Genomic DNA, 85,697 nt, shown 5'->3' with positions numbered 1-85,697 from the left:
TCGCTCCCCTCCCTAAACTCGCCAGAGTTTGGGGAGGGGATACAGGGGAGGGGCACAATCGCCCGAGATAGACCGATGTTCGCCATTGAGACAGATTGGACGCTTGCCAAACCGCCGGGCTCCCGCCCGGCCCGTTCTTTCGGCTCGCGGGGACGCTCGCCCTCCCGGCTCGCGGGACGCTCGCCCTCCCGGCGTTTTGCCAGGCGGGAGCCTGGCGTTCCAACGTGTCATCGAACGGGAAAATCCAAGTTTGTAGCACAATTTTGAGTACGAATCATGGCCAGGGAACGGGCGCAAGGTCGGCATTGTGAAACCGCGCAAAGCTGGCCAGGGCTTTTTCTAACCGACGCAATCGCATAGGCGAATACGGCGCTCGAAGCTCGATCCGATTTATCGTCAATAGCGATTTCGATCGATCCAACTTTGGGTCGATCTGGCCGATTATCCGCTCGCCCTCCAAGATCGGCATCCCGTACGCGCCGAACTTGCGCTTGGCAGGTGGCATGTAGATTTCCCATGTGTAGTCGAACTCGAACAGCCGCTTTAGCCTGGGTCGCCGCCAAAGCAGATTGTCTAGAGGGGGCAACAGCGTTACGATCGGTTCGATCTTGGCCTCTTCCAATTGCCGGGCTTTCTCGGCTCGCTCGGGCGTCGTCCAAAAGCCGTCCAAGGGTTCAAGCCGGCCCGAATCGACCAGCGTCTGTATCGCCTCCGACCGCTGGGCTTTGGGGCGCCTCATCCAGCCGAATCCAAGGTCGCCGTCATCGATCACGACCATCGCCTGGATGTAGTGATCCAGCAGGCTGCCGTTAAACGAAGATGGTTCTAGCCATCGCTCGGTCAGGTCGTACCATCGCTCCTCGTTTTGGCGCGAGGAGACGACCACATCGCCGTATTCCCAAAGAAGCTCTAGCGCATGCGCGGTGGCCTTGGTGCGAGGCTCGTTCAAGTCCCAATAGCCGTGGAGTTTGGTCTCGGCTTGGATTAGGCGCGAGCAGAGCGGCCCCTTCTGTCCGATTTGCTCAGCCGCGAGCGCCATCGCCTCGTTCAGCGCCGAGTCATCCCCGTTGTGAAGCGACTTCCAGAAGGCCATCTTCTCTCGAAAGGCGCCGAACCACTCGACAGGCATGGCGCAACGGGCATGGGCAAAGTGCTCGAACAGGCGCTTGGTCGGGTAGAGCGATTCTAAGTCGGCAGGCCGGTATCGGCGCACTCGATTGAACAGGGTCAGATGGTGGCTGCGCTCGACGATCGCGACGGGGTCGATCTGCACCGCGCCCAGCCGTCGGACGGCCTCCAAGGCGCCCTCGCCGCCCTTCAGCTCCTGCCGCCAAAGACCGGTCTGGTCGGAAGACAGCAGGCCGTTCTCGGCCAACAGCAAACGACGCAGCCCCTTCACGGTCGCGATCGCTTGAGGAACACGTCCATCGGTAGGGGCGCGCGGGCCGGTCCACGGCCGATCATCTTGCCGTCCAGCAGTTCGAGTTCGTCGATCCTCAAGGCATCGGACACTTTAAGGTCTTTGACCGCGTCGATGACCGGATTGAGAAAGGCGGCGATCGTGCGGCCGGTCTGTGGGTCGGTCTCGCGCCCATCCAGCCACAATCGAAGCTCGGCCAAATCCAAGTAAATGCCTTCGCGGGGGCGCAGGACGCCCTCGGCCCGAAAGCTCGCCTCGCCCACAATGACCAGCGCTTTGCCCTCTACCACAGTCTTGTCGGGCGTTATGCGCACGGTGATGTCGCGCACAGTGCCCTTATACTTGCGCATGATGAAGTCGGCCAGAGATTGCTCGGTTACGACGATCTCGGCTCGCCCCGTGCCGCTGGCCGAAAGCTGAAAGACGCGCCTCTTGATCGCTACTCCAAGATCAAAATAGACGTTCGGCGCTTCCAAGAAGACCCTTTCTGCCCTTAGCCCGGCCAATTGCGCGTCTCGAAGCTCAATGACAAATCGGTCGATCCTCCCCGTCTTGGGCGCGGTTTCGTCGATTGTGAACGGCAGTTCTTCGACCGCAAAATCGGAGGCGCGCACGGTAATCCGATCCACCTTTGCCGAGAGGTAATCGAAGGGGCTGTCGGCCTGAAGGCGAACGGTAACGTTGCGAGAGTGAATGCGCTGGGCGATGTCGTTGGCGGCGCTGCGTTCAAGGCTCTTGATGAGGTTGCGTCCGGCTACCAGAAGAACAGCGATCGCTAAGACGGTTTGACGGCGCACTAAGCGCCTCCGAGATAGGCCTCTTGCACGGCAGGGTTTTTGAGCAGCGCTTTGGCGTCGTCGGCCAGCACGATCTTGCCAGTTTCGATCACATAGCCGCGATGGGCGATCTCTAAGGCGCGATGCGCGTTCTGCTCGACCAATAGCACCGGGATGCCTTGGCTGTTGATCGATTCGATGATGTTGAAAATCTCCTTGACTAGGAACGGCGCGAGGCCGAGCGAAGGCTCGTCTAACATGAGGAGCTTGGGTCGAGACATCAGCCCGCGGCCAATAGCAAGCATCTGTTGCTCTCCGCCCGATAGCGTGCCTGCGCGTTGGCCAAACCGCTCGCGAAGGCGGGGAAACGTGCTGCAGATGCGGTCGATGTCGGCCTTTAGATCGCCGTCTTTTCGGGCGAAGGCGCCCAAGAGCAGGTTCTCGTAGACCGTCATTTGGGTAAAGATGCGCCGACCCTCCGGCACATGGATCAGGCCCCGCCGCACGATCTGATGAGAGGGCGTTTTGGAAATCTCTTGACCGCTGTAATTAATAGAGCCGGACGATCGCTTGATCAGTCCGGAAATCGCTCGTAGCAAGGTGCTTTTGCCCGCGCCGTTGGCGCCGATGATGGTTACGATCTCGCCCTGCCCAACCTCCAGACTGATGCCTTTGAGCGCGTGGATGGCGCCGTAATGGACATGGAGGTCTTGGATTTTGAGCATCGGTCAGCGAGCGCCCGCTTCCTCAAAGATCTTTAGCCCGGCGGCGTTCCAATCGGCCAGAAATCGCTCCGCGCCGATGTCGGTCAAAGGATGCTGGAACAGTTGCTTGAGCACCGAGTAGGGCATGGTGGAGATGTGCGCCCGAACGCGCAGCGCCTCGACCACATGCATGGGATGTCGAATGCTGGCGACCAGCGCCTCGCTGTCGAAGTCGTAATCCTCAATCATGTTGACCACATCGGCCACTGTTTTCATGCCGTCGCCCGATGCGTCGTCTACTCGACCGACAAAGACGGAAATGAAGGATGCGCCGGCCTTGGCCGCTAACAGCGCCTGGCTGAGCGAGAAGACCAGGGTCATGTTGATGCGCGTTCCCTCGTCCGAAAGAATGCGTGTTGCGGCGATGCCGGCCGAAGTCATGGGGATTTTGACCACGATGTTGGGCGCCCAGGATCGGATTTCGCGGCCTTCCTTCAACATGCCGTCGGTATCGACAGCGACGACCTCTGCGCTGATGGCGCCTTCGGGCAAGATTGCGCACATTGATAGAACGGTTTCTCGGAACCCCTTGCCCGATTTGGCAATGAGGCTGGGGTTAGTGGTAACGCCGTCCAGCACGCCCCATTGGGCGGCTTGGCGCACTTCTTCGACGCTGCCTGTATCGACAAAGAGTTTCATGATGGCGGTCATTGGCTGCCCGGGGTGGATTCGAACCACCATTTCTGGATCCAAAGTCCAGCGTCCTGCCGTTGGACGACCAGGCACCGAGAGGATTATACCTTTGGGGCGATTCTTGCCTAATTCTGCAGCACGGCTCTTATGGTCGAGAGGGGAAGAGCGCTTTTAGGCAATCGGCAATATGCCTCAGCCCCAATTCGTGGTGGCCTCGGTAGCCTTCCACCTCGGCGGTTATGTAACCGTTATAGCCGATTTCGCGCAGCGCCTGGGAGACCGCGCCCCAGGCCACGTCGCCCTGAATCAGGTTCACAAAGCCTGCGCCCGTGCCCACGTTCGTGCGGAAGTCTTTGACGTGCACCCGGACGATTCGAGAGCCGAGAATCCGAATCCAATGTTGGGGATAGCCGAACGCCAGCACGTTGCCCACGTCGAAGTAGGCCATCACCTTTGGGCTGCCGATTTCGTCGATGAATCGCGCCATCTCCAGGGGGCTTAGCAGAAAGCGGTTCCACACGTTCTCGACGCCGATCGTTACGGCGTGCCGCTCTGCGACCGGCGCGATCTTCTTCATCGCCTCGCTTGCGCGCTGATAGACCGTGTCGTACTGGGTTTCCGGGTTGACCAATCCGGGCACGATCAGCACAGCGTCCAGCCCCATAGCTCGGGTTAGTCGAATTTGATGTTCGGCCAGATCGATCGCCTTTTGCCGCACGCCGGGATCGTTGTGCGTGAAGGGCGACCCCCAATAGACCGCACTGGAGACGCTGCTGATCTCGATGCCTACTTTATCGGCCAGTTTGCGAATGTCGGCTGCTTCCGCATCGCTCATCTTTGGGTTCAGGTAGCCGCTCTCGTCAAAGTTGATCTCGATCGAATCGAAGCCGACTTGGTGGCAGGTTCGAAAGCACTTTTCCAAATCCCATTCGCCCGGCAACGTCCAGCGGTTGACGCCGACCTTCATGGCGCGACCTCGGCGTAGCGCGTGCCCCTAACGGTAATCGGGACGCCATTTCGACAGAGGGGACAATCCTGCGGTTCGAACGAGACGGCGGGCAGATCCAACGCGCTGTGGATCGGAATATCGATCCCGTGCTGGCCGTTGGACCGATCGATCAGCACGCCCAGGCCGACTGCTTGACCGCCGTGTTGGCGCGTCAGATCGATCACCTCTTGCGCCGATAGCCCCGTCGTTAGCAAATCATCGACCACCAAAACTCGCGAACCTGGATGCATCTCCGCATCGCGGCGCAGAGCCCGCGCTCCGGCTTCGCGCTCGGCATAGAGCGCGCTTTTGCCGAGTTGCCGAGCGGCTTCGTAAGCGACGATCACGCCCCCGGTAGTCGGTCCGATCACAAGGTCGATCGAATCTCGATCTAGGCTCTTGAGTATCAGCGCGACCATCTCGGCAAGGACTTCGGGATGCTCTAATATGCGAAACTTTTCAAAGTAGATGTCGCTGTGCCGCCCAGAAGAGAGCAAGAAGTGTCCGCGCTTGACGACGCCCAGGGATTCTAACCGCTCGTCGAGGCTCATTCGTTATCGCCCGTCCATTCCGCACTGTAGTTGGGCGGCTCGCGGGTAATTGAGACGCTGTGGGGGTGGCTCTCCCGCAGTCCGGCGTTGGTGATGCGGACGAACTCGGCCTTCTCTCTCAGTTCTTTCAGGTCTTTGGCGCCCAGATAGCCCATGCCGGATCGCAGTCCGCCGACCAATTGATGGATCGTCTCGGCCAGGGCGCCTTTGTAGGCCACACGGCCTTCAACGCCCTCGGGCACTATTCGGCGCGGGTCCTTTTGATAGTATCGGTCGGACGAACCTGCTCTCATGGCGCCGATGCTGCCCATGCCGCGATAGACTTTGTAAGCCCTGTTCCGGTACATTTCTAGCTCGCCGGGCGATTCGTCGCAGCCCGCCAACAGGTTGCCCAGCATGACGCAATCGGCGCCCGCCGCGAGCGCCTTGACAATGTCGCCCGAGTATCGGATTCCGCCGTCGGCGATGGCCGGAATGCCGAGTCTTCGAGCCTCCTCGGCGCACTTGACTACGGTCGTGAACTGAGGCGCGCCGACGCCGGAGACGACCCTGGTCGTACAGATGCTTCCGGCGCCGAGCCCTATTCGAACTCCATCCGCGCCGCATTCTGCCAACTCTCGCACCGCTTGGGGCGAGGCGGCGTTGCCCGCGATCACGGTCGCGTCCGGCACGCTGCGCTTGATCGCCTTCACAGCTTGAAGCACGCCTTCGGAATGTCCGTGCGCCGCATCGACGACGATCGCGTCGCAGCCCGTTTCCCACAGCGCTTTGGCGCGCTCTACCGGCTGTCGTAGCGGGCCGACCGCCGCCGCCACGCGCAAACGGCCTTTGGCATCTTTGCTGGCGTTGGGATGCTGTCTTAGTTTCAGCAGATCCTTGATCGTGATGAGGCCTTGAAGCTTGCCTTCGTCGTCCACGATGGGGAGTTTCTCGATACGGTGCTTTTGCAGGATCACCTGCGCTTGTTCCAGAGTGGTGCCGACGGGCGCGGTAACCAGGTTCTCGGAGGTCATCGCTTGGGAGATGGGCCGGTCGAAGTCGGTCTCAAATCGGATGTCTCGATTGGTCAAGATTCCGATCAAGCGGCCACTCTCGTTCGTAATGGGCACTCCCGAAATGTGATACCGTTCCATCAGCCCCAATGCGTCGCGAATGACATGATCGGCCGAGAGCGAGATGGGATGCCAGATAATGCCGTGCTCGCTGCGTTTGACGCGATCCACCTCGGCCACCTGCTCGTCTATCGACATATTGCGGTGGATGACGCCCATCCCGCCCTCTCGCGCCATGGCGATGGCCATGCGCGAACCGGTTACCGTATCCATGGGCGAGCTGACGATGGGCGTGCGAAGCTCGATGCCGCGCGCGACCAAACCGGTTACATCCACCTCGTCGGGCAGGATTGCAGAGCGTTGGGGTTGGAGCAATACATCGTCGAAGCTGAGCGCTTCGGGCAGTTCCGTGTTGGCCATAAGTATTGCGCCCTATTTTACCCCGAGACGGTTCCAAGGAAAGTCGAAGCGCGCCGAACCTTCCAAAAAGATGAACTGCTTGGGCTCGTCGTCAAAGCCGACGCCGATCTTGACGCGGTTCAGCAATCGTTGCCGGGACGCTATGTAGTAGTAGATTTTTACTTGATAGGTCGTGCCCTCGGTTTCTTGGAAGTTGCGCCGATACGAGATGCCCCAGTTGCCGCCCAAGTATTGCGACAAGTAGACCGAAGCGGGGGTGAACTCGTTGTAATCGAGCGAGAATTGCTCCAGCCCCAATGCTTCGGCAATCTGACCCTCTACGAAATCGAGCCCGCTCCGCACAACTTGCGAGAAGAAGATGTCCTTTAATTGCGATCGGAGGACATCCTGCGCCGAGGCGCCACCGGCCAATTGCTCCAATGCCGGGCCTCTTCCGAGCGCGATCAGGATCCGCTCTGAGCTAAGGCCGGGCGGATCCGATTCGCCATCGACCCGGAACCTGGATGAATCGTCCAGCGGCCCCGTAATGTGCAGGCTGACGCGATATCGCCGCAGATCGCCTGTAACCGCGTCGGGCAAGGTTACGACGCCTCTTGCTCGCACGTCCAAGGTCAATCGCGCCGAGGTGCGGCCGTATTCGTCCAATGCCGGATAGATGATGTCGATCGCGCTGTTCTCTTCTATTCTCAGACGCGCCGTTGGGAAGGAAAGAACGCCGTTGTCCATCGTCAATCGGCCTTGCAGCTGGGGTTCGTTCAAGGAGCCGCGAATTCGAATCTCGCCTTCGGGTCGGGCGTCGATGTTGGCCGTTTGCAGCCGCATGTTGGGTCCAATTCCGACGTTGATGGCGAACCGAGGATCGTATCGATAGGGCCTCCTTTCGCGCGCGGCCTGCCACTCGGACGGGAGCGCTATGCCGCCATCGGAGACATTGATTCGGCCTGAAACCAAGGGCGATCCAATAGTGCCTTGCACGGTCAATGCGCCGTCCAGGTTTGCGCTCGCCCGGTCGGCCAGGTCTTCAACTTTCCGCTCGTTGATGCGAAAGTTCTCGATGCTGATCTCGGCATTGATAGTCCCTTCCTTCAGCTGACTTACGTCTGCCGTCAAGGATGCGACTCGGAGACGACCGCCCTCGCTGGAATTGGCCGAGCCTTCATCCAACACCAAGCGATCGTCCTCAAATCGAGCGGAGATCTTGAGGTCTTGAAGAAAAGTGTTGTATCCGCTGAGCATGGTTTTCTCGGCGGTTACGGACAGTCGACCTGCTGGTTTGGGCTCGTCTAGCGTGCCGGTTACGGTCAGATCGCCTTCGAACTCGCCGCCCTGGACGCTGATCGCGCGCGGGCGCTCTACTGTCGGCGATGGCGCTTCGACCGCAAAGTTTTCAAGCCCGGTCAACTCTTGCTTCGGCGCTCTTGCACGAATGTTGATCGGCTTGTCGCGCGGCACTTCGATCGGATCCCAACTGAAAGGCAGCGCGACGGAGAGGTAAGCGCGGGACTTTTCTTTGAGGATCAGCACGTCGTTCGTCTCGATCGATCCTTCTTTGATCTCGATCAGGCTGGCGATGGCTTTGTCCACCAGCGTGTACTCCTCGCTGACAGCGATGTCTCTGGCGGTCAGGGCGCCGATGATCTCGGGGCTTTCGAGGGTGCCTTTTATGGTTGCCTCCGCGTCGATCGCGCCGTACACCTCGGGCAAAGTCGGATCGATCAGACGAGAGTAAGGGATTTGAAGGTTAACCGCCTGAAACGTAGCCTCGATCGGACCATCGTGCAGCATCGAGCCGGCAAGGTTCACCCTTGCGTCTTCGTGTTTCCACTCGAACCGGTCGACCGTCCATTTCTCCGGCGACCAGGCGATAGCGGCCTCTGCCGTGCCGAGCGGCTCGTCGATGTACTTCAGGTCTTCCGCTCCGAACACAAGGCTGCCCTGTTCGCCGGTTCTATTGCGGCCGTATTCGGCTTCGAATCGGGCGATGCCGGACGCGCTTTCTAACGCTCGATGCACTCTGGGCGACCATCCCGTGCCCAGTTCGCTCGCAATGAGCGCGACCGTCTCGAGGCTGACGCGTTCGGACTGGGCTCGAGCGGCGAGGCTCTTAGAACTGGCCAACAGCGAGATTTCGACCGCTTCTTCGCCTTTCGCCTTCAGGCTGCCGATGACAGAGAAAAGGCCGTCTCTTGCATCGGCTTGGGCCGAGAGACGTTCGATCGTGATTCCACCGGACTTGAGCGGACCGGCTTCGATACTGCCTTCTCCGACGATCTGATCCTCGTCGTGCCAGGCCGCTATTTGCAGCCGCCACGGGCCCGTAATCGTTCTCTCTTCCGGGATGATCGCGCCCAATAGGTTGAAGTCCTCGCCGACGGCCTGGGCTGTGATCGAGAAGGCTTCGGGACTCCACTCGCCTTCGGCGCTGGCGGAAAGTTTGTCGCCTTCCGTATTAGCGGTAATGCGCGCGCCCGATAGAGAGCCTTCGGCGAGGGCTGTTACGGTCTGATTCAGGGTGGCCGAACCGACCTGTAGGCTCGGAAGCTCGAGAAATGCGGTCAGCTCAGGATTTTTAAGCGACCCGAACGCTGTGAAGTCGAGCGATGCCAAGCCGCTGGCCGGATAGTCTTGGCGCGTCGCCTCTAAGAGGTCGGCCAACTCGATTCCTCTTAGGCTTCCAATGCCATCGATGGTGGGAGATTCGCCTTGGATGTCCTCTATGAAGGCTTCGAGCGAGCCGGCGACTGTCTTTCGATAAAGCGTGGCGTTTGCGGCAAATCGATCGAGGCTGCCGTTCAGCCGTGCGGTCAGGGCTTCTGCGGTCCACTGTTCGCTCGCCATGTCGAGCAGTTGCACTGTTCCGGAGAAGTTCGGCTTCTCCGTTGTGCCGGCCAGCTGAACCGAGGCGTATGCAGCGGCTTGTAAAGCTTCGGCATCGGGATCGAAACTCCGAATGACGCTTTGAATGTTGGAGGCGGTTGCCGTAAGCCAGCCGTCTAGCGTCCCCTCTTTCGATGCGCCTTGCCCGACTATGAGAGCATCGGCAAGCCTTGCTTTGGCCGCATCGACTTTGATCTCGCCATTGGCGTACGTCGCACGGGCGTCTATCGATGAGAGGTTTGCTTCTCGCCAATCGACTCGATCGGCCGCAATGTAGAGGCTGGCCAGCGGCCTATCGATGGTGCCTGAAGCCGCAATATGTGCCGAAAACGCGCCTTTGGCCTCTCCGGCCTGTTTGATCGTGTTCAGCTGTGCTCTTTCTATCGTGGCCACGGCGGTGAACGACGGCTCCTTTGTAAGCGCAACGAGCGCCGAGCCGCTGATTTGACCACCCAAGGCGTCCGCCCGAGCATTGAGGAGATAGGCCGTGCCTTTGGTCGCAAAGACTCGCCCGGCAATGTTCGAGCCTGAATAATCTTCGTGAACGACCCTTTCGACTTGAGCGTTTCCCACAATTGCGGGCTGCTCAAAGTCGCCCCAGGCAGCGCCGTTAAACGCAAATCGCCCTCGGACTTTGGGGTCTCCGTTGTATATGGCCCTGCTAGCTTGTTCTACTCTCGTTCCTTGCGCGGCAATTCGGCTGACAAATCTCCACTTTGGCTCTCCGGCCTCCTCGATCCGCCTCATAGCGCCCGAGGCTGAAGCTTGGCCTCCCGCGGTAACCCCTTGTGCCTCGAAACGCAGGCCCAAGTTGCTAAACTGAATTCGGCCGTTGATGTTTCGCCAGCGCTCTTTACGCTCTTGATACAGCGCAGAATCCGCGCTGATTTCTGCCGTGCCCGAGTAAGCGACCGGCAAACCGCCGCCCGAAGCAATGCGAACGTCCACCTTCCCAGAGCCGTTTTCGATCTTGACCGGAAAATCTGGAAAGTACCAGCGTAGAAATCGCCATTGGGCCTGATCCGCTTGAACGTCTACATGCGCTCGGCCCCTGTGCGCCAGAGTCCGCACTGCCAGATCGCCCAAGTCGTCGCCCTCTCCATTTAATAGGACGAACAGAGAACTGCCCCGCGTTCTAAGCGTCAGATCGACGCCTTGCGTCTGCGTAGACACAGTGGGCTTGGCCTTTCGCACAAAGTCGTCCACGTACCGGACGCGGGCGCCCAGCGCTTTCAGATCAAGGTCGATCGGGCTTCGGCGCGGCTCTTTGGCGCGAGGCAAAAGATCGTCAAAGTTAAACTTTCCTTTGGCATCGCGATACACAACCGCATCTAGGCCTCCGGCCACTATCGAAATCGGATTGCCCCGCCGCATAGGCCAGCGAGCTTCGATCCATGCAGCGGTCAGCAATGGGTAGCCTCCGCGGATTATGCGGGCGCCTTCGACTCGAACTCCGCCAACGATAAAGTCGGCGCGATCGATCTGAACGTCTGCTTTCCAGTATTCGCTTAACAAAGCCGATGCCCCGGACGGAGACAATCGAAAGGCTTCGACAAAGACGCGGTTGACGAATCGGAAGCCGAAGACCAATAAGATGGTGGCAGGCAGGAACGCCAGGCAGAATTGTATGACTTTTGCCAGCGAAACTACAACCGATCTACGCTCCGACCTTTTCAAGGCGCTCTGCCAAGATGCGTTTGGAGAACTCGATCGCATTGTAGGAGCTTCGGACAAACGGCCCGGCGGCTACGAACAAGAAGCCCATCTTCTCCCCGATCTCCTGATACTCGGCAAAGGTGTCGGGATGGACGTACTCCATCACGGGCAGGTGTCGTCGCGTCGGTCTCAGGTATTGCCCGAGAGTCAGGGCGTCTACGTTGTGCGATCGCAAGTCTTCCATAGTCTTAAGTATCTCGTCCCGCGTCTCGCCTAAGCCGACCATAATGCCGCTCTTGGTATAGACGCTGGGGTCCATCTGTTTGACCATCTGGAGCATCTGCAAGGTTCGCTGATATTTGGCCTGGGGTCGAACGATCGGGCTCAATCGGTCCACCGTCTCGATATTGTGGTTGTAGATGTCGGGATGCGCTTCGACCACTCGCCGGACGCACCATGCTTTGCACTTGAAGTCGGGCGTCAATACCTCGACGATGGCGTTCGGGATGGTTTGTTGCAAGGCTCGGATGGTTGCTGCAAACTGGCCGCTCCCCTCGTCCGGCAGATCGTCGCGATTGACCGAGGTAACGACGATGTGCTTCAGTTCCATCTCTTTCGCAATCTCGGCCACTCTCTGAGGCTCTTGCGCGTCCACGGCCAAGGGCTTGCCGGTTTTGATGGCGCAGAAACCACAATTCCGCGTGCACACGTCGCCCAAGATCATGAAGGTGGCCGTCTTCTTGCTCCAGCATTCGGGCAAGTTGGGGCATCGCGCGCTCTCGCAGACGGTGTGCAGCCGCGAGTCGCGCATCATTTTTTCGACCAGATTGACCGTGTTCGGACGCGGCAGTCGAACCGTCAGCCAGGGCGGCAGGCGGTTGTTGACCGGTTTGGTATCCACGGCGAGAGTATACCGCGATTACTTGGGCGTCAGTTTGACGCTCCATAGGTTCATGGCCGCGCCTTTGCCTATCCTTTCGATCCGCACTGAAATCACCGGGTTTTGGGAACCGATCTTGATGCGCCCCAGCACAAAGGATTTTGGCTCTATCCATGATCCGGTGGCGGGCACGACGCCGGAGATTCGATCGCCGTTCTCCACGCCGACGGTATAGGTCGCGCCCGCGTCGCTTGCGGGGCATGCCAACTTGATTTCGACCTCGTATTCGCCCGAACTCGGCCCCCCTAATTGCCAAGACACATAGTCCTTTGGGTCGCTCCAATAGCCGATGTTGTCGTGCCCGCGCCCGATCTCGTACTGCAGCGCGCGGCCGTTCAGCTCCGCGTCCATCGCCCTTAACAAGTACGATCCGTCTTCCGACACATTGATGCGAAACGGCGCGAATGTCGGCGGGCGGTCGTAGTCGAGCCGCGCTACCGTCGCCGCCCAGTGCATCTCTTTAGGATAGGACAATTCGCCGTTTGCCACCGAGATCCGCTCTCCGGTCGTCAGCCATCGAGCCGAGGCCAGCCGTCCGCTTTCCGCTTTGGGAAGCGCCAACGGGTTCCCCAGGTTAAACGCAAACACGTAGAGCGTTTTGCCCTTCGAAGCGCAACGGCCGTCGAAACCCAAACGCTTGATCGGGCTGGCCGTCGTGCCATAGACCGCCTCGCCGTGCTTCTTCATCCATTCGCCCACCTCGCGCAATCGCTCGACGCTCGGCGCGGGAATTTCGCCTTCGGCCGTCGGTCCGACATTTAGCAAGAAGTTGCCGCCTTTGTGCAGGATGTCGGTCAGCTTTTGGATCAGTTCCGAGCTCGATTTCCAATTGTGGTCGTCCTTGGCATAGCCCCATGTGTCGTTCATGGTCATGCAGGTCTCCCACAGTCGACCCGCAGGCAGCGCGTTCGCTGGGATGAACTGTTCGGGCGTTGCGTAGTCTTGCGGCTCGTGGTTGCGGTCGTTGATGATGATGTTCGGCTGAAGCGAGCGGATGAACCGGTTGACCTCGGGCGACCTCAGGCGAAGGCCGTCGTGCTCCCACTGGCCGTCGAACCATAGGATGCCGATCGGCCCGTAGTTGGTCAGGAGCTCTTTGATCTGCCCCTTCATGTAATCGATGTAGCGATCCATGTTCGCACCCGTCGCAGGCCGTACGTCGCCTTCCCACGGCCGGCGGGGCAGATAGTCGGGATGATGCCAATCCATAATGGAGTAGTAGAAGCAAAGTTTGATGCCCTGGCGACGGCACTCCGCGGCCAAATCTTTCATCGGATCGCGACCGTAGGGCGACGCCTTGACAATGTTGTAATCCGTCAGTTTGGTGTCGAACATGCAGAAACCGTCGTGATGTTTGGAGGTGATCACGATGTACTTCATGCCTGCTTCTTTGGCCAAGGAGACCCATTGCCGAGCGTTGAACTTGACCGGGTTAAATTGCGCCGCGAACTTGGCATAGTCGGCGACCTGGACCTGCTGATTGCTTAGATACCACTCCGCGACCGCCGTGCCGCCCCCTTTTCGGCGATTGTCCGCGGGCACTGAATAGATGCCCCAATGGATGAACATCCCAAACTTCGCTTCGCGCCACCACTTGGTGCGATTGAGGAATTGCGCCTGAGTCTCCATGTCATATCCCTTCTGGCCGACCGCCCTGCTTCCTGCCGGGTAGACTCGCCTCGATGAGCGATTTCACCGTGGACTCGGACATCCGTCGAGCTTGGACGCTGCCTTCCGCCTTCTATTTTGATGCGAGCGTTTTTGAAGCCGCCAAGGAGCGAATCTTTGCCCGATCGTGGCAGTGGATTACGGACGACAGCGCGATCAAGGCGCCCGGCCAGCTTCATCCTTTCATCTTGTTGGAGGGCTGTCTGGACGAGCCGCTTTTCTTCTCCCGCGATGAGAAGGATAACGTCCATTGCCTGAGCAACGTCTGCACGCATCGCGGCATGGCGCTGGTCGAGGGCGCGTGCAATGAGCGGCTGATTCGCTGTCGCTACCACGGTCGGCGGTTTGGATTGGACGGCCGGTTTCAGTCGATGCCGGAGTTTGAGGGCGTCGAGGGCTTCCCATCCGAGAGGGACGACCTATCCAAAATCCCTTGGGCCGCTTGGGGGCCGCACCTTTTCGTCAGCCTGTCGCCTTGCGCGCCGCTAGAAGAGGTTCTAAAACCGATGGTCGATCGCGTCGGCTGGCTACCTTTGCGAGAGTTCGCCTATGATCCTGGGCGGTCGCGCGATTATCTGGTGAAGGCCAACTGGGCGCTTTATGTCGATAACTACTTAGAAGGCTTTCACATCCCTTACATCCACAGTAGTCTGAACGAGACTTTGGACTACGGCGATTACAAGGTTGAACTCTTCCCTTATGGCACGCTTCAGCTGGGCATTGGCAAAGGCGGCGAGCAGTCGTTCGACCTGCCGCCCGATTCGCCCGATGCCGGCAAGATCGTCTCGGCCTACTACTACTGGATTTTTCCGAATCTAATGTTCAACTTTTATCCTTGGGGGCTTTCGATCAATGTGGTTCGGCCTTTGGCGCCCGATTTGACCAAGGTCTCCTTTATCGCTTATGTGTGGGACGAAAAGAAGATCGAGAGCGGCGCGGGCGCGGCTTTGGACCGAGTCGAGCGCGAAGACGAGGCTGTCGTGGAGCTTGTTCAGCGCGGCGCACGATCTCGCTTTTACGACCGAGGCCGCTATAGTCCCAAGAGAGAAGACGGCGTTCATCGCTTTCACAGCCTCATTGCCCGATTTATGAACGGATAGTCCCAGGACTATCGTCCCGGTACAAATCAGGACGCAAGTCCCTTTCCTTTTGGGACTAGTTAAACGCTTTAATCTCCTCACGGTCGCGGCGGACGCTCTGTACCGGCCAAGACAAGCGTCGCGCTGCGGCCCATGCGTACACCTCGGCCCTTTGGGTCAAAAGCAACAAAAAGGAGAGCGAGAGGTTTATCGGTTCATAGCTCAAAGAACCTCTCGTCTTAGAGGGAACTCCACCTGCCATTGCCGGGCGTCTACGGGCCGCCCGGCAATCTTTTTCTAGCCGTCGATCAGTATTCGAACAGCTTGGGTCGGGACCTTTCTGCCAGCCCATCGTTCGCACGAGAAGGCGGCCTGCCACACCAACATCGACCATCCGTTGCTGCATCGCAGGCCTCGTTCGCGGGCGTTTTTTAGAAGCTTGGTTTCTAAAGGGTTGTAGACGAGGTCGAAAACAAAGCAATCTGCCGAGAGCACTTCGATAGGGATTTCGGGCATTTCATTTTTGTTGGGAGACATACCGGCCGGCGTGCAGTTCACTAGCAGCCTAGCTCGTCCGATGGCGTCGATAGCCTCGGGCGAGCCCCACTTTCTGGCCAAAATGGACCAGTCGCAGGCACTGCGGCTAATAACCATGGCCTCCCCGCCCAATGCGGCATGAACCGCCCGTGCCGATCCGCCCGAGCCTAAGATGACTGCAGGCGACCTGGCCGCGCCCGTTGCATCGAGCGCGGCCAAGAACCCGGCCATGTCGGTGTTGTCCGCGATCAACTTTCCGCCCTTCCAAAACAGCGCGTTGGCGGCTCCGATCAATCCCGCGGCCTCGGTCGAATCGTCGGCCAAGGCCAGCGCCTCCGTTTTGTGCGGAATGGTTATGTTGGCGCCGACCCATCCGTTCGTACGCAGATCGTTGATCGCGGCTTTCAGAGCATCAGGCGGAACATCGATAACGCGGTATTCCCAATCGAGACCGAGAGCCGCGAAGAATGCCGACTGGATCTCTGCCGAGCGGCTGTGCCCGACTGGATGACCGAATAGAGCAACGACCTTAGATTCTTTCACGATAGGGCTCCAAGCGTTTCACCAGCCAATTCTCTACCATCCGGCTGATTTTGGTGCCGAAAAACTCTTTATGGTGCAATGGGCGCACCCAAATGGTGTACAGCCCCAGTCGATTGCCGCCCCAGACGTCCGTAAACATCTGATCGCCGATGATCGCGGCTTCCGAGGGTTTGGCCCCCAGCATCTCCAGCGCATTGCGCAAGATGCCTTTTCGGGGCTTCATCGGTCCTAACGCATAGGGTATGGCGAACCGCTCGCTCAGCTCGATCAGTCGAGAGCGACGGCGAGTGTTCGAGGTCAAACACATCTTGAACCCCGCTTCCTGCATTCTCTTGATCCAATCTACGATCTCGTCTGGAGCGTCGTAACTGCGCCAAGGCGTCAAAGTATTGTCCAAATCGAGCAGAACGGCGGCGATGCCTCGTGCCTTCAGCGCATCGGGATCCACGTCCGCCACGTTGCCGACCGTCTCGTGAGGACAAAAACGACGCAGCCATTCGGGCGCATCTTCGCGTCGAAATCGGCTTGGTGCAAATCGCTCGCTCATTTCTGACTGCGGATCTCCCGAATCGCCTTCAAATGGTCGCTGTACGAGGACGTGAACTGGTGGTATCCGTCTCCTTTGGCTACGTAGAACAGGTAATCGACTTTGGCCGGATTGAGCGCGGCGTCCAGACTCGCGATGCCCGGGCTGGCGATCGGGCCGGGCGGCAAGCCGTCGTTCAAATAGGTGTTGTAAAGCGACTGATGCTTAAGATCGGCGTAGAGCACGCGCTCTTTCCATTGGCCCATTCCGTATAGCACGGTCGCATCGATCTGAAGACGCATCTTCTTAGTCAGCCGATTATATATGACCGCGGCGATGAGCGGCCGATCCTCGTCCTTGGCTGCTTCCTTTTCGATCATCGAGGCGATGGTCAAAATCTCGTGCATCGAGCGGCCTAAGGCTTTAGCCTTCTCGGCTCTCTCGGCATTCCATCGCCGATATGTGTTGGCTATCAGCGCTTGCATTGCCGCCTCTGCTCCCGTGCCTGGCGGCAGTCGGTAGGTGTCCGCCGCCAGATAGCCTTCAAATCCCGATGATGGCGGGTTGATCGTCTTTCCATTGATATCGATCGGTTTTTGGCACAGCGCCAAAAACTCAGCTTCGTCGGCTATGCCGCGCTCGGACAGTCTCGCGGCGATCCGAGCCATCGTCCAACCTTCGGGAAACGAAACCCAATTGACCGTAAACCGCTCATGGATCAGGATGTCGGCGATCTGCCACATCGACTGATCGGGGCTAAACTCGTAGTCGCCCGCGGCGATGGTCGACTTGCCCTTCCATTTCAGCCATCGCGCCAGCAGCGACGGATTTCGGACGACATGGCGCTTCTGCAGAGTTTTGGCGATCTCTTCGGGGCTTTGGGGTTCGCGGAGTTTGACCAGTTGCGGCGCAAATCGCGAGGAAACGGGAGCGGCTTGGTGGCGAACATAGAACCCCAGGCCAGCAAAGACGAGCGCAATGCCGAGGATGGTCCCTAAGAGAACTCGCGCCCGCTTAGAGGCCAAAATAGACCTCCAGTATCAGCGCGGCGGCCATCGAATCGACGGCCGCCTTCTTCTTCTCTATCGAGGCTCCGGCTTCGCTCAGGCGGCGCTGGGCCTCCTTAGTGGTCAGCCGCTCATCGACCATCTCGACGGGGATGTTGAGGCGGGCCGATAGATCGGAGACGAAGCGAACGACTTTCTTCGAGGATCGACCGACCTTGCCGCCCAAGCCGATGGGAATGCCGACGATGACCTTTTCGGCGCCTTGCTCCATGATGGCTTTAACGATCAGATCGAACTTGTTGGGCAGGGGAGACTGGGGAAAAGCGATCCGCAGGTCGGTGTCGCCAACGGCCATGCCAACCCGCTTTTCCCCATAATCCAGAGCGACGATGCGCATATCTGATGGTGCCGGAGGTGGGGATCGAACCCACACCCGAGTCCCCCCGGACCGGTTTTTGAGACCGGCGCGTCTGCCTATTCCGCCACTCCGGCGCCAGAGCGGTCAATTATACCTATTCTACTTGGCGGCCTTTTTGGCGTACTCGGCGGACATGAGGGTGAACCAAGGCTGGTCGCCCTGCTTCATTTCCAGCTTCATGCCCACATTGCCGTTGTTCATCTTGGTCCACGTTGACCGCATTAGGAACTTGCCCATGCCGGGCATCTCCACTTCGCCGCTGGTCAGCGTCAGGGTGTTGCCCTGCATCGTGCCAAACATCTCCACATAGTCGGGCGAGGACGAATCGAACCAGTGGCTTCGGAACTGCTTCTTGGCGGGCACATAGGTGAGCACCATGAAGCCGGAGATTTCGCCCTCCATCCCTGTCATGGTGTACTTGACGTCCGACCGGATGTAGCGTCCGTCCAGTTGCCAGGAAGCGTTGACCACGGCGTCCGATTCCATCTTTTGGCCGCCAAACTCCATGTGCTGCTTGCCGGCGAACGATCCGACTAGAAAGCCGAGCTGCTTCATCTCCTCTGGGGCTGGCTGTTTCCAATCCTGGCAAAACGCCGATCCTATCAGACTAACGACTGCGACTGCGGTTGCGAGAAGCTTCATTGCTTCATCCTCCTTAGTGCCGCGGCCTTACTTATTGAAGAAGTCCGCGTTCTTTTTTATGTATTCGCGCCAATCGGGCGGCACGTCGGTATCGACATAGATGGCGCTGACCGGGCACTCTGGCTCGCACAGGCCGCAGTCGATGCACTCGTCCGGGTTTATATAAAGCATGTCGTCGCCCTCGTAGATGCAATCGACCGGGCAGACGGCCACGCACGACTTATCCTTAACGCCTATACAAGGCTCGGTAATCACATACGGCATTCGGCACAGCCTCCCGTTCGGCTTAAGCGCCGAACTGAACCGAGTATACCCGGCCATATCGGGTACAAAATGGGCATGGCGCGCGCCGAAGTCGTCTCCATCGGAACGGAACTGCTCTTGGGGCAGATTGTGGACACCAACGCGCCGCTGCTCGGCCAAAGACTGGCCGAGATCGGCATTGGAGTCTATCGTCGGTACACCGTCGGCGATAATTTGGAACGAGCGACCGAAGCCATCCAGCGAGCCTTGCAAGAAGCGGACGTCGTCTTTACGATTGGGGGTTTGGGGCCGACAGAAGATGACTTAACCCGAGACGCGATCGCCGAAGCGACCGGTTGTCCATTGATTCACGATGAAAACCTTGCCGAGCATCTTCGACAGCTCTTTCGGTCTCGCGGGTTGACGACCAACGATCGCCAGTTTCGCCAAGCGATGCGGCCAGAAGGAAGCGCATCTTTGCCCAATCCTCACGGTACCGCGCCAGGGATTAGACTGGAATGGAACGGCCAGCTGATCTATGCGCTGCCTGGCCCGCGACACGAATTTGTGCCGATGCTTGAGAAAATCGTGCTGCCAGACTTGGCCCAGCGCTTTGTCGGCGAAGCGATCGTTTCTCGCGTGTTGCGTTTGACGGGCATAGGCGAATCGAAAGCCGAGGAGATGTTGGGCGAACTGACGCGAAGCGAGAATCCAACGGTCGCTCCCCTGGCGCATGTCGCAGAGACCCACTTTCGCATTACGGCCCGCGGGAAGGACAAGGCGCAGGCCGAAGCCCTAATCGCCGAGATGGAGCAAAGAGTCCGGGAGCGGGTCGGCGAGTTTGTCTACGGCATTGACGATCAAACTCTAGCTATGGCGTTAGTTGATCTGCTCAAATCGAAGCGCCAAACCGTGGCGACGGCAGAATCGTGCACAGGCGGATTGTTGGGCGCCAAACTCACGGAGATTGCAGGCAGTTCCGAGGTTTTCTTGGGCGGTTTTGTAACCTATAGCAACGAGATGAAGCAGAGGTATTTGGGCGTGCCTGCTGAGATTCTGGAATCCTACGGCGCGGTCAGCGAACCGGTTGCCCGTGCAATGGCGGAAGGCGCTCTGAGACAGACCGGCGCGAACTGGGCGATCGGAATTACTGGCATCGCCGGTCCTGGCGGCGGCAGCGAAGACAAGCCCGTCGGCCTGGTCTTCATCGGCTTGGCCGACGCCAATGCGTCCCACACAGCGCGATACCAGTTTATCGGCGATCGAGCGGTTGTGCGGGAAAGGGCCGTGCAAGCGGCGCTTACGCTACTGAGGAAGGCCGTTCTATTGGGATCATGCGGCTCTTTGTAGCGGTCGGTCTCGGCGATCAGGCTAGAGAGAAGATCGCCAGTCTTCAGGATCGGCTCAAGCAGGAGATGCCAGAACTGGCCTGGGTCAAGCCGGAGAACCTGCATATCACGCTCAAGTTCATCGGCGAGCGCGACGACCCTGGCCGCGTTGCAACGGCGCTGACAAAGGTCGTTTTTCAGCCCTTTGAGATAAAGGTCGGAGGGTTGGGCGCTTTTCCCAATCAGCGAAACCCGAGAGTGATTTGGCTGGGCGCGGAGAGCGGTCCGCTGAGCGCATTGGCCAAGCAGGTCGATCAAGCGTTAGCGGAGATAGGCATTCCGGCGGACGAGCATCCCTTTCACGGCCATGTAACTTTGGCCAGGGTTAAAAGGGGTTGGAAAGGATGGGACGGTTGGGGTGATTTTCAAGAATCGGTTGCAAAGATGCCGGTCGACTCGTTCGACCTTGTTGATAGCCATCTCGGCCCCTCCGGATCGCGCTACCTGACAGCCTGCAAGATCATGGCGGTCGACATCTGATGCGAACCGCGCTCGCGCTTCTGATCTCTTTTGCGGCCTGTTCCGCTCAGGTAGAAATCGTCGCCAAGCCCCACTTGGGCGAGGCCGGCGGTTTCGGCGCCAGCCACCGAGTCGAGCTGATCAATCGTGGCGCGGCCGAATCGGGAAGGCTGGAATTGATCGGGTCGGGAGGCGAACAGCGATTTATCCCCATCGAGCTTCCCACGGGGGCGCGAAAGGAAATAGACGTGTTCTTTGACGAGCCTCGCACAACTAGACGCAGAGGCCGAGTGAGCCTGTTGCCCGCGCTCTATTGGCAGCCCGAGAATGGCGCGAGGCGCGAAATCAGACTCAATCTATCACCGACCTTCGACTCGCCTTTCGTCGTGCTAGGCGACCTAAAGGGCGGCTTCGAAGCGGTCCGTTTGATGGCCGAGAGGGCGCTCGGGCAAGGAAGCCGCTGGGTCGCGTCTCGAATTCCTGCGCCGGTTTACATGGCTCCCGAGGATGCGCCTTTGGACATTCGCTGGCTTCGACCTGTAAGCGTCTTGATCTTGGTGGAGGGCGCCGAAAGGCTCAGCCGAGAGCAGCAGGTCGTTATCCTTGCTTGGATCGCGTCGGGCGGGAGATTGGCGGTTTCCGGCATCGGGCCTTTCCCGGGCCTCAAAGGCAGCCTGCTCGGCGACCTGGCTCCCAAAATCATCGGTCAATCGGTGGTTGACGGCGAGCCGCAGGCGATCTATGAACCGAACCGGGTATTAAGTTTGTCGGCGCCCCATCCGCCCATACTGAAGCCTTACGGTCAAGGCGAAGTCTATTTTTATGCAACGAGCGCGGCCAGTCAAAGGCGGTTTTCCGACATTCTTCAGATCGCCTCGTCTCGTATTGAACAGGGCAGAAGGCCCGAGACCGCGACCGTTCTTCTTGAGGTGGACAAAGACCGCATGATCCTGGCTTCGGTCTGTCTCGCTCTGTTCTTCTTCTCTCTGCTTATCTTGCGCTTAGCGCTGCGAAAGATGGGCCGCTTGACGACCGGTCCCGTCCTGATCGCCCCTTTGTGCGCGATTGCGGCAATAATCATCTCGCAATCGTTGCCGGAAACCGGGGTCAAAACCGCCGGAGCGCCAGAGCTTCGCCTTATTGGATCCGCCGATTCGCCTATCTATCTATCTAGCGGGGAAATCAGATGGTTAGCCCCCCGCGGCGAATGGCGAAAGACGTTCCCTGCCGACGCAGTGGTCGATTACTCCGGCGCTTTCTTCGCTTCCCGCACGCAAAGAGTCAGCGTCAACGAGGGCAGCGAAACTGTGGTGGAAGGCTACAACGCGACCGTGGCCGAGGTCTCGTTTCGAGTCGAGCAGGCCATCGACCTAGGAGGCGCAATACGAGTGGAGCGCGTTTCCGACAACAAAGGCCTCTCTCAAGTAGTCCGGATCGATAACGACACCCGTGCAACGCTGACCGGGGTCTCGCTCAATGCGAACAATGTAAACGTCCACCTGGCCGATCGACTGGAGCCGGGGCAGTCAAAGCTGTTCGGCCAAGAAGGTGCGGCCAGGCCGACCTTTCCAACTCACGCCCGCTCAATATCTGTAACGGCAAGAGTTGCAGGCATTGAGGGCTTGCCTTCCAATGTCCATACAGCGATGCTGGAGGCGACTTTACCGTGAGGGCGTTGTTGGAGAAGGCGGTTCGGCTTAAACAGAAGTACTTCGAGGACAATCCGCAATCCTGGTACCACTTTCCTTCGGTGGCGCTCGATAAACCGGCTCTCCAGTCGGTCAATGCGATCATGCCTTGGAAGATGAAGTGGATCTATCCTTTCTGGGCAGCGGTTTGGCTGATCTATGTCGCGAGCGCGCTGTGGCTGGTATATGGAGGGGGCAGCGCGAGGTCGCCCGTTATTGCCTCGCCCGTGGGAGGCATTCAGATCATCGTATGGGCCGCCATCTTTGTAATCTTCCGGTTGGGGCACGAAGGGCAGAGGCGCGGCAGCTTTGCGAGAGAGCGCATCGCGCGCACGATCGGCGCAGTGTCCCTCACTCGGCTGGAGCCCGAACAGATCGTTGTGGGCAAGCTTGTGCCCGCGCTGATCACCGCGCTCCACCTGGCGATTCTCATTTTTGCCTTTGGCATCGTGCTGAGCCTGATCCACCTTCCGTTTCTTCGAGGCCTTTCGGCCACGGTTCTAGTCAGCCTTATCGCTGGGTTGGGGTACATCCAAGCGACTCTCATCATGGAGCGTTTCAGCATCAACGGCCGGACGGTAAGCGAGGCTCAAACCCTTGCCGTTTTTGGCGGTCTGGTTGCCTACGCGACGGTCGCGTTCCTTTGGTATTGGATCAAGTTCCATTGGCTTGAAATCGACAATCCGTTCTCCATCGTTTGGTTCGTCGATTGGATCGGCTGGCTCTGTCCGCCGGTGCTGGTCGCTTTTACAGCGGTCATCAGCCCCAAGATCGGTTTCGTCATGGTTCCTGTCTATCTGTTTCTCAATTATCTCTTGTTCAAGCATTGCGCGTCCGCAGTCAAATCCTCTCTCCGCAAGAGCGAACGAGTCCCGGTCTCGGAGGCGGCCCGATGATGGGCGCCGCGCTAGAACTGTTCGTCTACGACTTTAAGCGCCAGTTGCGGGGCAAGGCGTTCTGGGACGTTCTTCTCGTCATTTCCGCAGCGTCCGCTGTCGCCGCGATCGTCGTTCTGGCGATGACCTATGCTTGGCCGAGGGCGCAGGGCACGGATCGAATCCTCGACGTTCTTGCTTGGGTCTATCATGGTACGATCGTCGTTCAAGGCATTCTCATGCTCGCAATCGTGCCGATGGTCGGCCGATCGCTCTTCGAGGCCGATTTTGGGCGAGGACTCTTTAGTCATCTGGTCATCACGGGACTGCCTGCTCGCGCGGTGCTTCTGGCTCGGTGGCTGACGGGCGCCGCATTGATCGGCATTGCGCTTTTGTGCAGCCTTCCAGCGGGCGTCGCCATCTGCAAGACCACGATCTTTCCCGTAATCGAGTACGTCCAATCGCTTCTCATCATCTGGCTGGGCTCGATCATGATGCTGGCGATCGTCATTCGAGACCTTGCTCACCACGAGTGCTATCCAGAGGCGGACACGGAGGGCTTGGGTGCGGATATCTCAGGCAAGACTCTAAAGGAAAAGAGGCAAACGCCGGTGTTCGGTTCGGTTATTCTCGCGATCGTTATCGTTGGATTTATCTATCCGCTGACTATGGCGATGGCTGGACGAGCCGTTCCATTGCCCATCCACCAATGGATAGCGCCGCTGGCTTCTCTGTCCAAGAACTACGCCGCAACTGTGGGCGGGCTTTCTTTCCCCCTGATCGTGCCGACTCTCCTGCTGATGATGGGTTTTTGTATCTGGGCTATCCATGCAGCGGGCCAGCGATTGGGCGAATGGAACGACCGTTCTTACGCCTTTTGCAGGCGATTTGGGTTGATCCTGCTCTGGCTAGCCGCATACTTCAACGCCTACTGGTATGCTTCTGGCGCTGTTCGATCCTCCGCCGAGGCCGAGACCGCTGCGCGGTGGTCCTATCTCTTCTGCTTGATCCTGCTCGACGCAATCATCATGCCTCTTGCGATGCCTTATGCGTTCGGGCTCAAAGGGCCTCTCATGGGTCGAATCAAGCAGCCGCTCAAAGGCGCGATGTGGATCGCGGCGGCCAGCCTAGGAACGGCGTTCATCGTTGTCGAGGCCATTTATCGCGCCACCAGATGGGCGCCCGACAGGGACGGAATTCTTTCGCTCTTCTGCGCTTCCGTCGTGCATGTCTGCTTTCATCTCGCCTTCACCTTGGGATATCTTAAGAACAACGTCGGACTTAACTTGAGAGCCGAGCCGGCGATCAATAGCGTTAATGCCCGATGGCATGCCGAGCGGGCCGGCTGGTTCATGTCTGGATTCGTCGTAGCGTGCATGGGCTTCGCGCTCTTCTTGGAACGCCTTACTGCGATCATCCCCGCGCCGTATCGCGTTATAGTCGAAGCGCCGTTTTGGTTAAATCCGCTCAGGCCTCTGATCACCGGCCAGTCGCTGGCGATCAATGCCCTCTATGCCGGAATTAGTCTCGCTATCCTTTTGTACGCGCTCGTCCAAATATCAAGGAGGCCCAACGTCAACGCCGAATAATAGAGTCATGCGGTTGTGCCCCCTCGTCTTGTGCTTTGTCCTTTCGCTCGCACTTAATGCCCAAAGACCGGATGCGGCATCCGTTTTACATGCTCTTGATCCCGCCGCCGCCCGTGTCGAAAACGCATTGCAGCCCTTTCGATGGGGTCGGACCGTATCGGCAGGCGTCGAGAAGCAGGCCGCGATGCTCCATCCGACCAATCGACCTGCGACCGCCGAATGGAAAACGACCCTTCCGGCGGCAAAACCGGGCGAGAAAGTCGTTTTATTCCTGTGGGCAGGCATGGACGATGCCGCCATCCAGCAGACCGACCCTAAAGGATTTGACGGCGTTCGCTTCTCCATATTTCTCAATGGTCAAGAGGATCTGAGCGCCGACCTGTCCGAAAGCGGCTGGCGACCGATCTCGATCGATCTTGATGAGTTTCAAGGCAAGCCGCTCACCATCGTGCTCTCGGCGCACGCAAAGGCAAACAGCAACTACGATTGGTTCTATATCGCCGAGCCGCAGATCGTTCGACTGACAGACCGCTTAGCCAAGACGCTCGACCCCAACCGGCTTCCACCTGAGGGCGTACTGATTCTGCCCGAACCGGGTTTCTATTCCATCCGGCCCGAGCAAGGCGAGCCGCAAACGTTCACCATAGGCCGCGGAGCGCGCGCGGTTCGATATGCCTTTCCGGGCGCATCTAGCATCCGATTGGAAGGCCCCAACAAAGAGCGCGCCGTTCATTACGGCTTCCAGCCAAGGCTAAAGATCGCCTATGCCCAGTCCCAACGCGCCGTTGTGCAACCGGGGGAGGGCGCCGATATTGTGGTCGCCGTTACTAACACGGGACTTGGCACATACTCTAGCAGCCGACTTGAACTCCATGCCTTTCCAGGCGCGAACATGCGCGTAACGCCTCATAAGGAACCAGAGAACCGCCCCATCTCGCCCGGCGCGACGGCTCACTATCTGTTCCGAGTCGTCCCCTCGACCGACCCGAATCTTCTCTTTCGATTGCGCTCGGACGCTGGCGCAGACGCGGTTTCTCTTACCCTTTCGATCGCCTCTTTGCCTCAGAACCTAGCCGAAACAGGCAAGGTCGGCGTTGTCAACAATCGGCATGGCATTGCGCAGAACGACCGCTACCGTCTGATCGTCAGCCCGTCCGCTCAAGGCGGAGCGGCACGGCTCTATGTTCGGCTTGCAGGGCGTTGGTCGCTGGTGGCGGCCTCTTCGCCTTTGGCGACCGCCAGCCTGACAGGCCAGGGCGGCGTCCCCAAGTTCCATCCGTTCCGCATCACCAATGTTCAGGCCGACCCCGTCATGCCCAGTCTGACCGTCTCCGGTACGCTCGGCCCCATTGGTCGCGCCACGCTCGAATACAAACTTGTCAACGGCCAGGTCGAGTGTTCGGCTCGAATGACCGCGTCCCAGACGGCAGACATCTACTCGTTTCGCTTTCCCGATTGGAGAGCAGGCGACGGCTCGTTCGGAGCTCAAAAGAGCGAGGCCGTCTTCCCCGGCTTAGAGTGGCTTACTGCAGACGAAGGCTCCTCATCTTCCAAGAACGTCTCTCCTCCGAACGACCTTCGGTTGGCGCCGCACCCGTACAAGATAACGATGCCGCTGATGGCCGTGCGCAGCGGTCCGAGCCTCTTTATGATGCATTGGGAGCCGTGGCAAACGTACGCGGGGAGCAGCCGCACTCCCAGCGCCCTGTTCTATTCGCCCGCGCCAGACGAAATCGGGCCGTGGACGGGCGCGCATCACCGCCTCGCGCTGTTTGCGCCCAGTCCGCCCGGATGGATCGACGAAAACGCTCTTACGGCCAAACAGCCTTTCCGGCTCGCTTTTGGCGAGGCGATGACTCTAAAGGCGACCGTCCATGTCAACTCTCAAGCGCGGTCGATCACCGAGGCGTTTGAGGCGTACTCCAAGCTCTATGGCGTTGCGCGTCCTCCTGCGGCCGAAAGAACCGGAATGAGGGCGGTCGAACTCAGCATTGACGGCCTGTTGGCTGCATGGGTGGCCGACCAGCGCGGTTGGAAGCACACCAACACCGGCCCAACCTATTACGATCCGACCGTCGCGGCGCCGCTTTGGGTTTTGGCGCACGCTCTGTCCGAGACCGATATGCGCCGCCAACGGGCTATCGATCAAGTTCGGTCTGCCGTGCCCAATCCGCCTGGATGGCAAGCCGCCTTCTATTTGGGCGGGTTGCACAGAACGCTCAAGAATCTCCAATCTCAAGCAAAGGAAACGGAAAAGAGCCAAAAACCGGACGGAAGTTGGGACTGGAAGCCGGAAAGCGAGCGGCACAAGGCGCTCTCTGGCGGGCAAAGAACCGGCAGCGGGCTTTGTGGTCAAAACGCAGGACTTCTGTGGCAATCGCGCCTGATGTTGGGCGATCGCTCGGTCTTAGAAAGCGCGAACAAAGCGCTCGACTTCCTCGACGGTCTATCAAGGCCCGACGGCGCGCAAACCTGGGAGCTGACGCTTTCCGTGCCCGACATTTTGGCGGCCGAGCGGGCACTGACCGCCTGTCTAAACGCCTATGCCGTAACGGGCAATCCAATTCACTTGTCCTCTGCCCGGCGATGGGCGCTCAGCGGTCTGCCTTTCGTCTATTGCTGGTCGATGAACGACCGGCCTATCATGCGCGGCGCGACCATTCCGGCTTTTGGCGCCACATGGCTAACGGGCCAAGCCTGGTTCGGAGTGGCCGTGCAATGGTGCGGCTTGGCCTATGCTCGCGCTCTGTTCCGATTGGCCGAACTCGACAACAGCCTTGATTGGCGCACACTTGCAGAGGCTATCGCCCTGTCCGGCGTTCAACAGCAGGCGTACACGACCCAAAAGCATCCCGAGAACCAAGGCTTCTATCCCGATGCATACAGCATCGTCAAAGGCGAAGAAGAGTATCACTGGGACCTCAACCCGCGCCTGCTGGCGCCCAACGTCGCATTGCTGGCCGGTATAGAAATCGAGCCAAGATCGGTAGCAACTGCGGACAGAACGATCACAGCGCCAGGATTGCGCCGCGCCCAAGAGATCGATGGCGCCCTCATCATCGAATTGGGCTACGCCCATTCTTTGCCCGCAGCCTTCGTTCTGGTTGCCAGCGGCTCGGAGCCTGCCGCCGTCCAGTACAACGGTCAAGAGATTCCTAAAGCCAACGACTTGGATCGCCTCATCTTCGATTTAGCGCCGCTCCGATCCGGATTCGCCTTCGACGCAGAGAACAAGTGGCTCATGATTCGGCTTGCCTCGCCCGGAACCTCCGGAGCTTTAGAGATTCGATGAGCCGAGCCTTGGCCGTCGATCCCGGCAGTCAAAAGTGCGGCATCGCGATCGTCGATTGGGAGGATCCGCAGACTCCTCTCTACCTCGGCGTCGTGGATCGGGAAAGCCTAAACGATGCGCTTGGATCCCTGATGAAGCAGTTCGCGCCAGACCGCCTCATCCTTGGTTCAGGCTCTCACTCCAAGAAGATCCGGCAAGAAACGTCGATCGAGTGGAAAATGGCCGACGAGCATGGCACCACGCTGGAGGCGCGAAAGCTCTATTTTGAGCGCAATCCGCCCAAAGGGTGGCGAAGATGGATCCCTCGCGGCCTCTTGACCCCGCCGGAACCGATCGATGCCTACGCCGCATGGGCGATGCTGCTGAGATTGAAAAAGATAACCGACGACGAAGCGAGCCGCCTCGGATAAAAAGTGGCGGTGATGGTGAAAGGAGGGCAAAGACCATCACCGCCCATTGCCGTAATTGCTTCTCGCTTCAATTAACTTTACGCGCCGCGCAAGGGTTTTGTTCCCACGAATATTTTCGGTTTCTACGTAGTTCCTGTTTAGCCCAAAAGTAAGCCAAAGGTATACTCGGCCATGTTTCAGCGCACCCACCCGCCCAAGTTGGCCTCCCCCATCGAAGTAGATGGCAGGCGGATCGCGATCCCAACCAAAGTGCAGTACAAGTGGCACGATATGGAGATCGGGACGTTCATCCATTTTGCCCCCAACACTTGGCAAGATTCTGAGGGCGACACCCTTAAGACGCCCCTTTCCGAGCTAAACCCAGAGAGGCTCGACACCGACCAATGGGCGCGCGCCGCAAAGGCGATGGGCGCAAAGTATCTCGTCTTTGTCGCTAAGCACCAGGGTGGGTTTTGCTGGTGGCAGACCGATACGACCGATTACAGCGTTAAGAACACGCCATGGAAAGGCGGCAAGGGCGATGTGATGAAGGATGTCTCCGCCTCTTGCAAGAAGCATGGACTGGGCTTAGGGGTCTACCTCTCGCCGCGAGACGACTATCACGGCGCCAATGTTGGAGGCCGGGCCAAAGATCCGGCAAAACAAGCCGATTACGAAAGGCTCTATCGCCGCCAACTGACCGAGCTGCTCTCCAACTACGGCGATATGATGGAAGTCTGGTTCGACGGCAGCCTTGTGTTCGATGTGGGAGACATTCTAGAGAAACACGCGCCGAACGCCGTGATCTTTCAGGGTCCGCAAGCCACCATCCGCTGGGTCGGCAACGAGGACGGTTATGCCCCCTACCCCGCATGGAACTCGGTTCGCTCCGGCGCTAAGAAATGGGGCGACTACACTGCGGCCGACGGCGATCCTGATGGCGACCGCTGGCTGCCGAACGAATGCGACGCCCGAATCCGCAACACCTGGTTTTGGCGAACGGACAACGAAAAAACCCTAAAAAGCCTTGACGCGCTTATGGAGATGTATTACCGCTCGGTCGGTCATGGGGCGGTCTTCTTGCTCAACCACACGCCCGATCCGACCGGCTTGATCCCCGAAGCCGACTTCAAGCGCGGCGAGGAGATGGGCAACGAGATCAAGCGGTTGTTTTCTATCCCGCTGGCGACCAAGCAGGGCGCTCGCACCGATGAGACTCTTCTGCTGCGCGGCAAGACGCCCATAGGGCACATCGTGCTGATGGAAGAGATCGCGCGCGGCGAGCGAGTTCGAAGATATGCGCTGGAAGCCCGCGTTAACGGCCAGTGGCAGACAATCGCCGAAGGCTCCGCCATCGGCCACAAACGCATTCACCGATTTGAAAATCTGGAAGCCGATGCCGTTCGCGTGCGTCTGGTCGAAACGCTGAGCGATCCGATGCTCCGGCTGATCCAGGCTCACCCGTTTCTGCCCAAGAGGTAAAATCGGTCCATGTCGACAGCACATGAATATTTAGTCAAAGTCAAGTGGATAGGGGGCCGGGACGGTCAAGGCGTTTCCCACTCCATCCGATCAGGACATACAGCGGCGCTGGGCGTTCCCAGCGAGTTCGGCGGTACGAACGAAGGCACAAATCCCGAAGAACTTCTCACCTCGGCGATCGCGGCCTGCTATAGCATCACCTTTGGCATCATCGCGGCCAACAGGAAGCTGCCTTTCGAAGGCATCGAGACCGAAGCCAAGGGGCAAGTGGAACAGCGGACGGGCATGTTCGTGTTTACCCGTGTAGAGATCAGCCCGACCATCCGGCTCGCCGCCGACGCTACCGATGAACAGATCGCGCTCGCTAACGACATCGCTCATAAAGCCGACGGCTACTGCATCATTACCAACGCCGTGCGCGACAAAGTTCAGATCGAGGTCAGTCCCAATATCGTCAAGGGCTGACGGCTTCACCCTTATCGAGCTTCTGGTCGTGATCGCGATCATCGCGATTTTGGCCGCTATTGCGATGCCTGTTCTAGCGAGAAGCCGCGAGACGGCCCGCCGTTCGGTCTGCTCGTCCAATCTTAGGCAGGTTGGCGTTGCCTGGTCGCTCTATTTGGACGATCATGCGGGCTTGATGCCCGATCGCCGCGACCTTAAAACGGCGCTCGGCTATCGTCCGTGGAGCGATTGGCCGTCCAGCGACCCTCGCGCGGGATGGGCCGCTCTTGTCCTAAAGCCTTACTCGGTCGAGAGAGCGATTTGGAACTGCCCGAGCGTCGAATCGACCGACCTAGGCAGGCTGATCCAGGTTGAACAGAACGGCGCGCGCTACTGGATTTGGCGATTTGACCGAGCCGACGATCCCGTACCCTTGGACAACCTCTGGGGCAAGCTTCCCGATCGCGCGATTGTCGATCTGCAGCTGGCGCAGAACCCCATCGTTGGCTTTCCGGAGAGTCTATCGGACGTGGAACTGACCGTCGATCCCTACTTCCCAGCCATCGCTCCCGTCAATCCTAACTTACGGGGCAAAGCGGTGCATTTTGGAGGGAGGAACCGCCTCTTCTTGGACGGCCATGTTCAGTGGCTGCGAGACGCCAGAACGAACTGAGCCAACTTATCGACCGTCTGCTCAACATCCTCTTTAGTCGCAAGAGGGCTGAGCGTACACATTCGCAAGGCCGTCCGACCCTTCAGCTGAGTCGAGCTGGCCATGGCGAAACCATCCTCGATGAGGCGATCGACCGCTCGACGATGCGCGGCGCTGTCGGCTTCTGGATGCCAAAACGCTACGATCCCCAAGCTGGGGGGCGCCGCCAGTTCGAACCCCTTAGCGACCAATCGCTCGCCCGCGACCTCTGCCAGCCGCACGTTGTGATCCACCGATTCTGCAAACGCCTCGACCCCAAAGGTCTTCAGCATTAGCCATACTTTGAACGCTCTAAACGACCTTGAAAGCTGAATGCCATGGTCGCAGAAATCGACCTCGCCCGCGTCTCGCTCTTTGTCCAAAAGGTAGTCCGGCAGGATCTTGAAGGCGCGCTTAAGCAAAGAAAAATCGCGCATCAGCACGCCGCCGCACTCTATCGGCGCATAGAGCCACTTGTGCGGATCGATCGCCATCGAATCGACCTCGCCCAATCCGGCCAGTTTGGGCTTCTGATTGGGCGATACGGCCGCCAATCCGCCATAGGCCGCGTCCGCATGAATCCAGAGTCCCTCCGACCTTGCCCATGGCACGATCGTCTCAAAGTCGTCGACCGCGCCTGTGTTAGTCGTGCCCGCGTTCAAGATCGCGCAGAAAGGGCACAACCCTGCCGCTCGATCTTCGCTGACAGCAGCCTGCAACGCGCTAAACGGCAATCGAAAGCTCTTGTCGCTTGGCAAGACCCTGATCTGTCTTTGGGCAAACCCCGCGACCTTCAAAGCCCTGATCGCGCTCGAATGGGTTTGGTCGGACAGATAAACCGCCCCGTGGCCAAAATCCTCCCCCAGCACGGCCTCTCTGGCCGCCACCAGCGCGGTTAGGTTTGCCATCGAGCCGCCGCTCACCAGCAGTCCGCCCGCGCCGTCCGGCATCCCAACGATCTGTCTCAGCCACTCCATGACGGTCAGCTCGACTTGAGCGGCGCCTGCGCCCACCATCCATGTGCCGGCAAAGGCGTTGAAGCCCGCGCAAAGAGCGTCCGCCATCGCGCCGACAAAGTGGTTCGGAGCGGGCACAAAGGCAAAGTATCGGGCATGATCGACGCGGATCGTGTTGCCGAACGCCTGCTCGACGGCCTGATCGATCAGACGCATAGGATCGTCGCCTTTGGCCGGAAGCGGCTCGGCGAACAGTCCTTCTAATTCCGCTTTGGTCGGTCGCTTGCCGATAGGGGAATCGCTCTTTGTGTCGAAACGTTCTATCACGAGCGCGACCACATGGTCTGCCAGGCGGCGCATCTCCGACGATGTGAGGGACAGCCGTGGCGCGTCTATCGATTCGGGCATCTTGACTTTCGCCTATTATACAAGACAGAATCGTAGCCGGTCTAAGGGGAGGCGAACGGATTGAGCGGCAACGGATCGCAGATAAAGATTGAGCTGGCCGAAGAAGAGGCTCGAGTCGAACCGGGCGGCGCAGCCCAGATCGCCGTGCTCATTCGCAACCTGGGCGAGCAGCGAGATCAGGTCTCCTTAGAGGTCGAAGGGTTGGATACCGAATGGTGCGCCATCCCAGTGCCCAGCGTCGGATTGGAACCGGGCGCAGAATCCCGAGAGAAGATTCTCATTCGCCCTCCGCGATCCAGCGAAAGTCGAGCGGGCGTCTATCCCTTTGTCATCAAAGCCCGATCGCTGGAGAACGGACAGACCGAACTAGCACAGGCCAACCTCGTCATCAATCCCTACAACCTCTTGACGCTCGAACTGGACCCCAAGCGTCAGACCATGAGCTACTTTAAGCCCGAAGCCGAGTTTGAGGCGCGGTTGCAAAACTTGGGCAACACCGAGCAGAATTTGCAGCTCTTTGCCAACGAGCCGGAGGACGAATGCGTCTTTGAGTTCGAGACCGAACGGGCGATGCTTAAGCCGGGCGAGTCGAGCAGCGTCTACTTGCGAGCTCGCTCGGTCAATCGACCGGTCATTGCGCCCACTAAGCTCTTCGGCTTCACCGTCAGCGCGCGCTCGGTCGACAATCCTTATCTCAGCGCGACTTTTCAAGGTCAATTGGAGCGCCGTTCTCTCATTAGTCCGTCCGGGCTGGTTGCCTTGTTGCTACTGCTTTTGATTCCGCTGATTGGGTACTTTATGAGGCCTCAACCGGTCGAGATCATGGATTTTGCCATATCGCCCGAAACGGTGGTGGCAGGCGAAAAGGTTGAGATTCGGTGGCAAGCCCGAAACGCCGACCGGCTGGTGATCGAACCTGAACCAGGGCTTATCACGGACCGCTCTCGCATTCGATTCGGCTCGTTCGAGTTTGTCCCCAACGGCAATACGACGATCAAGATCACTGCCGAGAATCGCTATGGCCGCATCACGAAGGAGTATCCGATCACGGTAACCGCTGCGCCGCCGCCCGCCGCGCCCGAGATCGTCAAATTTGCCGCCGATGTGCCCGAAGTTTACGCGGGCGAGCCGGTTCAGCTTCAGTTCTCGGTCAAGAACGCCACGACCGTGATCATTAGCCCGCCCGGACAGCAAATCGATCCCGACACGCCGATCTTTGAGCACCGTCCGACCAAGACGACCGAGTATAGCCTTCGCGCTAAGAACACCGCCGGTCTGATGGCGGAGAAGAAGCTGACCGTAAAGGTGTTAGAGCCGACCGATGCGCGAATCGTGCGGTTCGAGGCTTCTACTTTGGAGATCAACGAGGGCGAGACGGTGCGGCTCAGTTGGGAAGCGCTGAACGCGGCCACGGTCATCGTTGAGCCGTCTGTGAACAACAACGATCCGATCGGATTTGCCGAGGTATCTCCCAAGAAGACGACCAAATATAAGCTGATCGCGGTCGATTCGGGCGGTCGTCAGACCAAGCCGAGCTACATCAATATCGTGGTCAAGGCCAAGGTCGAATCGCCTATCACTACCCCTAACCCGCCAGGCGGACATTAGAGCGCAAGGCATCGAGCAAGTGGTCATGGCTCGCGGGGACGCTCGCCCTCCCGACCGATTGCCCGGCGGAAGTCTGACGTTTCGTCAAGATTCGTACTCAGAGTTGTGCTACATTTGCAAAAATTCCGTTCGCAGGGCTTGGACTGACGTTCTAGATGCCTACCGAGCGGCGGGCGATGGAGCCCACGACCGGATACTCGTACAGCTCGCCGAAGTTCGCCTTGACCCCGGCGTAAATGGGCCAGATCAGTTGCACCGGGATGAGCGCGATCAGAAACGGTATCCCGATCAAGCAGAAGCTCATGATCACAAATACGGCTCCAAGGCACCACAGCGCAATCTGAAACAGCAATGCCTGTAGCGCATGGTAGCGCACGAACGCGCTCTCTTTGAAGATCAAATAGACCAACAGGGGCGCGATGATCGAACTCACGATCGATAGCAGATGCACCAACAGCGCCCAAAGTCGTTCTTCATTCGAATAAGACATTTTTCCCCCTTGGCGCGGGTTCGCGCCAGGCCCGACGCAAGGTCAGGCCCATCATCACGATCGAGAATAGGGCCCATGCCGTCGCCCAAAAGACGGCCGGCAACAGCGTGGCCCGCTCCATCAGCTTCGCATCGTTATGGAGACCCGTATAGGCCGTAATTCGCAGCAGAACGAAGAAAGCCTGCAAGCCGTAAAGACAGAGTTGAAGCCCTACGAACTGAGCGGCCAAGATCACCGCCGCCGAGCGCCAATAACGCACGACATAGGCCAGCAGCGCAATCCAGAAGAGGGCCGAAAGCACACCGACCAGATCGCCCCGCACCCAAAAGACCAGGCTTACCGCCAAGATCGCGCACATCCAGGCCAGCGCCGCCCTCGCGCCCTGAGCCGTGCGGCCGAAGTAGATCAGCGCGCCGCCCAACAGCGCGCTGCCCACATAGCCCGCCGATGCGATGACCGGCAAGAATCCGCCCGTAACCGGCGTTACGCCGCTGCCGTTGGCGAACACCTTGATGTAGTGCGCCGAGCCGCCTGTCAACACCGCCGCCGCTGCATGGAAGAGCTCGTGCGCATGGGTCGATAGGTAGATGAACGGCAGTCCCAATAGATTGAGGCCGGGCGTCATGTGGAACAGCAGCGTCAGAACCCCCGCGCCCGCCATCGCCTTCTGATCGCCTCTCATCGCTCGACCGCCGTCCACCGAATCAGGTCTCGCACTAAGCTTCGGCCGTTTTCTGGCCAATCCAAACCGGGCATTTGCATCTCCCCCGCCCGACAGATTCGCGAAGGCGACAGGCCCGCCAGCCAATCGGGGGCTATGCCCTCGACCGCAATGGCCTGCACCTTCTGCCACGGTATAACCGTTCGCGCTTCCAAAGGGCATACCTGCAAAAGGTTGAACGCGCCGATCGCCTCGAACTGCGGCGAGCGGCTCTGAATAATCGTCCACGAAAGATCGTCCGGGCCGAGGGCCGACCGATTGGGGTCGAACAGCGCCGCTTCTCGTTCTCTGCGGACGGCGGTCGCCTCGCCCAAGGTCGGGCGAGCGGGGAATCGCTTTGTTTCTGCGTCCAAAGCCTCTGCCAAGCGATCGGTGATGGGCAAATCGGTCAAACAGATCGCGGGCGACAGGCAGCCGGACTGGTAGAGCCGGACAACGTCGGTTGCAAGCCTTGCTGCCGCGTCCTCAGGCGCGTTTTGGTTAACAATTGCCACCGAGAAGCGGGAACCATAGGCAAAGAACGGCGTCTCGCCCTTGACCATGCCGCGCAGACGCTCGATGGTCGCATCGCGTCCATAGGCCACAACGGCGTCTGCATCGTTCATCCCGTCCTCGGCGCTGTCGACGATTTCGATCCAGTTGCGCAATTCTGTATCCGCTTCTTGCAACAGATTCAAAAAGGCGGCCGTGTAGTACGGCTCCCTGCGGGAAAGCTTAACCAAAGAGCGGCTCTTTACCAAAACGGCAGAGATCAGGCTGGTCCATCCCACCAAAGGCGTCGCCGGAAGAACGTGCAAGACTTTCAGATAGCCCGAAGCCCGCCAGCCGTCGGCAGGCCCGTCCAATCGCACGGGATCGCCGACCACCGTTCTCAAGATCGCCCGGAGCCGATCCTCGGTCAAATCCTCCGCTAACCGATCCAGCATCGGTTTGACCATGGCGACGGGAAAAGCCAGGCCGCTCGGTTCCGGCGGCAGACCCTGCGCTCGATAGAGGTCGCCGACCTTGGCCAGGCTTGAGACGACGCGGGCGATGGAGAGGCTCATCTTTCGTCATTCTACTCGAAGCGGCTTTCCAGCAATCCCTGCAAAAGCGCGTCAAGTTTGCCGAAAACTATCATTGAGACTTCGCGGCGATCGCCGCAAGGAGCGCCCTATGTCGGCAAGCGATTGGAACCCCTACATTCCCTATACTCGACAAGACGCGGAGGAGTTCTTTGCGTCGTGCCCCGATGCTCGCGTTAGCCGCGTGAGGTTGGAGAAGGATCGCGAGGCGGTCTACACGGCGGACGTTTTTTTCTACGATCCATCGTCCAATCGTCGCTTTGTCGTTCAGTTTCTAGGCTTGGTCAACGAGGGCGATCAGTTGCGCGTTCACGCTCCCGAGCCGTTCGACCGTTTGGGGCATGCGTTCGATCAAAAGGTCGTCGACGCGATTTCTGAGTTGTTAGGGGAGTACCAGCGCAATCCGAGCCTGGCGCAACAACCTATCGTCTCGGCAGACTTTCAGCAGAGCCAGGATTTGAGTGCCTATGCGGGAGAGAACCGAGTGGCGCCGGGCATTGCTTGGAACGAGCTTTACATCCACAGCGCCAAGCGTTATCTCTTTGCTGCAGAGAGAGTAAAGGGTATGCGCGTGCTGGATTTGGGCTGCGGGATCGGCTACGGCGCAAAGTTTCTGGCACGGACGGCGGAGAAGGTCGTTGCGGTGGACGCCGATCCTCATCCTTTGGCTTATGGCAACGAGACCTATCCGGACCCAAAGATCGAGCGCGTGCATTGCGCCGATTCTCGATTGCCTTTTGAAGACGCTTCCTTCGATGCGGTCGTCTCGATGGAGGTGGTCGAGCACATCCCGGTCGATCAGATGGAGAGCTGGTTCGCCGAGATCGGCAGAGTGTTGAAGCCAGGCGGCCTGCTGCTGATATCGACGCCCAACAAGGTCGTCTACATCAACTATCCAGATCCGCATCACGTAGCCCTTATGACGATCGATGAATACCGCGCGCTGCTTCAGAGCCGCTTCGATCAGGTCGGCCTCTACGGTCAAGTCCGTTCGAAGAACCTGCCCAAGACTTGGCAGGAGTTTGAAATTGCTCCGACTGCCGGCGAGGGCGACGAAATCTTTGTTGCAGAGTGTTCCGGATACTCCGTCGCTCGTCCGATCGCTCTGCCGCCTCCAACCGTCTGGGGTTCGAAAGGCTTAAGCGTCATCGTCCATACGCTTAACGAAGAGGCGAACATTGCCGACTGCCTAAAATCGGTCGAGGGCTTTGCCGACGAAGCGATTGTGATGGATATGGAAAGCGACGATCGAACGCGCGAGATTGCGGCCTCGATGGGCGCCCGCGTTCTCAGCCATCCCAGAATCCTCAACTTTGACGCGGCTCGGAACGAAAGCGCTCAACATGCGTCGAACGACTGGATTCTCTACCTGGACGCCGATGAGCGCATGACGCCTAAGATGGCGCAGCGCATCCGAGCCTATATCGATTCTGCGGCAGACGACGTTACCGGCGTCAGGCTTCCTTACCGCAATCACTTTTTGGGGCAGTGGATTCAACATTCCGGCCAATGGTGGCCGGGCTACAAAGCGCCGATGCTGCTTCGCAAGGGTACGTTCGAATGGCGTCCCCGGGCGCACGAGGGCGTTGAGGCTCGCGGCCAGGTAGACGCTCTTCCGGCGGACGACCCCGAAGCGGCCATCGTCCACTTTACCGTCCCATCTTTAGACCGCTACTTTGAAAAGATGAATCGGTACTCCTCCAGCGAGGCTGAAAAACTGGATTTAGCGGATGTCAGGCTTGACTGGAGAGAAATGGCCCGGGCCTTCTATGAACACTTCTCGTTCTACTACGACGAGACGAACGGGAAACTTGACGGCGCTAGAGGATTCCTGCTCTCTCTCGCGGGTGGTCTCAGTCGATTGGCCGCTTGCATGAAACTGGCCGAACTCCGTCTATCGCAAGGTTGGAAGGGCGATGAGTTGGTTCCGCCTTCTGCCGAAGAGTTCTTGAGGGTCGCGTTCGAACGTCCTGCTCCGGCCTGGCTTCCCAAGCTGGCCTCCCGGCTTGGGGGCAACGACTTCTTTATCCGATCGATCTCGGATCCTGCGCAGCGGGCCGATTTCGAGTCGACCGCCCATCTGCTGGATGCGGGAACGGACGGACTTTACGCGTTCGGCTGGCGCAGCGAGCGGTTTAAGCCCAAGATGCGCGCGCTCTTTGTGCCTCATGCGAACGCTTTGAACATGATGGGCGGCGGCGAGACTCAGATGTTCGCTACCCTCCGCGCCTTGCGCGAACATGGCTGTCTGGCCGACGTTTCGATCGCCCTCAAGCTGCCGGTCGAAGAGTACGATCTGGTGCATCTGTTCAGCACGTTTCACCCGGAAAAGTTGGAACTGCTTCAGAATCTGAACAAACCCGTCGCTCTTTCGACCATCTTTTGGAATTACACCGAGCTGGCCCGAGCCGACGCTGCAAAGAGGCAGATTTTTGCGCTCGATGATCCAGATCAGCTTGGCAATGCATTAACAGCCTGGCTTGATGGACAATTCGATGCGCAACTGAGCCCGATCGAGGAGCCTCGGCAGATTCGCGACTTTCAGCGCGCCGTTGTCGAATCGGCCAGCGTACTGTTGCCCAACGCTGAAACAGAAGCCGAGCAGTTGCGCGGCGCCCTCGGGTCGATCAACAAGCCTTATCAGGTCGTTCCCAACGCCGTCGATCTGCAATGGCTCCAAAATGCCGATCCCAAAGCATTTACGGACCGGTTTGGAGTTACCAACTTTGTGCTGTGCGCGGCGAGAATCGAACCGAACAAGAACCAATCGATGCTGATCTGGGCGCTGCGCGACACCGACATACCGCTCGTCATATCGGGCAAGGAATCCGACCCCGATTATGCTCAGCTTTGTAAGAAGTGGGCGGGCGACAAGGTCCATTTTGTAGGCGAACTGGCGCCGGACATGCTAGCGTCGGCCTATGCCGCGGCTAAGGTTCACGCGCTGCCCAGTTGGTCCGAGACCCCCGGCCTGGTCAACCTGGAAGCCGCCTCGTTTGGAACGCCGGTCGTCGTGGGCAACCGTGGCGCCGAAGAGGAGTACTTGGGCGAACTGGCCTATGTCTGCGACCCGCAAGACCCATCCTCTATCCGCACGGCGATAGAGCAAGCTCTCGCCGAAGCGCCCGACGATCCCAAACGCGAAGCTCGCAAGAGACTGATCCGAGATCGGTACTCTTGGGAAAAGAGCGCCCAGGCCACGATGAACGCTTACAGCGCGATTCTGAGCGTCAAGCCTACATGGTTCGCCGCGCCTGATTGGAAGAGCCCTGAAAGTTGGCAGTCGGTCGTGCTGAGCTACCTAACCGCGAACGAACGTCCGGCAGCGCTTCAACTGCTCTCGTTCGACCCAGATGCCGACATTCAGACGCTTGGAGCCTGGTTTGCCGAACAGGGGATCGACGCCGAAGACTGCCCCGACATCGAACTGGTCGGAGGCCTGCCCCAAGCAGGGGTCGAGCGAGCGATATTGTGCGGCGGGCCGCTGGACGAAGTGATCCAGGAGCAGTACGGCGCCAAGGCCGCTTAGCGTTTGGTACAATTGCGCCGTGCCGACCGCGGCTTTCACAACCCTTGGATGCAAGGTCAATCAGTACGAGACGCAGCGAATCCTCGCCTCTTTCGAGGAGAGGGGGTTCGATATTGTGCCGTTCGACCAGCCCGCCGACATCTATGTCATCAACAGTTGCTCTGTAACCCAGCAAGCCGAGGCGAAGTCGCGGCAGACCGTTCGACGCGCCGCCCGCGCCAATCCAGAGGCGAAGGTGGTGCTGACCGGTTGCTATGGCCAGTTCGCTCTCATCCGAGGCGAGAGCTTGCCCGAAGCGTCGCTCGTCGTGCCCAACCCCGAAAAGCTCAAGACTCTCGACCGCGTGTTGGCCGAGTATCCCCAGCTTGCCGAGAATCTGCAAGCGCGCGAAGAGCCGTTGTATCGAACACCATCGCGCCATCGCGCCGTGCTAAAGGTCCAGGACGGTTGCAGCGTCCATTGCGCGTTTTGCTCGATACCTTTTACGCGCCCTGTCATGCAAAGCCTGCCGTTCGCCGAACTTTTGGAAGAGGCACGCCAAATGGCGGCTCTCGGCTACAAGGAGTTGGTGCTTACCGGCGTGTTGATCGGCGATTATGGTCCGCACAATGGCAGCAGTGGCCCCGACCTGACTGGTTTGATCCGCCTATTAGCCGAGATCCCCGGCATCGAGCGAATTCGAATCAGCTCGATAGAGCCGACCCTAATCACCGAGGAATTGATCGATCTGATCGCAGAAAATCCGAAGCTTTGCCCTCACCTACATATCCCTCTGCAGAGCGGAGATACCGGCGTGTTGGGCCGAATGAATCGACCCTACGATCAGCCGTTCTATCTTGAATTGTGCAGCCGCCTGCGCCGCAGAATCCCCGATTTTTCGATCAGTACCGACATCATGGTCGGGTTTCCGGGAGAAGACGAAGCGGCCTTCCAGAACACGATAAGAGTGGTCGAAGAAGCCCAGTTTTGCCGCACGCACGCCTTTCGATTTTCGCCCAGACCGGGCACGCCCGCTGCGGACATGGCCGATAGCGTTCAGGATAGCGTCAAAGAAGAGCGATCCAAGCGCCTGATTGCCCAGTCTCGCGAGGCCGCTCAGCGGTACAACGCGCGATTCTTGGGCCGAGAAGAGAGGCTCTTGGTCGAGACGCGCTCTAAGCGAAGCGGCCTGCTGTCCGGCACCAGCGATCACTATCTGCAGATAGAGGCGCCTGGAGCGGACGCCTACTTGGGCCGCTCTGCAATGGCCGTCATCCGCGAGACCAGCGCCGATGGATGCGTCGGCGAGATCGTCTCGCTCGTTTAGCCCGCGTTCTTACCGGTAACCAAGGAGCGCCCCAATGCCAAGAATGGACAAGGAAGCCATCCACGGGAGCAACATCATGAGCGCAACTATCCGAGCGGACATCAAGCTGAACAATCACGGCCTCGAAATCACGGGCATTGTCAAGATGCTCGACAGGAGCGGCGTGGTCGTCCGGGCCAAGCAGGTCAAGCCCGAAACCTATCCCATCCATTTGATCTGCCCCGGCACGCCGGCCACCGTTACCATGGAAAGCCGGCAGGGCACCTACACCGTCGCCGCGGCCTTGGGCGAGTTCACCGAAGAGGATTATCATTTTGACTTTCGCGCCGCTGCGCCGACGGTCGAGCGACGCACGATCCCCCGGTTCGTCTGTTACATTCCGATCGAATATCGCGAGCACGGCAGCGAGGCCGAGAACTGGAGAGAGGCCATCGCGGTCGACATTAGCCGACACGGAATGAAACTGCTGGCGCCGGGAGGCCAGATTCCAGACAAGTTAGAGATGCGGTTCTTTCTGTTAGGGCACAAGGGACGGGTCGAGACCGTAGCTTCGGTGAAGCACAAGACGCTGGATGGAGAAGGCGCCTCGGTTGGGATCGCGTTCGACGAGATTCCTCGCATTCAGCAAGCCTGGTTCTATGAAATGATCCGCTAAAGTATGGTAGACTTTTGTCTACCATGATCATCGAGGAGATTCGGTGCAAGTCGCTGCTCCATCGCTGCCCGATGGACTTTGCCGACTTTACGCTAAACCCTTACGAAGGCTGCGCGTTCGGTTGTCTCTACTGCTACGTGCCTGTCATTAGGGTCAAGCGGGGCCAGGAGGACGCCGTTCCTTGGGGACAATGGGCCAGGGTCAAGATTAACGCGAGAGAAGTCCTTCGCCACGAGTTGAAAAGGGCGCCCTTCGGATCGCGGATTGCCTTTGGCACCGCGACCGACTCTTATCAGCCTTTGGAGAAGCGATATCGCATCACTCGCGGATTGCTTGAAGAGTTGTCGTGGCTGCCCTACACGGTTTCGATCACAACGCGCTCGCCCATCGTGCTTCAGGACGCCGATCTGATAGCCTCGATGTCCGACATTCGCATCAATTTTTCGCTGCCCACTCATGACGACCGGGTCCGAAAGACGCTCGAACCCTATGCGCCCAGCGCACAGTCGAGGCTCAAGGCCATCGAGCGTCTAACGGCCAAAGGCGTTGCCGTAAACGTCTTTATGGCGCCCCTCCTGCCTGGCGCGATGGACAACGAATCGATGATATGGCGATATTGCAAGGCTGTCGCGGATAGTGGGGCGAAGCGAGTCGTTTGCGGCAGTCTGCGCCATCTTGCATACTTCCGCAAAGCCTATCAGCAGCGCTTAGAGAGCATCGGCATGGGACAAAGCGCGCTGACAAGAGAGCAGTTCCCAATCGTTCTGCGGCAGATAGGCGAATCGCAGGGGCTCTGTATCGATTGCTACGACCGTGGCTGAAAGATAGGAAACATCGCGCTTGCGTCGAAAGACAGCCCAAGATGACCGTCGAAAACGTTGCCGAGATGACTCTGCGCATCCGCGCCGAGTTGGCTAAGGTGATCGTGGGTCAGGCGACGGTCATCGAAGAGGCGATTGCCTGTCTGTTGTCCGACGGGCATGTTTTGTTAGAGGGCGCGCCCGGATTGGCCAAAACATTGTTGGCGCGTTCCATTGGCTACTGCTTCCAGTTTGAGACCGCCCGAATCCAGTTTACGCCCGATCTGATGCCGTCCGACATCGTGGGCAGCACGGTCTACCATGCCGACACCGGCGAGTTTCGGGTACGAAAGGGCCCGATCTTTGCCAACCTGTTGCTGGCCGACGAGATCAATCGCACGCCGCCCAAGACTCAAGCTGCGCTTTTGGAGGCTATGGAGGAGCGCAAGGCGACCATTGACGGCGTTGCTTACCCCATGCCCGACCCGTTCATTGTGCTGGCCACTCAAAACCCCATCGAATACGAGGGCACCTATCCTCTGCCCGAAGCCCAGGTGGACCGATTCCTGATGAAGATCGTGATCGACTATCCGGCCAAAGCAGAGGAAGAGGCGATTCTGCAGAAGCGCCACTCTGGATTTCGGCCGCAAAAATTGGAAGAGGCCGGACTGGTCCCGGTTTCCAATGGTCAAGGATTAGCCGAGGCGCGCGCGGCGGTCGATTCGGTCGCGATCGATCCGGCAATCGTCTCCTATATTGTTGATTTGGCGCGCCGCACGCGCGTGCACGAGAGAGCGATGGTCGGCGCCAGCCCGCGGGCTTCCATCGCGCTGCTCAGCTCTGCCAAGGCGTTCGCTGCCATGCGCGGCAGCCCCTTTGTCATCCCGGACGATGTGAAGCGAGCCGCGCCCGCCGTGCTACGGCATCGCTTAATCCTGCGCCCCGAGGCCGAAATCGAAGGCGCAACGCCCGATGCGGTAACCTTAGCGGTGTTGGAAGCCGCGCCAGTTCCCCGATAATAAGCAAAGATGAGCGAAGCAAGCGAAAGGAAGGTCCTGATTGTGGCGCGCCCGATGGCGGGCGGCATGAGAAAGCACGTCGAAGGACTCTTGAAGTACCTGCCCGATTCCGGCTATGAGACCATCCTTGCCGGACCCGAATTCATTGCCGACCGACCGTCGCCCATAGCCGACCGCAAGGCGGTCAAAGCGCTCCTTAAGCGTGCGGAAGGCATCCCGATCATCCATGCTCACGGCGCCCGAGCGGGCTGGGTGGCCGCCTGGGCGCTGAGAGACGAGCGGCCTTGGGTCTGGACGGTACACCATCTGCTTCTAGAGCGAAATCCCCTGATTCGGAAAAGCATGCGCTGGATCGCCAATTGCGCGACGCTCACCATCACCCTTTCCCAATCGGTCGAAGCCAGGCTGAAAGAGTTGGGAGCGCCGTCCGATCGCCTCCGGCGCACGTTCGGCGGGATCGACTTGGGCGATCTGAGCAATCGTCCCGACCGAGAAAAGGCCAGAGCAGCCTTCCACGTACCGATGGATCGCCCGGTGGTGCTGGTCGCCGGTCGATTTGTGCCCGAGAAGGGGTTTGACCTGGCGATCAAGGCGATGGAAGAGGTTTGGAAGCAGTTTCCCGACGCCGAACTGTGGGTGGCTGGCGAAGGCCCCGAAAACTCAAGGCTGGTCAAGACAGCGGCCGCCTCCAGCCGCTCGGGCCAGGTGCGCTTCTTTGGGTATTGGAGCGAGATCGCCGAACTTTACATGTCAGCCGATGTCTTTATCGCGCCCGCGCGACAGGAAGGCCAAGGTCTGGCGCTGTTAGAAGCGATGCAGTGCGGCGTTCCGGCCATCGCGGCCAACGTCGGCGGACTGGCAGAGGTCGTGCAGGACGGCCGCAACGGTCTGCTGTCTGAGCCAGAAGACGCCGAATCGATCGGCAAGGCAGTTTGCAGGTCGTTGGCCGATAGAGACGCCGCGCAGAGAATGGCCGAGCAAGCCTTGCAAGACCTCGCCCGTTTCGACATTCGCAAAGTCGCTGTCGAGACGGCCAAGATTTACGACGAAGCCTTGGGCCGATAGCGAGCTAAGATCGCAACGGCGATCAGGCCCAGCGCCGAACCGATCGCAATCCCCCATCCCGTCCGCGCCGCCGAAACCCAAAGGGGCGTGTGCAGATGGCAGAAGGTGTTTACCATCGATGCCATGCCGATAGCCGCCAGCATCCCCCACAAAGGCAGCCAGTTGGCCCTGCCCGACCGCCAGAGCGACAGCATGACGAACAAAGCCGGAATCCCGATCAAGAACTCCTTGGTGCGGGGGCGCACGCTTAAGGCTTTCTCCAACAGCGAGCGCAGCTGAAGCTCCCAGCCCGGTACCGCGTCGGCCGCCTCGTTGCCCGCCCGCAAGGTCATCACGCCCACCACGACCATCATGCCCAACAGCACGATCGCCGTCCGCCAAACGATAGGTGAATCCAACAGCCGCCTCCACGGGTTCGCCTCGCCGGTGGCGATGGGCGCATAGGCCAGGCCGACTAACAGCACCGGCGCCATCAGCGCAATCTTGATGCCTGCAAACTGATCTGCCTTGATGAAGATTCGGTCTCCGTTCATCAGCGCCGCGACATGAATGGCGCCTAACAGCGCGCAGGCGATGACCGAGGCGGCATCCGAAACGAGCCAGCGCGACCGATCGGGGCGGACAGTTAGAAAGCCGACCGTGGGAAACGCGATCGCACCGCCCAAGGCTAGCAGTTTGATGCCCATGGGGTGCATGGCCAGACCGCCTGAAACCAAAGGCACAACGATCAGCAGCCATGCCGGCAGGCCGAATAGCCGAACCAGCAGCAAACCGCCTGCGGCCCCGATGCCAAGCGCAATAAGGGGCTTGCTCCAAGGCTGTTGGGGCAACTTTTCGTACGGGCGGGCGGGCTTGCCCGAGCCGTCCATTCCGTTTTGCGAAAGGGCGGAGGTCAATTGCCGTACAAACTCCATTGGCGCGTCGGGCTGCTTCATCCCACCCATCGGAAAGCGCGTTAGCAACGCCCGAATATTCCTCTCCTGAGCCGCTCTAGAATAGCGCTCGATCAAGGCTGGAGAGCGCATGTAGACCAGTTCGCCCGACGTTACGCTGTGCACGCGCACGGTTTGGTCGAAGGCCATTTTAGCCAGATTCGCATCGCCCGCCTGTTTGCCAAACTCCACCGTGCCGTACAACAATCCGTGCTTGGCCAGGGCTTCGGCAGTCGCTTCGAGGGCGTCGGGACTGCCTAATACCTCGTCTCGGCCAAAGATCACTAGGTATGCGCCCTGCGCCTTGACCAACGCTAGCGCTTCGCTGATGCTGCTTTCGGTCGCTCCTGCAAAGTTCTCGATTCGAGCGACCAAGCGACAGCCCGCCTTTTTGACCTCGCTGACAGCTCGCGGGTCGAGACCGACGCCGATACTGCCGACCGATTCGCCAATCACCCAGAACTGTTGGTCGCCGCTCGAAATCCAGGTCGATAACTGGTCGGGCCTTGTCTCATGGACCGCGGTCTTGAAGCTCAGGACTGCCTTTGCTTGCTCATATCGATCTGGGGGCAGGTCGAAAACGCCTGAATCCAGCCTTAGGCCCCAGTCGGCCAGCGTCGCCTCTGGCACGGCGACCGCTAACGGCCTGCCAAACGCGATCAAGGTTTCCGACGGGCTCTCGCCGCGCGCCAGCGCCAACTCCTCCACCTGCGCCCAATCTAGAACGATCTCGACCGCACGATTGGCCTGCTCAACCCGGAATCGCGCAAACAGAGCCATCATGGCGGCGACGGTCGATGCCAACAGCAACAGTGCGACCCACGCCCCCAAGAAGTTTCGGTTAGTCGTCATGATCGTAGTGGATTCGATGGCCAAGAATGCGCTGTCCGCCCGCAATCTTTAATGTGAGCCAGCCGGCCACAAAGCCGCCGATGTGCGCAAGGTAGGCCACGCCCGGATTGCCCTGGAAGAATTGCAAGGTGATCCAGAAAATCAGGAAGAAGATCGCCGGCACCTCGACAAAGGTGATCACGAAGAAGGTCAGCATACAGTCGATCCGAGCATGAGGGAAGAGCACCAGATAGGCGCCCATCACCCCTGCGATCGCGCCGCTGGCGCCCACCGTGGGGATGACCGAATCCCAATTGAACGCAATATGCGACCAGGCCGCCAGATAGCCCCAGAAGACGTAAAGCGCAAGGTACTTGCCCCGCCCTAGAGCGTCTTCTAAGTTGTTGCCAAATATCCAGAGCGTCCACATGTTGAAGATGATGTGCATCCATCCGCCGTGCAGGAACATAGAGGTGAAGATGCTGACCATGGGCGGCGGGGCAGGGATGGTCTTCTCGACCTTGCCCGCTATCTCGGCAGGCACCATCGAATAGGCCAAGTGCGCCGCCTGATCCCCCCTTAGGTTGATCAGCGCGAACACGGCGACGTTGATGGCGATCAGCGAAACCGTAACGATGGGAAAGTGCCGAGTCGGATTGTGGTCTCGGAGCGGTATCAGCATGTCTGCGTGCCCAAGAGTCTACCTGGGCTTAGCCCGCCGGTCTGATTCGTACTCAGTTTTGTGCTACATTTCAAAAAACCCCGTTCGGCAAACGAGCCGGTCAAAATCCCAGGACAAAAAACTCTCTTAGGGCTTTTGGTCTGGGAACTTGGGCGGGGCTTTGGCGACGGCTTTAGAAACGTCGGCCAGGCAGAAGGTTCCGATCATCGGCCGCACGGCGTTAGGATGAGGCGACGATGTCTTCGGCCACATAGGCGGCCAGCGCCATGACGGTGATCATCGGATTGACGCCGAGCGAGGTTGGGAAGAGGCTTGCGTCGGCGATGAAGAGGCCGTCTTTGCCTTTGGCGCGGCCCAGAGCATCGACCGCTCGGCTGCACGATCCCATCTGGTGCGCGCTGAAGAGGCCAATGCGGTTGGGAACGATCTTGCCGGGCCTGTCGGTTGGCGGCTGATGAAGCGTCCGGATGTTGCGCCCGCCCGCGGCCTCGTGAAGCCGGATCATTTCCTCTATGCCTTTCAATAGTCGTTCGGAAGTTCTTGTTCCCGGTCGATAGTCGATGACCGCTTGGCCATGGCGATCGAGCGTAATCCGTCCCTCGCCCGCGTCTGCAATGATCGAGAGGAAGACGGCCAATCCTGGCTCGAGAGGATCGCCCGGCCAAGGGAACGCGGCGGCGGCAAAGCCAGGATAGAGAGCGGGAGTCTCGATCAGGATGCCTTCGTCGAGGAACTGGTCGCAGGCGACGGCTTGCGGCGCGCCCCAGAATGCGCTGACCGGATCATCGTACTGGGCGAAGGTTGCTGTCGTAACGTGCAGGCTGAGGTTCGCGCCGATACCTCTGAGACCCGATCGGAGGAGGAGCGCGGGCGATTCGATGGCGCCGCAGGCGATCACAACGCCTCGTCTGGCCATGACTTGTTCTCCATTTGAAAGCTCTACGCCCGTAGCGCGGTCTCGGTTGAAGAGAATGCGTTTGGCAGGAGCGTCGCAGACGATTTTGGCTCCGTGGGCGCAGGCGTCCTTGAGATAGGTGAGCGGGGCGCTCTGTTTGGCACCGTAAGGACAGCCAAACGTGCAGGGCGCGCACCGATCGGCGCAGTTTGTACCGTTGCGCCGCAATCTATGGACGCTCCAGCCGAGATTTTGGCAGCCTCTTTGCAGGGCAAGGTTGGAGAGGTTGAGTTCGACCGGATTGTCGTTGACTTCCAGTCGCGATTCGATGCGCTCTATTTGTTCCTCGATTTTCCGCTTGGGAAGGCCGGAATCGCGCTCCCATTGATCGAGGGTCGGCGGGCGGTAGCAGGTGAGCCAATTGACGGTGGTGCCCCCGCCCAATGCGCCTCCGGCCAGGATAGAGACGCTCAGGTCTCTCGTGGTCAGGGCGCCGCCGCCCAGAAAGAGCTGATGGAAGCCGTCAGCCTCGTTCAGGCCCAGCTGTCGGGGGTTGATGCCGGATTCTAAGACGCAGACATCGAAGCCTGCTTGGGCGAGCGCGGCGGCGGCGACCGATCCGCCCGCGCCGGAGCCGACCACGATGAAGTCGGCTTCGCTTGGGAGGTCGGAGGTTTCAAGGTCGAAGCCGGCGGACGGTTCTAGCGGCTCGTAGCCGATCGGCCAGAGCGAGGGTTCGCAACCGTAGGCAGCAAAGAGGGCTAGGCGTTTGAGGGCTTGAAAAGCGGTTCTTTGCAAGGGTCGTCCTGTGGACCATCTCATCAGGGTCTGGCGTCGGGCTGAAAGGGGTTGGCTGGCGAACGGACCGTAGGCGCCTAAGAGGGCCATGCCGAGACGGCTGGATATGAGTTTGAGGAGCCTCTTTAGCCGGGTTCTGGGGCCGATGTTGGGGTTTGCGTCGGCTATCTGCGCCATGCGGTCGGCGAGGGCGTCGAGATCGACCTTGGCGGCGTCTCGGTCGGAGAGGACGGCTTCGGCGACTGCTCGGAGGGTTTGTTCGATGGCGTTCAATCTTACCCTCTCGATTTTTTTGGATCTCGATTCGTACTCAAATTGTGCTACATTTGCGCAGATTCCCGTTCGGCTCGCGGTTCCCGGCGTTTTGCCAGGCGGGAGCCTGGCGTTCCAGGTTGGACAAACGGGATTTCTTGATTTTGTAGCACAATTTTGAGCACGAATCAGGGCAGGCCGAGGGAGCGGAGTTCGTCCCGCACTTTTAGCCAATGTTCCTTCGCTACAGCGATTTGTGCGGGGGATAGATCGAAGGGGGCGTGGTCGAACAGGGTTGGAATCTCATCTCGAAGCGGGCAGTCGGTCGGCGTCTCGTCGGGCAGTTCGACTCCATCGAGCAGGGCCATGGCCGCCGCCCACATGCGCGGAACCGTACTCATGTTATAGCCTCCGCCGCCCAGCGCGACCGTCGGCAGTCGCCAGTCTCGCACTCGACGCACGGCTTCCAGCCAGCCTTGCGCGGTGAGGCTCAGATGCCCTAGCGGGTCAAGATGGTGCGGATCGCAGCCCATTTGGAGCACGATGGCGTCGGGCTTAAAGCGCTCTACCGCCGGCAGACCGAACTGGAAGAGCGCCTCTTGCCAAATGTCGTCCGGCGTGCAGGGCGCCATAGGCAGATTGAGCGATGTGCCGACGCCCGTGCCTTCGCCCCTTTCGGAGACAAAGCCCGTGCCCGGATAGAGCCACCGCCCGGATTCGTGAATCGAGAGCGTCATCACGGTTGGATCGTCGTAAAAGAGCGCCTGCACGCCGTCGCCGTGGTGCAGGTCGATGTCGATGTAGGCCACCCGGGCGAATCGCGATTGCAGGCGGCGGACGGCCAGCGCCGGATCGTTGTATATGCAGAATCCCGAGGCCAGCGCCCGTTGTGCATGGTGCAGACCGCCTCCGATGTTGACGGCTGTCTGCGCGCCCTCCACTACAGCGTCTGCGGCTGCCAGCGTTGCGCCGCAGTAGGCGCTGGCGGCATGGTGCATACCGATGAAGGGAGGATTGTCGCCGTGGTAGCCCAGGCCATAGTCGGACGCGGCTTTGCCCGTTTGGCTCGCCTCGATCACGGCATCGATGTAGGCCGGGTCGTGCACGGTTTCCAGTTCTTGGCGCGTTGCCAGGCGCGCAGGGTCCTGAGCGCGATCGGCCCAGAAGCCATGGCATTCGAGCAATTGAAAAGTCCGACCGTAGCGCTCGGGGCGCAGAGGATGGCGCGGGCCAAAGTCGTACTTTGCCGTATCGGGATGAAAGAAGAAGCGCGCGCTCACCGCTCGACCTTGACTTCGTAGGTGGCAGATTTGCCCGATGCGCCGAAGGCTTTGACGGCGATCGTGCTCTTGCCTTTGGGCAGTTGGTCGGTCGTGAACTCGAACGCCTCGCTGCCCGAATCGAAGAAGCGGTCGAGCGCCTCGGCGGCGTACCAATCGCCGTTGTTCACCTTGAATTGGACGGAGGCGATGGGCGCCAGGTCGCTGGGTTGGTCGCCGATCAGTTGCCAAGCGCGTCCGGAGACTTTGGCTCGGCCTTCGGCATCGATTTCGATCAGGCTCGCTATGATCTTGGGCGGCGCGTTGCAGACGATCACTTTTTCGAGCGTTTTTTCGACCTTTTCGAATCCGACGGCGACGCTGGGCCGGTCGGTGGCCGAGACTTTCAGTCGATAGGCGCCGTCGGGGAGTTTTTCCGTATCCCAGGCAATCGAGGCGCGACGACCGCTGTCGGGGGGCGGCTCGGACATACCGGCGTCGGTCATGATCTCGGCTCGGAGGGCGGGCGACATGCGCGGGTCCTGATCTATCTGACGCTGGAGCGCATTGGGAGGCGTTTGCGGCTTGTCGTTGGTGGCGGTCGGTTTGCTTTCGATGCGCGTCCAGGTCTTGCCGTCGTCCGTAGAATAGAAGGCTTCAAAGGCGAGCTGATCGTTATCGGGATCGCTGGCCTGCCAGTGAAGCGTCGCTTTGCCGCTGACGGCGGCCTGTTCTTGGGGTTCTCGCCATTCGATCTTGGGCGGTTGGTTGCGGGGGATGTAAGCGACCGAGACGTTGGACGCGGTTGCGGAGCGGTCGGTGAATCGAACGCGGTATTGCAGGTAGCGGGCGTCGGGGCTTTCGATTACAGAACCGTCGGGGTCTGCATAGATTCGAGACCATGTGGACCATTCGGCGTCGGGCAGCGGCGTGTTGCCCGTTCGCGTCTGGATTTCGACGCCTTTGCCGCCGCGCCATTCGATCTTGCCCCAATCGGCGGCCTGCTTGGCGTCGTGCACGGGCGATTCGTATATTGGCTCTCGGGCGTTTCTCTCCATGGCGATGCCTGCGCCTGTGATGGCGATCGCTTTGCCCAGGTATGGGGTCGCGGCGAAGGTTTCTATGTTGGGCGGTTGGGAGACGAACTGCCATTGTGGTTCGCCGGTCGCATTGCAAAAGGCGATGCCTGACTGACTGCCCGCCCAGATTCTCTGGTCGTCGGTCCAGAGCGATCGGACGGCTGGGCCGGGGCGCGGGGTAAGCGGCGTTAGGCGTCCGCTCGTCTCGTATCGATAGACCATGCCTCTGGGATGCGTACCGGCATAGAGCGAACCTTTGGAGTCGAATGTGAGCGCTGCCACGTTCGGCTCGGGCGTGTGAAAGAGCGTCGAGACCAATCCCCGCCGAAGCAATCGGACCGCGCCGCTGTCGGATGCGCCGAAGACGACGTCTTCGCCCCAAGTCGCAAGGCTTGTGAAGTGCCCTTCGTCGCCGCGGGCGAGTTCTTCGATCTGGTTTTCCCGAATGCGCAACAGCCGGGCGGGCGAGCCAGTGGCGACATAGAGCGAACCGTTAGCCCACAAGAGCGCGTTGACATATCGGGCGCCGGTCTCGTGAGCCATCCAGAAGCGATTGGCGCCGTCCATCCGCCAGATTTGGCCTTTTGGCCCTGTGCCGACAAAGATGGCTCCGTCTTGCGCTACAGCCATGCACAGCAGCGCTTGTCCAGGCGCCGTGCCGACGGGGATCGACCGTTCGGGCTCTAATCGATAGAGCGTGCCGAGGCCGCCCAAGTAGGGTTTGCCGTCGCGTCCGACCGCGATGCTGTAGAGATTCGGCTCGGGGCGTTCCCAGAGCATCGTCATTTCCGTGCCGGGGGCAATGACTCCCTCCGCATTGATGCTCGCACCAAAGAATCGCCCTCGGCCGAGCGTCTCGATGTTGGTCGGCGACCAGCGATTGAGGCGGCGCGACACGGGCTGCTCCATTGGAGGAGCGGGGGGAGGAACAGGCGTTGGAGGCGGTTGAAAGTAAGGCGACCAGGGGTTGGGCCAGGCTGCGAAATCTTCTTCGTCCATCATGATCGTCGGAGGCGGTTGGGCGCCGAATTCGCCGGGGGGCGGAACGGGCATTCCTTCGGGCGATTGCATAGCGGGACGCTGAGGGCGTTCGGTTAGGTCTTCCTTTTGTACCTGTATGGAGACGACGGCCATGCCCGACATGACGTAGTTTGTGTCTGCGGCGACTTTGATTTCTTCTCGCTCGACGGACAACGCGCTAGTCGTTGGATTTCTGGCGATCTCGCTCAGGAGGGGCGGAAGATGGGTCCATCGCACCCCGTCCACGTTTATGGCGAAGGAGTTGAGCATCAAGGCGAGAGTCATTTGGTCGTTGCGCTCTCTTTCTTTGAAACGCGCCAAGGCTTGAGGCAGGTTTTGTGGAGGCGGTCCGCCCATGATGCCCGGCGGCAGTCCTCCCATGACTGGCGCGGAACCGCCTCGAGCAAGCAGCGAGTATCGGCCATTGGGCAGATTTTTGGGCAGCTCGAGGGTCTGGACTATGGTTTGCGACACGCCGCCAAAGGGTCTGAGCGCAATGGTTGCCTTTATGGTTTCGCCCGGGCGATAGACGGCTTTTTCTACAGAGATTCTTTCGATGGCGGCAGTGTTTCGAGCGCTGAGGGCTTCGATCTCCATTTCGAGACTGACGGGGCGGACCTCGTAAGAGGGATTGGTCGACAAGAGCGACAGCAGCTGTCCGACTTCTTGAAAGGCGACGGATGCCCCGCCATTGGAGAAGAAGACGTTCTCGCGTTCGATGGCGCCGATCGTATCGGTCGTTAGTTTGAACTTGGCTCGGACGGTCGTGTTCTCCATGCCGTATCGAACGCGGTCGAGCGCTTCGGCGCCGATTATGCTGAAGAAGAAGTTGGTGATTTGAGGATGATAGGCGATTTCGGAAACAAGCCGGGCCGAGCGGCCGGTCGATGCGTCGCGGGCGGTTACAGTCATCTTGACCGTGCGCGGGTTTCTGCCGAACTCGCCTGCGACGCCGAACGCGCGATCGTTAAAAATCGTTCCAATGCGTTGCGCAACGTTGCCCATTTTTGCCGATGCGCTCATCGTCGGGTAGACATCGACGATCGAGGCGGCCGAGAGGGGCATTTCGATATGGCCGACACCTAAAAAAGGATGGCCAAAAGCGACCATCTTGTTGCCTGTAATGTAAGTGAGGGTGCCGATGGCGGAAAGATCGACATCGCCGGTGGCCAGCGAACCGGCGACGGCCGAGCCTGGGGCAACGGGAGTCGGCACATGGGCGCCTGTACCGCCTAAACCTAGCATTGGCTTTAAGCCGTATGGTTCCAAGAAGGTTGAAAGCTCGGCCAGACGCCGAGGCGAGAGGCCGGAGACTGAGAGGGGTGTAAAGAGCGGTCGAAACCAGGCCACGTTGTTCGCTAAGTCGTCTGGCCTCACCGTTGCGATAGCGATGCGCGATATAGTTTGATCTGCTATCTGAATCGGGCTCTTTAGGCGGATGTCGGAGACCGGCTTGCTTTCAAGTCTCGGGTCGAGGGCTTCAAGCATGTCCTCTAACGGCGTGACCAATCCTTGCGGCTCCTTGGGAAATCCTAAGCCATACGCCACAGCGCCCAAGCATTTGCCGTTGATATAGATCGGGCTGCCGCTCATGCCTTGGATGATGTTCGCGCCTCGCTCGGTGATCGGTCCGCCGCTCATTTTGATCAGAACGAGCGGTCGCCCTACGTTCGTATTGTGCAAGACGCCGATAATCTCTACATCGAAGCGTTCGACGGTGTGGCCCTTGAAGACGGTCAGCCCATAGCCCTTCATTCCAGGGCGAACCTGCGAGACGGGCATTGCGTCGGGCGGAAGATTCTGGCCATAAGCAACGAGAAGGGCGCTAAAGAGCGCGAGATGTAGAGCGATCAGCCTCACTGTAAGCCTCCGGCTGGCAGATTTGCTGGGCTGAGTATACCGCTGGAAGGGGTCAGGTAGAATTGCCAACAAGCGCTAAACGGAGGACAAGACGATGGCGGTTAAGATAGGAATCAATGGATTTGGGCGGATCGGGCGGTTGACGCTTCGCGCCATGTTGGAGAAGTATCGGGGACAGTTCGATGTGGTGGGCGTGAACGATCTAACGGACGCCGCCACCAACGCGCACCTGTTCAAGTACGACACTACATATGGCATTTATCAAGGCGACGTATCGGCGGGAGACGGCACGATCAAGATCGATGGCGATCAGATCAGGATTTTTGCAGAGAAGGATCCGGCCAACATTCCTTGGGGCAATTTGGGCGCGGAGATCGTCGTCGAAGGCACGGGCGCGTTTACCGACGCCGAGAAGGCCAAGGCGCACTTGACCGCGGGCGCGAAGCGCGTGATTATCACCGCACCAGCCAAGAATGAGGACGTTACGATCGTATTGGGCGTGAACGAGGACATGTATAAGGCCGCCGAGCACCGTATCGTCTCGAACGCATCGTGCACGACCAACTGCTTGGCGCCGGTGTGCAGAGTCTTGCAAGACCGATTTGGCATTGAAAAAGGCTTTATGACCACGATTCATGCGTACACCAACGATCAGCGCATTCAGGATCAGGCGCACAAGGATTTGAGGCGAGCGCGGGCGGCGGCTGCGAGCATTATCCCGACGACCACAGGAGCGGCGAAAGCGGTTAGTTTAGTGATGCCCGAGTTGAAGGGCAAGATGCACGGCTATGCGATGCGGGTGCCCACATTGACCGTCAGCGCGGTCGATCTGGTGGTTCAGGTCGGTCGGAGCGTTACGGCGGACGAGGTCAACCAGGCCTTTCGAGAGGCGGCTAACGGTCGGCTGAAGGGCATCTTGGGCGTTTGCGACGAGGAGTTGGTCTCTTCGGACTTTCGAGGCGATTCGCGCTCCAGCATCGTCGATTCGGCCTATACCATGGTGATGCAGGAGAACATGGTCAAGGTGTTGGCTTGGTACGACAACGAGTGGGGCTACAGCTGTCGCGTGGCGGATTTGGCGAAGATGATGGCCGGCTGAGGGCCAAAAAGGCCCTCAGCCTTTTGGCCGATTAGTCGCCCGACAGACCGAAGTTGGTCAGAACGATCGCGAGATCGGTATCGTCCACGACGTTGTCGCCGTTCACATCGCCGGATCTCAGGTCGATGTCGACAATCTCTGGATTCTCTGGATCGAAACTGCCTACACTGAAGAAACCGAGTTTCTTCAGCATCGGTATCGAACGGACATTATAGAAGCCGTCTCCCCAGAAATGCTTCGAGAAATAGTGCACATCCTCGTCCTCATACCGCCAGAGGCGCTCGGCGTAGTAACGGTCGTTGAATCCGTCATCGTTCAGTCCTACGGTTAAGAAAGGCATCTGGGCAAGGGCGTCGTTGCTCACACGGAAGATCACGTTGTGAGAGCCTGCGATCGTTAGGGCGAGGGAGCCGCTGATCATGTCCGTCAATTGGCAGAAGCCGAAGTCGGGATCATCGATCCAGAGGCTCTGGTTGCTCGTTCTCTTAGAATCGCCGCTTCTCCCGGTTGTCGTCACGGGCCCTACGCGCTCGTCGTTAAAGTTCATCGACACGTAGCACGGACCGGGGATGTGAACGCCGCCGCCGACAAAGCCAATGCCGACGCCCACCCATGCATTGTCGGGCAAGTTTTGTAAGTCAATGGTGAACCATGAATCGCCCGGCGTATCGCATTGGAAGCCGCTCCACTCTCGAAACTCCATGGTCATGTTGACAGAGTTGCTGACCTGGTTATCCCCATCGAGGTCGTCCGAGATGTACTGGAATCCCCAGGAACGCATGAAGGCGGGTCCCTCCATCGGAACGTCGTCCATGATCGGTCCGTTGTATCGTACGGATTGAAACGTTACGTCCTCGCTAAAGTAGAGCCAGGCTCTTGGCGGCTCGCCGCCCTGGGTGCGGACGGTGTCTCCAGGATTCACTTTTGAGCAATCGACTACGTAATGGCGCTCGCCCGTAACCGGGATCGTAATGTTCAGCTTAACCATGGTGCGACTGGAATCGAAACTCTTAAACTTGGGTTTTTGGGTTTGGGTATCGGCGCAGCCTATCAATAGGACCGCGACTGAGACGGCAAACAGGGCTCGATGCATCTGTTCCTCCTTTCGAACAGCGTGAATTAGGAGAGAGTATAACCCAAGTTCAGGCTACTCGCGCCAGTTGTCGTCCCAAAACCGCTGGATTTCCAGCAGATAGCCGTTCGGGTCCTTGGCGAAGAAGTTGTAGATTCGGTATTTCGGGTTGTCTTTAGGCGGGAAGAGGATTTCGGCGCCTGCTTGCGATAGCCGCTCGTGCCAGGCGTCGACTTCATTTGACACGAGGGTGAACACGATGCGATGGTCCTCTCCAGGCGGATTGTCGTTGCGGCAGAAACCGATATAAGCGTTGGGGCAGACTTCAAGAATGACGCAGTCGCCTTGATCGACGACGACGCGCAATCCTACGGTTTCTTCGTAGAATTGCCGGGTTTCTTGCAGTTTATTGGTCGGGTAGAAGGCGATCGCCTGGTCGATGGGCGGCCGCATTTAATCGAAGAGCGAGGAGATGGAGAGATCGTGATGCGCTCGGTAGATCGCCTCTGCAAAGAGGGGCGCGACGGAGAGAACGCTCATTTTGTCGATGGTTTGATCGGGCGTCAGCGGCAAAGTGTTGGTAACAACGATGTTGGCAATTTCCGGACGGGAGAGGCGTTCTTTTGCTTGGGGCATCAATACGGCGTGAGTGGCCGCCACGCGCACCTCGGGCAAGGCGCCGTGGGCCAGGAGAGTGTCCACGCATTGGTTGACGCTTCCGCCCGTGGTGATGATGTCCTCGACGATGATCGGGATTTTGCCTCGAACGTCTCCTGCCAGGTGCGTTACTTCCGAATTGTCGTGGCCGTCCCGGTGCTTGTATCCGACTGCGATTGGGGCGTTCAGGCGTCCCGCAACTTTGCGCACTTTCTTAACACGGCCTTCGTCCACCGAGACGAAGACAATATCGCGGTCGGCCAATTCGGCAAAGTGCTCGGCGAAGAGCTTCTCGGCTGTGAGGTGGTCGACCGGCATATTGAAAAAGCCTTGGATCGCGTCGGCGTGCAGGTCCATGGTGATGATGCGCTGGGCGCCGGCCGCATGGATCAGATCGGCGACCAGTTTGGCCGTGATCGGCTCTCGCGGCAGCTCTTTCTTCTCTTGTCGGGCATAGCCAAAATAGGGGATAACGGGCGTGATGCGGGCGGCGGAGGCTCGACGCAATGCATCGAGCAGGATCAGCAGCTGCATCAGGTTGGTGTCGGTGGGCGGCGAGGTGGGCTGGATGATGTAGCAGTCTGCGCCTCTGACCGATTCTTCGTATTTGACGTAGGTCTCGCCGTCCTGGAAGCGCTTGATGGTGCAGTGGCCCAGCTCGGTCTGCAAGATTCGGCACACCTCGAGACCGAACTCGTGGTGCGCCGTACCTGCAAAGATCTTTAGCGGAGCGCGGTTGATCATGGGTGTCCGCGCCTCTTCATCTCCCGATCAGAATCGGCGACCGAGCATCACGGAGAGGCCGGAGCCGCGGAATTGAACGGTGCCGCCTGTGGTTACCTGGGTGAGTTTCTCGGTAAAGTCGTAGTTTACATCGAGCGTCCATTCGCCGGCAAAGCCGAAGTTAAGGCCTACGCGTCCGCCAAAGATGGTCTTACTGGCGCCCACGGCATCGATCACGTATGCGCCAGCGCCCACCATGAGGCGCGTCGGGACGACGGAAGTCGGCTCGGAGTAGACGATGTTGATGGTGATCGGGGTTACGGTTCCTCGCGAACCGCCCGCGCTGTGCGTGAAGACGTCAACAGCGAGTTCGGTCTGCATGGCACCGAGCAAGGGAATGCTGGGCATGACGTAGGCGACGCCCACCCCAAACCAGGTCTTGTTCAGATTGGTCAGGGTGCTGTCGCTCGGGAAAAAGGCTCCGGCGCGCACTCGCAGATCGCCAAAAAAGGTGTCTTGCGCTCGGGCAACGCCGGTCGCGCAGAGCAGCGCCGCCATTGTCAGGCAGATAAGTTTTCGACCCATGATTGTTGAACAACCTCCTTGTTAGCCTCTGCTCGCCGGGTCTTCCCGCTCGAGTCTTTCGACCCACTATTCGGCGCAAAGCGCCGCAATCCTGGCGGCTTTCGGACTGGGCAAGGATTATACCTAAGGATGAGGAACTATGGAGCATGATCCGCGTTCGCGAGTTGCTCGATGTTATCGACGCGATTGCGCCCTGGTCGATCGCGATGCCTGGCGATCCGGTCGGGCTTCAGATCGGCGATCCAGACCAGATCGTTTCGTCGGTAGGCGTTGCCATGGACCCCGATAAGGCGAAGATTGGAAAGTGCCACGAGGCGGAATGTCGGGCTTTGGTCGTCCATCATCCGCTCATTTATAGGCCGCTAACCTCGCTGCTCAACGCTGATCCGGTTCATCTGGCCGTGCGCGATTGCGTGCATTTAGGCATCAGCCTGATAGCGGCGCACACCAATTGGGACAATGCTGTGGGCGGCGTGAACGATGCCCTGGCCCAGGCGATCGGATTGCAGAAAGTCGAACCCTTTGGCGAGGGCGGACGGATGGGTCAGTTAAAAATCGCCGTCTTTGTGCCTGCTCGTTCGACTAGCAAGGTGATCGGCGCGATGTCGGAGGCTGGAGCGGGCTTGATCGGCAACTACGAACGATGCGCCTTTTATAGCGAAGGCGTTGGAACGTTTCGCCCCGGCAAAGCTGCGCGCCCTCATATTGGCAAGGCGGGCAAAATCGAGAAAGTCAGGGAGCATCGGATCGAGATGATCGTGGACGAACGGCAGCTAGGCAGTATTGTGAGCGCGATGATTGCCGCGCACCCCTATGAAGAGGTCGCCTATGACGTTTACCGGCTGGAACAGCCTAAACTGTTCCCTATGGGGCGCGTCGGCAGCCTGCCCAAGTCCGTAAATCTTGAGCAATTGGCCGAATATGTCGGATTGTGCCTGGATCAGCCAGCTGTTCGCGCTTATGGCCGGCCTCCGGCTCGCATCAAGAGGGTGGCGGTTTTGGGCGGTTCGGGAGGCGACTACTTGCGTGCGGCCAAGGCGGCCGGGGCTGACGCGCTGGTTACCGGCGAGGCGCGCCACCATCAGACGATAGAAGCCGAACAGCTGAAGATAGGCCTGATCGACGCGGGGCATCGCGAAACGGAGGCGCCGGGCGTGGCGGAGCTGGCCCGGCGGTTGGCAAAAGCCGTCGATGCGAAGGTCGTGTTGCTCGATTAGGCCTACTTCTTAGCTGGTTGCTTCTTGTTTTCGGGCTTCTTTGGCTCGGCCTTTTTGGCATCGGCTTTTTTGAAGTCCAGCGCGGCCGAATTGATGCAGTATCGAAGGCCTGTGGGTCTCGGACCGTCGTCGAAAACATGGCCCAAATGCCCATCGCAAGTCGCGCAAAGCACCTCGATGCGCTTCATGCCGAAGCTGCGATCTTCGCGGTAGATAACCTTTTCTTTGTCCAAAGCCTCGTAGAAACTGGGCCAGCCGCATCCCGAGTCGTACTTGGTGTTCGATTTGAACAACTCGGTCCGACATCCTGCGCACAGGTAGGAGCCGTCCTCCTTATGGTTCCAATACTTGCCGGTGAACGCGCGTTCGGTGCCTTTCTTTCGCAATATCTCGTACTGCTCGGGCGTTAGGCTTTTGCGCCATTCGGCATCGGTCTTGGAAACCTTAGGCTTGCTCACTTTGGGCGCCTCCTTGGGTTGTTGAGGTTTGGAGTCTTGTGCGGTCTGTTGGGCGATCAATGCGACAGCGAGCGCCCCGATGATGAACGCCGACACGATTTTCATAGCGATTATTTTAACGCAGATTTGGGCCGGTCGGTTCCTTCGGATTCTCGGGCTCCCTTGACATTTGCCTCTGATTCGAGTTACAATTAGTGGCCTTGGGCGCCATGTGCCGATAATCTATGGCAGCGTCCGAGCACAACCAAGGAGGCCGAGAGTTTGGCTCAAATTCAAGTAAGACCGAACGAATCGCTGGACAGCGCTCTGAAGCGGTTCAAGAAACAGCTGGAACAGAGCGGGATTCTTCAGGATTACAAGCGTCATGCGACGTACGAGAAACCGAGCGAGCGCAAGCGCCGCGCCAAGCAACGCCGCGGTCGAAAGAAGTAATCTGCAATTTTGCGCGCTGATTGGGCAGGAACGGCCATAGGCTTTCCTGTCGTTCCGCGCATTCCCCCTCTATGAAAAAGCGATTGGAAGTCGGTACGGGTTCTGGCTTTTTCAGGCATCCCTTTCAGTACATTCGGCCTGCGTCGTTCGATCGTCGCAGCACGATGCGGTTTCTGCTCTTGGGATGGCTGCTGGTTTCCCTTATCGCGCTCAATGGAGATGCGCCTCTAACGTCTTGGGATTGGGCTAAGCGCGGCCTGGTCGGCTTTGGAGAGATTCTGTTGTTCGCCTACTTTCTGAAGCGGCTAAGACCATCGATCTGGCGAGACAACCTGGCGCTGGCTCTGCTGGGCCTTGTGGCAACGATCTCCCTTTTGGCGGTGCGCGCGGTTTCCACGGCCTTGGGCGAGGCGGCCAACAACCCGACGCTTGGCGTCTTGATCGTTGCGGGCCTGCCCGCCGGCGCAATGCTGATCGGGGCTCTGATGAGCCCCTCGCTAGCGATTGTAATGGTGGCGATTGGGAGTTTAGGCTTGGCCGCGTCCGGCTCGTTTACCGAGGCCCAGATCATTGTCTCGTGCGGCGCAGCCTGGACGAGCGTGCTGGTGATGTCGCCGCTCAAAAATCGGTCTGGTTTGATAAGAGGCGCGATCGCGCTGACGGCGTCGATGGCGGCATTGAGCGCGTTTGTGGTGGGCGACGCAGGACACGATGCCAAGACAATCTTGATCGGCGCGGCCTGGGGCGGGTTGGCCGGCGTGGCCGCGACCGCGCTCTTTTGGCTGGGCATTGCGCTTTTGGAGCGTCCTTTCCGCCTGGACACCCCTATGGCGCTTTATGAGCTTTCTTCGCCCGATTCGAATCTGCTCAAGCAGCTTCGAGAGGAGGCGCCCGGCACTTTTGCTCACAGTCAAAACGTGGCGATGATGGCCGAGGCGGCCGCACTGGCGATCGGCGCCGATCCCTTGCTCGCACGGGTAGGCGGCCTCTATCACGATATTGGCAAGCTGAAGCGCCCCGGGTTCTTTATTGAGAATCAAGTCGGTTACAACACGCACGGCAAGTTAACGCCCAATCTTTCCGCCGTGATCATTGCCGCTCATGTCAAGGACGGCGTCGAACTGGCGCACGAGAACAGGCTTCCCTTGCGGGTTTGCGAAATCATCGGCCAGCATCACGGCACCTGCCTGATCACCTATTTTTATCATCAAGCCATTGGCAGCGGCGAGCCGGATCCGATTTTAGAGCAGCATTTTCGCTATGAGGGGCCGAAGCCCCGGACGAAGGAGGCCGCTCTCGTGCTTTTGGCCGATACGGTCGAAGCGGCCGGTCGATGCCTTGAGGCGCCCACGCCGTCTCGGATTTCGAATCTAGTTCAGGATTTGGTCGAGATGCGACGATCGGACGGACAATTGGACGATAGCGAACTGAGTTTTGGCGATCTGCCCAAGATCAAAGAGGCCTTTATTAAGACTTTGTCGGCCATCCATCACCAGAGAGTCGATTATGCGGGAGCGATGAGCGAGGATTATGCCTACATCGACAGCCAGTAGCTCGGTGGTCGTGGAGGCCAAGGGGCTGCCCCGCGAGTTGAGCAAGGGTCTTTTGCAATCGGCGATCTCGACGCTATTGGAAGGTCGCGGAGGCGTTGTCAGCTTTCTTTTCACCGACGATCGGCAGATTCGCTCGCTCAACCGGCAATATAGGTCTAAAGATGAGGCGACCGATGTGCTGAGTTTCCCGTTATACGATCTTGAGCCGGGCGCGGCTTGGCCGGACAGCCCAACCTCTCTTCCGTTGCAACTTGGCGATGTGGCCGTCTCAGTCGATATGGCTAGGAGACAAGCCGTACAAGCGGGACATTCGGTTCAGACCGAACTGCTGATGCTATGCCTGCACGGGACGTTGCATTTGATAGGGTATGACGACGACACGGCGAAAGGTAGACGCACAATGAACCGACTGGCGACCGAAGCGCTGGCCAAGGTCGGAATAGACGCTGATCCTGAATGGTATTCGCGGCACTATGATTGATCCATCCGAGTCGGAACGCAGATCCGACGATCCGCCCGAACAAATCGACGCCGCTATCAAGCAGGCTCAGAACCCCTTTGGCGGCTTTCGGTTTGCGTTGGAAGGCGTCATTCACGCCGTTCGCACGCAGAAGCACATGCGCGTGCACTTCTTTAGCCTGGCGCTGGCGCTGATGCTGGGACTGTTCTTCCGCCTCAATCGGCAAGAACTGCTGGTGCTGATCTTCACCATCTCTATCATCCTGATCGCCGAGATGTTTAACACGGCGGTCGAGGCCGTGGTGGATATGGTAACCCAGGAGTTTCATCCTCTGGCAAAACTGGCCAAGGACATCGCCGCTGGCGCGGTGCTGGTGGCGACGATCAACGCGCTGGTGGTGGCGTGGGTGCTTTTTTTGGGCGATTTGAGGCTGGAGCAGATTCGGTTGCGGTTCGAAAGCGCGGTGCCGACCACTTGGGGGGTGGGGCTGACCATAGGGGCGATCGTCATCTTAGTTGTCGTCTCTTTGGTCAAGGCGCTCACCATGCGGGGTCAGATTCAGTTGTTTCATGGCGGTACGGTGAGCGGCCATGCGGCCTTGGGCTTCTTCTTCGCCGTTGCCATCATCATCATTTCAAGCAATCTGTTGGCCACTATTCTGGCTCTTGTGCTGGCGCTTTTGGTCGCACAAAGCCGAGTGGAGGCCAAGGTGCATTCGTTGCAGGAGGTCGTTTTGGGCGCGCTTTTGGGCGTCGCTTTGGCGGCTTTTGTCTACTGGGTGGTTTCGCCCACATAAGGAGGGCTCGCGCACAAATAAATGGAACGCATATCTGAAAACTCTGAACCGCCACAACGTCGAAGCGCGTTAAGGCGCGCATCGATCATTGCCGTTGCGGCAGGCGCTCTCGTTTGGTTCGCCTACGGACAGCCAAGCGGGGCGACTGACGCTCCATCGTTCGGCATGTTCTCCAGCATCGTTTTGCTGGTCGCCATGTTGCTGGCCAACGCGCTCTTTGCCTTGACCGAGGTTGCCTTAATCTCGGTCCGGCACAGTTGGATCAAATCGTTGGTGGAAAAGAAACACCGTTTGGCGCCGATCTTGGACGACATGAAGAGAGAGCCGACGCGCTTCCTTTCGACCGTGCAGATCGGCACGACCATGGTCGGCTTCTTTGCCTCTGCCGTTGCGGCTACGACGCTGGCCGGTCCGCTTCACGTCCTTTTGCGTCCGGCCGAAGTTCAATACAACGTGAATCTGAGCTGGCTGGCGGTTGCGATCGTTACGCTCATCGTCAGCTTGGCCAGCATTGTTTTCGGCGAGATCGTTCCTAAGAGCATCGCTGTGGCCAAACCGGAAGCGGTAGTACTGTGGGTGGCGAGGCCGATGGTTGTTCTGATGACGCTGATGTCGCCGTTGCTGTGGTTTGTAAACGCGATTACGAGGCTTTCGCTCAAGCCGTTCGGCGTTGCTGCACAGCACCCCGCCCCCGTTATCAGCGAGGAAGAGCTGAAGATACTGGTCGAAGCGAGCGAAGAGCAAGGCGTGATCGAAGAGGAAGAGAAGGAGATGATCCACTCTATCTTCGAGTTTACCGACACCATAGCGCGAGAGGTGATGACGCCTCGAGTGGACATGCGCTGCGTTGCCGTTTCTGCCACCGCGTCGGAAGTCGTGAAACTGGTTCGCGAGACGGGCCACTCGCGCATTCCCATTTTTGAGAGCACGATCGACAAGATCGTGGGCATCGTGCACGTTAAGGACCTGTTGGCCGTCTGCGAAGGCCAGCAGGACATTTCGCTGATACGCATCATGCGGGCGCCCCACTTTGTGCCGGAAAGCAAGGAGGTGAGCGAACTGCTGGAGGAGTTCCGCCGCCTTCGGGTACACATGGCCATCGTTCAGGACGAGTATGGGGGCACCGCGGGCGTCGTAACGCTGGAGGATCTGTTGGAAGAGATCGTCGGCGAGATACAGGACGAATACGATGCCGAGCTTCGTTCGCCCATCGTCATCGAGGAGGACGACTCATTCTTGGTCGATGCGCATCTGCATTTAGACGACGTGAACCATCAGCTCGATTCGACGCTCTCGTCAGAAGAGTTCGATACTTTGGGCGGCTATGTGTTCGGTCTGTTCGGTCGCCAGCCCCAACCGGGAGAAGAGGTGTGCGACGAGGAGTGGCGATTTGTCGTCGAAGAGACGGACGGCGCCCGGTTGAGGCGCGTTAGAATGGTGCGCAGGGCTGCCGTAGAGTCGGCAGCCGGAAGCGGAGAAGAAGAACTCCCTTAAGGCGCGACGCCAAGCCGAACGGTAACCGGCTGGCGAACGCCGTTACGGAGCACGGTTATGGTAACTTGGCTGTTGGGGCGGGCCGCATAGAGCATCTTGGTCAGTTCGGCCACGTTTGGCGTGGAGCGCCCGTCAAACTCAACGATCACGTCCTCGGCCTTGATGCCCGCTTTGGCCGCCGGTCCGCCAACGACGACTTCGAGCACGAGCGCGCCGCCTCGAGGGGCGTTGTTATACTTAAGCCCCAATACGGCGTACTGAACTTTGCCCGTGCGCTTTATCTGGTCGACCACCCGCGTTACCATGTTGGACGGCACGGCGAATCCGGTGCTAGCGATGGTCTGCGTCTGCATGTTGAGCGGTCGGCCATCGGGATCGAGCGCGGCCAGGGCGCCGCTGAGGACGCCGATCACTTCTCCGCGCGCGTTCAAAATGGGGCTGCCCGGCTCGCCCGCGCCGACCAAGCCGTTAAATTGGATCAGCGGCATAAAGCGTCCTTTTTGCGGGTCGATCGCCATGCGGTCTACGCCTGCGATGGTGCCTATCGTAACGCTCGAGGTGTATCCGGCGCGGCTGCCTCCGACCAAGATCGCAAAGTCGCCCGGCCTGGCACGGTCCGAGTTGCCCAGGTTGAGCGCGGTCAGATTGGTCGCGCCTTCCAACTCGAGCAGCGCCAGATTGCTGACCAGTTCATCTGCGCCCAGCTTGCGAGCGACATACTCGCGCCCGTCGTTGAAGGTGATTCGGAACGGACCTTGTCCGACCGCGCCTTCGGCGGTGCAAAGCACGAGACCTTTTGAATCGATCACGAAGCCGCTGCTCTCCAATGCGAGCGCCTTGTTCGGCAACATGTTGCGCGTCGGCAGTTGGCCTCGCTCGACGCGCACGGCCACCACGCTCGGCATAGCCCGCTCGACGATGACGCGGTTGGCATTTTGAAACGCTTCGAGGGCGGCCAGGTCGGGGTCTTGCAGGCCCCCTATGGCGTTGACGATTGCGGCCGCGTTGCCATGGCGCAGTTCGATCTTCGATTCGACGGCTTTAAGCGTCGAGAAGTCAAAATCGAACCTTGCGCCTTGCGCGAAGGAGGCCGCGACGGGCAAGACTAAGATGGCTGTCCAGCGAACAAGATTAGAACGAAAAGACATGGTTCTCTCCAGAGGCGAGGGTCAGCGTCAGATACTGAACGTCCTCTGCCCCGTTATCGATCGGTTCCAAGGGAAGGGCGGCCACGACTACCGGCGCCTCGGCTTTTTTGGTTATCGGCGGCGAGGGCTTGTGGCGTCGAATGGAGATGGATGACTTAGGCTTGTCGGGCGTTGAGGCCGCGGTCTTGACGACGGGCGTTGCCTTATCCAGTTTGGGCGCGGCGATCGACTCGGTGGATGCGACCTCGATCGGTTTTGACGCAGCGACCGGCTCGTAAGCGTTTTGATTGAAGAAGAAGACGGCGGCGGCCAGCGCTGCGGTCGCACCGACCATGCCGCCCCAAACGAAGCGACTTCTTGATCGAACCGGCGCTGGCTGAATGTTGAGTTTGCTTCGCACTTGGCTCCAACTCAGTTCGCTGGCGGGCGGCTCTTCGGAGAGTTTGACCAGGCGCGAGACCTTATGGATCGTATCGGCTTCTGCTTGGCAATGGGCGCACTTGGCCAAGTGGTTGCTGGCCCAGCGCGGGGCTTGATCGTCGTCCAGATGCCTTTGCGCAAGCTTACAAACGAACATTTTCCATCTCTCCTATTTGTTCCAGCAGGGGCGTCAGGCGCGCTTTCAGCGCTCGCCTTGCCCTCAGTACTCTCAGTTTTGCGCCGCCGATCGTACAGCCCAGCATTTCGGCGATCTCTTCATACTGTTTTTCTTCCAGGTCTCGCAGCACGATCATCATTTTGTGGTGGTCGGGCAGAGCGTTTAAGGCTCGTCGGACCGTTGCGCTGACTTGGTCGCCATGGGCCAGCTCGACCGGGTCGGGCGCGTGCGGATGGGTCATCCACTCTAAGCGATCGGTCGCTTCTTGTTGCAGCAATTGCGTCTGCCGTTGTCTGGATCGCGCTCGGTCCGTACAGAGGTTGGCGGCGATCCTTAGAATCCAAGTGCTAAAACGGCACTCCTCTCGAAACGACTTGAGGTGCTCGTAGACGCGGATAAAGACGTCTTGCGTTACGTCCTCGGCGTCGTCCTTGCTATTGACCATCCGCATCACGAAGCGGAAGACGGGCTGGCGATATCTGTAGAAGAGTTCCTCCAGCGCGGGCTCTTCGCCCGCTCTGGCTCTCACCACCAAGCGTTCGTCGCTTTCGGCGCTCAGCGGTGCGGCCTCTGCTGGACGTTGCCAGCCATCCATTGTCATCGCGTTGCTCGTCCCTAAAGCCATAGCATCTATTATACGATTGGCGCGGCTTGGGCGTTATGCCCAATATGGCCCTGCAATCTTACCGGTTTACAGTTCCACGATGCCCGCGCTGCCGACCGATTGGCAGACTTGCAGCGACGGTCTATGCGGCATAGCCTTCTTGTACGCCTTTTCCGCGCTGGTTATAAAGTCGTGGAGTTGCGCGGCCTCGACCAGGGATACGCATGCGCCGCCAAATCCGGCGCCCGTCATTCGCGCTCCGATGCAGCCCGGCGCTTGCCAGCACGCCTCGGCCATTGCGTCGAGCGCAGGACTGGAGACTTTGTAGTCGTCTCTTAGCGAACGATGCGATTCGGCCATGAGCGCCCCAGCCTGGGCCGAATCGCCGGCCTGCAGCGCCGCCGCAAAGGCCAAAACTCGGTCGTTTTCGGTGATCACATGGCGCGCGAAGGGCAAAAGTTCGGCCTCCAGCTTCTCCAGATCGTCCAGCGATGCGTTTCTCAGAGATTTCTTTTTGAGGGCTTTGGCAGCCTTTCGGCAGGCCTTCACTCGCTCGTTGTAGGCGGAAGCGGTCAGTTCTCGGGGCGTTCCGGTATCGGCGACCACGATGAGCCAAGACTTTGGGATGGGAGCAAAGCGCAACGACAGGTCGCGGGTATCGATCAGCATTGCAAAGCCCTCTCTGGAAGCCAGTACTGCTAGTTGATCCATGATGCCGCAGTTCAATCCGACGTAGTCGCGCTCGGCCTGCTGGCAAAGCTTGGCCAATTCGGTCGGCGAGCGTTCCAGGCGGTCGATCTCGTTCCAGAGCAGCGCAAAAACGGCCTCGATCGCTGCCGACGAGCTAAGACCCGCGCCGATGGGCAGCGACGATTCGACAGCAAAGTCGAGGCCGCTCAGTTGCGCACCGTCCTTTGACAGCATTTTGGCAACGCCAAGGGCATATTTGCTCCAATCGTTCGGCGGTTCGAGCGGCACATCGTTCATGCGATGCTCGATCTGGTTGAGCGAGGGTTGGTTTTGGTCGATGCTGGAGAAGCCGCGAAGCAGCCCTTCTTCGTTCACTTTGGCCGCTGCCATGAGATAGCGATTGATGGCTAGGGGCATGACATAGCCCTCGTTGTAATCGGTATGCTCACCGATGAGATTCACGCGACCGGGCGCCCAGGCCAAGTGGGTCGGTTTGTCGTAACGGCGCACAAAGGCATCGATGACCGTGTCGGCCATCGCTTTGTTGGGCGGCTGTGCGACCGGCTTGCGCTCGGCAAATCCTCTGTCTAGCTCGTGCCAGTAACGGATGGAGGGCTCGCCGAGCTTCCAACAGAGGAATACGACCTGGTTGCCGCGCTGGTGCGGGAAGTCGACCAAGCCCATCTCCAAATCCTTGACCACCGCGCCATGAAGATGCACTGCGCGCACGATCTCCTCGATCTCGCGAACGATCGGGCGCCGCTTCTTCGGTTTCGAATGGCCGTTGGTCAGGCTCGTTTTGACCACGGAGCGCAGGTCGGCTTCGTAATGGGCTCTCGCTTTCCCAGCGGCCTTTTGCAGCCTTTTGAGCAAGACTCCGAGTTGAGGCATCAGCGCTTCGGCCTCAGAAACGGTGAACAGCCTAGGAAACTCGGCCATGATCAGTGGAAGTAGGAGCCGCCGTTGACGTCGATGGTAACGCCTGTCAGGTAGTCCGCTTCGCTCGAAGCCAAGAATTTCACGACGTTGGCCACGTCTTGGGGCGAAGCGATGCGGCCCACTGGGATTTCGGCAACGATCTTGTCGGCCCTTTCCGCCATTCCGGGTCGGGCCATGGCGGTCTCGACCCAGCCTGGCGCAACGCAGGCAACGCCTATGCCCTTGGGCGCGAGTTCGACCGCGAGGCTGCGGGTTAGGTTGATCAGTGCGGCCTTAGAAGCCGCGTAGGCCGAGTGTCCCGCTTCGCCTCTGAACCCTGCTCGCGAGGCAATGTTGACGATCTTTCCGCCCTTCGCCATGCTTTTGGCTGCGCGCGCGCACAGTTCGACGGCGCTGAACAGATTGACTTCGAAAATTCGCCGCCAAGCCGACATGGCGCTATCGTCCTCTATCTTCGAAGGCTCATAGATTCCGGCATTGTTGACCAAGAGATCGATACGACCCATGGTCTCGTTCGCCTGGGCATATAGTCGTTTGCCCGTGCCCGGTTCGGCCAAGTCCAGCACGAACGCCGCATGGCCGTCGCCATCGAATTGCGAGAGATCGGCTGCCTTGAGTCGCGAGGCCAGCGCGAGACGATAGCCTTCTTGGGCCATGGTTTTGGCAATGGCGAGGCCTATTCCTCGGGTTGCGCCGGTGATCAGCGCGACGGGTCGTTCCATGATTATTAGGTTCGATGTTCATTGGCTGCGTCCTTTGGCGGGAAACTGCTGCGCGAAGTCGAATAAGGCCGTTATGAACCGAAGGGAGTTTATCGTTACCAGCGCGATGGCCGCCGCCGGGTTTGCCGTTAAGCCCGCTATCGCCCAACCGGAGGCGCCTAGGCTAAAGCAAGACCTTTGCTGGTGGTGCTACGGCAGCATGGAGCCGAAGCGACTGATCGGCGAGGCCAAGCGCATCGGCTACAGCGGCTTGGAGCTAGCGCCCGAACAGCATTGGGACGACATCAAAACCGCCGGCTTGGAGATCGTTACGATGGGAGGCCATGCCTCGATCGGCAATGGCATGAACGATCCGAAAGAGCATGCGCGAATTGAGGACGAGGTCGCCAAAAACATCGAGAAGGCGAAGAAGTACGGCATCCCTATCTTGATTTGCTTTTCGGGCAACCGTCGCGGCATGGCGGACGAGGCGGGAATCGAGAACATGGCCGCCTGTATGAAGCGGCTTGCGCCGATGGCCGAACGCGAAGGGATCACGCTCGCCTTGGAGCCGCTGAACAGCAAGGTCGATCACCGCGACTATCATGCCGACACCACCGAGTGGGGCGTCAAGATGTGCAAGCTGGTCGGCTCGCCAAGGGTCAAACTGCTTTACGACATCTATCACATGCAGATCATGGAGGGCGATGTGATCCGCACGATACGCGCCCAGCACGAGTTCATCGCCCACTATCACACGGCGGGCAATCCTGGTCGCAACGAGATCGGCGCGAATCAAGAGCTGAACTACGCCGCCGTCGCTCGCGCCATCGCCGATACCGGACACAGAGGCTACATCGGTCAAGAGTTCATCCCCAAAGGCGATCCTATAAAAGGCATGGAAGAAGCGTTTCGCATCTGCACGGTTTGACCATGACCGCGCTGTTGTCCTCCCGGTATCGCATGGCGGTCAACACCGTCGCTCAGGCGTCGTGGCGGCAGCGATGGATTTGGATCGGCTTGGGCATTGGCTGGGCAGGGTTGATCTTTGTTCTGGCTTGGGAGATACGATTTGTCGCGCGGGATGCGATCACCCATCGGATGGTGCAGAGCGCTTTTCTCTATTTGGGCGCGCTGATGCTGGCGAGCGGCGCGCCTCAGCTTTTCTCGACGCTGTTCCTATCGCCCGACATTCAGTGGTTGAGGTCGTCGCCGACGCCGCTTAAGTTGACCGTCGCGATCAAGCTGATCGACGGACTATTCGTCGGCGGTCGCGTGTTTCTTCCTGTGCTGATCGCCTCCTGGGCGGCGATCGGGAGCGCACTAGGTTTGAGCGCAGTCGGGTGGGTCTTTACAGGATTCTTGTGGCTGATTTACACGGCGACGATCGCTTTGGTCGGGTCGGCTCTGATTTTTGGGCTGACGCTGCTGGTCGGTCCCGGCCGAGTGCGGCAGGCCTTAGCGGCGCTCCAACTGGGCGTACCGGTGGCGCTACTGATCGGGTTGATCGGAAGCGTCGGCGATCTCGAATCGGTTTTGCGCTTTGATCGCCTGCCGATGCCGCCCTCTTTCGAATACACGCCTGCGGACTGGGCCGCGAAGGCCGCGCTCGGATTCTCGATCGGCAGTTGGTCGCATGTGCTATTGGGAACGGCGCTCTTGATCGGATTCGGCGTCTTTGCCTATCTTTTGTCGATCATGCTTGGCGAGCGAATCTACGACAATCCCGATGCGTTTGAGAAGGCTGCGCAACTGAAAGAGGGCAAGGTGTCGTCTGCGCTGACCGAAAGGCACAGGCGTTCGGCGCTCTCGGCATTGGTGGTCAAGGAGTTGAGATTGCTACGGCGGGATCCGATGACGCTCTATCAGACCTTGACGCCTCTGCTTCTGCTTGGATTGCCGCTTGCGCTAGAGTTGAAGTTTCCGATGCGCGGCTCGTCCGATCTGATCACGACCGTTACTTTCGCGCTGATCGGTGGAATGCTCTATCTTCAGACCAGCGTGCTGGCGCTCTCGTCGGTGGGTCTGGATGGAAGAGCCTACTGGCTGATTCAGTCGTCGCCTGCAACGCCGTTGGTCGCGCTCTTGGCCAAGCAGCTTTCCACCATTCTGGTTTGCGTCGGTTCGGCGTGGGCAGGGCTCTTGTTCTATTCGATTCTGTTCGCCATTCCGTTTTGGTTGTCGTTAGGCGCATTTGCAGCCGCTTTGCTTGCCGGCTCGGCGCTAGCGGGCATCGGCGTTGGGATTTCGGCGGCATTTCCAAAGTTTGATTGGGATCATCCTGGCCAGCGCGTCAGCTTTTGGGCGTTGCTGTGGGGCTTTGTCAGCTTTTCGGCCTATGTGCTGGCGGTCGGGCTGATCGCCTACGGCGCCAGTTACATTGGCGCGAATTTCGAGTTTGCGCGCGCGTCGGACTACTACTGGGTTTGGGCGGCCGGTATTGTTTGGCTCATCGTAGCCTCGCTTTTTTGCGCGCTTGCTCCTATCGTTTGGGGTTCCTATGCGCTGGCGCGATTGGGCTGGGAGGAGTGAGCCGTGCTCAAGCAGAGGGCGATCGATGCCTGCCTGGCGGAAGGCTTTGATCAGGCGGGCATCGCGCCGGTCGACGCGCCGCCCAACTTAGATAAGTTCCACCAATGGCTCGCGGACGGTTATGCCGCGACGATGGGCTACATGCATCGATGGAAGGCGCTACGGGCCGACCCAAAGAGCCTTTTGCCTACGGCCAAGAGCGCCATTGTGGCCGCGCTTTCTTACGCTCAGGGCAAACCGCGCGGCAAGGAGCATCGGATCGCCCAATACGCATGGGGCAAGGATTATCACAAGGTCGTTCGCGAAAAATTCCGAAGGGTTCAAGCAGCCATAGGCGTTGAGGCCGACTATCGCATCTGCGTCGATTCGGCGCCCATCTTAGAACGGGATTTGGGCCTGCTTGCGGGCATCGGCTGGTACGGCAAGAACAGTTGCCTGATCGACTCGAAGCGGGGGTCGCTGTTCTTCTTGGGCGTGATGCTGACTTCGCTGGAATTGGAGCCGGACAAGCCTGCCGTCGGCGGTTGCGGAACGTGCCGCGCCTGCATCGATGCCTGCCCGACGGGAGCGATTGTGGAACCTTATCGCGTCGATTCGAGCCGCTGTATCAGTTATCTGACCATCGAACACCGAGGCCCCATAGACGATGAGTTGAAGCCAAAGATGGGCGATTGGATATTCGGCTGCGACGTTTGCCAAGACGTCTGCCCGTTCAACCAAGCCCGCGCTTCGCAACCGATGCGAGCGGCGCCAGCGACCGACGAGCAGATCGCTTCTGAACCGTTAGACATGACGCTCGAGCAGATTCTTGCGCTTTCGGAGGAGGATTTTCGCGCGCGTTTTCAAGGCTCGGCCATCAAACGGGCCAAGCGCGCCGGGATTGTACGAAACGGAGCCATTGCAGCCAAGAATCGGCCAGATTTGAGAGACCGTCTGAGCGCGCTGACCGAAGATGAGGACGAGGGCGTGCGAGATGCAGCGAGGTGGGCGTTAGAGATCAGACCGGAGCAACAATAGGCAGACCGGTCGTCTCCGGCAGGCCGAACATTAGGTTCATGTTTTGCACCGCCTGCCCTGCGGCGCCTTTGATTAGGTTGTCGGTCGCCGAGATCGCAATCAGCCATTCGGCCCGCTCGTCCGCCCAAACTCCAATGTCGCATCGGTTGGTGTGCGCGACCTCTCTCGTGGTTGGAAACTGGCCCAGAGGCCTTACTTGAACGAACGGCTCGTTCGCATACGCCTCTTTGTAAAGAGCGTGCAGTTCATCGGCAGTTGCGCTCTTGCTGGGACGAGCATAGCAGGTCGCCAAGATCCCCCGCTTCATGGGAACCAAGTGAGGGGTGAATCGGAGGGCCTCAACGCCTAGAGACTGCTCGATCTCGATGGTATGGCGGTGCTTTTGGACGCCGTACGCTTTGAAACTTTCGGTCAATTCGGTAAAGAGATAATCGACCTCGATTCTGGCCCGACCGGCGCCAGAAACGCCGGACTTGGCGTCGATTAGGAGCGTCTGGGGCTTGGCCAATCCTGCGCGGACCATGAGCGCCAGCGCCAGCGCAGAGGCCGTGGGATAGCAGCCAGGATTGGCGATGATTCTCGCCTTGCTCAGCATCGATCTATCGGCCAATTCGGGAAGGCCGTAGGCCGCTTCTTCCAGCAGATCGGGCGCGGCGTGGTCGAGGCCGTACCAATCCTTGTAATCGTTAGCCGTGTGCAGACGAAAGTCGGCAGAGAGGTCCACTATTCGGGCGCCTTGAGAGAGGATGTCCTGGGCGACGGTCATGGCGTAGCCGTTCTCGGTGGCTAGAAAGACCAAGTCCGCGCGGACGCTCTTCGGGTCAAAGGTCGTCAGCTCGGGCAGGGGAGCGCCGGAGAATTGAGGCAGCAGACTGGCCAGAGGCTTGCCAGCCTCGGAGCGAGAAGTCAGCGCGACGATCTCGACTTCGGGGTGGCCGATCAGGAGGCGCGTCAGTTCCGAACCGGCATATCCGGTCGCGCCCACCACGATCGTCCTAATCATCGGTCGATTGTACCTTCGGCCAAATGGGTGGAAACGACTTGGCCGTCATCGGCCTGGATAACCAATCGCAAGGCTTCGTCCACGCCCAGCGCGACGCCCTCTTGCCCAGTCTCTTGGCCCCGATAGCGTCTACCCGCGCTACAGTCCCGCGCTCGCCAACGCTCGATCCAGTCTTTGTCTGCAGCCTCCAGCCCGTCGGCTATCGCCTCGGCCAATTCCACTGGATCGACGAAAGCTCCTGCCTCTTCCAAACTAACGCCCAAATCAGGCGGACAGGCGCCGATTCGAAGGTTGATCCCAACTCCAACGATGGCGGTCTCGCCGCACATCTCTACCAAGCATCCGCCCAGTTTGCGCTCCATGAGCATCAGATCGTTGGGGAATTTTAAACGCACATCGGCCAATGGCAACTTCTCTGCCGCAACCAGCGCCGCCCAGGCCGCCAGCAGGACCCTCGGTTCGAACGGTCTCCACAGCATGAAGGACGCGCAGAATGAGGAACCTGGGCGGCTGTGCCAGATCGCGCCGCGTCGCCCGCGCCCCGCAGTTTGATGATCGGCCAGCACGTATCGATAAGTTCGTTCGCCCGCTCGGACCAACTCCGCGGCGATACGCTGGGTGGAATCGACCTCGGCCAACCGCAGCCCGGTCACGGCTTGGTCGGCGCTATCTCGCGGATGGCAATGTTGCGAAACGTCAAGGGATTTCCGTGGTGCTGAAGCTCGATCCGGCCCGATTCGGGCAGAGGCTTTTCTTTGTCCCAATAGTTTTCGAACTGGACGTTCTTAACGATCAGCTGGTCGTTTAAGAAGACCGTAACCCGGTCGTCGATGAGGAGTATCCTGAATCGGTTCCACTCTCCTGGCGGATTGTCGGCTTTCTTGCTGGGGTTGTTGGGGTTTTTGGCATTGTTGAACGGGCCGCCCGAGCCGACCGGGTTGTCCCATATCTGGATTTGGGGCGAGCCGCGCAGATAGATTCCGCTGTCGCCGCCCGTCGAGATCTTCCAATCGATCACGAGTTCAAAGTCGCGGTATTCCTTGGCGCTGACGAGGTTGCGGCCTTTGCCCGTGTAGCGGAGTTCGCCATCGACGAATTTCCAATTTTCGCGCATGACCGCATCGGCTTCGGTTTGTGCTTTGGCGCGGTCAGCCGGGCTCATAGCCTCAATATCGGGCAGGCGGCCGATCCAGCCTTGCCAATGGCGCTCGTTCATCAAACTGACGAATCCATCCGGCGGCGAGGGAGGCAACTGTGCGATGTGGATGTTGCGAAACTCGGTGCGGCTGCCGTGGCCTAGAAAGCCGATGTGTCCGCGCTCCTGCAAGAAACCGGGTCGCTCTGCCAACAGGCGGCGGTTCGCGACCTCGTTCAAGTTTGCATCGACGATCGGCTTGTCGTTCAGAACGACCGCAATGCGTCTGCCTTGAGCGCGAATCTCGATACGGTTCCATTGCCCCGCAGGCTTGGAGGCGCCTCGCTTTGCGCCAACGATGCCATAGACCGCGCCGCAAATCTCGGTCGGCCCTGCGTTCTTGTGCGCGTCGTCGTCCAAGAGTTGTATCTCGATGCCTTCCGTGCTGGCATGTCCGCCCCACGGCGTTCTGATCGCGATGCCGTTGTTGCCGCCGCTTTGCATTTTGAACTCCAGTTGAAGCGCAAAGTCGGCATACGTTTCTTCTGTGAACAGCCGCGCTCCGCCCGGCGGACAGACGAGGGCGCCGTCTTCTACAAAGTAAGGCTGGCCGCTTTTATCCGGCGATCTCCACCCGGTCAAGGATCGGCCGTCAAAGATCGGCTTAGGAGACTGACAGACGCTAATCCCAACGCAGATTAGAAGAGCGACGAAACAGCGCATAGGCTTGAGTTTCGCTCTGACGCCCTTTTATCCTGTCGGTGGTCAGGTATACTCTCCATCCTTATGGGCTGGTGGAAGAACACTTATTTTTGGATCGCGGTCGTGCTGGTCGCGATCGGCACGATCGGGCTGGCCAGAGGCAATGCCTCGATCGTCGATCCCGGTCAGGCCCCCGATCCGAAGTTAACGCTTTACTACTTTGTCGCCGCGGCGATCATGGTGATCAACGGCATTATGTCGCACAAGCAGTATCTGCGCGATAAGGCCGCCAAGGCGTCAAAGTCGGCTCCCAAGGAGGAGTAGAGAATGGCTTTATGCGCCGAATGCGGCAGCACAATTTCAAAAGTACCCGCCTGGCTGTCCGACGTCAAGGTAACCTTCGTCTGCGAAACCTGTAGAAATAGACATCCTCGCCAATGGGCATCGCCCGAGGCCGACCTGCTGGCAGAAGAAGATGAAGTTGAGGCAAAAGAGCCGATCGAGGTCGGCTTGGAAGCCTTGGAGGTTGGAACCGGCGACACCGATGACGATGACGAAGAGGGCTTTGGCGGCCTGGAGTTAGAGCCAGAAAACGAGTAGGTCGCCAGAATCATGCTGACCGTCCCAGAGGCGATTCAGCTCATTCTTCAATCTGTTGCACCCCTCGAGCCGGAGATTTGCTCCCTTTCTGAGGCCATTGGTCGCGCGTTGGCGACGGACTTAACCGCAACGCTCGATCAGCCCGCTTTCGACAACTCGGCCGTGGACGGCTACGCGGTGCGGACGGCCGATCTTCCTGGCAAATTGACGTTAGTTGGAGTCGTTGCAGCCGGGGCGAGCGAGATGACTGAACTTGAAGCCGGATGCGCCGCGCGAATCTATACCGGCGGGCCGATTCCCCTCAACGCCGACGCCGTCTTGATGCAGGAAGACGCGGTCATCGAGGACGATGCTCTCATCGTCAATGAGGCGCTGCGTTCGGGCACAAACATTCGAAGACGGGGCGAAGAACTCCGCGCCGGTACGCTCATTGCCTCAAAAGGCAGCGAGATCGCGCCGGCGATGATCGGTCTGTTAGCTACGCATGGATACGGAGAGGTCCCGGTGCGCGCGCGACCGAGAATCGCAATCGTGTCCACAGGCGACGAACTGACGGATATCGAGACCAGCCCAGATTTTGGTCAAATCAGGGACAGCAATTCGCCGATGCTTCAAGCGCTTTGCGAACAAATTGGATGCAAAGTAACGCTGATAGAGCGGGCGCCGGACGATCTCGATCGCACCATTGAAGCGTTAGAGCGGGCTGCCCAGAGCGCAGACTGCGTGATTACGGTCGGCGGCGCGTCGGTAGGGGATCGGGACTTTGTCAAGAGCGCCGTAGAGCGTTTGGGCGAGATCGCACTGCACAAGGTTGCCGTAAAACCCGGAAAGCCGCTTGCATTCGGCAAAGTGAGAGACGCTTTCTTCTTCGGCTTGCCTGGCAATCCGGTCTCGGCGTTCGCGACGTTTCATCTGTTTGTTCGACCGGCGCTGCGCAAATTGGCCGGTCATACCAACGTGCACCTGCGCCGCGCCCCGGTGATCGCGGGCGAGGATTTTCCCGATCCGCACGGACGCGAGGAGTATGCTCGTGTGCGTCTGCAGTTGACGGAAGAAGGGTTGGTGGCGACCTCGGCGGGGCATCAAGGGTCGCACGCTCAAACAGCGCTGGTCATGGCCGATGCGCTCATGGTCGTACCGGTCGGCAGCCCCTTGCCAAAGGGCGCTAAGACGGAGGCGCTGCTGCTTTAACGGTCGCCTTCTTAAGCCGCGAGACTTCGTTCGATACTTGCGACCAGTCGTTCGTTCGAGCGATCAGTTCCACAATGCGACTACCGACCACCGCGCCGTCGGCAAATTGGCAGATCTCGGCCGCGTGCTCGGGCGTAGAGATTCCGAATCCGACAGCCAGCGGCAGATCGGTCATGGAGCGCGTCCTTGCGACCAGGGCCTTTGCCTCGTCCCAGGGTTTTTCGGTCGTGCCCGTTACGCCAGTGCGAGAGACGCAGTAGACAAAGCCGCCGCCGAACTGGACGACCTTTTCGATCCTTTCCGGGCTGCTGGTCGGAGCGAGCAGGAATATGGGGTCCAAGTCGCCCTTCACGGACAACCATTCGCCCGCTTCGTCCGGCGGCAGGTCGGTCATGATGACGCCCGCGAAACCTGCTTCTGAAGCCTCGCGTGCAAACCGTTCGAGACCATACTGAAGCGGCGGATTGTAATAGGTCATGGCAATGAGGGGCGCAGAGATGGAAGCCGAACGCGCGGCGATCGTTTGCAATACTCGCTGCAAGGTTGCGCCTGCTTGCAGCGCCCTATGCGCGGCGGCCTGAATAATGGGGCCATCGGCCAGAGGGTCGCTGAACGGGATGCCGACCTCGATCAAATCCGCGCCTGCCTGATCGACGGCTTGCAAGATGTCCGGCAGGGCTTCTAGGTTCGGATCGCCCGCGGTTACATAGACGATTAGAGCCCCTTCTGCCTTTTGTCGACAGGCCTCAAACCGCTCGCGGATCATGGCGGCAAGTCTACCCCAGGTAAACTCGGCCATGCCCCTTTATGTGGTCGCGACACCAATCGGCAACTTGGAGGACATGACCCTGCGCGCGCTGCGAACGCTTCAAGAGGCCGACCTGATCGCCGCCGAAGACACCCGGCACAGCCGCAAACTCCTCGCTCGCTACGAGATCAAGACGCCGTTGATCAGCTTCCACGAACACTCGACCGAGAGCCGGATCGAATCATTGATCGAGCGGCTTCGGAACGGCGAGACGATCGCGCTGATTACCGATGGCGGCACGCCGGGCGTCTCCGATCCGGGAGCAAAACTGGTCCTGGCTGCGCTTTCGGAAGGCTTGACCGTCTCGCCGTTGCCCGGCCCCAGCGCGGTCTCGGCGGCGCTCTCCGTATCGGGCTTCGCGGCTCAGTTCTATCGGTTTTTAGGGTTTTTGCCGCGCAAGGACGGACAACAGCGGGCAATATTCGAACAGTATAAGGACGAGCCTGGGCCGGTCGTCTTTTTTGAGTCGCCCTATCGTATTGGTAAGACGCTGGCCAACGCTTTATCAGCCTTGGGCGACCGACCGGTTGCCGTCTGCCGAGAGATGACCAAACAGCACGAGGAGATCTATCGCGGCATGCTGGCGCAGGCCGTCGAAAAGTTCTCGGCCCCTGACCAAAAGGGCGAGTTCACGGTCGTTATCGGTCGCTAGCTGGCGGCTTTCCAACCGGTCAGGATGTATTGATTTTCGACCGTGCCGTCGTCATAGAGATCGACCACCCCGTATCCCGGCGGCGTGCCGATGTAATCGCCTTTCCACCACGCGCCCGACACCGCGCCGTTGCAGAGGAAAGTAATCCCGCGATACTCCACCTTGTCGTATTGATGAATGTGGCCGCTCAGGCAAACCTTGACGTTTGGATGCTTGACGAACAGTTCGATAATCCGGCGGGCGTCGATGTGCATCCATGAGCCCGGCACCTGCCAGTTGTCGCCCTTGGCCAGATCGCCGTCAAAATAGGCCGAAGCGCACAGAATCGGGATGTGCGAGAGAATCAGAATGGGCGTCCTAGCGGGCGTGCGCTCTAACTCTTGTTTCAGCCAGTCGAACTGCTCCTCGTCCAACTTTCCAATGTAGCCTGCGCCGTTAGGATGCGTGCTGTCCAGCACGATCATCTTCCATCCAGCTCGCTCGACGCTCATATAGGGGCGGGGCATTTTCAGCAGGTCGGTCGCCCACTTTTTGACGGCTTTGGAAGCATGGTCGGCATTGCTCTCGCGCTTGTCCCAGCCCCAAACGTCGTGGTTGCCGATGCAGTGCACAACGGGCAGATTCGTGTTGTCCGCAAGCACTTTCATAAACAGGTCCCATTGAAGCTTGGCGCGATCGTATCCCGTTGCAAAGCAGTCCATGATCAGATCGCCGCCCGTTAAGATGAGATTCGGCTTGTCCTTAAGGTTGTGGGCATGCTTCAGCGCGTGCGCCATGCCCGGCCCGGCATTCAATTCGGGCTGAACGTGTATGTCGGTGAGGTGGGCGATTCGCAAAGCCCGCTTTCGCTGAGCGGCTTTCAAGTCGATGGGCAGGATGGTCGCCGCGGCGGTTACCAAGGCTCCTTTGAGCAGTTCTCTTCGCGTGATCATGGGGATAATGGTTCAATACTCCTCCTTGGGTTTCCTGCGCCGGGCAACAGGTAGACTCCCCTTTGACTATGAGCGCGACCGAAAGCCTGGCCTGCAGCCTTACGATGAACTCCGTTCTGACACCCGAACAGAGGGAGAAGTATCAGAACCCGGACACCATTCGACGCATCCTAGCGACTGCCAAAACAGTTGCCATTGTCGGGCTTAGCGGCAATCCGCAAAGGCCCAGCTCCTTTGTGGCCTCGTATCTCAAGCACGAGGGTTATCAAATCATCCCTGTCAACCCGAACGAAACGGAGATTTTGGGCGAAAAATGCTATCCGAGCCTGTTGCAGCTGCCCGAGGCGCCCGATGTGGTCGAGGTGTTCCGCCGAGCCGATCAATGCCCCGAGATCGCCCGCGACGCAGTACAGATCGGCGCAAAGGCGCTATGGCTGCAATTGCGCGTGGTCAGCCTGGAGGCGGCGCTGATTGCCGAGGCCGCGGGCATGGACGTCGTGATGGATCGCTGCTTAAAGATCGAGCACGGGCGCTTTAACGGCAGCCTTCATTGGGTGGGGATGAACACCGAGCTGATCTCCAGCCGTCGCGGCCGTTAATCAACCCATTCGCCGACTTCGACCACCGCGTGCAGGATAATGTCCCCTCGGACTAGACTGTCCACTACGTTCATGCCTTCGATCACGTGTCCGAACACGCAATAGTCGCCATCGAGCGTGGGCTGATCGTTGTAGCAGATGAAAAACTGGCTGCCCGCCGTGTTGCGACCCTCTCGCCGAGCCATAGAAACCGACCCGCGCAAGTGTCGCAGACTGTTCTCCTCGAACGGGATAGTGTATCCCGGCCCGCCCGTGCCGATACGGTTATCGTCCAAGTCCAGGGACTTGGTGTTGGGGTCGCCCGCCTGTGCGACAAACCCGGGCACGATGCGATGGAACTTGATGGCGTTGTAGAACCTGTTATTGACCAAGGTGATCATGTTCTCGACCGTATTGGGGGCGTGATCTTTGTACAAGACCATCACGATGTCGCCTTTGCCGGCAATGGTGAATCGAACTCGGTTGCCCAGAGGAATCTGACCGCCGATGCCGCCGCAACCCTGGGGGAAGAGCAAGAGCGCCGCCAATAGAACGAGACCGACGATCGTGGATAACCGCTTCATTTCGACACTGTTATACCCGTCTGCGCTGTCGAATAGACGGTCGAGCGTTTCGGACGGTTTGCTTGAATTTCTCTGCAGCCTGGGTAATCCTTTGAAGTTCGGGTTCAAGGACGGCCGGCTCGGCCCATTGCTCCCAAGCGGCTTTCAGTCTGGGCGCCCTTCGTTCGGCCATTCTACGGATCCATCGTTTAACGGGCTTCATAATCTTCTGCTTCGTTAGACCAGTCCACCTTGACCGCAGGTTCCGCCGAGGCGTAGTCCCAGTTGTCGCAATCCAGCCTTCTGCAATAGAGCATGCGCTGCACGCGCCCGTCGGTCATTTCGACGTTGGCAATGTGCGCAAATCGACAGTTCATGCACAGCTCCGGCTCGAGGAGCCGCACCACCCTCAGTTCTCGCCCCGCCATGTCTGGTTCCCTCACTTCCTTGTGAATCTCGGCCAAGTTGCGTCCGAACGCCTCAGGATTGATTATTGGTTTGAGGCGGGCTATAGGCTTAGCCGGTATTCCGCACGGGGTTTGACAAGGGGTCGATTCGTGCTCAGTTTTGTGCTACATTTTTGCGGATTCCCGTTCAAAGCCGTTCTCCGGCTATGTGGATGGTCCGAAGACGGACGTTGCGCTCTGACATTCTCATTTTGCAGGCAGGTCGCTGTATAATTCGCCAGACCATGGATTTGATCGCCTATTGGCATCCTGACAATTACTGGCCGGATTTGGAACGCGGGGCGGGCTTTCATTACAACTCAAGGCAGCCCGCGCTTCACAATCGGATCAATGTCGGCGAGAGGCTTTGGCTGTTCACCAAGGTGATCGGCGCCACGGGCCAGACTGAGTATCGCTTGGCGGCCATGTTGGTGGTCGCCGCCAAAACGATCAACAGACCTGGGTACAAGTACGGGCCATATCGGGTCATGGGGGACGTTGGCAAATCGACGTACTTTCGGGTCGACGACCAAGATCAGAACGATTTGTTCGATCTAGTTCGACTCTTGCCGCTTGATACCGGCAACGCAGAGGGTAGCAACCGTTACAGCTTGCCTCAGCGGTTTCAGTCGATTAGGTCGGTAAAGCCCGAAGGGTCTATTTTGCTGGAGAAGTTTGCGGAGCGTCTCACGCTGGAACCGCGTGCAAGAGCCGTACCGGATGAGCGGATTTTAGAGATGGCGGTCTATCTAGGGCAAAAGCGGCTTCAATCTGTGCTGAGAGAGTCGTCTGCGCAGTATTCGGACGCTCGAACAGACGAGTTGATGGCGGCTGCTCAAGATCGATCGTTAGTAGATAAATTGCGCCGTCTTTATGGCGACCAGTGCCAGCTGTGCGGCTTTGATGGTCGTGTCGTTTATGGCGTTGAGGCAAGCGAGGCGCACCACATTGTTTATCTTTCGAGGGGCGGAGACGACAGTTTGGAGAACATGATTCTGCTCTGCCCGAATCACCATACTGTAGTCCACAAGACCTTGGCCCCTTTCGACTATGCGACCCTTGCGTTTGCTTTCCCGAACGGAAGGGTCGAGCCGTTGGCAATCAACAAGCACATTGAACGAACTGTGCTTTATAAGCCATAGAACCCCCTCTAACACCCCACCCCAAAGTTAGACAGCACGATGGCCAGGTCGAGGTCGTCGACGATGCCGTCGTAGTTTTGATCTTCGGGCAGGACGCCGCTTTGGCCAAAGGCCGACAAGACGCGCGAAAGGTCGATGTCGTCCACGCAGCCGTCAAAGTCCACATCGCCCGCTACGTTCACCCGCACGTTCATCAGCGCCGTATAGTTGGCCGACGAGAGCACGATGTCGCCCGTGTTGATCAGGCCGTTGTTGTTTCGGTCGAACCAGAGCGCGGTCAGGCCGTCGTGCAGACCGGTCGGCTGGTTGGCCGGAACGGTAAAGAGCCTGGGCTGTACGGACGCGCCCGCCGGAACGGTCAACTTGCGGTCGTTGGGCGGATCGGACACGTAACTGCCGCCGCTGGAAGGCCGGATCGATGCGCCTAACATTAGGGGGAAGGCCTCTGTCGCGGTCAGGCTAAAATCGAGGCGGGGGCGCGTTCCGCGCTTAACATTGAAGGGTACGCTTGTAACACCGTTGAGGGTGGCCGAAGCCGCCTGCACCAGCGTGTATTGCGGGTAGTAGTGCGCCAGGATTTGTTGCCAGGTCTTGGTTCCGTGTCCGTGCGTCGTGCCCGCGGCGCAGGGAGACGAGGTCAAGATTCGCGTGCCGGCCGCCCATCGCGCCGAGCCCCATTGGCACAGCCCGCGCCCGTGCCCAAAGCTGGAAAAGCCCGTGCAGACAGGGTCGGCTATGCAAGGCCATGATGTGCCCGTGCCGGTGTATCCGTCGCCACAGCCGGAGTTGTTGTTCTCCGCCGAGTATTCCGACCGCGCCACGGTGCCAGAAGATAGGAGCAAGATGTAGCGGGGCGTTTGATCGACAGCGTTATTGGCGTTGGTGGAGGTGCTGGTTCCGAAGACTTGGCAGCTGGTGGTGTCGCAGATGTCGTAGTTGGCGTCGAGCGGATTGTAGACGTACCACAGGCCGTAGCTGCGCACGGAGACGGCGCCCGCCCTCAGCGAGTTCATGCCGTTGGTCAGGCTGCCCCAACAGGAGTACCACTCGGAGGCGAGCACGCGCTTGACGTAGTTCTCCATGGGATGCACCTCGACCGTGGTGCAGGTTCGGGACGTTGGGCAGTTGCGTCCTACCCGGATGTTGAGCGGGAAGCCAACGGAGGCGACTTGAATTCCGGCGTCGTCGTTGGGCGCCGCGCTCTCCTTTTTGGGTTCGATCAAGTTGTGCGCTTCGCGATCGATCATGCTGCCGGAGCCTGGGGTTAGTCGGATGCGCATAGTCCAGTCTCCGCCCGGCCAGACGGGGATAGAGGTTCTTGTGAGGGTTGCGTAGCGGGGATGCTCGATGCGGACGGTATCCCAACCGTTGCCTGCGGGCGCGACGTACCAGAAGAAGCCGTTCTCGTTGCTATGGGTTTTCTGTCCACCGGATGTTACAAGGGCGCCAGCGATAGGGGCGCCGGTGTCTTGGTCCGTCAGGAAGCCCATTACGAGGCTGCCGCCAGGGCTGCGGCGCGCGTCGATCCATTGATGGGTGGTTTCGACCGGGGGATTTTTGGGTTCTAGGTAGAAGGCGATGCGCAGTTCGCCATCGGGCGCAAAGGCCGAGATTGAGGGATGATAGCCTTCGGCTAGGACGCCGACCACGATTTCGCCCGAGGTTTTGATCGTTTCGCCCAGCCTTACGGTATGTTCGCCATCGGCGGATTGTACGATCGCGTCGCCTCGTATCGCTTGGTGCGTCTGGGCGTCGTACGCGGTTATGGTTACATCGGCATTCGCCAAAACTACCAAGCTCAAACAGATCGATAGCATATCGGGTCTCCTCTCCTAGGGGCGATACCCCCAAGAAAGTATAACCTGTCTTAGACGGCGTTGGCGAACAGTCTGACAGCGATGGAGTCAAGGAGCCGAGATGCGGCGTACAATATCGCTAAGTTGAAACGATGAGGCGGCAACGGTGAACATGCAACGATCGTTCATACCGCTCTTTATTTTCCTCTGTGCCGAAGCGCTGGCCCAGGCGGGCAGTTGGAGCTTTCTCAGCCCTGCGCTAGAGGGAGAGGAGACGCCCGCGCGGTGGCGGAGGGTCTATTTTAGACCGAACGTGCCGCCCGGCAGCGGGATGACGACCGACTATGACGTTGCGCCGCCGTACCCGAATAGGCCGTTGTTCTACGACATGGCCGAGTCTCAGACTTACGGCATTCACGCGGTGGTAGCGCCGCAGACTTGGCAAGCGTCGGGGCAGACGGTTCCAAGGGGCAGCGTCCTGCTTTGGGGCGTGGGCGTGAATCCAACATGGAACGACGGGGTGGCCCGGCCCAACTATACGCCTCTCCTCTTGTGGAGCGGCGACTCGATCTTCGAAACGGCCAGACGGCGCTACGGCTACGTTACGTTCTGTCCTGACCCAATTCCGAGTCTTACCGACTTTCTTAACGACGGCAACATCTTCTGCAGCGGACACGCCAACCTTCCGGACGGCAAGCTCTTCGTGGCCGGCGGGCAACAAAAAGACACGGATAATTCGATCCATGGCATACGAGCCGCCTTCACTTGGACGGCTGCCGGATGGGCTAGCGGTGCAAGTTACGGCTGGTCGGGGATACTCGGGGGGCCTGGCGACGGTTATCCGGGTGTAGGCATGATCGAAAAGAGATGGTATCCCACGCCGACCGTCTTGCCGAGCGGCCAGGTTCAGATCGTCGGCGGTCTACAGACCACTAACCCGTCCAACGAAACGAAGACCTTCGAGACATACGATCCCGTTCAAAATCGCTTTCAGTTCGCGAACCTGCCCCCTAGCCAAATCGAGCATCTGGGGAACGAGTACCCTCGAATTCTCCTAGTCTCTCTCCCAAAACCGGACGGCTGCGCAACAGCTCGGTCCGTCTATGTC

At 59.2% G+C, this 85,697-nt stretch carries 78 protein-coding genes and 2 tRNA genes; 35 read left to right on the top strand and 45 right to left on the bottom strand.

The window, feature by feature from the left end; genetic code table 11:
* Positions 1–274 precede the first annotated feature (274 nt).
* The 11 genes from HUU60_06920 to HUU60_06870 form a co-directional block, all read right to left on the bottom strand.
* On the bottom strand, positions 275–1,399 hold the full coding sequence (locus HUU60_06920; GenBank protein ID NUL82441.1) for a winged helix-turn-helix domain-containing protein: 1,125 nt from the start codon (positions 1,397–1,399) through the stop codon (positions 275–277).
* Positions 1,396–2,217, bottom strand: a complete 822-nt coding sequence (locus HUU60_06915) for a hypothetical protein (protein ID NUL82440.1) — start codon at positions 2,215–2,217, stop codon at positions 1,396–1,398. The genes HUU60_06920 and HUU60_06915 overlap by 4 nt, the downstream gene beginning before the upstream one ends.
* The gene (locus tag HUU60_06910; protein NUL82439.1) at positions 2,217–2,921 is read right to left on the bottom strand and encodes an ABC transporter ATP-binding protein; all 705 of its coding nucleotides are present in this window, start codon (positions 2,919–2,921) and stop codon (positions 2,217–2,219) included. Before HUU60_06910 ends, HUU60_06915 begins: the two co-directional genes overlap by 1 nt.
* A 3-nt stretch (positions 2,922–2,924) precedes the next feature.
* Positions 2,925–3,599 (bottom strand): fructose-6-phosphate aldolase, encoded by a 675-nt coding sequence (fsa, locus tag HUU60_06905; protein ID NUL82438.1) that lies wholly within the window; start codon positions 3,597–3,599, stop codon positions 2,925–2,927.
* 12 nt (positions 3,600–3,611) lie between these two features.
* Positions 3,612–3,685: transfer RNA gene (locus HUU60_06900), tRNA-Gln, on the bottom strand.
* Between the two features lie 53 nt (positions 3,686–3,738).
* Positions 3,739–4,560 carry a sugar phosphate isomerase/epimerase gene (locus HUU60_06895; protein ID NUL82437.1) on the bottom strand — a complete coding sequence of 274 codons (822 nt, stop codon included), beginning with the start codon at positions 4,558–4,560 and terminating at the stop codon, positions 3,739–3,741.
* Entirely contained in the window at positions 4,557–5,132 is a 576-nt protein-coding gene (locus HUU60_06890; GenBank protein ID NUL82436.1) for an orotate phosphoribosyltransferase, read from the bottom strand. Before HUU60_06890 ends, HUU60_06895 begins: the two co-directional genes overlap by 4 nt.
* The gene (gene guaB / locus HUU60_06885; protein ID NUL82435.1) at positions 5,129–6,604 is read right to left on the bottom strand and encodes an IMP dehydrogenase; all 1,476 of its coding nucleotides are present in this window, start codon (positions 6,602–6,604) and stop codon (positions 5,129–5,131) included. Before guaB ends, HUU60_06890 begins: the two co-directional genes overlap by 4 nt.
* Positions 6,605–6,616: 12 nt before the next feature.
* Complete coding sequence (locus HUU60_06880) at positions 6,617–11,158, bottom strand: translocation/assembly module TamB domain-containing protein (GenBank protein ID NUL82434.1); 4,542 nt, start codon at positions 11,156–11,158, stop codon at positions 6,617–6,619.
* Positions 11,139–12,038 (bottom strand): lipoyl synthase, encoded by a 900-nt coding sequence (gene lipA, locus HUU60_06875; protein ID NUL82433.1) that lies wholly within the window; start codon positions 12,036–12,038, stop codon positions 11,139–11,141. Before lipA ends, HUU60_06880 begins: the two co-directional genes overlap by 20 nt.
* Before the next feature lie 18 nt (positions 12,039–12,056).
* Positions 12,057–13,706 carry an alpha-L-fucosidase gene (locus tag HUU60_06870; GenBank protein ID NUL82432.1) on the bottom strand — a complete coding sequence of 550 codons (1,650 nt, stop codon included), beginning with the start codon at positions 13,704–13,706 and terminating at the stop codon, positions 12,057–12,059.
* 53 nt (positions 13,707–13,759) lie between these two features.
* Between HUU60_06870 and HUU60_06865 the strand changes: the two genes are divergently transcribed.
* A complete protein-coding gene (locus HUU60_06865; GenBank protein ID NUL82431.1) occupies positions 13,760–14,845 on the top strand; it encodes an aromatic ring-hydroxylating dioxygenase subunit alpha in 1,086 nt (361 codons plus the stop codon).
* A gap of 276 nt (positions 14,846–15,121) precedes the next feature.
* Here HUU60_06865 and HUU60_06860 read toward each other — a convergent pair whose 3' ends face one another.
* The 7 genes from HUU60_06860 to HUU60_06830 all read right to left on the bottom strand — a co-directional run bounded on the left by HUU60_06860 (position 15,122) and on the right by HUU60_06830 (position 18,761).
* A complete protein-coding gene (locus tag HUU60_06860; protein ID NUL82430.1) occupies positions 15,122–15,904 on the bottom strand; it encodes a shikimate dehydrogenase in 783 nt (260 codons plus the stop codon).
* A complete protein-coding gene (locus HUU60_06855) occupies positions 15,891–16,451 on the bottom strand; it encodes a YqeG family HAD IIIA-type phosphatase (GenBank protein ID NUL82429.1) in 561 nt (186 codons plus the stop codon). Before HUU60_06855 ends, HUU60_06860 begins: the two co-directional genes overlap by 14 nt.
* Positions 16,448–17,455: an endolytic transglycosylase MltG gene (mltG, locus tag HUU60_06850; GenBank protein NUL82428.1), complete on the bottom strand. Its 1,008-nt coding sequence runs from the start codon at positions 17,453–17,455 to the stop codon at positions 16,448–16,450. The genes HUU60_06855 and mltG overlap by 4 nt, the downstream gene beginning before the upstream one ends.
* Positions 17,445–17,834, bottom strand: a complete 390-nt coding sequence (gene ruvX, locus HUU60_06845) for a Holliday junction resolvase RuvX (GenBank protein ID NUL82427.1) — start codon at positions 17,832–17,834, stop codon at positions 17,445–17,447. The genes mltG and ruvX overlap by 11 nt, the downstream gene beginning before the upstream one ends.
* A 6-nt stretch (positions 17,835–17,840) precedes the next feature.
* Positions 17,841–17,929, bottom strand: a tRNA-Leu gene (locus HUU60_06840).
* 25 nt (positions 17,930–17,954) lie between these two features.
* A complete protein-coding gene (locus HUU60_06835) occupies positions 17,955–18,497 on the bottom strand; it encodes a DUF1579 family protein (protein ID NUL82426.1) in 543 nt (180 codons plus the stop codon).
* A gap of 27 nt (positions 18,498–18,524) precedes the next feature.
* Positions 18,525–18,761: a 4Fe-4S binding protein gene (locus tag HUU60_06830; protein NUL82425.1), complete on the bottom strand. Its 237-nt coding sequence runs from the start codon at positions 18,759–18,761 to the stop codon at positions 18,525–18,527.
* Between the two features lie 75 nt (positions 18,762–18,836).
* On the opposite strand from HUU60_06830, the gene HUU60_06825 reads away from it, so the two are divergent.
* The 10 genes from HUU60_06825 to HUU60_06780 all read left to right on the top strand — a co-directional run bounded on the left by HUU60_06825 (position 18,837) and on the right by HUU60_06780 (position 31,019).
* A complete protein-coding gene (locus HUU60_06825; protein ID NUL82424.1) occupies positions 18,837–20,090 on the top strand; it encodes a competence/damage-inducible protein A in 1,254 nt (417 codons plus the stop codon).
* Positions 20,075–20,608 (top strand): RNA 2',3'-cyclic phosphodiesterase, encoded by a 534-nt coding sequence (gene thpR, locus HUU60_06820; protein NUL82423.1) that lies wholly within the window; start codon positions 20,075–20,077, stop codon positions 20,606–20,608. The genes HUU60_06825 and thpR overlap by 16 nt, the downstream gene beginning before the upstream one ends.
* Positions 20,608–22,257, top strand: coding sequence for a hypothetical protein (locus HUU60_06815; protein NUL82422.1), 1,650 nt, complete (start codon positions 20,608–20,610; stop codon positions 22,255–22,257). The genes thpR and HUU60_06815 overlap by 1 nt, the downstream gene beginning before the upstream one ends.
* Positions 22,254–23,171, top strand: coding sequence for a hypothetical protein (locus HUU60_06810; protein NUL82421.1), 918 nt, complete (start codon positions 22,254–22,256; stop codon positions 23,169–23,171). The genes HUU60_06815 and HUU60_06810 overlap by 4 nt, the downstream gene beginning before the upstream one ends.
* Positions 23,168–24,739 (top strand): hypothetical protein, encoded by a 1,572-nt coding sequence (locus tag HUU60_06805; GenBank protein NUL82420.1) that lies wholly within the window; start codon positions 23,168–23,170, stop codon positions 24,737–24,739. Before HUU60_06810 ends, HUU60_06805 begins: the two co-directional genes overlap by 4 nt.
* 127 nt (positions 24,740–24,866) lie before the next feature.
* Positions 24,867–28,031: a hypothetical protein gene (locus tag HUU60_06800; protein NUL82419.1), complete on the top strand. Its 3,165-nt coding sequence runs from the start codon at positions 24,867–24,869 to the stop codon at positions 28,029–28,031.
* A complete protein-coding gene (locus HUU60_06795) occupies positions 28,028–28,441 on the top strand; it encodes a pre-16S rRNA-processing nuclease YqgF (GenBank protein NUL82418.1) in 414 nt (137 codons plus the stop codon). The genes HUU60_06800 and HUU60_06795 overlap by 4 nt, the downstream gene beginning before the upstream one ends.
* A 171-nt stretch (positions 28,442–28,612) precedes the next feature.
* Positions 28,613–29,902, top strand: a complete 1,290-nt coding sequence (locus HUU60_06790; GenBank protein ID NUL82417.1) for an alpha-L-fucosidase — start codon at positions 28,613–28,615, stop codon at positions 29,900–29,902.
* A 9-nt stretch (positions 29,903–29,911) separates the two neighbouring features.
* On the top strand, positions 29,912–30,367 hold the full coding sequence (locus tag HUU60_06785) for an OsmC family protein (GenBank protein ID NUL82416.1): 456 nt from the start codon (positions 29,912–29,914) through the stop codon (positions 30,365–30,367).
* A complete protein-coding gene (locus HUU60_06780; GenBank protein NUL82415.1) occupies positions 30,249–31,019 on the top strand; it encodes a prepilin-type N-terminal cleavage/methylation domain-containing protein in 771 nt (256 codons plus the stop codon). Before HUU60_06785 ends, HUU60_06780 begins: the two co-directional genes overlap by 119 nt.
* On the opposite strand, the gene HUU60_06775 is transcribed toward HUU60_06780, so the two are convergent.
* The gene (locus HUU60_06775) at positions 30,989–32,401 is read right to left on the bottom strand and encodes an aminotransferase class I/II-fold pyridoxal phosphate-dependent enzyme (protein ID NUL82414.1); all 1,413 of its coding nucleotides are present in this window, start codon (positions 32,399–32,401) and stop codon (positions 30,989–30,991) included. The genes HUU60_06780 and HUU60_06775 overlap by 31 nt on opposite strands.
* A gap of 60 nt (positions 32,402–32,461) precedes the next feature.
* On the opposite strand from HUU60_06775, the gene HUU60_06770 reads away from it, so the two are divergent.
* Entirely contained in the window at positions 32,462–34,009 is a 1,548-nt protein-coding gene (locus tag HUU60_06770; GenBank protein ID NUL82413.1) for a hypothetical protein, read from the top strand.
* A gap of 151 nt (positions 34,010–34,160) precedes the next feature.
* Here the strand turns inward: HUU60_06770 and HUU60_06765 are convergent, their stop codons facing one another.
* From HUU60_06765 to HUU60_06755, 3 genes are read right to left on the bottom strand one after another with little or no spacing between them, the layout of a single operon-like run.
* Positions 34,161–34,499 carry a DUF4870 domain-containing protein gene (locus HUU60_06765; protein ID NUL82412.1) on the bottom strand — a complete coding sequence of 113 codons (339 nt, stop codon included), beginning with the start codon at positions 34,497–34,499 and terminating at the stop codon, positions 34,161–34,163.
* Positions 34,483–35,181, bottom strand: a complete 699-nt coding sequence (locus tag HUU60_06760; protein NUL82411.1) for a M50 family metallopeptidase — start codon at positions 35,179–35,181, stop codon at positions 34,483–34,485. The genes HUU60_06765 and HUU60_06760 overlap by 17 nt, the downstream gene beginning before the upstream one ends.
* On the bottom strand, positions 35,178–36,266 hold the full coding sequence (locus HUU60_06755; GenBank protein ID NUL82410.1) for a hypothetical protein: 1,089 nt from the start codon (positions 36,264–36,266) through the stop codon (positions 35,178–35,180). The genes HUU60_06760 and HUU60_06755 overlap by 4 nt, the downstream gene beginning before the upstream one ends.
* A gap of 109 nt (positions 36,267–36,375) precedes the next feature.
* On the opposite strand from HUU60_06755, the gene HUU60_06750 reads away from it, so the two are divergent.
* From HUU60_06750 to HUU60_06725, 6 genes are read left to right on the top strand one after another with little or no spacing between them, the layout of a single operon-like run.
* Positions 36,376–39,813 carry a methyltransferase domain-containing protein gene (locus tag HUU60_06750; protein NUL82409.1) on the top strand — a complete coding sequence of 1,146 codons (3,438 nt, stop codon included), beginning with the start codon at positions 36,376–36,378 and terminating at the stop codon, positions 39,811–39,813.
* A 19-nt stretch (positions 39,814–39,832) separates the two neighbouring features.
* Positions 39,833–41,119 (top strand): tRNA (N(6)-L-threonylcarbamoyladenosine(37)-C(2))-methylthiotransferase MtaB, encoded by a 1,287-nt coding sequence (gene mtaB, locus HUU60_06745; protein ID NUL82408.1) that lies wholly within the window; start codon positions 39,833–39,835, stop codon positions 41,117–41,119.
* Between the two features lie 34 nt (positions 41,120–41,153).
* Positions 41,154–41,774 (top strand): PilZ domain-containing protein, encoded by a 621-nt coding sequence (locus tag HUU60_06740; protein NUL82407.1) that lies wholly within the window; start codon positions 41,154–41,156, stop codon positions 41,772–41,774.
* 23 nt (positions 41,775–41,797) lie between these two features.
* On the top strand, positions 41,798–42,595 hold the full coding sequence (locus tag HUU60_06735) for a radical SAM protein (GenBank protein NUL82406.1): 798 nt from the start codon (positions 41,798–41,800) through the stop codon (positions 42,593–42,595).
* Positions 42,596–42,636: 41 nt separating this feature from the next.
* Positions 42,637–43,593 (top strand): MoxR family ATPase, encoded by a 957-nt coding sequence (locus tag HUU60_06730; GenBank protein NUL82405.1) that lies wholly within the window; start codon positions 42,637–42,639, stop codon positions 43,591–43,593.
* A 9-nt stretch (positions 43,594–43,602) separates the two neighbouring features.
* Entirely contained in the window at positions 43,603–44,658 is a 1,056-nt protein-coding gene (locus tag HUU60_06725) for a glycosyltransferase family 4 protein (GenBank protein ID NUL82404.1), read from the top strand.
* Here HUU60_06725 and HUU60_06720 read toward each other — a convergent pair.
* The 5 genes from HUU60_06720 to HUU60_06700 form a co-directional block, all read right to left on the bottom strand.
* Positions 44,634–46,442 (bottom strand): hypothetical protein, encoded by a 1,809-nt coding sequence (locus tag HUU60_06720; GenBank protein ID NUL82403.1) that lies wholly within the window; start codon positions 46,440–46,442, stop codon positions 44,634–44,636. The two genes, HUU60_06725 and HUU60_06720, sit on opposite strands and share 25 nt — an antisense overlap.
* A complete protein-coding gene (locus HUU60_06715) occupies positions 46,432–47,100 on the bottom strand; it encodes a rhomboid family intramembrane serine protease (protein NUL82402.1) in 669 nt (222 codons plus the stop codon). The genes HUU60_06720 and HUU60_06715 overlap by 11 nt, the downstream gene beginning before the upstream one ends.
* A 223-nt stretch (positions 47,101–47,323) precedes the next feature.
* A complete protein-coding gene (locus tag HUU60_06710; protein NUL82401.1) occupies positions 47,324–49,069 on the bottom strand; it encodes a GMC family oxidoreductase in 1,746 nt (581 codons plus the stop codon).
* 167 nt (positions 49,070–49,236) lie between these two features.
* Complete coding sequence (locus HUU60_06705) at positions 49,237–50,328, bottom strand: acetoin utilization protein AcuC (protein ID NUL82400.1); 1,092 nt, start codon at positions 50,326–50,328, stop codon at positions 49,237–49,239.
* A complete protein-coding gene (locus HUU60_06700; GenBank protein NUL82399.1) occupies positions 50,325–54,266 on the bottom strand; it encodes a hypothetical protein in 3,942 nt (1,313 codons plus the stop codon). The genes HUU60_06705 and HUU60_06700 overlap by 4 nt, the downstream gene beginning before the upstream one ends.
* A gap of 94 nt (positions 54,267–54,360) precedes the next feature.
* Here HUU60_06700 and gap point away from each other — a divergent pair, with 94 nt between their 5' ends.
* Positions 54,361–55,365 carry a type I glyceraldehyde-3-phosphate dehydrogenase gene (gene gap / locus HUU60_06695; GenBank protein NUL82398.1) on the top strand — a complete coding sequence of 335 codons (1,005 nt, stop codon included), beginning with the start codon at positions 54,361–54,363 and terminating at the stop codon, positions 55,363–55,365.
* 31 nt (positions 55,366–55,396) lie between these two features.
* Here gap and HUU60_06690 read toward each other — a convergent pair whose 3' ends face one another.
* The 4 genes from HUU60_06690 to HUU60_06675 are packed head-to-tail and all read right to left on the bottom strand — an operon-like array spanning position 55,397 to position 58,402.
* Positions 55,397–56,458: a hypothetical protein gene (locus HUU60_06690; protein NUL82397.1), complete on the bottom strand. Its 1,062-nt coding sequence runs from the start codon at positions 56,456–56,458 to the stop codon at positions 55,397–55,399.
* 54 nt (positions 56,459–56,512) lie between these two features.
* Positions 56,513–56,890: a VOC family protein gene (locus tag HUU60_06685; GenBank protein NUL82396.1), complete on the bottom strand. Its 378-nt coding sequence runs from the start codon at positions 56,888–56,890 to the stop codon at positions 56,513–56,515.
* Entirely contained in the window at positions 56,891–57,838 is a 948-nt protein-coding gene (locus HUU60_06680) for a ribose-phosphate pyrophosphokinase (protein ID NUL82395.1), read from the bottom strand.
* A gap of 27 nt (positions 57,839–57,865) precedes the next feature.
* Entirely contained in the window at positions 57,866–58,402 is a 537-nt protein-coding gene (locus tag HUU60_06675; protein ID NUL82394.1) for a hypothetical protein, read from the bottom strand.
* Positions 58,403–58,548: 146 nt separating this feature from the next.
* Here HUU60_06675 and HUU60_06670 point away from each other — a divergent pair, with 146 nt between their 5' ends.
* Positions 58,549–59,619, top strand: a complete 1,071-nt coding sequence (locus tag HUU60_06670; GenBank protein NUL82393.1) for a Nif3-like dinuclear metal center hexameric protein — start codon at positions 58,549–58,551, stop codon at positions 59,617–59,619.
* A gap of 2 nt (positions 59,620–59,621) precedes the next feature.
* On the opposite strand, the gene msrB is transcribed toward HUU60_06670, so the two are convergent.
* On the bottom strand, positions 59,622–60,182 hold the full coding sequence (gene msrB, locus HUU60_06665; protein NUL82392.1) for a peptide-methionine (R)-S-oxide reductase MsrB: 561 nt from the start codon (positions 60,180–60,182) through the stop codon (positions 59,622–59,624).
* 156 nt (positions 60,183–60,338) lie between these two features.
* Between msrB and rpsU the strand changes: the two genes are divergently transcribed.
* The 5 genes from rpsU (at position 60,339) to HUU60_06640 (ending at position 64,812) form a co-directional block, all read left to right on the top strand.
* A complete protein-coding gene (gene rpsU, locus HUU60_06660; protein ID NUL82391.1) occupies positions 60,339–60,509 on the top strand; it encodes a 30S ribosomal protein S21 in 171 nt (56 codons plus the stop codon).
* Between the two features lie 71 nt (positions 60,510–60,580).
* Complete coding sequence (locus tag HUU60_06655) at positions 60,581–62,062, top strand: HDIG domain-containing protein (GenBank protein NUL82390.1); 1,482 nt, start codon at positions 60,581–60,583, stop codon at positions 62,060–62,062.
* The gene (gene ybeY / locus HUU60_06650; GenBank protein ID NUL82389.1) at positions 62,040–62,543 is read left to right on the top strand and encodes an rRNA maturation RNase YbeY; all 504 of its coding nucleotides are present in this window, start codon (positions 62,040–62,042) and stop codon (positions 62,541–62,543) included. Before HUU60_06655 ends, ybeY begins: the two co-directional genes overlap by 23 nt.
* Positions 62,536–63,318, top strand: coding sequence for a diacylglycerol kinase (locus HUU60_06645; GenBank protein ID NUL82388.1), 783 nt, complete (start codon positions 62,536–62,538; stop codon positions 63,316–63,318). Before ybeY ends, HUU60_06645 begins: the two co-directional genes overlap by 8 nt.
* Positions 63,319–63,339: 21 nt before the next feature.
* On the top strand, positions 63,340–64,812 hold the full coding sequence (locus tag HUU60_06640) for an HlyC/CorC family transporter (GenBank protein ID NUL82387.1): 1,473 nt from the start codon (positions 63,340–63,342) through the stop codon (positions 64,810–64,812).
* On the opposite strand, the gene HUU60_06635 is transcribed toward HUU60_06640, so the two are convergent.
* The 5 genes from HUU60_06635 to HUU60_06615 all read right to left on the bottom strand — a co-directional run bounded on the left by HUU60_06635 (position 64,809) and on the right by HUU60_06615 (position 69,513).
* The gene (locus HUU60_06635; GenBank protein NUL82386.1) at positions 64,809–65,960 is read right to left on the bottom strand and encodes a PDZ domain-containing protein; all 1,152 of its coding nucleotides are present in this window, start codon (positions 65,958–65,960) and stop codon (positions 64,809–64,811) included. The genes HUU60_06640 and HUU60_06635 overlap by 4 nt on opposite strands.
* Positions 65,944–66,537, bottom strand: a complete 594-nt coding sequence (locus HUU60_06630) for a hypothetical protein (GenBank protein ID NUL82385.1) — start codon at positions 66,535–66,537, stop codon at positions 65,944–65,946. Before HUU60_06630 ends, HUU60_06635 begins: the two co-directional genes overlap by 17 nt.
* Positions 66,524–67,183 carry a sigma-70 family RNA polymerase sigma factor gene (locus HUU60_06625; protein ID NUL82384.1) on the bottom strand — a complete coding sequence of 220 codons (660 nt, stop codon included), beginning with the start codon at positions 67,181–67,183 and terminating at the stop codon, positions 66,524–66,526. Before HUU60_06625 ends, HUU60_06630 begins: the two co-directional genes overlap by 14 nt.
* Before the next feature lie 66 nt (positions 67,184–67,249).
* A complete protein-coding gene (galK, locus tag HUU60_06620; protein NUL82383.1) occupies positions 67,250–68,791 on the bottom strand; it encodes a galactokinase in 1,542 nt (513 codons plus the stop codon).
* A gap of 2 nt (positions 68,792–68,793) precedes the next feature.
* Positions 68,794–69,513, bottom strand: a complete 720-nt coding sequence (locus HUU60_06615) for an SDR family oxidoreductase (protein ID NUL82382.1) — start codon at positions 69,511–69,513, stop codon at positions 68,794–68,796.
* Positions 69,514–69,586: 73 nt separating this feature from the next.
* Between HUU60_06615 and HUU60_06610 the strand changes: the two genes are divergently transcribed.
* From HUU60_06610 to queG, 3 genes are read left to right on the top strand one after another with little or no spacing between them, the layout of a single operon-like run.
* Positions 69,587–70,423, top strand: a complete 837-nt coding sequence (locus tag HUU60_06610) for a TIM barrel protein (protein NUL82381.1) — start codon at positions 69,587–69,589, stop codon at positions 70,421–70,423.
* Between the two features lie 2 nt (positions 70,424–70,425).
* Positions 70,426–72,024 (top strand): hypothetical protein, encoded by a 1,599-nt coding sequence (locus HUU60_06605; GenBank protein NUL82380.1) that lies wholly within the window; start codon positions 70,426–70,428, stop codon positions 72,022–72,024.
* 3 nt (positions 72,025–72,027) lie between these two features.
* Complete coding sequence (gene queG / locus HUU60_06600; GenBank protein NUL82379.1) at positions 72,028–73,041, top strand: tRNA epoxyqueuosine(34) reductase QueG; 1,014 nt, start codon at positions 72,028–72,030, stop codon at positions 73,039–73,041.
* Here queG and HUU60_06595 read toward each other — a convergent pair.
* From HUU60_06595 to HUU60_06585, 3 genes are read right to left on the bottom strand one after another with little or no spacing between them, the layout of a single operon-like run.
* Positions 73,022–74,044 (bottom strand): N-acetyl-gamma-glutamyl-phosphate reductase, encoded by a 1,023-nt coding sequence (locus HUU60_06595; protein ID NUL82378.1) that lies wholly within the window; start codon positions 74,042–74,044, stop codon positions 73,022–73,024. The genes queG and HUU60_06595 overlap by 20 nt on opposite strands.
* Positions 74,041–74,697 (bottom strand): biotin--[acetyl-CoA-carboxylase] ligase, encoded by a 657-nt coding sequence (locus HUU60_06590; protein ID NUL82377.1) that lies wholly within the window; start codon positions 74,695–74,697, stop codon positions 74,041–74,043. Before HUU60_06590 ends, HUU60_06595 begins: the two co-directional genes overlap by 4 nt.
* Complete coding sequence (locus tag HUU60_06585; protein ID NUL82376.1) at positions 74,694–75,902, bottom strand: DUF1080 domain-containing protein; 1,209 nt, start codon at positions 75,900–75,902, stop codon at positions 74,694–74,696. Before HUU60_06585 ends, HUU60_06590 begins: the two co-directional genes overlap by 4 nt.
* Before the next feature lie 63 nt (positions 75,903–75,965).
* Here HUU60_06585 and HUU60_06580 point away from each other — a divergent pair, with 63 nt between their 5' ends.
* The 3 genes from HUU60_06580 to HUU60_06570 are packed head-to-tail and all read left to right on the top strand — an operon-like array spanning position 75,966 to position 77,672.
* The gene (locus tag HUU60_06580) at positions 75,966–76,205 is read left to right on the top strand and encodes a hypothetical protein (GenBank protein NUL82375.1); all 240 of its coding nucleotides are present in this window, start codon (positions 75,966–75,968) and stop codon (positions 76,203–76,205) included.
* Positions 76,206–76,208: 3 nt separating this feature from the next.
* On the top strand, positions 76,209–76,481 hold the full coding sequence (locus HUU60_06575; protein ID NUL82374.1) for a hypothetical protein: 273 nt from the start codon (positions 76,209–76,211) through the stop codon (positions 76,479–76,481).
* Positions 76,482–76,493: 12 nt separating this feature from the next.
* Positions 76,494–77,672 (top strand): molybdopterin molybdotransferase MoeA, encoded by a 1,179-nt coding sequence (locus tag HUU60_06570; protein ID NUL82373.1) that lies wholly within the window; start codon positions 76,494–76,496, stop codon positions 77,670–77,672.
* Here HUU60_06570 and HUU60_06565 read toward each other — a convergent pair.
* Positions 77,647–78,438 carry a tryptophan synthase subunit alpha gene (locus tag HUU60_06565; GenBank protein ID NUL82372.1) on the bottom strand — a complete coding sequence of 264 codons (792 nt, stop codon included), beginning with the start codon at positions 78,436–78,438 and terminating at the stop codon, positions 77,647–77,649. The genes HUU60_06570 and HUU60_06565 overlap by 26 nt on opposite strands.
* Before the next feature lie 31 nt (positions 78,439–78,469).
* Here HUU60_06565 and rsmI point away from each other — a divergent pair, with 31 nt between their 5' ends.
* Positions 78,470–79,132 (top strand): 16S rRNA (cytidine(1402)-2'-O)-methyltransferase, encoded by a 663-nt coding sequence (gene rsmI, locus HUU60_06560; protein ID NUL82371.1) that lies wholly within the window; start codon positions 78,470–78,472, stop codon positions 79,130–79,132.
* Here the strand turns inward: rsmI and HUU60_06555 are convergent.
* Positions 79,129–80,061: a metallophosphoesterase gene (locus HUU60_06555; GenBank protein NUL82370.1), complete on the bottom strand. Its 933-nt coding sequence runs from the start codon at positions 80,059–80,061 to the stop codon at positions 79,129–79,131. The genes rsmI and HUU60_06555 overlap by 4 nt on opposite strands.
* A 107-nt stretch (positions 80,062–80,168) precedes the next feature.
* On the opposite strand from HUU60_06555, the gene HUU60_06550 reads away from it, so the two are divergent.
* Positions 80,169–80,663 carry a CoA-binding protein gene (locus tag HUU60_06550; GenBank protein ID NUL82369.1) on the top strand — a complete coding sequence of 165 codons (495 nt, stop codon included), beginning with the start codon at positions 80,169–80,171 and terminating at the stop codon, positions 80,661–80,663.
* Here the strand turns inward: HUU60_06550 and HUU60_06545 are convergent.
* Together HUU60_06545 and HUU60_06540 are read right to left on the bottom strand one after the other, a co-directional pair.
* Entirely contained in the window at positions 80,660–81,226 is a 567-nt protein-coding gene (locus tag HUU60_06545; protein NUL82368.1) for a peptidylprolyl isomerase, read from the bottom strand. The genes HUU60_06550 and HUU60_06545 overlap by 4 nt on opposite strands.
* 188 nt (positions 81,227–81,414) lie before the next feature.
* Positions 81,415–81,669 carry a hypothetical protein gene (locus HUU60_06540; GenBank protein NUL82367.1) on the bottom strand — a complete coding sequence of 85 codons (255 nt, stop codon included), beginning with the start codon at positions 81,667–81,669 and terminating at the stop codon, positions 81,415–81,417.
* Positions 81,670–82,076: 407 nt separating this feature from the next.
* Here HUU60_06540 and HUU60_06535 point away from each other — a divergent pair, with 407 nt between their 5' ends.
* Positions 82,077–82,793: an HNH endonuclease gene (locus tag HUU60_06535; GenBank protein NUL82366.1), complete on the top strand. Its 717-nt coding sequence runs from the start codon at positions 82,077–82,079 to the stop codon at positions 82,791–82,793.
* 8 nt (positions 82,794–82,801) lie between these two features.
* Here the strand turns inward: HUU60_06535 and HUU60_06530 are convergent, their stop codons facing one another.
* Positions 82,802–84,610 (bottom strand): hypothetical protein, encoded by a 1,809-nt coding sequence (locus HUU60_06530; protein NUL82365.1) that lies wholly within the window; start codon positions 84,608–84,610, stop codon positions 82,802–82,804.
* A 151-nt stretch (positions 84,611–84,761) separates the two neighbouring features.
* Here HUU60_06530 and HUU60_06525 point away from each other — a divergent pair.
* A partial coding sequence (locus tag HUU60_06525; protein ID NUL82364.1) for a hypothetical protein occupies positions 84,762–85,697 on the top strand: 936 nt, incomplete at its 3' end.

The sequence above is a fragment of the Armatimonadota bacterium genome, assembly GCA_013359125.1.
In the GTDB taxonomy this organism is placed as follows: Bacteria; Armatimonadota; Fimbriimonadia; order Fimbriimonadales; family GBS-DC; genus JABWCR01.
This window is presented reverse-complemented; position numbering and strand designations above follow the sequence as displayed.

Bases quoted from the DNA above. Each gene is read 5' to 3' on its own strand.
- HUU60_06910 (NUL82439.1), bottom strand. From the start codon at position 2,921: ATGCTCAAAATCCAAGACCTCCATGTCCATTACGGCGCCATCCACGCG.
- fsa (NUL82438.1), bottom strand. From the start codon at position 3,599: ATGAAACTCTTTGTCGATACAGGCAGCGTCGAAGAAGTGCGCCAAGCC.
- HUU60_06895 (NUL82437.1), bottom strand. From the start codon at position 4,560: ATGAAGGTCGGCGTCAACCGCTGGACGTTGCCGGGCGAATGGGATTTG.
- HUU60_06890 (NUL82436.1), bottom strand. From the start codon at position 5,132: ATGAGCCTCGACGAGCGGTTAGAATCCCTGGGCGTCGTCAAGCGCGGA.
- guaB (NUL82435.1), bottom strand. From the start codon at position 6,604: ATGGCCAACACGGAACTGCCCGAAGCGCTCAGCTTCGACGATGTATTG.
- HUU60_06870 (NUL82432.1), bottom strand. From the start codon at position 13,706: ATGGAGACTCAGGCGCAATTCCTCAATCGCACCAAGTGGTGGCGCGAA.
- HUU60_06865 (NUL82431.1), top strand. From the start codon at position 13,760: ATGAGCGATTTCACCGTGGACTCGGACATCCGTCGAGCTTGGACGCTG.
- HUU60_06855 (NUL82429.1), bottom strand. From the start codon at position 16,451: ATGAGCGAGCGATTTGCACCAAGCCGATTTCGACGCGAAGATGCGCCC.
- ruvX (NUL82427.1), bottom strand. From the start codon at position 17,834: ATGCGCATCGTCGCTCTGGATTATGGGGAAAAGCGGGTTGGCATGGCC.
- HUU60_06835 (NUL82426.1), bottom strand. From the start codon at position 18,497: ATGAAGCTTCTCGCAACCGCAGTCGCAGTCGTTAGTCTGATAGGATCG.
- HUU60_06830 (NUL82425.1), bottom strand. From the start codon at position 18,761: ATGCCGTATGTGATTACCGAGCCTTGTATAGGCGTTAAGGATAAGTCG.
- HUU60_06825 (NUL82424.1), top strand. From the start codon at position 18,837: ATGGCGCGCGCCGAAGTCGTCTCCATCGGAACGGAACTGCTCTTGGGG.
- thpR (NUL82423.1), top strand. From the start codon at position 20,075: ATGCGGCTCTTTGTAGCGGTCGGTCTCGGCGATCAGGCTAGAGAGAAG.
- HUU60_06815 (NUL82422.1), top strand. From the start codon at position 20,608: ATGCGAACCGCGCTCGCGCTTCTGATCTCTTTTGCGGCCTGTTCCGCT.
- HUU60_06805 (NUL82420.1), top strand. From the start codon at position 23,168: ATGATGGGCGCCGCGCTAGAACTGTTCGTCTACGACTTTAAGCGCCAG.
- HUU60_06795 (NUL82418.1), top strand. From the start codon at position 28,028: ATGAGCCGAGCCTTGGCCGTCGATCCCGGCAGTCAAAAGTGCGGCATC.
- HUU60_06790 (NUL82417.1), top strand. From the start codon at position 28,613: ATGTTTCAGCGCACCCACCCGCCCAAGTTGGCCTCCCCCATCGAAGTA.
- HUU60_06785 (NUL82416.1), top strand. From the start codon at position 29,912: ATGTCGACAGCACATGAATATTTAGTCAAAGTCAAGTGGATAGGGGGC.
- HUU60_06780 (NUL82415.1), top strand. From the start codon at position 30,249: ATGAACAGATCGCGCTCGCTAACGACATCGCTCATAAAGCCGACGGCT.
- HUU60_06775 (NUL82414.1), bottom strand. From the start codon at position 32,401: ATGCCCGAATCGATAGACGCGCCACGGCTGTCCCTCACATCGTCGGAG.
- HUU60_06765 (NUL82412.1), bottom strand. From the start codon at position 34,499: ATGTCTTATTCGAATGAAGAACGACTTTGGGCGCTGTTGGTGCATCTG.
- HUU60_06760 (NUL82411.1), bottom strand. From the start codon at position 35,181: ATGAGAGGCGATCAGAAGGCGATGGCGGGCGCGGGGGTTCTGACGCTG.
- HUU60_06755 (NUL82410.1), bottom strand. From the start codon at position 36,266: ATGAGCCTCTCCATCGCCCGCGTCGTCTCAAGCCTGGCCAAGGTCGGC.
- HUU60_06750 (NUL82409.1), top strand. From the start codon at position 36,376: ATGTCGGCAAGCGATTGGAACCCCTACATTCCCTATACTCGACAAGAC.
- HUU60_06740 (NUL82407.1), top strand. From the start codon at position 41,154: ATGCCAAGAATGGACAAGGAAGCCATCCACGGGAGCAACATCATGAGC.
- HUU60_06735 (NUL82406.1), top strand. From the start codon at position 41,798: ATGATCATCGAGGAGATTCGGTGCAAGTCGCTGCTCCATCGCTGCCCG.
- HUU60_06730 (NUL82405.1), top strand. From the start codon at position 42,637: ATGACCGTCGAAAACGTTGCCGAGATGACTCTGCGCATCCGCGCCGAG.
- HUU60_06725 (NUL82404.1), top strand. From the start codon at position 43,603: ATGAGCGAAGCAAGCGAAAGGAAGGTCCTGATTGTGGCGCGCCCGATG.
- HUU60_06720 (NUL82403.1), bottom strand. From the start codon at position 46,442: ATGACGACTAACCGAAACTTCTTGGGGGCGTGGGTCGCACTGTTGCTG.
- gap (NUL82398.1), top strand. From the start codon at position 54,361: ATGGCGGTTAAGATAGGAATCAATGGATTTGGGCGGATCGGGCGGTTG.
- HUU60_06690 (NUL82397.1), bottom strand. From the start codon at position 56,458: ATGCATCGAGCCCTGTTTGCCGTCTCAGTCGCGGTCCTATTGATAGGC.
- HUU60_06685 (NUL82396.1), bottom strand. From the start codon at position 56,890: ATGCGGCCGCCCATCGACCAGGCGATCGCCTTCTACCCGACCAATAAA.
- HUU60_06680 (NUL82395.1), bottom strand. From the start codon at position 57,838: ATGATCAACCGCGCTCCGCTAAAGATCTTTGCAGGTACGGCGCACCAC.
- HUU60_06675 (NUL82394.1), bottom strand. From the start codon at position 58,402: ATGGGTCGAAAACTTATCTGCCTGACAATGGCGGCGCTGCTCTGCGCG.
- HUU60_06670 (NUL82393.1), top strand. From the start codon at position 58,549: ATGATCCGCGTTCGCGAGTTGCTCGATGTTATCGACGCGATTGCGCCC.
- msrB (NUL82392.1), bottom strand. From the start codon at position 60,182: ATGAAAATCGTGTCGGCGTTCATCATCGGGGCGCTCGCTGTCGCATTG.
- HUU60_06655 (NUL82390.1), top strand. From the start codon at position 60,581: ATGAAAAAGCGATTGGAAGTCGGTACGGGTTCTGGCTTTTTCAGGCAT.
- ybeY (NUL82389.1), top strand. From the start codon at position 62,040: ATGCCTACATCGACAGCCAGTAGCTCGGTGGTCGTGGAGGCCAAGGGG.
- HUU60_06645 (NUL82388.1), top strand. From the start codon at position 62,536: ATGATTGATCCATCCGAGTCGGAACGCAGATCCGACGATCCGCCCGAA.
- HUU60_06640 (NUL82387.1), top strand. From the start codon at position 63,340: ATGGAACGCATATCTGAAAACTCTGAACCGCCACAACGTCGAAGCGCG.
- HUU60_06635 (NUL82386.1), bottom strand. From the start codon at position 65,960: ATGTCTTTTCGTTCTAATCTTGTTCGCTGGACAGCCATCTTAGTCTTG.
- HUU60_06630 (NUL82385.1), bottom strand. From the start codon at position 66,537: ATGTTCGTTTGTAAGCTTGCGCAAAGGCATCTGGACGACGATCAAGCC.
- HUU60_06625 (NUL82384.1), bottom strand. From the start codon at position 67,183: ATGGCTTTAGGGACGAGCAACGCGATGACAATGGATGGCTGGCAACGT.
- galK (NUL82383.1), bottom strand. From the start codon at position 68,791: ATGGCCGAGTTTCCTAGGCTGTTCACCGTTTCTGAGGCCGAAGCGCTG.
- HUU60_06615 (NUL82382.1), bottom strand. From the start codon at position 69,513: ATGGAACGACCCGTCGCGCTGATCACCGGCGCAACCCGAGGAATAGGC.
- HUU60_06610 (NUL82381.1), top strand. From the start codon at position 69,587: ATGAACCGAAGGGAGTTTATCGTTACCAGCGCGATGGCCGCCGCCGGG.
- HUU60_06605 (NUL82380.1), top strand. From the start codon at position 70,426: ATGACCGCGCTGTTGTCCTCCCGGTATCGCATGGCGGTCAACACCGTC.
- HUU60_06595 (NUL82378.1), bottom strand. From the start codon at position 74,044: ATGATTAGGACGATCGTGGTGGGCGCGACCGGATATGCCGGTTCGGAA.
- HUU60_06585 (NUL82376.1), bottom strand. From the start codon at position 75,902: ATGCGCTGTTTCGTCGCTCTTCTAATCTGCGTTGGGATTAGCGTCTGT.
- HUU60_06580 (NUL82375.1), top strand. From the start codon at position 75,966: ATGGGCTGGTGGAAGAACACTTATTTTTGGATCGCGGTCGTGCTGGTC.
- HUU60_06575 (NUL82374.1), top strand. From the start codon at position 76,209: ATGGCTTTATGCGCCGAATGCGGCAGCACAATTTCAAAAGTACCCGCC.
- HUU60_06570 (NUL82373.1), top strand. From the start codon at position 76,494: ATGCTGACCGTCCCAGAGGCGATTCAGCTCATTCTTCAATCTGTTGCA.
- HUU60_06565 (NUL82372.1), bottom strand. From the start codon at position 78,438: ATGATCCGCGAGCGGTTTGAGGCCTGTCGACAAAAGGCAGAAGGGGCT.
- rsmI (NUL82371.1), top strand. From the start codon at position 78,470: ATGCCCCTTTATGTGGTCGCGACACCAATCGGCAACTTGGAGGACATG.
- HUU60_06550 (NUL82369.1), top strand. From the start codon at position 80,169: ATGAACTCCGTTCTGACACCCGAACAGAGGGAGAAGTATCAGAACCCG.
- HUU60_06545 (NUL82368.1), bottom strand. From the start codon at position 81,226: ATGAAGCGGTTATCCACGATCGTCGGTCTCGTTCTATTGGCGGCGCTC.
- HUU60_06535 (NUL82366.1), top strand. From the start codon at position 82,077: ATGTTGGTGGTCGCCGCCAAAACGATCAACAGACCTGGGTACAAGTAC.
- HUU60_06530 (NUL82365.1), bottom strand. From the start codon at position 84,610: ATGCTATCGATCTGTTTGAGCTTGGTAGTTTTGGCGAATGCCGATGTA.